The following is a 112,172-nucleotide window of genomic DNA, read 5'->3' on the forward strand; positions in this document are numbered from 1 at the left end:
AGTATGTTTGATAGATTTACAGTTTTACCAATTCAAATTTTTAATTGGATGAGTAGACCGCAAGAAGAATTTCAGTATGTAGCAGCTGCTGGGATGATTGTGTTGTTAGGTTTATTACTCTTTATCAATATATTTGTCTTATGGTTACGAAATCGAAAATAAGTTGGAAATGGATGAAAGGGGAATTCAAATGGTAGCAACAGTAGTAAATGTACAGGTGAAAAACGAGGAGAAAATCGAGACTGCACCAAAGAAAGTAGTATTTGATACGAAAAACTTAAATTTATGGTACGGAGAAGACCATGCTTTAAAAGATATTAACTTAAGCATTCATGAGAATGAAGTTACAGCAATTATCGGGCCAAGTGGTTGTGGTAAATCAACGTACTTAAAAACATTAAATCGTATGGTAGAGTTAGTACCAATCGTGCGAACTACAGGTGTAATTGAATATAGAGAGCGCAATATATTTGAAAAATCTTACCCAGTTGAAGAATTAAGAACTCATGTGGGAATGGTGTTCCAAAAGCCAAACCCATTTCCGAAATCTATTTATGAAAATGTAGCGTATGGCCCGAAAATTCATGGTATTCGTGATAAAAAAACATTGGATGAAATTGTTGAAAAAAGTTTACGTGGAGCAGCGATTTGGGATGAGTTAAAAGATCGTTTGCATGATAATGCATACGGTTTATCTGGTGGACAGCAACAGCGTCTATGTATCGCGCGTTGTTTAGCAATTGAACCAGACGTTATTTTAATGGATGAGCCAACATCGGCACTAGATCCAATTTCAACATTAAAAGTAGAAGAATTAATTCAAGAGTTAAAGAAAGACTTTAGTATTGTGATCGTAACGCATAACATGCAACAAGCGGCACGTATTTCAGATAAAACTGCTTTCTTCTTAAGTGGAGAAGTTGTGGAGTATACAGATACAAATAAATTATTTACGACACCTTCAGATAAGCGTACAGAAGATTATATTACAGGCCGATTCGGTTGATATCGTTGCAAGGCTAAGAGCAAATACCCTCTTAACAGAGGGTATTTCTTATTTTTACCTCATTTAATTAGAGAAGTAATACTTCTCCTATCTTAAGGCTTATTACAAGTAGGCTAGGTAGGAGATCTATATATAATGGCACATAATATTGAGGGGGAAGAAACAATGGTAAGAGAACAGTTTCAATGTGATTTAAAAATGTTACAGCAAAAGGTGATTGAGCTTGGAGAGCTAGCGAGGGAAGCTTTATTGCTTGCTATGGAAGGTCTTCATAAAAGGGATGTAGAGAAAGCGTTAGAGGTAATAGATGGTGATTATCGTATGGATAATTTAGAAGAGGAAATAAATGATCTTGCGCTTATGCTTATTACGAAGCAGCAACCTGTAGCAAGTGATTTAAGAAGGATTTTCATTTCAATTAAAACAGCGACAGATTTAGAGCGTATTGCAGATCATGCTGTTAATATTGCGAAATCAACAATTCGTCTTGGGGAAAAAGAGGTGGTTGTTAGTTTGCACAATCTTGATGAAATGTTTGCAATTGCAAATAAGATGCTACAGTTAGCGCTAGAAGCATATGAGCAAGAAAATTTAACTTTTGCGAAACAAATTGCCGAAATGGATGATTCAGTTGATGAAATATATGGGAAAGCGATTCGTGAATTTATATCTTTAGTTCCAGAACAACCAGAAGCAATTACACAAATTACACAATTATCCTTTGTGGCGAGATATATCGAGCGTGTAGCAGATCATATTACAAATATTGCTGAAAATGTTTTTTATTTAGTAAAAGGAAAGCATTACTTATTAAATGAATAAAGAAAAAAGGCAGGTGAAACATCACCTGCTTTTTTTAGTCAAAACATGACAAAAAAAGCTCGTTGTTTCCTTTAGTTTATGATGATAAGATGTATCATAATATAATGGGAAAATAGGACATATATGTTGTTCACTTATTAAGGGATATTTTACTAAGTTAATGGTAAGCGCTTTCTTTTGTGGTGTTGAAAAGGTACATGTATATAGGGAGTTTTACTGCCTGTAAAAGCCCGAGTCGAGTGGTCAAGGCTAATAATCAGTGGGAGATGCACAAAATCTCTACTAATTAAAGTTTCATTTTATACTGCTAGTTAATGCGAGGGAGATAATATACATATCGTATATGAAGTTACTGATCATTATATAAGTGGAGGCTGAAGTATATGAAGGGGGTTATTTTAGCTGGAGGAAAAGGACGACGCCTTAGACCATTAACATGTAATACTCCAAAGCCGATGTTACCGTTATTAGAAAAGCCAGTTTTGGAATACAATATTGAATTATTACGTAAGCATGGGATTCGTGAAATTGCAATTACTGTTCAGTATATGAGTACGGCCATTAAGCAATATTTTGGAGACGGTAGCAAATGGGGAGTTAACTTGTACTACTTTGAAGATTCTCCCCCGCTTGGAACCGCAGGGAGTATTAAACAAGCGGAAACATTTTTAGATGAAACGTTTGTTGTGATAAGCGGGGATGCGTTAACTGATTTTCAATTATCAGAAGGAATTACGTTTCATGAACAAAAGAAAAGAATGGTAACTATGTTTGTAAAGGAAGTAGAAAACCCACTCTCATTCGGTTTAGTTGTAATGAACAAAGAACAAGAGGTTACACGATATATAGAAAAACCGAGCTGGAATGAAGTAGTCTCTAATATTGTGAATACAGGTATATATATTATGGAGCCAGAAATTTTTTCTTACATACCGCCCCGAGAGTTTTTTGATTTCAGTCAAGATGTGTTTCCCCTCTTGGCAAATAAGAACGCGTTATTTGCATATTTGTCAGAAGGTTATTGGTTAGATATCGGTACATTTGATCAATATCGACAAGCACAATTTGATTTGTTAACGAAAAAATTGCAAGTACCTATTCCTTACACGGAAGTATTGCCGATGGTATGGATGGGGGAAGGTGTGACGATTGGAAAAGGAACGAAAATTCACGGTCCTTCTTTTATTGGAGAAGGAGCAAAGATTGGTGCTGGAGCTGTAATTGAGCCATACTCTATTATCGGGAAAAATAGTGTTGTTTCAAGTTATTCTCATCTTCAAAAAAGTATTGTTTTTGCAAATGCGCACATTGGTCAGTATTGCGAGCTATTAGAAACGATCATAGGAGAGCATACAATGGTGGAAGATGACGTTACACTGTTTCAAAAAAGCATTGTAGCGGATCATTGTCATATAGGGAAAAGTACGGTAATTAAGCAAAAGGGAAAACTATGGCCATATAAGGCAATTGACAGCTATTCAGTAGTAGGATCGGCTGGTGTTCAAGAAAGTGAAAAGAGTGCAGGATGGTTGCAAAAAAGCCGCATTGTAGGAAGAGGTAATGTTGAAATCACTCCTCAATTTATTGTGAAAGTTGCGATGGCGTATGGATCTCTTTTTGCCAAAGGAGAAAGTATATTAATTGGGAGTCAAGAACATATAGAAACGACTTCTTATAAAAATCTCTTTCTTCATGCGATTCATGGTATCGGGGTTCATACGATGGAATGCAAAGAAATGAACGAATCGCTTTTTCAGTATAGCATTCAGGATTTACAATGTGCTGGTGGGGTTTTCATTCAAGTGGAAAATGAAAAAGAGGTTGTTATAAAGTTATATGGTAAGGATGGGGTACAATTAACGTATAAGCAGCAAAAAGCGATAGAACAAGTATATATGTCTGAGTCGTTTTATTACGTATGTGAGAAAGAAATGGGACGGAATAAGCTAGTCCACGTTTCTTTACATGATTATATAGAGGCTGTATTAGAGCGCGTTGATATTGAGAAAATACAAAAACAAAAGTTTCATCTTCTTATTAATAAGAGGAATGATATGTTACAACATTTATTGATGCTCTTTTTACAAAGGCTCGGATGCACAGTTACATGGATTTATGCGGGCGAACAAAAGGATCATGTGAAAGCTTTGATGAAATCAAGTAAAGCAAATATGGCACTTATGTTTTCAGAGCAAGGAAATTATTTTGAGTTATATGATAATCATAGTAATATTTACCAAGGAACAGATTTTGAAGAGGTGGATATTCCAGATTTATTACTTGAATCGGCAGGAAATATTTACCCGATGTCTTTGAAATTAGGAGAATGTTACCTTCTATTTTATACGCAGGATGAAAAAAAGTCGTTTCAAGCGAGATGGAAGCGAGATATTTTATATCGAATTGGAAAATTATTCGAGCTAATAGCATTGCAGGGGAAAACATTTCTCAGCATAGTAGAGCAATCACCGCCGCTCTATCTACTTTGTGATGAAGTTGTATGTTCATGGAATGAAAAAGGAAAAGTAATGAGGAAATTATTGGCTGATATGGAAAGAAAGGAAGAAGGTATATTTGAAGGAGTACAGTTCAAATATACCGAAAAAGAGTGGTCTTATATCGTTTCTGACACAAAACAACCGAAATTTTTAGTGTATTCGCATGCTAGAAACCCAGTAATAGCAAGGGAAAACATGAAAAATCTTATAGAAAAAATTAGACAATATCAAAAGGTGTAGAATTTTTATTTTAAAAGTGGTATTATAGTATAGTCTGATTTAAGTTATTAGTACTGGAGGGAATAAGAATGCGTGTGAATATTACTCTAGCATGTACAGAATGCGGAGATCGTAACTATATCTCAAAGAAAAACAAACGTAACAACGCTGAGCGTATCGAGCTTAAAAAGTATTGCAAGCGTGACAAGAAGTCTACGTTACACCGTGAAACAAAGTAAGCAGTAGGAATATTTTCCTACTGTTTCTTTTTTTGTTCGATTCCTCTGTTAAAAGTGATACACTATCATCGTAGAGCAAAGTATCACTGTGAGGGGGAAAGTGTGTGAGAGAAGAGAAAGTACGTTTACGTAAACAAATAATAGAGCACATGAATTCTTTATCAGAAGAACGGTGTACAACTTTATCAGAGCAAATTGCATTTTCGTTGTATGCGCAAAAAGAGTGGGCTGAAGCCAAAACAATTGGAATCACTCTCTCAATGGAAAATGAAGTGAATACATATGCTATTATCGAAAAAGCTTGGGAAGAAGGAAAGAAAGTTGTTGTTCCAAAGTGTAACAAAGGAACACGAACAATGTCTTTCCGGCAAATTAGTAATTTTGATCAATTAGAAATAGTGTATATGAATTTACGTGAACCAATTCCAGCGCGTACGGAAGAAGTGAATGCAGATGACATTGATCTTCAAATCGTGCCAGGTGTAGCTTATACAGAGCGAGGAGAACGGATTGGATATGGCGGTGGGTATTATGATCGTTATCTCGTGCATTATAAAGGGAAAACGCTATCATTAGCTTATAGTTTTCAAATAGTAGAACATATTCCAGTAGAGCCGTTTGATAAAAACGTAGAAAAAATTATTACAGAAAAAGGAACAATGGTTAAAAATGGGCTTGTATAGACAAATAAAAATTGACGAGACTTTTTCTTCTTGATTATAATAAAATATGTGAACGTTTTCTTATTATAATTTTTTATAGTAAGTGAGCATAGAGGGTGATAAAATGGTATCTATTTATGATATTCAGCAATTGCTAAAGAAATTTGGTACGATTATTTATACGGGTGATCGAATTGCAGATTTACAATTAATGCAAGATGAATTGCGTGAATTAAATCAATCACAGTTAATCGATCCACAAGACTATCAAACAGCTTTATTTTTATTGAAGCAAGAAATTCAAAAAGAGCTAAATAAGAATTAGATAAAGGTAGGTAAGCAACATGGAAGAGAAATGGTTAGTTGGGGTTGACCTTGGTGGTACAACAATTAAATTAGCATTTATTAATGTGTACGGTGAAATTTTACATAAGTGGGAAATCCCTACGAATACAAATGAGCAAGGAAAACATATTACGCTTGATGTAGCGAAAGCTATTGATAAAAAGTTAGAAGAGTTAGGTGAATTGAAAAGCAAGTTAATCGGTATTGGTATGGGAGCTCCTGGTCCTGTACACGTAGCGTCTGGAATGATTTATGAAGCGGTCAATTTAGGATGGAAAAACTATCCGTTAAAAGATTTATTAGAAGTAGAAACAGGATTACCTGTTGTTATTGATAATGATGCAAACTTAGCAGCACTTGGTGAAATGTGGAAAGGTGCTGGTGAAGGAGCAAAAGATTTGATCTGTATGACACTTGGCACTGGTGTTGGTGGTGGTGTAATCGCCAATGGTGAGATTGTACACGGCGTAAGCGGAGCTGCTGGTGAGATTGGACATATTACAGTAGTTACAGAGAATGCTTTCCCATGTAATTGCGGGAAGTCTGGTTGCTTAGAAACTGTAGCATCTGCAACGGGTATTGTGCGTGTTGCTATGCAAAAAATACAAGAGACTAATAAAGAGAGTGTTCTACGTTCTATGTTAGCAGAAGAAGGGCGTATTACATCAAAAGATGTGTTTGAAGCACTTGGACAAGGTGACGAGCTAGCAGGCGAAGTAGTAGAAAAAGTAGCTTCTTATTTAGGGTTAGCTGTAGCGAACCTTGCTAGTACGTTGAACCCAGAGAAAATTGTTATTGGCGGGGGCGTGTCTAAAGCTGGAGATGCACTATTAGAGCCAATTCAACGTTATTTCGAGCAATATGCTTTCTCACGTGCTGTAAAGAGCACAAAGTTAGCGATTGCAATACTTGGTAATGATGCAGGTGTTATCGGAGGAGCTTGGCTTGTAAAAAAGCACAAATACGAAGCGAAGATGGTATAAGTTGTGAAATATGAAAAGAGGAAGGGGAAACCCTTCCTCTTTTTGTGTGAAATCTTGATGAAGAATAACATGTAAATGAATTAAGCTGCTGGTGGGTACCCGTTATATAGAACAGTCATGATCGTAAACCATCCGAAAACGAGTACAGTTGCAATTGCAAAGCCGCCCGCGAATAAGTTTTTTTCGCGAAGAGTTCTAAGCGTAGCGAATACAGCTAACAGAGTGACTAGCGCAAAAATAATAACAAGGCCCATACAATATCCTCCTCTGTCTACCCATTCCTCAATATGAGTTTTTAGAATATTAACTCTTTTATATTGTACATGTTTTAAAAATGATTGTCGAGATAGCATCCTTTCTTTTCCTAAGAGAAAAAAATGTTGTATCATTGAAAGTAAGTTTAATAATTGGAGGAGATTTTCATATGAAATGGATACAAATGCCGTTAGGCCCATTACAAACGAATGCTTATATTTTAACGAATGATCAAAATGAGTGTATTATCTTTGATCCTGGTCACGAAGGAGAGAAGCTCGTTACATATTTACAAGAAGAACAATTAAAGCCACTTGCTGTTTTATTAACACATGCTCACTTTGATCATATTGGTGCTGTTGACGCGGTAAGAGACGCTTTTCATATTCCTGTGTACGTACATAAAGAAGAAGCAGATTGGTTAGGCGATGCAACTGTAAATGGCTCTCAAATTTTTATGATGAATCGCAGTATTACAGCAAAACCAGCAGATCATATTATTGATGCAGAAGGTGCATTAGCAATTGGTTCATTTAATTTTGAGATTTTTGAGACGCCAGGACATTCTCCAGGCAGTATTTCTTATTATTGTAAAGAGGCGAATGCTGTATTTTCTGGTGATGTATTGTTCCAAATGAGCATCGGAAGAACAGATTTACCCGGTGGAAGTTTTGCTGAATTGATTGGAAGTATTGAAGAAAAATTATTTGTATTACCAGATGAAACAGCGGTGCTATGTGGACATGGTCCAGAAACAAGCATTGGTTTTGAAAAAGAAAATAATCCATTTTTACAGTAAGGAGCTAGTATGGAGATGGAGCTCATTTTAAAAGAATGGATGGAGAAAGAGAAGGATTATTCAATTTCATATAGTACGTATATGAACCTCGTATTGTACACAGAGGGACATGGATATTATATGAAGGAACGTGAAAAAATTGGAAGACAAGGGGATTTTTTTACAAGTAGCAACGTATCCTCTGTTTTTGCAAAAACATTTGCTAAATTTTTTATTCGTCTTGTTGAAAATGGTGAAGTTGCTCCGAATATTTGTGAGATTGGTGGGGGAACAGGAAGGTTTGCCTATGATGTTTTACAAGAGTGGAAGCAAGTATCTCCAGAAACCTTTATTGATTTAAACTATTCAATGATTGAAATGAGCCCTTTTCATAGAAACTTACAGCAGAAAAATCTTTGTTCGTTTTCTAATGTGTCGTATTATACGTCGCATAGTGAAATGGGAGAATCGTTCGAAGGGATTCTTTTTTCGAATGAGTTATTTGATGCATTTCCTGTTGAAGTAATTGAGAAGAGAAATGGAATATTGTATGAAGTACGTGTGACGTACACAGAGGAAGGGAAACTCGCAGAAATATGTAGACCGCTACAGAAAAATATTGGTCGATACTTATTGAAATATAATATTCATCTTGCTGAAGGTCAGCGTTTTGAAGTGCCACTTGCGATGGAAGAATATATAGAAGAAATTGCGAAATGGTTTCAACGAGGTGTATGTATTACCGTTGATTATGGATACACAAAAGAAGAATGGATGCATCCTGCACATCAAGAAGGAAGTTTACGAGGATATTACGAGCATAAGTTAATCCGTAATCCTTTAGAGCATCCAGGTGAAATGGATCTTACTACTCATATTCATTGGGACGAACTGAAAGAGATGTTTAGCCTGCAAGGCATGAATATAGTATGGCATAAGAAGCAATCTGAGTTTTTGTTAGCAGCAGGAATATTAGATCAGCTTACGGGTCACCAAGATCGAAATCCTTTTTCTGAAACTCAAAAACAAAATCGTGCAGTTCGTTCTATGATTTTGAGCGGAGGATTAGGGAGCGCATTTGATGTTGTGATACATACGAAACATATGCAACAGTTACACTTGGATCAGCATTTGAAAATATAAAAAAACAAGACACAGCATATTTCTGTGTCTTGTTTTTTAATACGACTTTTTAATTATGTAGCATCATATATTTTCTCTCATGATATATATTTATATTAAAGATATGAGATAAAAAATATAAAATACGCCCTTTTTCTCTGTTTATGAGCTCTTAACCTAATAATACGCGAACGAGTTGAATAATTGTCTCGTTTTCTACTTTGTAATAAATTTCCAATCCTTTTCTTTCACTGGAAACGATTTTAGCACTTTTTAATTTTGCTAAATGCTGTGAAATTGTAGATTGTGGCATGTTTAAGCCAGTGTACATTGTAGAAACGTTGCTTGGACCACGTTCAATTAATCCTTTTACAATACATAAGCGAACAGGATGAGCAAGTACTTTCAATAATTCTGCATTGCTTTCATATAGTTCTATTTCTTTTTGAAAGGTTTCTAACATGTTCTTTTCCACCTCCGTGTGAGCTGTTATACCATACTATACATACCAAAAAATTAAAGAAAAGAAAACAGTTGTTGCAGAAAAAAAGTCCTAAAGTAAAGAAATTGTAAGAAAAGAGACCCTGATGTAAATAAAGTAGATAAATTTGCATGGTTTTGTAAAATGACATTTTTGGGTGAAAATTTCGATGCGTTTTAAAAATTAAAAGATATAGATATATTTGTAACACAATTTTATCATGATTTTCTTATTCTTTCAAATGAATATACAAAATTTTTAAAATAATAAGAAAAAGGAATTATAATGTTATATATAGAATATAAAACAGGTTAAAAGAAAAGAAGATGAATGTAGTCAGCTTCTTTATGGTGATAACAAAATATTTGAGTATAGCTGATAAATTTTAGAATTACCAAGACATTAGTTATATATTCTAGAGTTCATCTTTTATCAGCTTTAAAAATCTGCGGTTCCATATGTTCTCATAAAAATCAATTGTCTCTTTTGCGGACATAAATGGATTATTTAACGTAGAGGTTGCTTTCTGTACCATGAAGTTTTCGTATTCTAGTCCATGGGAAAATTTAATCGTAGCATCCATACAGTACTCTGTTTGGGCACCACAAAATTCAATACGGTGTACAGATAATTGTTCTAAAATCTCTTTCAAGTTTGTTTTATAAAATGAATTGGCATGTGTTTTTCTTACAAAAAAATCTTGTTCCTGAACATCTAGATCAGCATGAATAGCCCAAAGTTCTTTTTCGTGTACTAAATCATCATCACAATGTTGAATAAAAATGATTGGTTTATTTGATTTTCTGTATGAAGAAATTCTTTTATTTACTTTTGTAAGTAAATTTTGTAAATCGAATAAATGCTCTTCGCTATAACATACTCCATTTTGTAAATCGATAACGATTAAAACATCTGCACAAGTATCCATTATTTTTGCCCCTTTTTACTTCTTAATATCTCAATTAATTCATTATTTAGAAATAGATGGTGCTCTTTCGTTTTTTTATGAACTATACGAAAAATAAAAAATATACTTAATGGCATAAAACAGAAGATATGAAAACTTAATTTCATATCTTCTGTTCGTTCTATGCATTTACAGGTTCTTCTACATAAGAAAGGGCATTTTCAAAATCGGATATTAAATCGGCAACATTTTCAAGGCCGACAGATAACCGAAGTAATGAATTAGAAATCCCTCTTTCATCACGAGCTTCTTGCGACAGTGCTGCATGTGACATTTTAGCTGGGTAGGAAAGAATCGATTCGACAGCTCCTAAACTAACTGCAAAGACAGGTAATTTTACTTTTGATAAAAATTGGCGGAGTGCGTCTTCCGATTGTAAGGTGAAAGATAGGACAGCTCCAGCTGATGTAGCTTGAGATTGTTGAATATCAAATCCAAGATGTGTTTGTAAGCCAGGATAATAGACATTTTTAACTTTAGCGTGCTCTTGTAAATAATGTGCAATTTTATTGGCGTTTGCAGCTGAATGCTCAAGACGTACATGCAATGTTTTTAGACCGCGAAGTACGAGAGAACAATCTTGAGGACCTAAAATAGCGCCGAATGCATTTTGTAAAAATCCAAGTTTTTGAGCGAGTTCGGCATCTTTTACAACCGCTAATCCGGCAGTAACATCACTATGACCGGCAATGAATTTTGTGGCACTATGAAGAACGACATCGGCGCCAAGATCAAGTGGTTTCTGGAATAGTGGTGTCAAAAATGTATTATCAACAAAAGTAAGGGCGTCAATAGATTTTGCAAGTTTAGAAACAGCACGAATATCTGTCACTTTTAAAAGTGGATTAGAGGGTGTTTCCACATAAAAGAGTTTTGTGTTTGGCTTAATGTTTTGCTTTATTTCTTCTACATTTGTCATATCAACAAATGTATGTGACACACCGTAACGGGAGAGCACTTCAGTTATAATTCGGTAAGTTCCTCCATATACGTCTTCTGAAATGAGTACGTGATCGCCTTGTGAAAGAAGGAGGAATGCAGTAGAAATCGCTGCAATTCCTGATGCGAAGGCAAATCCCTTTGTTCCGCCTTCTAATAAAGCAATGATATCTTCAAGAGCTTCACGAGTTGGATTACCAGAGCGACTATAGTCATATTTTCCGAACGTATCTACATCAAACTGATGGAATGTTGATGTATTATAGATGGGAACGTTAACAGCTCCTGTTTGTGAGTCATGTTTATATTGGTTGTGCAGTAAGAGTGTATCTATAGAATAACTCATATTCTTACACCTTCTTTTACAAGTTTAATGGCTTGTTTTAAGTCTTGAATTAAATCGTTACTATTTTCAATGCCAACGGAAAATCGCAGAAGACGATTACATACACCGTTTGCTGTTCTGATTTCTTCAGGAATATCAGCGTGTGTTTGCGTTGCTGGATACGTCATTAAACTTTCAACACCACCAAGACTTTCAGCAAATGTAATTAAGGATAAAGATTGTAAGAATGGATTGATCCATGTTTCATCTTTCAGACGAAATGAGATCATGCCGCCTCTTCCAGGATAAAATACATCTGTAACCCCGTCTTCATCATTTAAATAAGCAACAACTGCTTTTGCATTTTCTTCATGTTGTCTCATGCGAAGCGCTAACGTTTTCATACCACGAATTAATAGCCATGAGTCAAATGGACTTAAGACCGCACCAGAGGCATTATGATAATGAGCGATTTCCTCACAAAGTTCCTTTCCTTTTGCAACGACAAGTCCGCTTAGGACATCGTTATGTCCCCCTAAATATTTCGTTGCGCTATGAAGTACAATGTCGGCACCTTCTGTTAATGGCTGCTGTATATAAGGCGTATAGAATGTGTTGTCTACAATAAGAAGTAGTCCGTGTCTTTTCGCTACAGTTGCGACAGCGGCAATATCAGTAACTTGCATTAACGGATTAGTTGGAGTTTCTATGAAAATAGCTTTCGTTTCAGTTGTGATAGCTTGCTCAATTTGTTTAATAGATTGTGTATTTACGTATCTACATCGAACATCCCACTTTTTTTCGTGCTCAGAAAATAATCGATAAGTGCCCCCGTATAAATCTTCGGATACAATAAGTTCGTCTCCAGAACGGAATAGGGAGAGGACGAGGAGAACAGCTGCCATCCCTGAACTACAGGCATAACCTTGTTCACCATATTCTAAGTCTGCGATTGCCTGCTCTAAAAGACCACGAGTTGGATTGCCAGTTCGTGAATAGTCAAAGCCAGTAGAGTTACCAATTCCTTCATGACGATAAGCAGTTGAAAAATAAACAGGTGGGTTAACAGTTCCTGTTGTAGTTTCGCTCCGGTTTCCGATTTGTGCTAGTTTTGTTTCAATAGTTGACATGTGAAAATTCCTCCTTTTTAAATTAACAATTAAGTGAATGTAAAGTGAAACTTTAATCAGTGAGGGGGGCATCCCCCACTGATTATTAGCTCTCACCAATCGGGCTTTTACGGGCAGTCGATTCCCACCTAACTTCTTTGTTCTAGCTGAATTTTGAGTTGGGAATCTTACTGCCCTCAAATAGCGGGGTAAAATAAAAAAAGCCTTCTAAAGAAGAAGGCTTTCGGTTTGAATAGAGTCTTCTTCTCATCTGTCAAATCTTTCACAATTTGCTGGAATTAGCACCTTATTAACAAATGTTAATGGTTGCTGAGGCGTCATAGGGCCAGTCCCTCTACCTCTCTAGATAAGAATGTTCGTATGAAATTTTTATTATGTTTTTAACTTTACAACAAAAGATAATTGAATTGCAACTTTATTTTAAATAATTTTTATTTTTCCGCAAGTGTCATTGACTTTTGCATTTGTGCATGCTAAATTTATTAAAAAATTAACAAACATTGTTAAAAGGGGAACGTATTTCCTTTTAGCTACATAAATAAAATAATAAAGACAAACTCTTATTGAGAGCGGTGGAGGGAAAGGCCCTGTGAAACCCAGCAACCTTCAAACGAAATGTTTGAAACGGTGCTAATACCTGCAAAACGAATGTTTTGCATAATAAGAGGAGGAACAATTATGTCCCCCTCTTCAAAGTGAAGAGGGGGTTTTTATATTGATAGAAATGAGGGAGATTTGTGAAATTACTAGATTTATTATCAAAAGGAATTGTAATAGGTGATGGTGCGGTTGGGACGTTATTACATTCACATGGTTTGCAAAGTAGTTTTGAAGAATTGAATATATCTGATCCAGATTTAATTATATCGATTCATAAGCAATATGTAGCTGCTGGGGCTGATGTGATTCAAACAAATACGTACGGAGCAAATGAAGCGAAATTACGTATGTATGGTTTAGAAAATCAAGTTACTGAAATTAATAGAGCCGCAGTAAAACTGGCGAAAGCATCTGTTACAGACAGAAATGCAATTTTAGGAACAATTGGTGGTATGAAACATATCGGAGCTGTTACGACAACTGATATGGAAAGAGAATTTATGTTACTGGAACAGGCAAGTGCATTACTAGAAGAACAGGTTGATGGACTGCTATTAGAAACTTTCTATGATGAGTTTGAATTACTTCATGCTGTTCAGGTGTTACGAAAACAAACGAATATTCCAATTGTAGCTCAATTAGCATTGCATGAGGCAGGTACAACTCAAAATGGAAATGATGTAAATGAAATATTAAAACAGCTTTTAGATTACGGTGCAAATGTTGTTGGATTGAACTGTCAACTAGGGCCACTTCACATGACGGAAGCTTTTAAAATGATATCGATTCCTCAAAATGGCTACTTGTCAGCATATCCAAATGCAGGTCTCCCGAATTATGTGGAGGGACGCTACGTATATGAGGGAAGTCCGGCTTATTTCGAAGCGATGACACCGAAATTTATTGAGCAAGGTATCCGGTTATTGGGTGGTTGTTGTGGCACGACTCCAGAACATATTGAAAGTATGAAACGTGCAATTGCAAATGTTACACCTGTAATAGAAAAGGATACGATTCAAAGACCGAAAGTAGTTCATACACATGAGAAACGTTCGAAAGCTCATGTCACTTTAGCAGAGAAAGCAAAAAAACAAACGACAGTAGTAGTGGAATTAGATCCACCGAAAACGTTAGATACGCAGCGGTTTTTTGAAGGCGCAAGAGCATTGAAAAGAGCTGGGGCAGATGCTATTACTCTAGCAGATAATTCATTAGCATCGCCTCGCATCTCGAATATGGCAATGGGGGCATTATTAACGAAGCACGATATTCCGGTATTGACGCACTTAACGTGTAGAGACCATAACGTCATCGGACTACAATCTCATTTACTAGGCCTATCAGCGTTAGGTATGGAAGAAGTGTTAGCTTTAACTGGGGATCCAGCACGCGTTGGTGATTTTCCAGGTGCCACTTCTGTATATGATTTGTCCTCTATTGAGCTCATTAAAATGATTAAAGAAATGAACGACGGGCGCTCGATTTTAGGGAAATCAATTGGTCCAGCAACAAGGTTTTCAGTGGGAGGTGCGTTTAATCCGCATGTAAGACATTTAAAAGCAGCGGTTAAGCGGATGGAACGGAAAATAGATGCTGGAGCGGAATATTTCTTAACTCAGCCAATTTATGATATCGCGTTAATTGAAGAAGTGTATGAAGCGACAAAGCATTTGGAACAACCTATTTTTATTGGGATTATGCCATTAATAAGTAAAAGGAATGCAGATTTCCTTCATTTTGAGGTGCCGGGTATTACTCTACCTGAAGAAATAAGGGAGAGAATGGATGGACATGAAACGAAAGAGGCAGCAATTGAAGAAGGGATTCGTATTTCACAAGAATTGATCGATGCGGCGATGAAATATTTTAACGGCATTTATCTTATTACACCATTTCTAAAATATGAAATTACAGAACATCTTGTTAAATATGTGAGAGAAAAGCAAGAAGTGAAAGAAGGTATTAATTGATGAAATGTATAGAAGAAAAATTACAAAATAACATCTTAATATTAGATGGTGCAATGGGAACAATGATCCAGCAAGAGGACTTAACTGCGGAAGATTTCGGAGGAGAAGAGTACGAAGGCTGTAATGAATATTTAGTAGAAACAAGGCCTGATGTCATTTTAAAGATTCATAAAGCTTATATTGAAGCTGGAGCAGATATTATTGAAACAAATACATTTGGGGCGACAAATATTGTATTAAGTGATTATGAGTTGTCTCATTTAGATGAGGAATTAAATGAGAAGGCAGCGCGTTTAGCGAAGCAAGCGGTCAAAGAAAGTGGGAAGGAAGTATATGTTGCGGGAGCAATGGGACCAACAACGAAAGCGATTAGTGTTACAGGTGGTGTGACGTTTGAAGAATTAATTGAAGCCTATACACGGCAGGCTAGAGGCTTATTGAATGGCGACGTAGATGTATTACTCGTTGAGACGAGTCAAGATATGCGTAACGTGAAGGCTGCTTATATTGGAATTCAAGCAGCTTTTGATGAGCTAAATAAAATTGTACCTATTATGATTTCAGGAACGATTGAACCGATGGGAACGACTCTGGCCGGGCAAACAATTGAGGCTTTTTACTTATCAGTAGAACATATGAAGCCATTATCTGTTGGATTAAACTGTGCGACCGGTCCGGAGTTTATGAGAGACCATATTCGTTCACTATCTGATTTGTCGGAGTGTTACATTTCTTGTTATCCAAATGCAGGTCTTCCTGATGAAGATGGACATTATCATGAATCGCCATCTTCTCTCGCTGAAAAAGTGAAGCGATTTGCTGAAGAAGGATGGGTTAATATTATCGGTGGTTGTTGTGGCACAACACCAGAACATATAAAAGCAATAAAATCCGCGTTAGCTTCTCTTAATCCACGTGAACACCACGAAAGAGCTGGACACGGGGTTAGTGGATTAGAGGCACTTCAATATGATGACTCTATGAGACCATTATTTGTTGGTGAAAGAACAAACGTTATTGGGTCACGTAAATTTAAACGATTAGTAGCAGAAGGGAAATTTGAAGAGGCTGCTGAAGTCGCAAGAGCGCAAGTGAAGAAAAATGCTCATATTATTGATATTTGTATGGCAGACCCTGATCGCGATGAAATAGAAGATATGGAAAACTTCTTGGCAGAAGTTACGAAAGTGTTAAAAGTACCAATTATGATCGACTCAACAGATGAAAATGTGATGGAGCGAGCTCTTACTTATATACAAGGAAAAGCTGTTATTAATTCAATTAATTTAGAAGATGGGGAAGAGCGATTTAAAAAAGTGACACCGCTTCTTCGTAAATACGGTGCTGCAATTGTAGTTGGAACAATCGATGAAGACGGAATGGCAGTAAGCGCGGAAAGAAAATTAGAAATTGCAAAAAGAAGTTATGAGTTATTGACGATGAAATATGGTATACGCCCGTCAGATATTATTTTTGATGCACTTGTATTTCCTGTAGGGACAGGTGATGAAGAATATATCGGCTCGGCGGCAGCGACGATAGAAGGAATTCGCCTTATTAAAGAAGCCTTACCAGAGTGTTTAACGATTTTAGGTGTAAGTAACATATCTTTTGGTTTACCACCAGCTGGCCGAGAAGTATTAAATTCCGTCTTTTTATATCATGCAACGAAAGCAGGATTAGATTACGCAATTGTGAATACGGAAAAATTAGAACGGTATGCGTCAATTCCAGAGGAAGAAAAACGTCTTGCTGATGCACTACTTTTTGAAACGACGCAAGAGACGTTAGAAGAATTTACAAATTTTTATCGCGCGGCAAAAAAGAAAGATGTCGTTACCCAAGAAACATTAACTCTTGATGAAAGGCTGGCAAATTACATTGTAGAAGGTACGAAACAAGGACTACAAGAAGATTTAAGCCGTGCACTTACAGAAGGAAGAAAACCTTTGGATATTATTAATGGCCCACTTATGACAGGAATGGATGAGGTGGGACGATTATTTAATAATAATGAGCTTATCGTTGCCGAAGTATTGCAAAGTGCTGAAAGTATGAAAGCTGCCGTAAGCTATTTAGAGCCACATATGGAATCTAGCGAGAGTGCGAAAAAGGGGAAAGTATTATTAGCAACTGTTAAAGGTGACGTACATGATATTGGGAAAAACCTCGTTGAAATTATTTTATCGAATAACGGATATGAGATTATTAATTTAGGAATCAATGTTCGTTCGGATCGAATTGTTCAAGAAGTACAAGAAAAGAAGCCTGACATTATTGGTCTTTCTGGTTTATTAGTAAAATCAGCGCAACAAATGGTAACGACTGCTGAAGATTTAAAAGCTGCAAATATTGATGTTCCAATCGTTGTAGGCGGGGCAGCGTTAACGAGAAAATTTACAGAAAATCGTATTTCACCATCATATAAAGGGCTCGTATGTTATGCGAGTGATGCGATGACTGGTCTTGATATTATTAATAAGCTTCAAAAAGAAGAAGAGCGTGAGAAGATGAAACAAGATAAAAAAGAGCGTCATCTTCATATCGTAAAAAAAGAGGAGAAGAAAGTAGAAATTCCAGCAGTAATTGAGCCATTAGCGAAGGCAGAGGTTATGATACCTGATTCAATAAAACGAATTGTATTACGTGATATTCCAGTTGCACATCTCGCTCCATTTTTAAATAGACAAATGCTACTTGGACATCACCTTGGATTAAAAGGAAATGTGAAGAAGCTTTTGCGAGAGGGAGATAAGAGAGCACACGAATTAAATGATTTAATAGATGAATTATTGCAGGAAGGACAATCTTGGTTAAAACCGAAAGCGGTGTATCAATTTTTCCCAGCGCAAAGTGACGGACAAAACATTGTAATATATGATCCAGAAGATCATACGCGTGTAATAGAGCGTTTCACATTCCCAAGACAAGGAAAAGCACCATATCGTACTTTAGGTGATTATTTACGACCAGTTGGAGATGAGATGGACTATGTTGCTTTCCTATCTGTTACGGTTGGGGAAGGCGTTCGGGACATTGCTGAAGAGTGGAAGGCGAAGGGTGATTATTTACGCAGCCATGCGATCCAATCGTTAGCGCTTGAACTAGCAGAAGGTCTTGCTGAAAAAACACATATGCTCATTCGTGATCGCTGGGGTATTCCAGATTCACCAGAACTGACGATGGAAGAACGTTTCCGTACGAAATATAGAGGGATACGAGTGTCTTTCGGTTATCCAGCATGTCCAGAACTTGCGGATCAAGAAAAGTTATTTCGCCTTATTCATCCAGAAGAAATAGGTATTTCATTAACAGAAGGATTTATGATGGAGCCAGAAGCGTCTGTAACGGCTATGGTATTTTCTCACCCTGAGGCAAGATATTTTAGTGTATTATAGTGTAGAAGGGGGAGACGTATGAAGAAAATAGTCTTTACAGGTGGCGGTTCGGCAGGGCATGTAACACCTAATTTAGCCATCATTCCACATTTACAAGAACAAAATTGGGATATCTCGTATATTGGTTCTCATCAAGGGATTGAGAAAACGATTATAGAAAAGGAAGGCATTCCGTACTATAGTATTTCAAGTGGAAAGCTACGTCGTTATTTTGATTTAAAAAATATAAAAGATCCTTTTCTTGTAATGAAGGGTGTTATGGATGCGTATGTAAGGATTCGAAAACTAAAGCCGGATGTGATTTTTTCAAAAGGTGGTTTCGTATCTGTACCAGTCGTAATTGGAGGCTGGCTAAATAGAGTCCCTGTTTTATTACATGAATCTGATATGACGCCAGGACTAGCAAACAAAATTGCGCTCCGTTTTGCTTCGAAAATATTTGTTACATTTGAAGAAGCTGCGAAACATTTACCGAAAGAAAAAGTAATCTATACAGGATCTCCTGTACGTGAAGAAGTGCTAAAGGGAAATCGTGAAAAAGGTTTAATGTTTTTAGGTTTTTCACGTAAAAAGCCAATTATTACAATTATGGGAGGAAGTTTGGGCGCAAAGAAAATTAATGAAACGGTTCGAGAAGCGTTACCAGAACTTCTGAAAAAATATCAAATTGTTCATCTTTGCGGAAAAGGTAATCTTGATGAAAGCTTACAAAATAAAGAAGGATATAAACAATTTGAATATATACATGGGGAACTGCCAGACATATTGGCGATAACAGATTTTGTTATTTCACGTGCGGGCTCTAATGCCATTTTTGAGTTTTTAACATTGCAAAAGCCGATGGTTTTAATTCCGCTATCGAAATTTGCAAGTCGTGGAGATCAAATACTAAATGCAGAGTCTTTTGAAAGACAAGGATATGCTTCCGTATTGTATGAGGAAGATGTGACTGTGAAATCACTTATAAAGCATGTCGAAGAATTAAATCAAAATAATGAGATGTATAAAACAGCACTAAAAAAATATAATGGAAAAGAAGCAATTCAAACAATCATTCAACATATTTCAGAGGCATGATGAAACAATCATGTCTTTTTTAGTAGGATGAAAGATTCCAAGGATTGATATTTTTATGTTACAATAAAGTGAAACTTTAATCAGTGGGGGAGGGGTTAATCCCCCACTGATTATTAGTTGAACCAATCGGGCTTTTACGGGCAGTTAATCCCACACCTAACTTCTTTATTTTTGCTGAATTTTGAGGTGGGGGTTTTACTGCCCTCGAATAGCGGGGTAACAAATGGATTAGTAGGGAAATTCCAATTAATGAAGCGTGAAAATACGAATGGATTAGGAGTGACTGTGTTGGAGCTAAGTCTCTATGAAAATACTGCACTTATTATATGCTTTGTGTTGTACGTTGGTAGTGTTATTGTTTATATTTCAAGGAAATTTTCGCAAGAAAGAGAGCTTGAAAAATCAGAAATAACAGCTGAACTAGAAATGTTAGCTGATGAAAGTTATAAAAAGAAGAAAATAAAAGAAGAGCATGAAGAATCCCATCATTTAAACGCAAATAAGTTTTAAAGATGGGGATTTTTTTTTGAAGTCGTTCTTTATTATGTTTATAGCAATTAACGCTAAAAGGAGTTTCCCGTACATAATGAAGGAGTGTATATAAATGAATTTTTATGTCGCCTCAGGATTCCAAAATAAACATCTTGTACGTTCTATAGCAAATGAACTGAAACATGCAGGATGGCACCATACATATGATTGGACAAGAAACGAAAGAGCAGTGAATCAAGATCAATTAAGAGAAATTGGGCAGGCAGAAAAGAATGCTATTAAAGAAGCGGATGTCTTTTTACTTATATTAGATGGCGGAAACGGGAGCCATACAGAGTTTGGAATGGCGATTGCGCTAGAGAAAAAGATATATGTATATCATGAAAGAAACCCGCTTCAAACAACGTTCTATCATTTGCCAGAAATAAATATTTTTGAAGGAGATGCAACTGAATTTGCATCTTATGTTATGAATCATGTGAAATAATAATAACGACCTAAAAGGTTATAAAAGTGATCTTTTGGGTACAGTGATGATAAGAAACGTATATAAAGGAGTATATAATATGAAATTAGAAAATGGATGGGAAACGAGCTTTTTAGAAGTCGTACAAAATAGTGAATTTAAGAAAGAGGCCGTTCTTAGTCAATTGCTTTGTGAGGATAGTGAAGAAGTAGAAGAGCTTGTGGATGATTACGGATATGAAGAGATTATTGAACGCGAACATGATGATGAATTAGCAGAAGTTTTAGGTGAAGAACTTTTCGATGAGATGGAACGACACGTATTCTTATCTTCACACCCAGAAGAAAAACTTATTTCATTCGTAAATGGATTAGGTTTTCATGTGTTAGATTGGATCGTTCTTCTTGAAACAGAATTTGGCATTGATAGTGTACACTTTACGTCGGACGCCGTGAAAATATTAGAAAAACGCTTTAGACAATTTCCATACATAGAAGATAAGACAATTTTTGATATGACATTTGGAGAAGCAATGGATGTATTAGAATCCATTACAGGATTACAACTGAAGGAAAAGATGAACGTATAATGTAAAAAAAGAACGTGATATTCTCACGTTCTTTTTTTACATTATAATAATTTTGTCATCTAGTTTTGTTTGTCCGCTAAGAAGTGCGTTTAAATATTCCACTTTTCTTATACAGGCCTGTATATGTCTTTCAACCTCTTGTAACTCTGCTTGGTGATGTGTTTCAATCGGATGAATTTGTACGTTGAATTTTTCAAATTGACTACTATATGTTATTTCTGCATAGCCGCTCATAATATCCATTTCGTTATGAAATAAAAATTGTTTTGTTTTGTCACAGAATGATACATTCTGAAAGCCATATACTTTTAATGCGTCAATTACTTTTTTAATCATTTTTGTATTCATTTTTTTTAACCCTCTTTGCGAAGTTCTACTTATATATTATAACATAAAAAATTACATAGAAAGCGCTTCCAAATGTATTTTATTATAAACTTTACGTTTCAATCACAAAAATGAAACAAAGAAAAAATAATTGTAAAGAAGGGAGGACTCTTTTATTGTTTCGTCATATATATAGAGAAATAGTGCAAGGAAAGGAAAATTTCCGAATTTGAGTTCGTATTTCAAATTTAAGCGCAATAAAAGAGGTGAGAGACTTGAACTTTGATATTGTAGGACAAAAAGCATATATAAAAGATGGACCGCATCGGAACCGAATTGGAATTGTAAAGAACAGCGAGACAAAATTAGAATCGCAGTTTGCTATTGTAATTGGAGAACAAATCATTGATGTAGAGCTAAAGGATATCGTGTTAGTTGGAGTAGACGTAGGACAATTTCATAAATGGTGCGAACAAAATGGTTATTTGTGAAAAGGACGGGCTGTGAGATAATGAAGTATATTTGAGAAAAGAGAATATGTTATTGTATTCTCTTTTTCTATGTGTAAGGAGATAGAAATGAAGTATAAAGAACGAGATTTTACATAGTGTTTGAAACAATATGTTATGCCTTATGTATAAAAGACAAAGAGGAAGATGAAAAGAACTAAAAAAGGACGCTAACAGTTTTTATTAGCGTCCTTTTCATTATGAAGCAATTTCACCAGTTTTTGTATCATCTTGATTGTACGTATCTTGATCTAATTCACCAAGCCATTTACTAGAAATAAGACCTGCTGTCATAGAACCACTTACGTTAAGAGCTGTACGACCCATATCGATTAATGGTTCAACTGAGATAACAAGAGCGACAATACCGATTGGTAAGTTCATTGTAGATAGTACGATTAACGCTGCGAATGTTGCACCACCACCAACACCGGCAACACCGAATGAGCTAATAGCAACGACAGCGATTAAAGTTAAAATAAATTGTGGTTGTAATGGATCGATTCCTACAGTTGGAGCGACCATCATTGCAAGCATTGCTGGATAAATACCTGCGCAACCGTTTTGTCCGATGGATACTCCGAATGATGCTGCAAAGTTTGCAATCCCTTCGGAAATACCAAGCTTTTCTTTTTGCGCTTCAATATTTAATGGCATTGCACCAGCACTAGAGCGAGATGTGAATGCAAATGTTAATACAGGGAACACCTTTTTTAAATATTGAATTGGATTTAAACCAGATAGAGCAATTAATAATAAGTGGATAACGAACATTACGATAAGTGCCACGTAAGACGCTAACACGAAGTTACCAAGTTTTAAAATAGCATTTATATCGCTACCAGCAACTGTTTTTGCCATAAGAGCTAATACGCCGTATGGAGTAAGGCGTAAAATTAATGTTACCATACGCATTACGATTGCATATACAGCATCAAGCATTTTCTTAAATAGTTCTGCTTGTTCTGGATATTTTCGTTTTACCCCTATAAAGGCGATACCGATAAAGGCTGCAAATATTACAACAGAAATTGTTGATGTTGGACGAGCACCTGTTAAATCAAGAAACGGATTTGTAGGCAACAGCTCTAATAATTTATCTGGAATTGTTGTTTTTTCAATAGAAGTAAATCTTTCTTCAACTAGTTTCAGACGAGCAGATTCTGCATCACCTTGTTGCAGGCCTGTTGCAGATACATCAAATCCTGCACTTGCGGCGATACCGACAGCTGCAGCGATTCCTGTAGTAAGAATTAAAATTCCGATAATAAGACCACTAATTTTACCAAGGTTTTTCGTTAACTGTAATTTTGTAAAGGCTGAAATAATAGATACTAAAATAAGTGGCATAACGATCATTTGAAGTAATTTCACATAACCGTTACCGATTAAGCTAAACCAAGTATTTGATTCAATAATTATTTTAGAAGTTGGCTCATAAATAAATTGTAATATAAGACCGAATATAATTCCGACTCCTAAAGCAGTAAATACACGTTTATTAAAAGATACATGCTTACGTTGCATATAATATAATACGCCAACTAAGATGAGCATGACTGCAACGTTAATTCCGACAAGCAGTGTATTCATGTTGATTCCCCCTAATTCCAATCTGTTATATAGAATATAAGGTAATAAAACCTATAAGTCAACTAGGGAATTGCGGAATTAAAAAAAAGATGGCAAAATGCCATCTTTAATGTCCAGCTCCAGGGACAAGTAAAAACGTCGTGTAGTATGTAAATCCTATGAAGAAAACAGTTAAATATGCCCCGAATACGTATATATACATACGCTCTGTTAGATTTAAATAGCTTAAAAGTACGAAGAAACCTGTTTGTCCTAAAAATAGTAGTGCGGCCTGTTGCATATCCCCTACGTAAAACATAACCGAGAAAATTCCAGTCCAAAAGCCGAGAACGCGAAACATGCGCTCCATGCCATCTCCCTCCTTTTCTAAAAAAAGTAAACCTCTCCTCATTATAGTTTATTTTTCTTACTATTGTAAATATTCATTCATATAAAAAGAAGCCAATTATAATTGGCTTCTTTTTATATGAGAAATTAAATTGTTAGTTTATAATTACAAGATTTACATCCATCTAGTAGACTATCATTTCGTGTTAATTCCGTGTTAGGGAATAGGATTTCAAAAATCCCTTTCATCATATCTCCGTGCATATTACAAATTTCAGTTGGGTGATGAACAGCAACTTCTTTAAATGGACAATTGTGTACATCATAGAAAATTTTCGTTCCATCTGCACTTAATTCAAATGCAGGTGATAAACCAGCTGTTGAGAAAGCTTCTTTTGCAATTTGGACTTTTTGCTCTACTGTTAAAGCATCTTCATTCACATGTAAACGCTGCATATGTTGTTGCATTAACTCGGCCCCGAATTGTTTTCCTGTTTCGTATAGCGCTTTTTCACCAGCGGCGCCAAGGCTAAGTAAAGAATTAAATGCTATTCTTGCTAACAATTGATAATCGCGGAATGGAAATTGTAATTGAATCACATCTTCAGATAATACATATAATCTGCTTGGTCGTCCGCCTTTTCCAGTTTTCTTTGTTTCCGATTTCAGCATATGGACATCTTCTAGTTTAGATAAATGTAAACGCGCTACGTTTGGATGAATGTCAAACTCATCTGCAATTTCTTGTACAGTTACGTAACTATGTTTTTGAGAAATATATTTATAAATGTAATAACGAGTTGGGTCAGATAATACGCCTGTAATTTTTAAAGCTTGTTCCATGAGGATCTCCACCTTTATCACTTTATCCAAGATAATAACATTATAATACAGATAAACTTCCATATAGGTAATTTCAGACAATAATTCGGAAATTGTTCATAATTTCACAAACATATTTTTCCTTTTCCCTCTGGTGAAAATACAAAAATGCCGATTTTTCTTATCTGTTTTTTCATGCTATATACATAGTGGGGAGGGAAAAATGATGAATGGAATTGAAAGCTTTGCGAATACGGTTTTGAAAGAGGCGTGCAGGGTACAAGCTTCGGATTTACATATTGTGCCCAGGAAGAAGGATGTAGCGGTTCAACTGCGTATAGGAAAAGATTTAATGACGAAACACTGTATCGAAAAGGAATTTGGAGAAAAACTTGTTTCACACTTTAAATTTTTAGCATCCATGGATATAGGGGAGAGACGGAAGCCACAAAATGGTTCACTGTATTTACAAATGGATGGACAAGAAGTGTATTTACGCCTTTCCACGCTTCCAACCGTATACCAAGAAAGTCTCGTTATTCGTCTTCATTTACAAGCATCTATTCAGCCGTTATCTCATCTTTCGTTATTTCCAAGTACAGCGAAAAAACTACTCTCTTTTTTACACTATTCACATGGGTTACTCGTATTTACTGGACCGACTGGTTCGGGGAAGACAACAACAATGTATGCATTATTAGAGGTAATTAAAAAAAAGAAAACACGTCGCATCGTTACACTTGAAGATCCAGTTGAAAAAAGAAATGACGATGTATTACAAATTCAAATAAATGAAAAAGCAGGTATCACATATGAGGCGGGACTAAAGGCCATTTTACGTCATGATCCAGATATTATTTTAGTCGGTGAAATTCGTGATGAAGAAACAGCGAAAATCGCTATAAGAGCAAGTTTGACTGGACATTTAGTGATGACGACACTGCATACTAGTGATGCGAAAGGGGCGATACTCCGATTTATGGATTTCGGTATAACGAGGCAAGAGATTGAACAATCTTTATTGGCTATAGCTGCACAGCGACTTGTCGAATTGAAGTGTCCGTTTTGCCAAAGAAAGTGCTCAACTTTATGTAAATCAATGAGGCAGGTAAGACAAGCGAGTATTTATGAGTTGTTATATGGATATGAGTTAAAACAAGCAATTAAAGAAGCAAACGGGGAATGTGTCACGTACCAGCACGAAACATTAGAATCTTCGATACGAAAAGGATACGCTTTAGGATTTTTAGAAGAGGATGTGTATGTTTAAGAAAATATGGAGTTTAAGTGATCAAGTAGTATTGCTGAAACGATTAGGAGAACTATTAGAAAAAGGATACTCCCTTTTGCAGGCATTAGAATTTTTACGGTTTCAATTACCTTTAGAAAAGAAAGTACAATTGCAGCGCATGATTGATGGATTAAAAGATGGAAAAAGTCTACACGATTCTTTTCATCAATTAATGTTTCATCAGGAGATGTTAAGTTATTTATTTTATGCTGAGCAACATGGTGATATTTCTTTTGCGTTGCAACAAGGGAGCGCACTTCTTTATAAAAAGGATAAGTATAGGAAAGATATGATGAAAATAATGCAGTATCCTATGTTTTTGGCGTTCTTTTTAATAATCATGATTTTTGTTTTTAACCGCATTTTATTACCGCAGGTTGACATGGTATATAGTTCATTCGGTTCTACAGCACCGTTACTTACAGAACAAATATTAAGTGCAATTAAGCTGCTACCCAGCCTTATTTTTAGCACTATTGTTATCATTATGATTGGATGTAGTGTATATATGTTTTACTTTCGGAAACTCCCGCATATGAAGCAGGTAAAAATTATGCTTCGTATCCCCCTCGTAAAAACATTTCTTATTTTAAAGCATTCACATTATTTCGCCACTCAATTGAGCGGTTTATTACAAGGTGGACTATCAGTACTTGAGGCCCTAACAATAATGATGGAGCAAAATTATCATCCGTTCTTTCAATATGAAGCGGGTCGAATTGAACGCCAATTAATTGCAGGAGAACCGTTGCAATCTATTATTGCTAAAAGCGGATATTATGAGGAAGAACTTTCTTATATTATTACGCATGGACAAGCAAACGGTAATTTGGCGATTGAATTAGGTGACTATAGCGATCTTATTATGGAAAAGATGGAGCAAAAAGTTAAACGTATGTTAGTGATCATTCAACCAATTTTATTTACGTGTATTGGAGGAATAGTCGTTCTTATGTATTTAGCGATGATTATGCCAATGTTTCAAATGATGAATTCTATTTAGGAGGCATTTACATGCAGAATGAAGAAGGGTTTACCCTTTTAGAAATGTTATTAGTTATGGTCGTCATAACTGTATTATTACTATTAATTATTCCGAATGTAGTTACACAGCGTTCATCCGTCGAAGGCAAAGGATGTAAAGCCTATGTGAAATCTATAGAAGCTCAAATACAAGCATACCATTTACAACATAATAAAATTCCCTCGCTAAAAGAGCTAAGGGATGAAAAATATATTACAGCTGATGAGTGTCCGAATGGTGAATCCATTTATATTTCAAATGATGGCACAGTAACAACTGGGAAACTGTGAAACAAAAAGGTTTTACTCTTTTAGAAATGCTACTCGTTCTATTTGCAATTTCTGTACTAAGTATGGTCACGTATTTTAACGTACATTCATTACATGAAAAACAAAAAGTGGAACAATTTTTAAGACAGTTTTCAAACGATATTTTGTATATGCAACAATTAGCGATAAACCGTCAAAAACACTATACATTACGATGGTATAAAGATAGACATACGTATTATATAGGGGAGCTAAGTGAGAATCTTACTATCATTAAAAGAGAATATGATAGCGATATACAAATTGATTTGAATACTTTTCCAAATCCGATGACATATAATCCGAGTGGAAATATTAATAGAGGTGGCACTATTTTACTTTCGTATCGAAGTTATAAATATGAGATTGTATTTCAGCTTGGGAGAGGGAGATTTACGTATCGTGAAATGTCAAAAAGGGTCAGTGATGGCTGAGATGCTTGTAGCATTAATTATAGTAATGATGGCAGTATCTTTACTACTTCCGCAAACAGTATTGGTTATGCAAGAACGAAAAAACATACAAATTCGTTATAAAGCATTTGTATTATTAAAAAGGGAAGCAGCTTTATATATGTATGAGAATGGGGCGAAACGACCGCAAGAAAAAGTCGTAAACGGAAATGTATATTACACATATTGGGGAGGAAATGAAGTTTGTGCTATGTGGAAAGATGTGAAAGGAAGAATGATGGAACAATGCTTTTATGCAGGAGAAAAAATAAATTAGAAGTTGGGTTTACATTAATAGAAATGATCGTATGTTTTTTTCTGTTATCACTGTTCTTTTTACTCTTACCACGTTTGAATTTTATTGGAATAGAAAACAACCAATCAAAAGGATTAAATAATTGGGAATGGGATGTTTTTATAGGACAAGTACAGTTAGAGTTTCGTGAAGTATCTTTTGTAGAAAAAATAGTCCCTGAAAATAAAGATAATCTTTTGCGCTTCCGTCTTCGCACTGGAGATGAAGTGACGTATGAAAAATTGAATAATCATCTTATAAGAAAAGTGAATATGCGCGGAAGAGAAGTTATATTACAAAATGTTGAAATGGTTTCGTATGAAGTAACACCTCATTTGCTCTTTATACATGTGAAAGATATGAGTGGGAAAATATATGAAGGTGTAGCTGTCAGGTATAGCGAAATGGAAATAAATATATGAGAAAACAAGATGGATTTACGATGCCAGGAACAATCATTTTTCTTGTATTATTAACTTCGTTCTTTGTATACGAAACGAATATGTTGCTTATAGATAAAAAATTTTATATTGAAATAGAGCAAAAGTTTGTACTGGAAGAACTACTAAATCGATCAATTACAAATATAAAAAAAGACTTACAGCAAAAAGAAAAGGAAGATACTTTTTTCTTTCAATATGAAAAGGGCGAAGCAAGTGGGAATTACGTCTTTGAAAACGATGTTATACTCGTTTCGTTGCAGTGCAAAATAAAACAAGAAGTTTTCTATAAAGTAAGCTTTCGGTATAGAAAAAAGGATGAGAAAATATTCGATTGGATAGAAGGATAGTCTGTGAAATATACGGATGAAAACCATAATTTCTCATTTTGTAATAGGTTGTTTTTAAAAGGAAATGGATAAATAAAACAATTTAAAGTTTGAATTTTCTCGAAAAAGAGAAAGGTAGAAAGAATATGATATATTCAAGCTATCCAAACATATTTTTTTAGGGAGAATAGGGAAATGACAAATAACAATCAAATAGGTGAAAATAAGGAACAAACTATTTTTGATCATAAAGGAAATGCAATTATGACGGAAGATAGGGAAATACACATTATTTCAAAATTCGAAGAACCTCTTATTGTCGTGTTAGGAAATGTATTAAGTGATGAAGAATGCGACGAATTGATTGAATTGTCTAAAAGTAAAATGAAACGTTCTAAAGTTGGTTCATCACGTGATGTAAATGATATTCGAACGAGTAGCGGTGCATTTTTGGAAGACAATGAGCTTACTGTAAAGATTGAAAAACGAATTTCATCTATCATGAATGTTCCTGTAGCGCATGGAGAAGGATTGCACATTTTAAATTATGAAGTGGATCAACAATATAAAGCGCACTATGATTATTTTGCGGAACATAGTAGATCAGCTGCTAATAATCGTATCAGTACGCTTGTCATGTACTTAAATGATGTAGAAGAAGGCGGAGAAACGTTCTTCCCGAAATTAAATCTTTCTGTGCACCCTAGAAAGGGAATGGCAGTATACTTTGAGTATTTTTATCAAGACCAATCACTAAATGAGCTTACGTTACATGGAGGGGCACCAGTAACGAAAGGTGAGAAATGGATTGCAACTCAGTGGGTGAGAAGAGGCGCTTATAAGTAAAAGCGTGTATATAACGTTTTGTTCTTCATTGTATAAGGAGAACAAAACGTTTTTTTATTAAATAATGAAATCTTTCGTTATAATAAAAAATAATAACGGATGATTGAGAGGAACGAACATGAAATCTATATACATAACCGGTTATATGGGAGCTGGGAAAACAACAATTGGAAAAGCGTTAAGTAAAGAACTTTATATGGATGTTGTCGATACAGACCAAAAAATTGAAGAGAAGCAGGAGAAGGCGATTCGTGATATTTTTGCTGAAGAAGGGGAAATCGCTTTTCGGGAATATGAAAGTGAAATGTTACGTTCACTACCCAGTTGTAATGTAATTATTACAACTGGTGGTGGAATCATCGAGCGAGAGGAAAACCGAAAGTGGATGAAGGAAAATGGAACTGTCGTGTATTTATATTGTGATCCACATGTAATTGCAGAAAGACTCCGTGAAGATACGACGCGTCCACTATTTCAGAAGAAAGATATAGAGGCATTTGTGGCAAAATTTGAATCGCGCCGAGCTCATTATGAAGAGGCTCATATTCATATCGATACGACGAATAAATCGGTAAAACAGATCATGAATGAGTTAAAAGAAAAGATTAATGAATAAAAAAGTGGACATACTAATCAAGTAGAGGTGATGATAATATGTCTACTAATGATTATGTTCGCTTTGTGACACAGCAGTTTGTGTCGTATATGGATGCTCCAAAAGAAGATCGTAAACAAAAGAAAGAACAACGTCGTGCTGAAAAAGAGCCATTTATGAATAAGTGGTTTGGTGTTATGCCGCTTAGTGCTGCTTTGTTTTATCGAAACGTAAAAAATAAAAGAAAAAAATCAAGTTAACGATTTCGTAATATGTGTAGCAAAATGAAAATCCCCTAGTAGTATTATGCTACTAGGGGATTTTCATTTACTGCACGGATTCCTTTTCTTCTGTAACGGCATGTATTTTATTGTTTACCCATACAAATCCAATTCCGATACAAATGGAAATGCCCCACCCAACAGCGGTCATAATCGCTCTCATTTCACCATAGCCATCTACACCGAAAACAGAGATGAAATAAATTTTTAAGAAGCTTTTTAATATGAATTGTAGCCCGAAAAATAGCGTTAAATATTGTAGTGCTGGATAGATCCGACTATCACGATACAGTTCACGACTTTTATCACGGTCATGGCCTTGCAATGCGGCAATATCTGCTGCGAAATATAACATAAGTGGTTTTTTTATAAAAATGGTACATATGACGATAATACCGAGCACGATGTGATAATACGCATCGTTCCATAACATTCGTTCTGCTGATCCAGATAATAGGTCTACCGTTGTATTAGAAATGAGTGTAATTAAAATAAAGAATCCTGTTACGTTAAACTGTTTTTCTTTTTTAAAGGTATACAGTGTATAAATAATCCCCGGAACAGAGGAAAGTAACATCGCGTAATAAGGATCGATATAAGGTTTTGCAAATTTCCAAATGAGGAATGGGATTACGAGATAAAAGACAAGATCTAATATAGCTTTTTTATTTTGATTCATATAAATCCTCCTTAAGTCATACATATATTTTATAATATAATTTCTGAAAATTGTATAATGTTTAATGGGAAAAGAAAAAATATATCACTTTTTGAGGGATTAGTAGATTGAAAAAATTGCCCCTAGCGTAGTAAGTTTTTTTAGTATATAATAAAGGAAACGCTTTCATTTTTGGTTTGTTCACAAAATGGACGGAAAATCACATATTTACTATCGATATGTTGCTTTATAATGAAACTAATTAAATATACATGCATACAATATTGTGAAATAAATAACATAAATAATCTATATAAATGTAAACGTTATCAAAATAGAGAGGTGGAGACAATGAGTAAATTTTTCTTCAATCATAATCCAGCAACAGTAGAGGATGGAAGGCTTGTTAAGTATGCTGAAATTATTTATGGAGAAGGTGGCCGTTCTGTATTAGAAAATTTAATGGTGAAGGCATCTATCAGATTGCGTGATCGTTATCCGAATAAATCTGACGAGCAGATCTCGAACCTCGTAAATAAAGGCATCCATGATATGTTTCAAAAATATGTGAGTGAGTAAGAGTAGCCAATGGCTGCTCTTATTTTTTTGTATAAGGATTGTATCTCTAGCTGAAAATAAGGATGTATTTTGAAAGATATAAAAAGGAGTGATAAAGATGAGCAATGGAATTGGTCGTTCAAAAGAAAATCTTCCAACTGATGCTAATCATGTGAGCGCAAAGGATCGTGCGCATCAAAAACGTATGGCAAAGCAAAAACAACAAGAGCGTAATGGCGATAGAGGATAACTCAAAAAAAGCTCCTTCTAAAACAGAAGGGGCTTTTTAAGATAGAAAATGATTTGCGGTAACATAAAAAAGTCCACCGTTAATAATTTGCAATGTAATACGTGGCTCGTATTGTTCTTGCAGTGCTTGTTTTTCAATTTCATAGCTTTCGGGAAGTTCATCACTTTCTTCATAAAAACGATTTAAAAGGTCTAAATCATGATTCCAGCGCACTCTTGCTTCTTTCGCCCACGTATGGTCATCTTCTGCAATAATATTTTTTAAAGCGTCCTCTATACGTTGTAAACCGCTTTGCGGTTTAATGATAGGTGAGAGCGTAAAACAAAAGTCAGGTATTTTCGGTGTAAGTTTAATTTTCGTTAATGTTTCATGAAAGTTTGCAATCATTGTGCCAGAAATGAGATGAATACCAATCGAGTGAAGGATGTCCTTTTTTCGATCACATTGATAGGAAACTTTAATATTTACACCGAGCCACGGATGGAGCGGTGTATGTGTCGCTCCGCTATGCCGTACTTCCTCATATAAACGTATGTAAGAGCCTAATTCTTTTGTCGTTTGGAAAATTTGATGAAGGCGTGGGGAACCGTAGTGAATCAGTTCACCATCGCTTTCTTCATTTTCTGGATTCGTAACAAGAGTAAGGCGCATCGGATTCGGTACGCCTCCTGTTTTCTCAAGATAGTGCCAATAAAAAGGGCGATTCATTAATAATTTATCCATCTCAATTGTTAACTGCACATCTAATAAATGAGGAGAACGTTCTAAAATTTCACAGTTATTCGCCTCAAAAAAATTGTATAAGTAATTATGAATTTCATGTTGCTGCATAGCCTTGCACCTCAGCTTCATTTCGTTTCGCAAAGTCGATAATAGATGTTAAGTTTTCCATCTTAATTCGGATTTCTCCTTCGCTTTTTGATTGCGCAAATATTTCTTGAATATGTGCGTCGATGTTTTTCATATTAATTCTCGTTAAAATTTCATCAAGTTCACCGATAACACGCTCAAATAAATTGATTTTTTCATATAACAGTTTCAAAATATGTTCTTCAACAGTATGTTTTGTAGCTAAGTTATAAATATGAACATCATTCTTTTGACCAAGACGGTGAATACGTCCGATTCTTTGTTCAAGACGCATTGGATTCCACGGTAAGTCATAATTAATCATATGGCTACAAAACTGTAAGTTAATCCCTTCACCACCAGCTTCGGTTGCAATTAATACTTGTGCGTGGTTTTGGAAAAGCTCCTTCATCCAATCTTTCTTCCCGCGTTTAAACCCGCCGCGGAATGGAACGGAAGAAATACCGTGTTGTTGTAAAAACCATTGTAAATACATTTGTGAAGCTCTATATTCAGTGAAGATAATGACTTTATCGTCAATTTCTTTTATAAGCTCAAGAGCTTTATTCGCTTTTGAGTTGAAAGGAATATGATTAATTTTGTCCATTAGCACATCAATATGTGGGTCCTTTATGTAATGCTCATTTTCTTTCTGCCTTTTCTCCACATGTTTTTTTAATGAATAGTAAACAGCTTCACGACTACTACACGCTTCCCGTTTTAAAGTTAACGATGAGAAAGCAGATGTGAAGGCATCTTGTCCTCGCCAATTTTCAATACCATTATACAAAGCTTGCTCTTCTTCATTAAACTCAACAAAAATTGTACGTACATGTCTCTTTGGCCAATCAATTCCGGTATTATGACGTCGATTTCGGACCATCACTTTGTTAATAAGAGCTTTTAAATCTTCATCAGATTCGGCGGAACGATTTTTTGAAGCGTAATATTCTTCAAAGTTGGATTGATTGCCTAAATGTCCTGGCTTTAATAAAGAAACGAGGTTGAAAATTTCATCAATCTTATTTTGAACAGGCGTAGCGGTTAATAATAAACAAAATTTCTTTTTTAATCGTTGTGCAAATTCATAGTTTTTTGTTTTATTATTTTTAAGTTTATGTGCTTCATCGATAATAATAAGGTCATATTCTAGGTTCAAAACGATATCGCGATGCGGTGAACGTTTTGCAGTATCAATTGATGATACAATCACATCGGCTTGTTCCCACGAGTAGCTTTTCTTTTGGGCTACAGCTGGAATAAAAAACTTTGTATTTAATTCGTATGCCCATTGTGATACGAGAGAGGCAGGGACGAGTATAAGTACTTTTTTCACAAGACCGCGGACCATATATTCTTTTAAAATCAGCCCAGCTTCAATCGTTTTCCCAAGTCCCACTTCATCTGCTAGTATCGCTTTACCATTCATTTGTTCAATGACATTTTGAGCGACTTCTAATTGATGTGGAAGTGGTGTGAAATGAGATAAATGCTTCGGTGCCTGTAAGCCATCGAAAGTAGGAACAAGTAACGATTTTTCTGTTTTATAAGCTAAATGATATAAATCCCAGTTTGTCCAAGGACCATCTTCGTTAATTCTATTTAAAAAATTGTTTTGCCACGTTCGATCTACGGAAATATCGACATTCATTACGACTCTCCCACCTTTTATAAACTAAAGTAATTATTAAAAAAATCTTTATTATATAAGCCTTGTAATAAGGCTCTATTACACTTGCTGAAAGTTAAAGAATAGGAAAAGATAAAGAGCTAAATTTTGAAAATTGTATTTAATAAGATTAAGAATGAAAAATTCTAAATTATTTTTTATGCTAGAATATTGATGAAATATAGCGAATAATGTTAGGATAATGGTGTGAAATGTGTGGAATCTTTCGTATTTTATCCAAGAAAGTGATTTTTTATTTACGCTTTCATAAAAAAATATAATGAGATTCCGTATATCCTATCTTTTCAGAGTGAAAATGTTTAGATATGGCGAGCAACTTTTATTGATTTGTCAAAGCATAAGGGGGAGAGAGCATGATTACATTACAACGTACACCGTTATTTGATGTATACGCGAAGTATGGTGGAAAAACAATCGACTTCGGTGGTTGGGAATTACCAGTTCAATTTTCAAGCATTAAAGAAGAACATGAAGCTGTACGTACGGCTGCAGGTTTGTTCGATGTGTCTCATATGGGAGAAGTTGAGGTAAAAGGTGTAGATAGTTTAGCATTTTTACAACGTGTTGTTACAAATGACGTTTCTACCTTAAAGGTAGGAGGCGCACAATATACAGCTATGTGCTACGAAAATGGTGGTACAGTAGATGATTTATTAATCTACAAACGTGGTGAAGAAGACTATTTATTAGTAATCAATGCATCAAATATCGAGAAAGATTACGAATGGTTAGCTAGCCATGTAATTGGCGATGCAACAGTAGTCAATGTTTCTAGTGAAGTTGCACAGCTTGCAATTCAAGGTCCAAAAGCAGAAGGCATTTTACAAAAAGTTGTGTCAGAAGATTTGAAAGAAATTAAGTTCTTTAAATTTAAAAACGATATTCTTGTAGATGGAATTCCAGCACTTGTATCTCGTACAGGTTACACAGGTGAAGATGGATTTGAAATTTACTGTAAGAGTGAAGATGCTGCAAAACTTTGGGAGAAACTTCTTGAAGTTGGAGCAGAAGAAGGCTTAAAAGCATGTGGTTTAGGTGCTCGCGATACACTTCGCTTCGAAGCAACATTACCACTTTATGGTCAAGAATTATCAAAAGATATTACACCGATTGAAGCTGGCATCGGCTTTGCGGTAAAACCAAATAAAGAAGCAGACTTCTTTGGAAAAGAAACGTTAAAAGAGCAAAAAGAAAACGGTGCGCCTCGTAAATTAGTCGGCATCGAAGTAATCGAACGTGGAATTCCTCGTACACATTACCCTGTATTTATTGGAGAAGAAAAAATCGGGGAAGTAACGAGTGGTACACAATCTCCAACGTTAAAGAAAAGCATTGGTTTAGCACTAATTGATGTAAAATACGCAGCAGTTGATACAGAAGTAGAAATTGAAATTCGTAATAAACGCGTCAAAGCAGTAGTTGTTCCAACACCATTTTATAAACGTTCAAAGTAACGGGGAGAGGGGTAGATTTCATGTTGCATCGTTATCTTCCAATGACAGAAGAAGACAAAAAAGAAATGTTACAAACGATCGGCGTTCAAACGATCGATGAATTATTCTCTGATATTCCAGAGAGTGTTCGTTTTAAAGGGGATTTAAAAATTAAAGAAGCAAAATCAGAGCCAGAGCTTTTAAAAGAGTTAACTCAAATGGCTAGTAAAAATGCTAACTTAAAAGAATACGCTTCTTTCTTAGGAGCAGGTGTATACGATCATTACGCTCCAGTAATTGTAGATCACGTTATCTCTCGCTCAGAATTTTATACAGCTTACACGCCATACCAACCAGAAATTTCACAAGGGGAATTACAAGCGATCTTTGAATTCCAAACAATGATTTGTGAATTAACAGGAATGGATGTAGCAAACTCTTCTATGTACGACGGAGGTACAGCTTTAGCTGAAGCGGCAATGCTAGCAGCTGGCCATACTCGCAAAAAGAAAATTCTTGTATCTAGTGCAGTTCATCCAGAATCAAGAGCAGTACTTGAAACGTATGCAAAAGGTCAACATCTTGAAGTTGTTGAAATTAATCATAAAGATGGTGTAACAGATTTAGACGTATTACAAAGTGAAGTAGATGATACAGTTGCTTGTGTAATCGTTCAATATCCAAACTTCTTCGGACAAGTTGAAAAATTAGCTGATATTGAAAAAATCGTTCATCAACAAAAATCATTATTTATCGTTTCTTCAAATCCATTATCATTAGGCGCATTAACACCACCAGGAAAATTTGGTGCTGATGTTGTAATCGGTGATGCACAACCATTTGGTATTCCAACGCAGTTTGGTGGACCACACTGTGGTTACTTTGCAACAACGAAAGCATTTATGCGTAAAATTCCAGGACGTCTTGTTGGACAAACTGTAGATTCAGATGGTAAACGTGGATTTGTATTAACGTTACAAGCACGTGAACAGCATATTCGCCGTGATAAAGCGACGTCTAACATTTGTTCAAACCAAGCGTTAAATGCATTAGCAGCATCAGTTGCAATGACGGCACTTGGTAAACAAGGTGTGAAAGAAATGGCACGTCAAAACATTTCTAAAGCACAATATGCAAAACGTCAATTTGAAGCGAAAGGCTTCACTGTAACATTTGCTGGACCATTCTTCAATGAGTTTGTTGTAGATTGCAAGCGTCCAGTGAAAGAAGTAAACGATGCATTATTACAAAAGAATATTATCGGCGGTTACGACCTAGGCCGTGATTATAAAGAGCATGAGAACCATATGCTTGTAGCAGTAACTGAGCTTCGTACAAAAGAGGAAATTGACACACTTGTAAACGAAATGGGGGCTATCCAATGAAGAACCAAGACCAAGCACTTATCTTTGAAGTGAGTAAAGAAGGACGCATAGGATATAGCCTACCAAAATTAGATGTAGAAGAAGTGAAACTAGAAGATGTGTTTGAGAGCGATTATATTCGAGTAGAAGATGCAGAGCTACCAGAAGTATCTGAACTTGACATTATGCGCCACTATACAGCACTTTCAAACCGTAACCACGGTGTAGATTCTGGATTCTATCCACTTGGATCGTGTACGATGAAATATAATCCGAAAATTAATGAGAATGTAGCTCGTTTCGCAGGATTTGCAAATATTCATCCATTACAAGATGAAAAGACAGTACAAGGTGCAATGGAATTAATGTACGACTTACAAGAGCACTTAATTGAGATTACAGGTATGGATACTGTTACATTGCAACCAGCAGCGGGTGCACACGGAGAATGGACAGGTTTAATGTTAATTCGTGCATACCATGAAGCAAATGGTGACTTTAACCGTACGAAAGTAATTGTTCCTGACTCTGCTCACGGAACGAATCCAGCATCTGCAACTGTAGCTGGTTTTGAAACAATTACAGTAAAATCAAATGAACATGGTCTTGTTGACTTAGAAGATTTAAAACGTGTTGTAAACGAAGAAACAGCAGCACTTATGTTAACAAATCCTAATACATTAGGTCTATTCGAAGAAAATATTTTAGAAATGGCAGAAATCGTCCATAACGCAGGCGGTAAATTATACTATGATGGTGCAAACTTAAATGCGGTATTAAGCCAAGCGCGCCCAGGAGATATGGGATTTGACGTTGTGCATTTAAATCTTCATAAAACATTTACAGGTCCTCACGGCGGCGGTGGCCCAGGTTCGGGTCCAGTAGGTGTGAAAGCTGATTTAATTCCGTACTTACCAAAACCAATTTTAGAGAAAACGGAAAATGGCTATCACTTTAACTATGATCGTCCAGAAGCAATTGGACGCGTAAAACCATTCTATGGTAACTTCGGAATTAACGTTCGTGCATACACATATATTCGTTCTATGGGTCCAGATGGACTACGTGCAGTAACGGAGTATGCGGTATTAAATGCGAACTATATGATGAGAAGATTAGCACCATTCTATGATCTTCCGTTCGATAGACATTGTAAGCATGAGTTTGTATTATCAGGTCGTCGCCAAAAGAAACTTGGTGTACGTACATTAGATATCGCAAAACGCCTGCTTGATTTCGGTTACCATCCACCGACAATTTACTTCCCATTAAATGTGGAAGAATGTATTATGATTGAGCCGACAGAAACAGAATCAAAAGAAACATTAGATGGTTTCATTGATAAGATGATTCAAATTGCTAAAGAAGTAGAAGAAAATCCAGAAGTTGTACAAGAAGCACCTCATACAACAGTCATTAAACGTTTAGACGAAACGATGGCTGCACGTAAACCAGTTTTACGTTATGAAAAGCCAGCTCCTGTACAAGTTTGATTACAATAATGAAGGAAGAACTCGCTATATGCGGGTTCTTTTTTTGTATGGAGAATCTGTGCAGAATTAGTGAAGAAAATGTTAAAAATTTATATTTTTTGTTTCATAATGGTGTAAAGAAGCAGTTTCATCGGTGATTTTGTTGAAAAAGTCAGTTTGATAAAAGTATTTATTTTTGTTAGAATTTTATTGAAATTAAGAAGATGTAATGAGATAGGAATGACTCATTTTTATGTATATGTGAAAAAACGAGCAAGCTGGGGGTGAAAATGTGGGATATCGGTGTTATAGAATGATATACCATTTAGAAAACGGAAAAACGATTAAAGATGTAAAAGAATTTTGTTATAGAGATCAAGGAAAAGTACTAGAAAGAGTAGCACATCGCATGATGGATAATAGAGAAGTGACGGCAATTGATAAGCAAGGAACGATTATTTCAATAGCATGTGAGGACATTGTAAAGGTGGAACTTGATTACATAACAGAAAGTTAACCTTGAGTCATATCGAATTATTCGATACAATATACTGTTGAATGGTGAAGTGAGAAGAGAGGAGTTTATCATGGGTAGTACAAGACACTTTTATATGTTTATCTTAGCGTTTGTTCTAGTTGTGGCATTAACAATTTATTTAATTGTTGATAGCACTTGGTACAACACAGTTCATCCGGCATTCCTTCTGTTTATGTATGTAGGAATTGCGGTAGTGAGTTTCGGAATGAGAGATGAGATGTTAGATCGCTTTGAAAAGTGATACATATACGAAAGACCAACAGGAAAATGTTGGTCTTTTTTTCTTGCCAAAAATAGGATAGTGTGTATATACTGTATATATAAGGTATATACAGTATATACACACTGGAGGAAAACATGAATATTATTATTTCGAATTCTTCCCAAGACCCTATTTATGTACAAATAAGAAAACAATTAAGCCAGCTTATTTTAAATGGTGGTTTAAAGGGTGGAGACCAATTACCGTCTATTCGTAGCTTAGCGAAAGAATTACAAATTAGTGTAATTACTACGAAGCGTGCGTACGAGGAGCTTGAAAAAGAAGGATATATAGAAACTGTTGCTGGGAAAGGGACTTATGTTTCACGTAAAAATAATGAACTACTAAAAGAACAGCGAATTCGTCTATTGGAAAGTAAAGCGGAAGAGATTGTAAATGAAAGTAAAGCGTTGCAGCTTTCACTTGAAGATTTACAGCAGATGATTGCGTGTTTATATGAGGGGGAATAAGGGATGTTAGAGCTAAAAAATGTTTGTAAAAGTTATCAAGATTTTGCAGTGAAAAATATAAGTTTTACACTACCACGCGGATATATTATGGGATTTGTCGGACCGAATGGAGCCGGAAAAAGTACGACGATCAAAATGATTATGAATTTAATTCGAAAAGATAGCGGCGATATAAAAATTTTTGGCAAGGACAATAAGAAAGCCGAAAAGGAAATAAAACAAAATATCGGTTTTGTATATGATGAAAATCATTATTATGAAGATTTAACGTGTGAACAAATGAAACGTATTATTGCACCGTTATATAAAAAGTGGGACGAAGAGCAGTATCAATCGTATATGCATAGATTACAAGTTCCGAAGTATAAAAAAATTAAAGAGCTATCAAAAGGGATGAAAATGAAATTTGCGATTGCTATCGCACTTTCACATCACGCAGAGTTTATCATTATGGATGAACCGACAGCAGGACTAGATCCAGTTGTTCGAAGTGAATTGCTTGATATGCTGCAAGAAATTGTAATGGAAGATGAAGTATCTGTATTATTCTCAACTCATATTACAACAGACTTAGAGCGTATCGCAGATTATATTACGTTCATTAACGATGGAGAAATTATATTTACTGGTGAGAAAGATGAACTAATGGAGAACTACGTAATTGTAAAGGGAAGTAATGATTTATTAGACCGAGAAGGAAAAGAGCTATTTGTTGGATTAAGAAAAAATAAATTTGGTTTTGAAGGTTTAGCGAAGGATAAACAAGCAATCATAGATTGGTTTGGGAATGAGGTTGTACTAGAAAGGCCTACATTAGATGATATTATCGTTTACACTGCGAAAGGGAGAGGTGCCTATGCGTCAGCTCATTTATAAAGATTTGTTCTTTTTTCGGGGGATGTGGTTAGTGTATTTAATTATGCCGTTTGTATTATTTATGTTAGACCCAAGTGTTGAATTGTTATTTTCGATGAGTTGTCTATTTATAACCCTTTCTTCCGTTATGACGTTAACCTTTATGGATGAAAGGAATAAAAGTGACATTATTATAAATAGTTTGCCGGTAAGTCGAAAGGATATCATAATTGCTAGATATATTTCCTGTGCAATATTTATTGTTGGTGGCATGCTCTCTACGATGTTAGTTGTTTTTCTTATAAGAGGCATTGCGGTTATTGGTGATATCGGTGTATATCATCCTAATTTATACATTGAAATTCCGTGGTATGAAGTAATAAATGGAGCTGTTTACGCCGTATTTTTTGTTGTAACATTCTTTCCTAGTTATTATGGTACAAAATCGAAGGTAGTAAGAAGTATAGTATCAGCAGCCTCAATAGGAGTGGGAGGGATACTTTGGATATTTATTAGTGATGGGCTAAATGAAACAGCGCTTTCATTCATTGAATGGATTATGAATCCTATGCATGTTGCTGTATTTATAGTTGGATTTATTACATTAGTTAGTATTTATATCGTTTCTATTTTCCTTACAATTAAAATTTATGAAACACGTGATTTATAGAGAGGAGAATTCATATGCAACAGTTAATTTTGAAGGAGTTTTTCTTACAGAAGAAGATGTTTCCTTTCTATTTTTTAATACCCATTTTATCTATTTTTAAGAATTCCGTCGACCCGATGGGCATTGCAATAGGATTATTTATAACATGTAGTACAATTATTTATATTTCTTTTTATCATGAGGAGAAAAGTAAAACAGAAAAAGTATTAGTGAGTTTGCCTATAACGAGAAAAGAGATAGTTATAGCTAAATATATTTCAAGCTCATTATTTATTATAGCTGGTTTGAGTATAACTTTTATAGTCATAATATTAGGAAATATTTTATTGGACAAAGATATAGTTATTCCTGGATATGCAGTGTTTTCAGCAATAGTAGCAACTTTAATTTATTGTGTAGTAACGATACCTGCTAATTACATTGGAGGATATAAAGCTATTACTGTCTTGAATGTGATTATGCTTTTTCCTTTAATCGGTATGATTGGTCTTATGTGCAATGTTTTTGGTGATAAAACAATTATGTTAAAAGTACTTCACTCTCAAGTGGCTACACAAGCAATGGGTGTTCTTGGTATCGGAATATTAGTGAGTATATTCGTATCAATGTTCCTCTCAATGAAAATGTTTCAGGAGGCAGAGTTATAGAAGGGACATTTCCATATTAGGAGGTGTAATACATGAGCAAGCAACTCGTCTTAAAAGATATGATGTTGCAAAGAAAATTAGGGTTTGTTTATCTTATATGTTTGGTTTTCCTTGCTATTGTTGATTTTCGTAGTGATAGCTTCCTTATGACGATTAGCGTATCTATACCTTTTCTTGGCACGGTACTGTCAATGAGTTATGAGGGGAAAAATAAAAGTGAAATGATAGTAAATAGTTTACCGTTTGACCGTAAAGATATTGTCATAGGGAAGTACATATTTGTAAGTATTTTAGTTGCTCTAGGTGGATGTTTCTCACTAGTGGTTGGTTTAATACAGTTACAAAATGAACAGATGACTGGATTTATGCTGTGGGGAGAAATGCTCGGGGGTATAACAGGTGGATTTGTTTGTAGCATAATTGTACTCCCAATTGAATTTTCAGTAGGATATAGTAGTGTAAAACAAATCGCTCCCTTCATCGGAATTGCATTTGGGTATTTAAGTGGACTGATTGTAAGTAACGTATGGTTAGATGTAGAGAGTGTTTGGAACACCAGTCTAATCGTAAATATTTGTTTTATAGCAGGGCTGCTTCTTTTATATGCTATGTCCATGCTTTTCTCAATTCATTTGTACAATGAACGTGATCTGTGAGAGGATGAGTAATCGTGAAGCAACTTATAATAAAAGATTTTATCATACAATGGAAGCATCTAATATGGTACTTAATATACCCTCTTTTCTTGTATATGACATTAACAGATATTAAAAGCATTTACGTAATTATGTCTGCTATAATTCCAGTTATGGCAATTTTAAAAACATTTAATGATGATAAAAAATATGATGGTGAAGTAATGTTAAATAGTTTACCGCTAGCAAAAAAAGAAATTGTAGTAGCTAAATACATAATGGCACTTATTATTTTTATTATAAGTATGATAGTGTCTAGCCCTTTAGGGATTATTCGGTTTGCAGGCGGGGTATTTGAATTTATTACGACAACTTTAGTTACGATTACTGCCTTTGTTTTTATATATTTAAGTCTTGTCTTACCGATATCGTTTTGGCTAGGATATAAAAAATCTATTTTTATCACGCTTTTTATACTAATGGCACCGATTGTTATTGTAGAAATGTTCTTCCAAATTAACATAGAACAAATTCATTTACATAATGGAGTATTGTTAATTTGGTCAATTTGTATGTTGCTTTTATCTGTACTTGCTTCGGTAAAGCTATATGAAAAAAGAGAATTTTAAAAGGTGCCTTATATAAGGCACCTTCTTCAATAACGACAATAGGAAAGTAAAAGTTTATAAATAGAGAGATTACTTGGTACAACATCTTTTGGAGTATGTAATATAAAGCTGAAAACGATAACGAGAATGAGAAAGAGGAAAAATAAAAATAGAATTTGCTTATGTACGGAATTTTGCATATTATCCACTCCTTTTTTAGGTAGTATGTCCAAAAGAAAGGAGTGTATGAAAAATGTTAGGGGGAGAATGATGAACAAAAGAAAATGGTTATATAGAATAGGAATATTTCTATTTTCAATTGGTCTCGTATTAGCAAATTTTTACTCAGATATACCATCACCATTTCCTAATTTGCATAAAGGGATTGGTATAAGTGTTGTCATAGTTGGTCTTCTTTGTCTTATCACATCAAACTTCTACAGAAAGTCTGAATGATTATAAAAAAGGACAGTTACTCTTTTTCAGAAGAACTGTCCCTTTTAAATAACTTATTCCATAGCTTGGCGATACCCCATATAATGATGATTGCAATGGAGGCAATGATGGACCAAACGATTGATATAATTTCAAGTGTCATGTTAGGAAGGAATGTGAGAATGGATACTACCCTATGAAATAACCATTCTATTATATGAAAACTGATTTGCAGTAGAATGACGATCCCGAGTGTAATCCATGCTAACAGTTGCTTCCCATTTTCTTTCCACATGACATTCACCTCACGTTAGCTTAATAGTTTTAAGCCAACAGCGCCGCATAGAATGCAGCTTAAGAAGGCAAGACGACGCCAATCCGCTGATTCACGGAAAATAAGAATACCTAGAAGTGCGCTTCCGGCAGTTCCGATTCCAGTCCAAATCGCATAAGCAGTTCCCATCGGTAATGTATTCATCGCAAGTGATAAGAAGAAGAAGCTTACGCCGAAGTTAGCAATTAAAATAACTTTTGGTGCCCAGCCTTTCTTTTCAGTGGCTACTTTCATAAAGAGTACACCAATAATTTCACAAATACCAGCTAGAATTAAAAATACCCAAGCCATTTTATGCGGCCTCCTTCGCTTCTTTTTCTTCTGTTACTCGTTTTAAACCAATTACGCCGAAGAAGATTAAGCCGATTAATAAAACTTTTACAATAGAGAAAGGTTCTCCGAAGATGAAAATCTCTGTCAGAACGATCCCACCAGCTCCAATTCCTGTAAAGACGGCGTATACAGTGCCGACAGGTAAATCTTTATAAGCTCTAAATAATAAAACGAAACTAATTGTAATTAATAATGCAACACCAGCCCACTCAAGTGGTGCCTCCGCGTGTTTTAGTCCAATTACCCAAAAGATTTCAATAATACCAGCTAAGATTACATAAATCCATGCCATATGTCATTTCTCCTTCCTACCAGTCGTTAGGTAAAGGGCTTAAAACTGACGCATTGCAAAGGAGCAATCCGTCAGTTTGAAAGGCCTCGCCAAAATACTTGCCAAGAGGCGTTTAAACGAGTCTCAAAGCGATTTAAACCTGCGAATAGTAGTTCAACCATAAGTCCGTCTAGTAAGCATAGAAAAGCTTCTAGAGCGTCTTCTACTTCAATGTTATGCAGCTCACTTTGCTCGTTTGCCTGTTTAAATATAGGGAATAAAAGTTTTCCGACGTTTTCAATGTGTGCATTCGCTTTTTCGATAATTTGTACGCGGAATGCATCAGGCGGAAAATAAGAAGTTCGTAACCAAAACATTGATTCTTCACTTTCACCAAATCGTTTCGCGTAGCCCTTTAGTAACTGTAAGAGCAATTCTTCAGTAGACGAATTTGAAAATTTTTCGATATCGTCTGTGAAGCTCTGTAAATCTTTTTGAAGAGCAGATTCTAAACATATAAAATATAGCTCTTCTTTTCCTTTAAAGTGTGCGTAAATCGATGGTTTTTTAATCCCAACTTCTTGAGCAATATTTGCCAATGAAGTTCCTTCATAGCCGTAGCGTGCGAAATGAGAAAGTGCTACAGCTTTAATGCGGTTTGCTGTCATTTTCATCCCCTACCTACCGTTCGTTAGGTTCATTATATGAGATGGAAAATATAAAGTCAATAGGTGAAGAGCTGAAAAAGAGCGCTACAGGTAACGCTCTTTTTTTAGACAGTATCTCGCTCAATTAAATGGAATGAAAGCTCTTCTGCCTTCCCGGCAATTTGCTCGCTTTGGATTTGTTTATGGAATAAAGAAAAAGCATGTGAGCCCATTGCGAGACCGGGGTGTTCAATTGTGGAAATTTCTAACGCCTTTGAAATTTCATGATTATCAAATCCAAGGATAGCAAGTTCTTCAGGGACTCGAATGCCATGTTTTCGCGCCTCTGTTAATAAACCAGCTGCAACTTGATCGTTCGCTGTAAAAATAGCGGTTGGGCGATTTTTCATGTTTAAAATGCGATGAAGTATTTTTGCACCATCCTGCATCGTATAGCATTGATGAAAAATCCAATCTGGATGTACCGTTTTACCTTCGTTATGCAGCGTATCAGCAAATGCTTTTTCGCGCTCCATAGAATTTGCACTCGTTTTTCTTGCTAAACAGATTCCGATTTTTTCATGGCCTTTACTGAGTAAATAGGCAGTGCCGAGACGGAAGCCTTCATAGTGATCTACGTAGACGGATGAAATGAGGGGATGCTTTATCTTTTCACATGAAATAATAGGGGCAAATTTTGCGAAAGGTTCAATTTGTTCCCAAGAACTCGTTCGAGAGCAAATAATCATTCCATCGAATTGTTTCATTTTCATCATTTCAAGAACACGAATCTCTTCGAGGCTATCGTAATTTGTTTGACATAAATTAATGTGATATCCAGCTGCTAACGCTTCGTTTCCGATTCCTTCAATAATTGTACTGAAGTATGGAAGATTAATGAAAGGGAGCATAACCCCGATTGTATATGTTTTTCCCTTTATTAAATGAATAGCATTTATATTTTTTGCATAGTTCAATTCTTCAACAGCATCGAGAACACGCTTACGTTTTTCTTCTTTTACGTAAGGGTGATTATTAAGGGCGCGGGAAACAGTTGATATGGATACACCAGCGGTTTTTGCAATTTGTTTTATATTGGCCATATGTATCACCTCTTCCCCTTATTATAAAGGGAAAATAATAAGAATGAAAAAATCTTGACCTGAAAAGCTTTTCACAAACTATGGTATGAATAAGGCTTCTTTTTATTCGCGTAACCTTTTCACTTGGGCGTAAGAATGATAGGAGTCTTTTTGTTTGCAAAATAGTTTTGTCAAAATGTGTGAGAATAACGTGGAAAGTTTTCAAAGGTGGAGTTTGGTAGCGAAGCGAATATGAAGAGCATATAACACTTCGTTCGTTAAGAGAGCGGTATGAAAGGGCGGAAACAAATTGAAAAAAAGGATCATTTGTTTCGTGTTTTCTAGTTTCGTGCTTAGTTCGTGTTCGTTTCAGCAAACGATGCAAGAAGAAAAACAATTTGTAGGAACAACAGGAGGAACTATAGATCGTGTTACGGATCCAATTCCGCTGAAGGAGCTTCCAAAGTATTTTCCAGTGAAATTTAAAGTTCCGGCGTTTTTACCGTATGACATTATGAGTGATGTGAAGGGGGAAGTCAGAACGATTGGAAAAAAGAAGGCTGTTGTTATGATTAAATATAAACAGCAGGAGCCAGGTAGAAATGAATATATTGAGTTAAATGTTGCGAACTTTCCTTATAATTTTCCAGATTTCGTGGAAGAGAAGCGATTTCAAGAACAAATGAAATTGAATAATGGAGCATTCGCTTATTTTAAAAATAAGGATGACTCTGGGCGAGGAGATGAATTCGCTACGCTTATTTGGAAAGAGAAAGGACTTGAATATCAGCTGCTGTATCGCAATGTGCAAGAGAATGATAAAGATGTGACTAAGCAAAATTTATTATACATTGCAAATAATATGGAATGAAAAAACTAGCTGAATGATTCAGCTAGTTTTTGTATGTTATTATTTCTTTTTAATTTTTCCAGTCCACGTTTTAAATCCACCTTGTAATTGGTAGAAATCTTTGTAGCCTTGTTTCTTTAAGTATTGAGCTGCACGACCAGTACGGAATCCGCTTTGGCAGTATAAGTAAACTGGTTGATCTTTGCGAAGTTCTTTATGACGAAGGCGAATTTGTGATAATGGAATGTTACGTGCGCCTAAAATATGTCCTGCAGTATATTCGTCTGCTTCGCGAATATCGATAAGCTGTGCTTTGCGGTAGCCAGCGCGAAACTCTTCTTCTGAAAGTGTTTTAATTAATTTTCTCTGATAGAAATACATCCATACAGTGTAGCCGATGAACGCTACGATTACGGCTAATAAAATAATCCAAGTTGTTGACACGGTTCTATCGCTCCCTTTTTTCTTATCCTACTTTCAATATTATAATGCCCGTATGTATTTATGCAACAGATTCATTTGCATATAAGAAGAAATTTCGTATTCTTTCACAAATTTTGTCGAATTTGGTAGACTAGAGAATGTGAAAAATAATTGGTTATATGAGGTGCAGGATGGGAAAAGAAAAATGGTGTTATATTAACTCTGGTCAATGTTCACCGGCATTTAATATGGCGTTAGATGAATGTTTATTAAATTGGCAAAGTGAAAAGAAAATGCCACCAACCATTCGTTTTTATGAATGGGAAGTACCAACATTAACAGTTGGATATTTCCAGCGTGTTGAAAAAGATATTAATATGGATGTAGTTAACGAAAAGAAATATGGATTCGTTCGTCGTCAAACAGGCGGCAGGGGTGTACTACATGATAAAGAATTAACGTACAGTGTTATTGTGTCTGAAGATCATCCAAATATGCCAAAAACAGTTACAGAAGCGTATCGTATTATTTCGCAAGGTTTATTAGACGGTTTTAAGGCATTAGGATTAGAAGCATATTATGCAGTTCCAAAAACAGAAGCAGACCGTGAAAATTTAAAAAATCCACGTTCAGGAGTATGCTTTGATGCACCGTCTTGGTATGAAATTGTAGTAGAAGGAAGAAAAATCGCAGGTAGTGCTCAAACACGTCAAAAAGGTGTGATTTTACAGCACGGATCGATTCCGTTAGAAATAGATTTAGATGAATTATACGATCTGTTTTTATTCCCGAATGAACGTGTAAAAGAGCGTATGAAGAGTATGTTCTCTTCTAAAGCGGTAGCAATTAATGAATTAACAGACCGTACGTTTACAATCGAACAGTTAATTAAAGCGTTTGAGGTTGGGTTTGAAAAAGGATTAGATGTAGAGCTTGTTCCGTATGAATTAACAGAAGAACAGTTACATGAAGTGCAAACATTAGCAAAAGAGAAGTATGAAAGTAAGGAATGGAATTATAAAAAATAAGAGGTGGCAATTGCCACCTCTTATTTTTTATAGTAAATTAAGTACTTTTTCTACTTTGATTCCTTTATCTTGTAAAGAACGAAGGCGATTTACAACGTCCATAATTTCTTTGTCAAATGTAACGCTAATACCTTGGCTTTGTAGTTCCTTTTTTAAGCTTTCAATAGAATCATCTATGTCGATGCCAAGCTCGTAATCTTGACAAACTTCAATTGTCTTTTTCACAAGTTTAACATAATTTTCTTGTAGTTTTGTATTTGTTTCAGTCAAAGCAGGTTGCTTCGGTTTTGCAGGAGCGACCGGTGCTGTCTCTTGCTTTGTAACTGGAGTTGGTGCTGCTTTTTTCACAGGTGCTGGAGTAGATAGTTCCACAGCTGCTTCTACACTTACTGGCTTCGGTGTCGGTACCGGAGTAGGTTTAGGTGCTACAGGTGTTTCTACTCGCGTAACAGGTTTTGGAGCAGGTGCAATTGCTTTTGGAGCTTCTACAACAGTTTCTTCTTGCTCAGCAGCTTCTTTATTTTCTTTGCTCCACATAACGCGTTCAACTTCTAGAGAAACATTATTTTTGTTCATCGCTGTTAATGTAACTTTACCAACTTCAGCGTTCCCAGTGAAATCAACAATTTTATAAATAACACTCTTGTTCCAATCCACGTTTCCGCTCAAAAATAATTCTTCGTTACATTTCGGCGTTAAGCCCTCGATTTTAATTTCTGCGTTTACACCGTTTTCACTATATACCATAATTAGCGAAGCATTTACATCTTCGTCTGCTAACATTAGTTCACGTACCATTTTGCCGGTGCGTACTTGCGTTTTCTTCTTAACTGACATTTAATTTCTCCTCTCAAAAATTCAGTAATAATAAAAAAATCGTATAACGAAAAATAATTGCTCACGAAGATTTATGATACCGATAATAAAAGCATCACGTCAACAATTAACTTTAATTATTTTGCATTTTTCTTATTTTCTTTATGAAAATTTTCAATTTGTAAAATTAGACAGAAGAAAAACAGCCTTTTGAAAGGCTGTTAAAAATTTGATTTTTTGTATAGTAATTTATATAAAACAAAAAATAAGAGAGCGATTAAGGCGTTTTGCCAAAAAGTTAGATGATAAATGAGATAAGGTTGTTTTCTAAAATAAATATTTACGAATATAGCTGAGCAAAATGGAGTAGCAAAAGCGAGCCCGAATAGAATTCGTCTTTTCCAATTGATTTTTTGATCAAAGGAATAATGCTTTAATAAATATAAAATGAATAGTATACCTAGTATAATTATTGAAACCGACAAAGTAGTTCCAAGGATACTAAAAGGTGGACTTATTATTTCGGTGTTCTTTTCAAAAAAGAAAATGAAAAGAGAAGCAATGGTGTCCATTCCAAACTGTATAGCGAGAAGTAAGCTAATAACAAAGCCGATAAAAGAAGTTTTTTCTAACATTGTTTGAACCGGCAAAGCCGATATGAGTTCATCACAATAAGATTGTAAGTCATCACCAAAAATGTCATAAGCATTTTTATTTTCTGTTTGTGCTTCGATGAGATGGTCTAATATTTCTAGTAATAGTTCTTCTACTTGTTGTTCTGGCACGTTAGATAAACGAAGATAAACTAACATATCGCTATAAACAACTTCATTTTCAGGTGTTAGAAGTTCGCGTTTTTTGTTGTTCAATTTAATCATGTCTTGCGCATTCATCCTCATCACTCTCCCTGTAATAAATTGTTCACCGTAGTTGAAACCATTCCCCAGCTTTGTTTAAATTCTTCAAGTTGTTCTAATCCTTTAGCGGTTACGTGATAATATTTTCGCTTTGGACCGAGTGAGGAGGCTTTTAATGTTCCTTCAATCAATTTTTCTTTTTGCATACGTAACAATAACGGATATATGCTTCCTTCGCTTACGAATGTAAATCCGTGTTTATTTAATTTTGTACTCAGTTCATATCCGTACACTTCTTCTTGTGAAATGATGTATAGGATGCAACCTTCGAGCACACCTTTTAACATTTGGCTGTGCATAATTTCACCACCTTTTACTCAGGTAACTTGCGTTGCAAGATAGATGTTATCCAAATTATAACATTCAGTAACTTGCAACACAAGTTACTGAAGTGGAAAACTTTAATGAGTGTTAATTTTTCATCGTTTCCCATACTAACGAGAGGAGGGAAGTATATGAAACCATTTATGCCAAAACTCGTTTACTTTGAACCGAAGGCACTCGAATATCCGCTTGGAAAAGAGCTGTATGAGAAGTTTACGAAGATGGGATTAGAAATTCGTGAAACGACATCCCATAATCAAATTAGAAATTTGCCAGGTGAAAATGACTTGCAAAAGTATCGTAATGCAAAGGCAACACTTGTCGTTGGGGTGAGGAAAACATTAAAGTTTGATACGTCAAAACCGTCAGCTGAATATGCAATCCCGCTCGCAACGGGGTGTATGGGACATTGTCATTATTGCTATTTGCAAACGACACTTGGGAGTAAGCCTTACGTTCGCGTGTATGTCAATCTTGATGAAATATTTGAGAAGGCAAAGCAGTATATGGATGAAAGAGCACCAGAAATAACAAGGTTTGAAGCGGCTTGTACATCAGATATTGTTGGAATTGATCATTTAACACATGCATTAAAGCGGGCGATTGAATTCATTGGAGAAAGTGAGCATGGGCGTTTACGTTTCGTTACGAAATATTCGCACGTTGATCATTTATTAGATGCAAAACATAATGGGAAAACTCGTTTTCGATTTAGTATTAATTCACGGTATGTAATCAAAAATTTTGAGCCGGGGACATCACCTTTTGAAGAACGAATTGAAGCAGCTCGTAAAGTAGCAGGTGCGGGTTATCCACTTGGGTTTATAGTTGCCCCACTTTATATGCATGAAGGATGGGAAGAAGGATACCGTGAACTATTTGAGCGACTGTACAATGCGCTAAAAGATTTGTCGATACCAAATTTAACATTTGAATTAATACAACATCGCTTTACAAAACCAGCAAAAAAGGTCATTCAAGAGCGTTATCCGAATACGAAGCTTGAAATGGATGAAGAGAAGCGCAAATATAAATGGGGACGATATGGCATCGGGAAATACGTATATAAAAAAGATGATGCAGAAGTATTGGAAGAAACGATTAGAGGATATATTCATCACTTTTTTCCTAACGCAGAAATTCAATATTTTACATGAAAAGAACTTGTATTGGAATGCAAGTTCTTTTTTCTTTTAAATATTTAGGCTTGTTTTCAACTTGTCACGTTATTCTTTCTGGTGTATCATTTTATTGATTGCTTCGTACGGAATGAGCAAAATGAAATTGGATGGAGGAAACCGATGCCTACCCCTAGTATGGAAGATTATATTGAACAAATTTATTTGTTGATTGATGAAAAGGGTTATGCCCGCGTATCTGATATTGCTGAAGCGCTGAGTGTACATCCATCCTCTGTAACAAAAATGGTGCAAAAATTAGACAAAGATGAATATCTAATTTATGAAAAATATAGAGGGCTTGTATTAACATCAAAAGGTAAAAAAATCGGAGAGCGTCTCGTATACCGTCATGACTTGCTAGAGCAATTTATGCGTATTATCGGTTTGGATGAAAGTAAAATTTACAATGATGTAGAAGGAATTGAACATCATTTAAGTTGGGAAGCAATTGACCGCATTGGTGATCTAGTGCAATATTTTGAACAAGATGAGATTCGAGTGGAAACACTTCGTGGCGTTCAAAAAGCAAATGAAGAGAAAAGTAATTAAGGGGGAACGTATGTCGTTTCCTTTTTTATTTCAACCGAAAAGGATGGGGAAATTATGAAAGCAATTATTTTTGATTTTGATGGATTAATTGTGGACACAGAAACAATATGGTTTCACTCTTTCAGAGACGCCGTTCGTGAGTACGGTGGGGAGTTACCTTTAGAGGGATTTGCAAAATGTATTGGAACGACAGATGATGTACTATATGCATATTTAAATGAGCAATTAAAAGAGAAGTTTAACAAGGATGCATTAAAAGAAAAAGTAAAAACTTTACATAAAGAGAAAATGAAAATACCAGAAGCTCGCGACGGGGTAAAAGAATATTTAGAGGAAGCGAAAGAAATGGGATTGAAAATCGCATTAGCTTCCAGTTCATCTAGAGAATGGGTTACTTCTTTTTTGGAAGAGCTACAAATTCGAGATTATTTTGAAGTCATTAAAACAAGGGAAGATGTTGAGAAGGTAAAACCGGATCCAGCACTTTATCGAATTGCGATAGAAGATTTAGGGATTGATCCGTCTGAAGCTGTTGTATTTGAAGACTCGTTAAACGGATTAAAAGCAGCGATTGCAGCAGGATTAAAGTGCGTTGTTGTACCTAATGATGTGACACGGAATTTACCATTTGAAAATCATCATCTTCGAATTGAAAGTATGAAAGATAAAAGTTTGAAAGAAGTACTACAAAATATAAAAAAAGACCGTATTTCCTAAAAGGAAGCACGGTCTTTCTTTTTGTTTTTTTTACCTTCAATGACAGTTAAATGAGATTGTTTTCTTTTTCGCTTCAAAGTGGAAGGAGCGCCTTTCTTACCTTTGTCATTAGAAGCGTTTGATTTCAAGAAAGAATTGCTTAGGGGTGCTACATTTTGTTTCCCATGTTTGCGGTTCGATTGTTTCGCTGCACGCTTATAAGAGCTTTGCGAATTTGCAGAACCACTAGAATTTGTAAACATCTTGTATAGCAAATAAAAGATACCGACAACAAGTAACATGTACCCAATATTTCTTAATACACCCATTGGATTTGTAATGACAGATGAGACAAGGCCGAATATTGCTAATCCGATAATAAGCATAACTATAGCGAATGTAAACGAACGACCGTTCATAAGGGACACCTCCTAAAAACATATATTAAAATTAGTATATTAACGATGAGGAAAGGAGTTGAACACCAATTTTAAATAATTATTGTTTGTTTTCTAAACGTAATAATTCTTCAAACGATGCAATGGCTACTTCCACTTGATCATCTGTTGGTTCTTTCGTTGTTAATAGTTGCAGCCATAATCCGGGATATCCAAGTATGCGTAATACTGGAATATCGCGTAATCGATTTGTAAATTGTAACACTTCAAAAGAAATGCCGAGAACGACTGGAATTAATAAAATTCGGTTTACGACTCTGGCCCAAAGTGGATCTGTAGGGACAAGGAAATAAACAAACATTCCAATAATGACTGTAAATATAATAAAGCTACTGCCACAGCGATAATGAAGGCGAGTTTGTTTTTGAACATTTTCTACAGTCATTGGAAGATTATTCTCATAGGCATTAATTACTTTATGCTCCGCACCATGGTACTGAAATACCCGCTTAATAAGTGGGGTTAAAGAAATAAAGTATATATAGCTCAATAATAGCATGAGCTTAATGACACTTTCGACAATGATTTGCCCTGTATGAGAAGGGAAAATCGGTCTCGTTAATTCAGCTAGTAGTGCAGGAACTGCTGTGAAAATGACTTTACCGAATATGAAAGATAAAACGCCAACTGCTGCAACTCCTAATACCATCGTTAATTTCGATTGTTCTTCTTTGTTATTTGCAATTTGTTCGTCTTCTTCTGGGTGGACATCAAATCGTTCTGAAGCAAAGTTTAAATGTTTTGCTCCATTCGCACTTGCATCCACAATAGCGGCAATCCCTCGTAAAAATGGAATTTTTTTCAGGATAGATAATGCTTTATTACGAACGCGTGGTAATCGATAAAATTCAATCGATTTGTCTTTACGACGAACCGCTGTAACAGTATATTCTCTACCGCCAAACATAACTCCTTCTATGACTGCTTGCCCGCCATATATTTGTTTTGACTCTTCTGCCATGTTAACACCAACCTGTATTTGTTTCTCTCTTATGTAGAAAAAGAGGCAATTGTCATACTGGGTTCTGTCATTTTGAAATAAGACAATCACCGAGTTTCCTTTATTTTATCGACAAATACAAGTATATGACAAGGAAAAATGTTACGAGAGTCGGACATTTCTTATTCTTTTTATAGACAAATTTCGCAGTATTTAAACATGGTTCAAAATAGTTTCGGGCATACTATTGAGCGGAGGTGTCGATGTGAGTCAAGAACAATTAGGAACAAGGAATTTTGTACAAATTGGTTTATTTGGTGGAATCTTTTGGGGGGGGATATGGTATTTCCTTCATATATTTTCATTTACGGAAGCAGGACCGAACTATTTACTTTTACCATTTGCCTTTGGAAGCTGGAAAGAAGGGGTATGGGGCAATGTGTCAGGAATTGTTTGTATGGGACTACTTTCGATTTTAATTGCCTTTTTGTATAAAGCGTTTTTGGCAAAGTTTGAAGGAATTATTCCAGGGATGATTTATGGGCTATTTTGGTGGGCGTTACTATTTTTCGGAATGGGATTAATAGCGCCTGCCATTAAAAGTGCACTCCATTTACCGAAAGAAACAATTGTGACGACGATATGTATTTTTATATTGTATGGTGTGTTTATAGCATACTCTGTTTCCTACGCAGTAAATACCAATAAAGCTGAGCGAGAAGGGGAAGAGAAGACAAACTATTCAAATAAGTGACTCCTATGTTAAAATGTTGTATAGATATTTAATATTAAGGAGTTTTAAACATATGAAAAAGGTACTCCTCGTAAACGGTCCTAACCTAAATCGCCTCGGTGTCAGGGAGGTAAATGTATATGGAAAGGGCACGCTAGCGACACTTGAAGCAGATATGAAGCAAGAAGCAGAAACAATGGGAGTGGAGTTAGAATGTTTCCAATCGAATCATGAAGGTGCGATTATCGATCGTATTCATGAGGCGGAAGATATATATGAAGGGATCATTTTAAATCCTGGAGCATTTACGCATTATAGCTATGCGATTCGAGATGCAATTGCGAGCATTTCGATTCCTGTTATTGAAGTACATATTTCTAACATTCACCAGCGTGAGTCGTTCCGTCACGAATCTGTGACGGCAGCTGTTTGTGCGGGACAAATTGTTGGATTTGGTTTTTATGGCTATAAGTTAGCGTTATTTGCATTAATGGAGAAATTGAGGGAGGCATAAAGTAATGGAGAAAATCGAAAGAGTAAGAAGTGCATTTGATGAGGCTGGTATTGACGGTATTTTGTTAACAAATGAACATAGTCGTAGATATATGGCTAACTTCACAGGAACAGCTGGTGTTGTACTGATTTCGAAAAATCGTGCTCAATTTATTACAGATTTCCGTTATGTAGAGCAGGCTAGTAAACAAGCGGTTGGATACGAGATTGTACAGCATGCAGGATTAATCATTGATGAAGTTGCAAAGCAAGTGAAGGAACTGGGAATTCAAAAGCTTGGCTTTGAGCAAGATACTCTTACATATAGTTCTTATTCAGCGCATAAAGAAGTAATCGATGCTGAATTTATCCCAACTTCTGGGCTTGTAGAAAAGTTACGCTTGATAAAGACTGATTCAGAGATTAAGATATTAAAGGAAGCTGCACAGATTGCAGATGCTGCCTTTGAACATATTCTATCATTCATTCGCCCGGGAGTATCTGAAATTGAAGTGTCAAATGAACTTGAATTTTTCATGAGAAAACAAGGAGCAACATCTTCTTCGTTTGATATTATCGTTGCTTCAGGTCTTCGTTCGGCATTACCGCACGGCGTGGCATCTGAAAAAGTGATAGAAACAGGAGATTTCGTTACATTAGACTTCGGCGCTTATTACAAAGGATATTGTTCTGATATTACTCGTACGATTGCAGTTGGTGAACCATCTGATAAATTGAAAGAAATTTATAATATCGTTTTAGAAGCACAATTACGTGGTGTGAACGGTATTAAAGCTGGTTTAACAGGCCGTGAAGCGGATGCGTTAACACGCGATTACATAACGGAAAAAGGATATGGTGAATACTTTGGACACTCTACTGGTCATGGAATTGGTCTTGAAATCCATGAAGCACCAGGTTTAGCGTTCCGTTCTGATACAGTACTTGAACCAGGAATGGCTGTAACAGTAGAACCAGGCATTTATATTCCAGGTATTGGCGGCGTACGTATTGAAGATGATATCATTGTAACAAGTGAAGGTAATGAAGTAATTACGAAATCACCAAAAGAACTTATTATTTTGTAATATACAGGAGGATTTTTTTACATGATTTCAGTAAACGATTTTCGTACAGGTTTAACAATTTCAGTGGACAATGCCCTTTGGCAAGTAATGGATTTCCAACACGTAAAGCCAGGTAAAGGTGCTGCATTCGTTCGCTCTAAACTACGTAACCTTCGCACAGGATCTGTTCAAGAGAAAACATTCCGTGCAGGTGAAAAAGTAGAAAAAGCACACATCGAAAACCGTCGTATGCAATACTTATACGCGAGCGGTGAGTCTCACGTATTTATGGATAACGGAACTTACGAGCAAATCGAACTTGGTGAAAACCAAATCGAGCGCGAACTTAAATTCCTAAAAGAAAACATGGAAGTATCTATTATGACATACCAAGATGAAGTACTTGGTGTTGAACTTCCGAACACAGTTGAATTAAAAGTGTCAGAAACAGAGCCTGGTATTAAAGGCGATACAGCTTCTAACGTAACAAAACCAGCTACATTAGAAACTGGTCTTGTTGTACAAGTACCAATCTTCATTAACGAAGGCGAAATGCTTATCATCAACACTGGTGAAGGTAAATACGTTTCTCGTGCATAGTAGAAAAGCACTCGTGATCATCACGAGTGCTTTTTTTATAGGAAATAGGGTAGATAGTAAATAGCAGTGATAATAAAACTAACTAAAACAAGTGAAAGAGTACCCGCCATATATGGAGTGAAAACAATTTGAAATGGTTTTATTTCGCCAGTCTCAACGCCAGTCAGTGTTTTACTTATTGCGTGATCCGTAATGTTGTTTCTATGAGTATTCATAATAATTAACCACATAATTGCAAATATCGCTAAACTACCAAGGAAAAAGGTCTCCATAAATGACCAACCGACCAATTTTGAAAAAAGATAAATAAGAGCTAATTCTACTACGACTGTTAAACTAATTTTTACTACCTTCATATTTTTCCTTCTCCTTTTGTAGGTCTAGCCAATTTAGAAATTTTTCACGTGACACGACATGTAGTACACAAGAAGATTTTACTTCATTCTCTAAGGCAGAATGTTCACCAGGGAATCTATCTTCCACATGCAATGAAATATAAGGCAGTTTTTCTTGTGCTTTTAACGAGCGGACATTATTCGTTTTAGCTCCAGCAAATACGTAGGAAAGTTGTAAGTCCAAAAAAGCAATTTTAAAGATTTCTTTTTTAGCAGCCTCATTATATCCTTTTCCCCAGTATGGATAGCCGAGCCAACTACCAATGTGAGATTGTTTCTTCTCATAATTAATATGTTTAAGTGTGGTGAGACCAATTATTTCGTTTTCTTCATTTACAATCATTCTCGATAAAGACCTCTTTTGGCGCTCTTCTTCTATTGCGAAAAGAAGAAATGCTTTCGTGTCTTCGATCTTTTCTACTTTTATTCCTAATGCATTTTTTACGTGTGGATCACTTGATAGCTTGAAAATCACATTTGCATAGCGTAAATCGAGTGGTACTAAAGTAACGTGTTGCATCGTCTATACCCCTTTTAAATTAAATATACCATAAAATAATAGGAATATTCAGATTTAATAAAAGTGTTAGAGAAAAGTTATGTTTTTAATTCTGAAATAGACAACCCCTGCATATGGTTGTACAAATATATTCTTTTTTGGAATGTAGCAATAGTAACCGTTATGGGAGAAGGTGGGAGAATGAAACAGTGGCTAGCGGCAATGGAAACATCCGTGCTTGTAATGGGGTTACTTCGGTTGTTTTCAGGTAGCGCGGAAATATTCGCCGCTTTGCTTATGCTTTATGTGAATGATGCGAAGAAAGCATTGTTTATAAATGGTATGTTGGCGTTTGTTGGACCGACCGTATTAATTTTAACAATGACAATAGGCATAGCGAGTGTGGCAAGTGAGATTTCTTTCTTGAAACTCTTTTTTCTAGCGCTTGGAATTGGCTGCATTTTTATCGCGTTGTTGAAATAGTAAGTCGAGTATAGTGGGGAGAAGCTGATGAAAGAAGTATTAGAAGTTTTACCAAAAACGATGAAGCAGCTAGTGGAAAGTTGTAAGCAATACGATGCTCTAGAGGAAATTCGTGTTCGAATTGGAAGACCGCTAGAGTGTATTGCTCATGGCGAAGTGTTTTTTTATGACTATATCGTTACAGCAGAGGATGCCATTTACTTATTGAATAAGTTAAGTCAATTCTCAATTTATACGATGGAAGAGGAATTAAAACGTGGGTATGTGACACTTCGAGGAGGACATAGAATCGGCTTAGCTGGAAAAGTCATTACAGAAAAAAGCGCAGTGAAAATGATTCGAGATGTCTCTTCCTTTAATATTCGTATCGCTCGTCAAAAAATAGGAATTGCTGAACCACTTTTGCCGTATTTGTATGAATCACGATGGTTAAACACGATGGTAATTGGCCCACCGCAAACGGGGAAAACAACACTTTTAAGAGATGTAGCACGTTGCATGAGTCAAGGTGTAAGTGCTTCGAAAATTCCTTCTTGTAAAGTGGGGATTGTTGATGAGCGGTCAGAAATTGCAGGCTGCGTGAAAGGTATTCCGCAATATGACTTTGGAGCGCGAGTAGATGTGTTAGACGCATGTCCAAAAGCTGAAGGAATGATGATGATGATTCGTTCTATGAGTCCAGATGTTTTGATTGTAGATGAAATTGGACGTAAAGAAGATAGTGAAGCAATTATGGAGGCGGTGCATGCTGGGGTTCAGCTTTTTATAAGCGCACATGGATTTTCTTATGATGATGTTGTGAAACGTCCATCACTAAAAGCGGTGCTGGAGCTCGGTATATTTGATAGGTTTGTGGAGCTATCAAAAGCAAGAGGGCCAGGAACAGTTATGCAAGTAAAAGATAAATATGGAAAATCGGTATTACCTCATAGAAAGGCTGAGGGCGTATGGTAAAAATATTTGGTGCAGTGATAATCGTTGCGGTCAGCACCTTTTTCGGATTTTCATACGCTAAAAGATACAGTGAGAGACCAAGGCAACTTAGATTATTAAAAGCGGCACTTCAATCATTAGAGGCAGAAATTATGTATGGGCACACACCTTTGTCTGAAGCTGCCGAGCGATTAGTGAAACAAATGCCTAAGCCGTTAAATTGGATATTTCAAAGTTTTGCTAGAAGGCTAGAAGGCGGAGAACAAACAGTAAGAGAAGCTTGGATAGATAGTTTGAAAGAAAATTGGAAGCTAACAGCATTTCAACAAACTGAGTATGAAATTTTGCAACAATTTGGTGAAACGCTCGGACAACATGATCGTGAATCACAGCAAAAACATATTCGCTTATGTATTACACATTTAGAGAGAGAAGAAGAAGAAGCGAAAGCTTTACAACTACAATATGAAAAAATGATTAAGAGCTTAGGGGTACTAGCGGGGCTACTTATCGTAATTTTACTGCTATAGGAGGGAGAAAGGCGATGTCCATTGATGTTGGATTAATATTTCAAATCGCCGGAATCGGCATTGTTTTAGCTTTTATTCATACCGTACTAAAAGAATTAAAGCGAGAGGATATTGCAAATTGGGTTATCCTTGTCGGTTTTGTCGTTATTTTATTTCATGTGGCATTTTTAATTAATACGCTATTCGACAAGATTAAGAGTGTCTTTCTCTTCCAGTAAAGGAGGCGGTTCGAATCGAAATTATACAAATTGTCGGATTAGGCCTCGTTGCTACGTTTTTAGCAGCTGTATTGAATCAGCATAAATCTAGCATTACGTCGTTATTTATTGTGTTCGTAGGTAGCGTGATGTTTCTTCTTTTAATTGATCAAATTCACTCTATTTTACAAATGATTGAGAGAGTAGCGAGTGAAGCGAAAGTTAGCAACGTATATGTAGAAACGTTGCTAAAAATTATTGGAATTGCTTATATTGCTGAGTTTGGAGCACAAATTACAAAAGATGCAGGGCAGGGGGCAATCGCTTCGAAAATTGAATTAGCTGGAAAAATCTTAATTTTAGTAATGGCGATTCCTATTTTGACGGTTGTCATTGAAACTATTCTCGGATTTTTACCGACGGGATAAGGGGGAGTGAATGTTGAGGGGGTTTGGAGCTAAGCTGCTATTTGCTTGCTTCCTTTTCTTTTCTTTACCGGTTGTTGTACAAGCTTCTCCTGTAGAAACAAACGTCGTTGATCAACAATTGGATAAGCTCGGAATTGAAGATGTGAAGCAATTTTGGGACGGGCTTGTTACAAAATATGGAGGTTATTTACCAGAGAGTCAAAAAGGTAGTTTTATGGAGTTTGTAAAGGGAGAAAAAGAAATTTCTATAAAAGAGTGGATGCTAGGTTTATTAAAGTATTTATTTCACGAGCTTGTTGCAAATGGGAAGCTGCTGGGAACGCTCATTATGCTTACAATTTTTAGTGCATTGTTGCAATCACTGCAATCTGCATTTTCAAAGAGTAGTGTAAGTAAAATTGCGGATGCAGTTGTATATATGGTACTTATTATTTTCGCTTTAAATAGTTTTTATGTCGTCATGACATATGCAAGAGAAACGATACAAACAATGGTAGATTTCATATTAGCGCTATTGCCAATCTTGCTTGCACTCATAGCAACTGGAGGTGGTGTTGTATCTGTATCGTTTTTTCATCCGATTATCATCTTTTTAATGAACACGAGCGGGCTTTTGATGAATTATATCGTTCTACCACTTTTATTACTTGCAACGATATTAAGTATTGTAAGTACGATGAGTGATCAATATAAAGTTACGAAATTGTCCAAGCTTCTGCAAAACGTTAGCGTTGGGATTATCGGTATTTTTTTAACGATTTTTTTAGGGGTATTATCTGTACAAGGAACAGCGACAGCTGTTGCTGATGGAATAGCTGTGAAAACTGCTAAATTTGTAACAGGGAACTTTATTCCCGTAGTAGGAAGAATGTTTACAGAGGCGGCGGATACTGTTATTAGTGCATCGGGATTATTAAAAAACACAGTCGGAATTATCGGGCTCGTCATTCTATGCTTAATTGTTGCTTTTCCAGCGATTCAAATTTTTTGTATCGCGTTTATTTATAAATTCGCAGCAGCAGTATTACAGCCAGTTGGCAGCGGAGCAATTATTCAATGTTTAGATATTATCGGGCGAAGCATCATTTATGTATTTGCTTGCTTAGCTATCGTATCATTTATGTTCTTTTTAAGTATCACAATTATTATTGCTGCGGGGAACATTACACTTATGATGCGGTAGGAGGTGAAGGGTATGCAATTTGTTACAGAGTGGATTAGAAATATTATCGTTTTTTTACTCTTAGCGACAATGCTTCATCTTATTCTTCCAAATTCAAATTTGCAAAAGTACGTTAAATTCGTTGTAAGTCTATTATTAGTTGTTTTAATCTTAACGCCCCTTTTTAAACTACTGCAAACAGATGTGAATGAAGTAATCGCAAATTTTAATGAAGAGAAGTACGTAGCAGAAGGATCTGTAAAAAATTCAATAGATTCGAAGAAAAAAGAAATACAAGCTCTAACACGTGCATATAGTTTAGAAGAGATGGCTACCAAAATGAAAAAAGAAGTAGGAAAAGAATTCGAGAAAAAGTATGGTATGACAGTCTCTGAAATACAAATAGTCGCAGCGGAAAGTACAGCGGAAGTAAAGTCAGCAAAAGATATTCAAACTGTTGTTGTGACGTTGAAAGAAAAAGAACGTAGTAAAAATGATGCAATCGAAACAATAAAACCAGTTGAAATTAACACGAAGGAACCTCCGAAAAAAGTAGAAGAAACGAATGTGGAAATGAAAGATTTCTTTTCAAGCAGATGGCAACTAGAGAATAAACAAATCCAAGTTCAAATGGAAGGGAGGACAGGTAGAGTAAATGGACAATAAAGATAAAAATTCGAAGTTCTCATTTTTTCGAAACTTATTGAATGGGGATGAAAAAGAAAGCAATGAGAAGGGAAAAAAGATAACACCTAAGTTTTTACTTGTCCTACTCATACTTGGGATTTTGCTTATGTTTTCTAGTAGTCTTTTTTCAAGTAAAAAAGAAGAAGTACCTGTATTTAAAGAACAAAAAACGCAAAACCAAGAAAAAGACGTACCAACTTTTGGGCAAAAAAATAATGATAGTATGTCAAATGTAGAAAAGTATGAAAAAGCGTATGAACAAGAATTAAAAGCAGCTTTAGAAGAAATAGCGGGAGTAAAAAATGTAACGATTAAAGTGAATTTAGATTCATCTGAAGAAAAAATATTAGAAAAAAATACAGTGAAACGTTCACAAACAACAGGTGAAACAGATAAAACAGGCGGTCAGAGGAAAGTAGAAGATGAGTCCCTTGATGAAAAGACCGTCATTATACGTGAAGGGGATAAAGAAACTCCCGTTGTTTTACGAACAGAGAAACCGAAAGTGCGAGGTGTTCTTGTCGTAGCAAAGGGAGTGGATAATATACAAGTTAAAGCGATGGTAAAAGAAGCTGTCATACGGCTGCTAGATGTACCAGCCCATCGCGTTTCAGTTTCACCGAAAAATTGATAGGGAGGAAATAAAGTGTTAAAAAAACAAACGGTTTGGCTATTAACGATGTTAAGTTTAGTTGTTGTACTATCTGTTTATTACGTAACAACTCCTGACAAAATGAATACAGCATCGCCGGCAACAGGTGAAAAGATTGGACAAGAAAAACAAGGTACTGACAAAGCAGTAACAAATGAAGCACCTAAAGAAACGCCAAAAAAAGAAAATACAAGCAAGGAAACATCAAATAAAGAAACAAATAAAGAAACAGACAAAAAAGAGAATGGTAACAAAGAAACAAGTAAAAAAGATGCTAACGTAACAGTTCAATCAAGTGATGAAAATTTCACAGCGTTACGTATGCAAATGGAAGATCAGCTAAGTGAACAAAAATCAAGATTACAAGAAGTCATGAATTCAGCAAAATCTTCAGCAACAGAAAAGAGTAAAGCGAAAGATAATTTTGATGCAATTACTACAATGGAAACGAAGCAAGAATTACTTGAGACAGTGATTAAGTCTCAAGGAGGATATAAAGATGCCCTTGTAAGAGCTGATGGAACTGACATTAAAGTAACTGTGAAAGCAGCAAAGCATTCACAAAAAGAAGCGAATAAAATTATACAGCTTGTAAGAAGTGAAGGCGGATCAAAAGATGTAGGTGTGAAATTTGATCCACCAACAAAATAAAAACTAATAATCCGCGGGGGAATCCCTCACGGATTATTAGTTTTTACGAATCGGATTGTTTGAAAATAGTTATAGAAAAAAGCTATCATTTTCGATAGCTTTTTTCTGTTTCGTCTTTGTAGTTGTTTTTATTATGTTCAACTCGGAACGGAGAAATACGCTGTGAGTAAAAGATTAGCGGTTCATGGTAATGATGATTACTTTTTCCGGATTTGACGTGGATGAAGAGAACGAATGCCCAGACCATTACGGCAGGTAAGAAGAGAATGAGCCATATCATATGTCCACACCTCGATACGATATATTTTCTACACTTTGAACATACTATTCTTATATGAAGGAATGATGAACGGTGTGTAAACAAAAAAATAATATTTGGTAAAAATATGTTGTTGACTATAGATGAGGTGAAGAGTGAAGCGGTAATGATTTGTTTATTGTGTAGCATTGTGAAAAAAGTAAGGAATGTTTTTTTAGAAGTGGTCTTGCCAATTTTGTGTGAAACTTGGTATTATTACTAGGTAATAAATTTTTATTGGAATAATATTTTTACAGGAGTTTCGATTTATTATAAAGAAATATAAATTGGAATGTTTAAAAAATTTATCGTAAGATGGAAATAGCAATTATTTCTATTAGTAAATGAAATGCATTTTCTAATAGAGTACATCGTATTTTTACAGTCAATCTAGTTTTAGTGACGATAATCTGTAAAAACGGGACAAACAAGAGTATGGGAGTGGATTTTACATGTTTAAAATTCAAGAAGTTCGTGAATTAATTAAATTAATTGATAGCTCTAATATTGATGAATTTGAATACAAAAAAGATGGTACGACAATCAAAATGAAAAAGCGTGGTAATGAAGTTGTTGCGGTGCAAGCACCTGTAGCAAAACAAGTCGTGCAACCAGTAGCACCTGTTGAAGTTGAAACAACGGTAGCGGCAGCACAAGTGGAAGTACCAAAACAAGAAGAGCAAAAAGTGGTTCAAAATGAAAACCTACATAAAATTACATCACCGATGGTAGGTACATTCTATTCTTCATCTTCGCCTGATACACCTGCATATGTAAGTGTAGGAGACAGAGTATCAAAAGATTCTATCGTATGCATTGTTGAGGCTATGAAGTTATTTAACGAAATCGATGCAGATGTAGATGGGGAAATTGTTGAGATTCTTGTTAATAATGGACAGCTTGTTGAGTATGGACAACCGCTATTTCTTGTAAAAGCGTAATAAGGGAGTCTTTGTGATGATAAAAAAAGTATTAATAGCCAATCGTGGGGAAATTGCTGTACGAATTATTCGTGCTTGTAAAGAAATGGATATTGAAACAGTCGCAATTTATTCAGAAGCAGATAAAGAGTCACTTCACGTACAAATTGCTGATGAGGCGTATTGTGTAGGACCAACGATTTCGAAAGAAAGCTATTTAAATTTGACGAACATTATTAGTGTTGCGAAGTTAACAGGCTGCGATGCTATTCATCCAGGATACGGATTTTTAGCAGAGAATGCAGATTTTGCAGAGCTATGCCGTGAATGTAACTTGATTTTTATCGGTCCAAGTCCAGAAGCTATTTCAAAGATGGGCACAAAAGACGTTGCTCGTGATACAATGAAAGAAGCAGGGGTTCCGATTGTACCAGGTTCACAAGGGATTATTAAAAATACCGAAGAAGCGATCGAGCTTGCTAATCAAATTGGATATCCAGTTATTATTAAAGCGACTGCAGGTGGCGGCGGAAAAGGTATTCGTGTTGCACGCCATGAAGAAGAGCTTGTAAAAGGAATTCAAATTACACAGCAAGAAGCTAGTACCGCTTTTGGAAACCCTGGTGTATACTTAGAAAAGTACGTTGAAGATTTCCGCCATGTTGAGATTCAAATAATGGCAGATACACATGGAAATGCCATTCATTTAGGAGAGCGTGATTGTACAATTCAGCGCCGCTTGCAAAAACTACTAGAAGAAAGTCCATCACCTGCACTTGATGAAAATGTTCGCAAGCAGATGGGTGATGCGGCAGTTAAAGCGGCGGTAGCGGTTGATTATACAGGTGCTGGTACGGTTGAGTTTATTTATGAATATAGAACGAAAAGCTTTTATTTCATGGAGATGAATACGAGAATTCAAGTTGAGCATCCAGTTACTGAAATGGTAACAGGGATGGATTTAATTAAAGAACAAATTCGTGTTGCTTCTGGAGAAAAGTTATCGTTACAGCAAGAAGAAGTACAATTTAATGGTTGGGCAATTGAATGCCGAATTAATGCGGAAAACCCTGCCAAAAAATTTATGCCATCCCCAGGTAAAGTAGAAATGTACTTGCCACCAGGCGGATTTGGTATTCGCGTCGATTCAGCTGTATATCCGGGATATTCAATCCCACCTTTCTATGATTCGATGGTTGCTAAATTAATTGTTCACGGAAAAACACGTGAAGAGGCAATTGCAAAAATGAAGCGTGCACTCAGTGAGTTTGTCATTGAAGGCGTACATACAACAATCCCGTTCCATTTGCAATTGCTAGATCATCCTGATTTTGTAAAAGGTGAGTTTAATACGAAGTTTTTGGAAGAGCATGAACTTGTGACGCAGTGATACATTAAAGGAGGTTTTTTTTCATGGCTGAACATATGTTAGATATGGGTCAAGATACAACTCTTGGTAAAGTAGAAATTGCACCAGAAGTAATTGAAGTAATCGCAGGTATTGCAGCTGCTGAAGTAGAAGGTGTAGCGGCAATGCGTGGTAATTTTGCTACAGATGTTGTTGAGAAGTTAGGTAAGAAAAATCATGGTAAAGGTGTAAAGGTTGAATTAGCAAACGAAGATATTATCGTTGACCTTTATGTTGTAATGTATTTTGGCGTAGCAATTCCAGTTGTTGCACAAAAGATTCAAGACAACATTCGCCAGGCACTCTTTACAATGACAGGGCTTGAGCCAAAAGAAGTGAATGTTCACATCGTTGGCGTAACATTCGAAACACAAAAAACAGAAATTGAACCAGTGTAAGAATGAAAAAGGTGCCTAGTAACATAGGCATCTTTTTTATCGTTTCATTTCTTCACAAATTAAAACCCTCTAATTATTATACTATTTCAAAAAATAAGAAATCAAAAAGAAGATGTTTCGTTTTTCCAAAAAACGTACATTGTGATAAGATATGGAACTTGAAGTTAATCTTTTTATTATTTTTCAGCCTTGTAACCCGTGTGTGAAACGATAAATTGTGTTATTATCATTGTATTATAAGGTTGGAAAATCAATGAAAACTGTAAGAGTAAGTGAATTGACGGCTTATAAATTATAATAATATAACAAAGCATAAGGAAAGACTTGAAGCATAAAGGAGAGTTACAATGAAACGTAGGACGGCTAGAGAAAGAGCTATGCAAGCATTATACCAAATGGATATTACAGGTGAATTAGAACCGAAAGTAGCGGTGGCAAACACGCTAGATGAAGGTGAAGAAACAAATGATTTTCTAGAATCACTTGTAGTAGGTTTTGTAGAAAATAAAGAAGTAATTGATGAAGCGATTCGTCAAAACTTAAAAAAATGGAAGCTGGAGCGTATTAGTATTGTTGATCGCAGTATTTTACGTGTAGCTGTGTATGAAATGAAATACATGGAAGAAATTCCACACAACGTAACAATTAACGAAGCGATTGAAATTGCTAAAACATTTGGGGATGAGGAATCTCGTCGTTTTATTAACGGCGTTTTATCTAATATAAAAGATACACTGTAATTTCTTTAAGGGGGAATCTTAAAATGGTAGCAGTAATCATCAAAGGAAATGAAGTTGCGGAGAAAAAACGAGCACAATTAACAGAAGAAGTTGTGAAGTTGAAAGAGCAAGGGATTGTACCAGGATTAGCAGTTATTCTAGTTGGAGAAGATCCAGCATCTCGTTCTTATGTAAAAGGAAAAGAAAAGGGCTGTGAACAAGTAGGAATCTATTCAGAGCTAATTGAACTTCCTGAAACAATTACTGAGGAGCGTTTGCTTGCTGAAATCGATCGCTTAAATGGCGATGACCGTATTAATGGCATTTTAGTGCAATTACCTTTACCAAAACATATTGAAGAAAAAGCTATCATTGAAAGAATTTCACCAGAAAAAGATGTAGATGGATTTCACCCAATCAGCGTGGGACGTATGATGACGGGACAAGATACATTCCTTCCATGTACACCGCACGGTATCGTAGAATTAGTAAAAGAAACAAATCTTGATATCTCAGGAAAACATGTTGTAGTAATTGGAAGAAGTAATATTGTCGGCAAGCCAGTGGGGCAATTGTTCTTAAATGAAAATGCAACTGTCACATATTGTCATTCTAAAACGCAAAATATGAAAGAGTTAACGAAGTTAGCTGATATTTTAATCGTAGCTGTTGGACGACCTAAAATGGTAACAACTGATTATATTAAAGAAGGAGCGGTTGTAATCGACGTTGGTGTGAACCGTTTAGAAACAGGTAAACTTTGTGGTGATGTTGATTTTGACAACGTGTTAGATGTTGCAGGTTACATTACACCTGTGCCAAAGGGTGTTGGTCCAATGACGATTACAATGCTTCTTCATAATACTGTTGAATCTGCTAAGCGTGCAGGTGTCGTTTGTAAATAATTTGAGTCGGCTATGAGGAGAGAGAAATGGAAAAACAATATTTAACCGTTACAGCGTTAACACGCTATATAAAAACAAAAATAGAATATGATCCGCATTTGCAGTCTGTTTGGTTAAAAGGTGAAATTTCCAACTTTAAAAATCATAGTCGTGGCCACATGTACTTTACATTGAAAGATGAAAATGCAAGAATCGCAGCGGTTATGTTTGCGGGTCATAATCGTAATATTAAATTCAGACCTGAAAATGGGATGAAGGTACTTGTGAAAGGGAAAATTTCCGTTTACGAGGCGAGTGGTTCTTATCAAATTTATATTCAAGACATGCAGCCTGACGGAGTCGGAAACCTGCATTTAGCTTACGAACAATTAAAGGTTCGTTTAGAGGAAGAAGGTTTGTTTTCTCAAGTTTATAAAAAAACAATTCCTCCTTATGCTAAAACAATAGGTGTGATTACGTCGCCAACAGGGGCAGCGATTCGTGATGTTATAACAACGATTAAACGTCGTTATCCAATTGGAAATGTTATTGTGTTTCCGGTACTTGTACAGGGGGAGTCAGCAGCTCCCTCAATTGTACAAGCGATTCGTACAGCGAATGAAATGGGAGAGATAGATGTCCTAATCGTTGGGCGAGGGGGAGGCTCTATTGAAGAGTTATGGGCTTTCAATGAAGAAATGGTAGCAAGGGCAATCTTTAAGAGTGAGATCCCTATTATTTCGGCAGTAGGCCATGAAACGGACTTTACAATTGCGGATTTTGTTGCCGATTTACGTGCGCCAACACCGACTGCAGCAGCTGAGCTGGCAGCGCCTAACATTATAGAGTTACAAGAAAAGGTATTACAAAGAACTCTAAGATTGCAAAGAGCAATGAGAGAGTTAGTACATAAAAAAGAAGAAAAACTACAAGTATTGCAAAAATCTTATGCGTTCCGTTATCCAAGACAAGTATATGAGCAAAAAGAAGAGCAATTAGATAGAGCGTTAGAACAGCTTGTTTTAGCGAAAGAGCGCTATATTGATAAAAAGGTAAATCAGTTAAAACAGCTTTCATTTTATTTAGAGAAGCACCACCCAGCTCAAAAAATTATGCAAACGAAGGTAGCGGTTGAAACATTGCAAAAGCAATTGCAACGTGAAATGCAAACATTACTTCAAACGAAAGAATTTGCCTTTGTAAGAGCTGCTCAAAAACTTGAAGCGTTAAGTCCGCTTAAAGTAATGATGAGAGGGTACGGGCTTGTATATGATGAAGAGAAGCAAGTGTTAAAAAGTGTGAAAGATGTCAGCCTTGGAGATGCTGTTTCAGTTCAATTACAAGATGGAATACTAGATTGTAGCGTATCAGGCATAGAGGAGCGTGAATTGAATAATGGAAAATAAATTAAGCTTTGAAGAGGCAATTTCGCAACTTGAGCACCTCGTTTCTAAGCTAGAGCAAGGTGACGTACCTTTAGAAGAAGCAATTTCTTATTTTAAAGAGGGTATGGAATTATCTAAGCTTTGTGATGAGAAGTTGAAGAACGTACAAGAACAAATGGCAGTTATTCTTGGGGAAGATGGAGAGCTTGAACCGTTTACTGCTTTAGGAGATGAAGCATAGTGACTATTGCTTTTGATACTTTTTTGAAAGAAAGTAAAACTTTCGTAGAAGAGAAGCTTGTAAGCTATGCAAATGAATTACAATGTCCAAATGTACTTCGTGAAGCGATGGCATATTCTTTGGAAGCGGGTGGAAAGCGTCTCCGCCCGTTACTTTTATTTGCGACATTACAAGCGTTTGGTAAAGAAAGAAATCTTGGAATAGGTGCAGCTTGTGCTCTTGAAATGATACATACATACTCGTTAGTTCATGATGATTTACCTTGTATGGATGATGATGATTTAAGAAGAGGTAAGCCCACAAATCATAAAGTATTTGGTGAAGCGATGGCAGTTTTAGCAGGCGATGGTTTGTTGACGTATGCTTTTCAAGTTATTATGGCATATGAACAAAAGGAAATCTCTGCGGAAAAAAAAGTAAGACTTGTACTTGAGCTTGCAAAAGCGGCAGGACCAGAAGGAATGGTTGGCGGACAAGTGGCAGATATGGGAGCTGAAGGGAAACAGCTTACGATTGATGAGTTGGAGTATATTCATAAGCATAAGACTGGGAAACTACTTGAATTCGCTGTACTTGCAGGATCGATACTTTCTGATGCCACAGAAGAACAAGAAGAAAAGTTACTTGCGTTTGCAAAATATATCGGCCTAGCTTTCCAAATTCGAGATGATATTTTAGATGTGGAAGGAACCGAAGAAGAGATTGGAAAACCGATTGGTAGTGATGTTTCCAACGAAAAGAGCACATATACGACGTTATTTACTGTAGATAGAGCAAAGGATATTTTAGAAGAAACAATTGCAAAAGCAAAAGGTGCTATTGGTTCCTTGCAATTACAAGATGAATATTTACTATCTATTTGCGATTTGATTGCAAAACGTAATAACTAATATAACAGCGTTTCCATTTGTTGAGTCATTCATCATTTTATGATATAAATGTAGGAAAAGGTTTTTCTTTTCTTGTTATTGGCAAAAATATATGTAGATTACATTGCCGTTATCACTTCGTGTTAGCGGCTATTTTTTTCATCGCCTAAAGAAATATGGTTTATAATAGGATTAGGGCGCAATAGACTGGTTAATTGCAGGACAAGGTGAAAAATAAAAAAAGATAATTTCTTGTTTTGTGTAAATGTTTTTTATAATATTTGACATGTTGACAGATTATGAAATGAAAGTGAGTGATCCATGTGGATCTAACGCAAATTCAAAACCCTAGTTTTTTGAAAGATATGTCTATCGGTGAACTAGAGGGATTGAGTGAGGATATTCGTAAGTTTTTAATTGAAGAGCTCTCTCAAACAGGTGGACATATTGCACCTAATTTAGGTGTAGTAGAACTCACAATTGCTCTGCATAAATTATTTGATAGTCCGAAAGATAAATTTTTATGGGACGTAGGACATCAATCCTATGTACATAAAATTTTAACAGGACGTGCAAAGGAATTCGGTACATTAAGGCAATATCAAGGTCTATGTGGTTTCCCAAAACGTTGCGAGAGTGAGCATGATGTATGGGAAACTGGCCATAGCTCAACATCATTATCTGCTGCAATGGGAATGGCTCTAGCACGTGATTTAAAGAAAACGAAGGAATATGTTATACCAATCATTGGAGATGGTGCTCTAACCGGCGGAATGGCTTTAGAGGCATTGAACCATATTGGACATGAAAAAACAGACATGATTGTTATTTTGAATGATAATGAAATGTCAATTGCACCAAACGTTGGTGCGCTTCATAATGTACTTGGACGTCTACGTACCGCAGGGAAATACCATTGGGTAAAAGATGAACTAGAGTATATATTAAAGAAAATCCCAGCAGTCGGTGGGAAAGTTGCTGCGACAGCAGAGAAAATAAAAGATAGTCTTAAATATTTACTAGTATCCGGTGTCTTTTTCGAAGAATTAGGCTTTACATATTTAGGTCCAGTTGATGGGCACGATTATGAAAAGTTATTCGAAACGTTGCAATATGCAAAGAAAACAAAAGGCCCAGTGCTTGTTCATGTTATTACGAAAAAAGGAAAAGGTTATAAACCAGCTGAGAGTGATGTTATTGGAACTTGGCATGGAACAGGACCTTATAAAATTGAATCAGGTGACTTCGTTAAACCGAAAGAAGTTGCACCAGCATGGAGTGCTGTTGTTAGTGATACAGTACTTAAGCTAGCGAGAACGGATGAGCGTATCGTTGCAATTACACCTGCAATGCCTGTTGGATCGAAACTTGAGAAATTCCAAAAAGAATTCCCGGATCGTATGATTGATGTAGGTATTGCAGAACAGCATGCTACAACAATGGCGGCGGGTATGGCAACGCAAGGAATGAAGCCATTCTTAGCGATTTATTCAACATTTTTACAAAGAGCATATGATCAAGTTGTTCATGATATATGTCGCCAAAATTTAAATGTCTTCATCGGAATCGATCGCTCTGGTTTAGTAGGAGCAGATGGTGAAACGCATCAAGGGGTATTTGACATCTCATTCTTACGTCATTTGCCGAATATGGTACTTATGATGCCGAAAGATGAAAATGAAGGGCAACATTTAGTATATACGGCGATGCAATATGAAGATGGACCAATCGCATTACGTTATGCGCGCGGTAATGGACTTGGTGTTCATATGGATGAAGAATTAAAGGCGATTCCAATCGGTACTTGGGAAACGTTAAAAGAAGGTACACAAGCGGCTATTTTAACATTTGGTACGACAATACCAATGGCAATGGAAGCAGCTGAGCGTCTTGAAAAGGCTGGAGTTTCAGTGAAAGTAGTGAACGCTCGCTTTATTAAACCGATGGATGAAGCATATTTACATGACCTCTTAGGGAAAAATATACCGATTTTAACGATTGAAGAAGCTTGCTTAATTGGTGGTTTTGGAACGGGAGTAGTTGAATTTGCATCTGAGAACGGGTACCATAGTGCGTTAATTGAACGAATGGGTATTCCAGACCGTTTCATAGAGCACGGTAGTGTAACAAAATTATTAGAAGAAATTGGTTTAACGACAGATGCTGTTGTAGACCGTATTCATACAATGATTCCATCAAAACAAAAAAGGGCGTAACAAATGAGTGCAAAAAAAGAAAGAGTAGATGTACTATTAGTAGAGCGAGGACTTATAGAAACACGTGAGAAAGCAAAACGCGCCGTTATGGCCGGACTTGTATATGCGAATGAGATGAGACTTGATAAGCCAGGAGAGAAGATCCCACAAGATACAGAGATTACGGTGAAGGGACAAGTTATGCCGTATGTAAGCCGTGGTGGTTATAAACTTGAAAAGGCATTGGAGACATTTCACCTGGATTTACAAGATAAAGTTATGATAGATATTGGTTCATCAACTGGTGGCTTTACAGATTGTGCGCTTCAAAACGGAGCGAAATTATCTTATGCATTAGATGTAGGATACAATCAACTTGCGTGGAAATTGCGTCAAGATGAGCGTGTTGTCGTAATGGAACGGACAAACTTCCGTTACGTGACACCAGCAGACTTAGAACGTGGTTTACCGCAATTTGCTAGTATCGATGTTTCATTTATATCATTAAAGCTTATACTGCCGGTTTTAAAAACAATGCTTATGCCTAATGGGGATGTAGCAGCGTTAATTAAACCACAGTTTGAAGCTGGAAGAGAGCAAGTTGGGAAAAAAGGTATCGTTCGTGATCGAAAAGTACATGAGGCTGTCGTAGAAATGATTGTCGACTTTGCTATAAAAGAAGGATACGACGTAGAAGGTTTAACATTCTCACCAATTACGGGCGGGGATGGTAATATTGAATTTTTAATTCATCTGAAATGGCATGGTGAACGTGAGAATGGCGAAAATCATTCTCCAGTTTCTGTTGAGCAAGTAGTTACAGAGGCGCATGATGTCCTAAAACAAAAAGGAAAAGGGGAATAACATATGTTGTTCCTCTTTTTGTTGTAATTGTATAATGATTGTAAAAACAATTGTGTACAAGCAACGAATTATAAGTTAACATAAATAAGTGAAGTATACCAATGTTTAAACTATGGTAAGAGATAGTGTGAGGTGCAAATGTATGAATAAAGGTCAGCGCCATATTAAAATCAGGGAAATTATTGCGAACAAAGAAATTGAAACACAAGATGAATTAGTTGATATTTTACGTAATGAGGGATTTAATGTAACGCAAGCAACAGTATCGCGCGATATTAAAGAACTGCACTTAGTGAAAGTACCATTACATGATGGGCGCTATAAATATAGCTTGCCAGCAGATCAACGATTTAACCCGTTACAAAAATTAAAACGCAATCTAGTGGATTCATTTGTAAAATTAGACACGGCAGGACATATGCTTGTGCTAAAAACACTGCCTGGTAACGCTCATTCACTTGGAGCACTTATTGATCATTTAGAGTGGGATGAGATCATCGGAACCATCTGTGGTGATGATACTTGCTTAATTATTTGCCGTACACCTGAAGATACAGGTGTTGTCTCTGATCGTTTCTTAAATATGTTGTAAAAAAAAATCTTGTTTGCTTTCCTCTGTAAAGTGGAAAGTAAACAGGATTTTTTTATTGGTTAAAAATGTGAATTCTTAATTGTAATATAATATTTTCTTTGAATAAAATTAGAAAATAGGTGGATTGACCCGTAAAACGAATGTTTGGTACAATGGAGCGGTTAGAAAAGTAATTTATACATACAAACATATAGTTTGACTATTTGAATGAAGAACTGAGAAAAGCCCTTAATAGGGGATTAGTTTATAACGAGGTGAATGGGGCATTGTTATCGGAATTATCGATTAGAAACTTTGCTATTATTGAGGCATTAAATATTTCTTTTCAAAAAGGGTTAACGGTTTTAAGTGGTGAAACAGGGGCCGGAAAATCGATTATTATTGATGCGATTAGTTTACTTGTAGGTGGCCGTGGTTCAGCGGAATTTGTTCGATACGGAACAGAAAAAGCTGAGATAGAAGGGCTATTTTATGTAGAAGATGATAAGCATCCGTGTATTGAAAAGGCAGAAGAGTTGGATATAGAAATAGAAGACGGCATGATTATTTTGAAGCGTGATATCGCTGCAAACGGAAAAAGTGTATGTCGTGTAAATGGGAAACTGGTCACCCTTAGTATATTAAAGGAAATTGGAAAAACACTTGTTGATATTCATGGGCAGCACGAAACACAAGATTTAATGAATGAAGAGCGTCATATGTTTATGCTTGATCATTTTGATGGTGATCGCATTGTTAAACAATTGGGTATATATCAAAATGTATACGCTGACTATGAGAAATTAAAAAAACAGTTAAAATCGTTAAGTGAAAATGAACAACAAATGGCGCATCGCTTAGATTTAATTCAATTCCAGCATGAAGAAATCAGTAAGGCGGATTTAAAGATGGATGAAGAGATTGAATTAACTGAGGAACGATTGCAAATTTCTAATTTCGAAAAAATTTTCAAAGCATTAGGCGATGCATATCGCTCATTAAGCGCTGACGGACAAGGGCTAGATAATGTACGAAGCGCAATGGGACAAATGGAGAGTATTACACATTTAGATGAAGTTTATCAAGAAAATCATGATTCAATTGCAAATAGCTACTACTTATTAGAAGAAGTTGCATATCAACTTAGAGAAAAGCTCGATATGATGGAATATGATCCGAAGCGTTTAGACGAAATTGAAACGCGTTTAAATGAAATTCGTATGCTAAAGAGAAAATATGGAAATACTGTAGAAGAGATTTTAGCGTATGCTGATAAAATTGAACAAGAAATTTTTACGATTGAAAATAAAGACGTTCATATTGAAACGACGAAGAAACAATTAAAGGAATTAGAAAGTGTTATTCTGCAAGAAGCAACGTCGTTAAGTAATATGCGTCATGAGCTTGCAGAGCATCTTACAAATGCCATTCATCAGGAATTAAAAGAATTATATATGGAGAAAACAAAATTTGAAGTGAGAATCATGAAGAGAGAAGGAAATGCTGAAGAGCCTCTTGTTGAGGGTGCCCCGGTAAGACTTACGGCGGATGGCTACGATCATGTGGAATTTTATATTTCAACAAATCCAGGTGAGCCGCTAAAACCACTTTCAAAGGTCGCTTCTGGCGGAGAGTTATCTCGTATTATTTTAGCTTTAAAAAGCATTTTTTCTAAGCATCAAGGTGTTGCATCTGTTATTTTTGATGAAGTGGATACTGGTGTAAGTGGTCGGGTTGCACAGGCTATTGCGGAAAAAATTTATCGAGTATCAGTAAACTCGCAAGTACTTTGTATTACGCACTTACCTCAAGTAGCTTCAATGGCGGATTCACATTTATTTATTCGAAAACAAGTAGCGAATGATCGGACAATTACATCAGTTACCGTTTTAACTATGGAGGATAAAGTAACAGAAATAGCTCGAATGATTTCTGGTGTAGAAATTACAGATTTAACGACAGAACATGCGAAAGAATTACTTACGCAAGCGCATCATTTTAAACAGACAGCAGAGGCTATCCAGTAATGGATAGCTTTTTTTCTCAAATAATGATTTCTTAATTCTTCCGGTTATAAATAAAGCACTGCAAGGAGAGATTAAAAAGTGAAGCCAAGAGGCTGAATGTGGGGTAGGAGCGAGGAGAGTGAACAAATTGAGATTAGAAAGATTTCGCAAAATAATAGGTCTTTGTCTCCTTGTTTCTTTAGTTTTTATTGGGTGTTTTAAACCGCTTCGGACGTTTATTTCATCCCCGAAGCAACTTGTTGTTTTTGAAGGGCAACAATCAGAAATAGCTTCATTACCAGTTTTTCAAGCTTCATCTACAGATCGTCATGTGTTTACAGTAAGTTCCAATGAACAAAAACAAGGACTTATGGTAAATCCTCATCAAAATGGTGAAGCAGATATGGTGTTTCAGCTTGCTGGTTTTCCAGTGAAAAAAGTAAATGTGAAAGTATTGAAAGATTTTAAAGTTATTCCAGGTGGACAATCAATTGGTGTGAAGTTAAATACAAAAGGGGTACTTGTTGTAGGCCATCATTTAATTCAGACTGAAAAAGGGAAAGTATCTCCTGGTGAAACAGCTGGTGTGCAAATTGGAGATATGATTACTGAAATTAATGGTAAAACAATTGAAAGAATGAGTGATGTAGCACCATTTATTCATAATAGTGGTGAGACAGGTGAACCGCTTAATCTTGTTTTGTTAAGAGATGGAAAACATATCCGCACTAAGTTAACACCACAAAAAGACAGTGGAGAATCGTCTTATCGTATTGGTTTATATATTCGTGATTCGGCAGCTGGAATCGGAACAATGACATTTGTTCATCCTGATTCTATGAAATATGGGGCACTTGGTCATGTCATTTCTGATAACGATACGAAAAAGCCGATTCAAGTCGAAGATGGACAAATTATGCGTTCGACAGTTACATCAATTGAAAGAGGTAGTCATGGGAATCCAGGAGAGAAATTAGCGAGGTTCTCACCAGATCGTGAAGTGATTGGTAATATTACAATAAATAGTCCATTTGGTATATTCGGGAAATTGAATACAAATATACCAAATGGCGTTATGGATAAAGCGATGCCTATTGCACTATCTCATCAAGTAAAAGAGGGACCGGCAAAAATATTAACAGTTATTGATAAAGATAAAGTGGAAGCGTTTGATATTGAAGTTGTAAGTACAGTACCGCAAAAGTTTCCAGCTACAAAAGGCATGGTAATAAAAGTAACAGACAAACGTTTATTAGCGAAAACGGGTGGTATCGTACAAGGCATGAGCGGAAGTCCAATTGTACAAAACGGGAAAGTAATTGGTGCTGTTACACATGTATTTGTAAATGATCCAACGTCAGGATATGGTGTTCATATTGAATGGATGTTACATGAGGCTGGAATTAACATTTATGAACAAGAAAGAAAAGCGAGCTAATTATTAATTAGCTCGCTTTTCTTTTGAAAAATTCGTTGAAATTTTGTAAAAGCTCCGCAAGAGGTGTTTTTTGTTGTAAAATAAAAGAAAAGGGTTGAACGTTTCGTTGTATTTCTATGATGGAATGTGTTGCGAAAGGGAATAAATGAACGATAAACATATTTTTTTGTGATTTTATCGGAAAGTAACAAACTTTAAAAGGGAATTTTCACACAATTGTCGAACAATTCATGTAGCCTAGAAGGATACACATGTCGGAGAATCGATTCGGTAAGGGAGGAAAAGCTGTGGAGAAAATTAAAGTCTGTCTTGTGGATGATAATAAAGAATTAGTATCAATGCTAGAGAGTTACGTAGCTGCTCAAGATGATATGGAAGTAATTGGTACTGCTTATAATGGTCAAGAGTGTTTAAATTTATTAAATGATAAGCAGCCGGATGTACTTGTTTTAGACATTATTATGCCACATTTAGATGGTTTAGCTGTACTAGAGAAAATGCGAAATATTGAAAGGCTAAGACAGCCTAGCGTAATTATGTTGACAGCATTTGGACAAGAAGATGTGACGACAAAAGCTGTTGACTTAGGTGCTTCATATTTCATATTAAAACCATTTGATATGGAGAATTTAACGAGTCATATTCGTCAAGTGAGCGGTAAGGCGAACGCTACCATTAAACGTCCACTTCCATCTTTCCGTTCAGCAACTACAATAGATGGAAAACCGAAAAACTTAGACGCGAGCATTACGAGTATCATTCATGAAATCGGTGTGCCTGCTCATATTAAAGGGTATATGTACTTAAGGGAAGCAATCTCTATGGTGTACAATGATATCGAATTACTTGGTTCTATTACGAAAGTATTGTATCCAGATATCGCGAAGAAATATAATACAACAGCAAGCCGCGTCGAGCGTGCAATCCGTCACGCAATTGAAGTGGCATGGAGTCGTGGGAATATTGATTCTATCTCGTCCTTATTCGGTTATACAGTATCCATGTCAAAAGCAAAACCTACGAATTCCGAGTTCATCGCAATGGTTGCGGATAAGCTGAGACTTGAACATAAGGCTAGCTGAGAGTAAAGATAGTAAGGGATTTAAGTTTTAGTAAAGCTTAATCATTCTTTAAATTTATACTCGATATTAAATGTAAAACCAATGAACTTTTTATTTAATGACCAATGAATTTTAGAATTCGTTGGTCTTTTTATTTTATTGAGAACAAGAGATCATTTGATATCATGGAAGATAAATCCTGTTTTTAGTAATATTACATATAAGTGAGTTTTTTATAAGATAATTAAATAGGTATAGATAGGGAGAAGGGGAATGAAAAATAAAATATTAACTTGGCTAGGAATAGTAGCAGCTATGGGAGTTCTTGCTGTTGCAGTTACATTTGGAATGTTAGAACTTGCCGATAATCCAGTAGATAAAGAAGTGAATGCTCAAATAGATAAAAAAGAAGATCCAACGATAGTAGGTAGAGAGGTAGATGGAGTCTTTGTTGATGTGTATGTTACTGAAAATTCTATTGAAAGCGAAGTCATTACAGTGATGCATCACATGACTCATCAAAAAGTAGTGGCAGAACGAAAATCAGAATCCATTCCAATGATTCAAAATAATGCTGAAAAATTAAAAAATATCATAAATAAGAGTGGCTTTGCGAAAAAAAATGAGCTTTTAGAGATTGCTGATAGATGGGCGAAAAAAGATTTTAGTCAAATTGTAGAAGATCACAATTATTTCTCGGATGCCCAAGAAGGTAGCACTTGTAAAGCCACTAGAGCGATGGATGCGGTAGAAGAGCAACATTATATATTAACTACATTCGGGGAGGAAAAAGCGAAAGAACTATACGATTCAGGAGATGCGCCACATGTGCAATAAAATGAACCTTTAATTAGTAGGGGCTCCCATCCCGCACCTAACGCCATCGTCAAATTGTGTGCCGGGATTCTTACTGCCTGTAAATAGTGAGATAAACTATAGATTACGAAGAAGCTTCCTTTAAGGGAGTTTTTTTATTTCCTTCGATTTAAGGGTTTTGAGGGAATATATAAATTTATGTGAAAAAATGTAGTGAAAAGAAGGATATGTACAGGAAATACGTGGGTTTGACATCATAATTTCCATAACGTATCATTGATTTGGAAAGTTAGAGATATAGGAGAATAGATGAATGACTTTTAAAAAAATAGTGAATCGAGCTTACCCAATCATTGTTATGACGGTGTTTTTATCTATATTTTCAATGATAGTAAGTAAATTTTTTATCCCCAAAACAATTTTGATGAGTGGTGAATTTCCTTATCCGACTGAGGAGTACACTCCCCAAAAAGTCGGTGCTGTTCTAGCGGCGACGTTGCTTTTATTTGCGCTCTTCTTTATGTATTATAAATGGGTTATTAATAAAATGAAAAGAACGTACACAAATATTATGATTGCTTTAGGTATCGTAATCATTTTGACGACGGAAATAATGATTACTTCTATCGCATTTAACCCTGTTGTAGGAGATTATGCCATCCTTAAACAAGGAATTGTCTCTGTGTTTAATGGAGATAATCAATTTTTAGAAATGGGACAGCTTCTATTTTATCCATATAATACACATATTGTATTATTAGGAGGATATTTTGCTAAATTGGTAGGAAACGTAGATGTGGCGATAAAAATATTACCAATAGTATGTATAACAGGTAGTATTATTTTAAATGTATTGATTGTAAGGAAAATTACAAACTTTAAAGTTGCTCACATATCGATCGTGTTATCTGTGCTAAACATTTATATATATTGGCAGGCGCCAGTTTTCTATACGCATACATTAGTAATATTTTTTATTTCAGCAACGATGTATACATATTTATGTTTGAAAACAGCGGAAACAAAAAGGTTGAAGATTATTTTATGGATTTTATTAGGAGTTTTTGCGGCTTGTACTTATATTATAAGACCGACAGCATTGGCGGTAGCGTTAGCGATTTTAATTGAGAATATTTTTAAATTTCGTAAGGAGTATTCTGTAAAAGTGTTAAGTAGTGTTTTATTTTGTTTAATCCTTATTGTAAGTTTTAAAAGTATAACGACAAAGCTAAATCTCAGTACCGATAATGAAATTGAAAAAATTCCATTCACTCATTGGGTGAAAATGGGGTTGAACAAAGATACGTACGGTGTGTGGAATCAGGCAGATGCAGATTATATTGATGATGAAAACATAAAGAATACGAAGGATTTAAATGAACACAATAAAGAAGTTATAGTGCAGCGTTTCAGTGAATTTGGTGTAACGGGTTATGTACACCATTTAAATGAAAAAATAACTAGAGAATGGGTATCAAGTCAGTTCTCCATGTACCGTATTGGACAATGGTTTGAGCAGAAGAACGACACGATAACTAATTACGTATCGAACTATAGTACAACGAAGTATAAAATCGTTACTGTATATTCGTATGTTATCAAATTATTTGTTTATGTAGCTGTTCTGGCGGCTGTTATACTTTATAAAAAGAAAGATGAAAATGAATCGGAAGTTATACGAATTGCGATGATTAGTACGTTAGGGGTGTTTACTTTCTTATTACTATGGGAAACAGCTCCTCATTATACTTATGAAGCATTTGCATTTATGAATATTCCAGCTTCTTTAGGGTTGTATAAATTGTTTATGATTTTTAATAAAGAAAAGAAACATGCATAATTTGAGTAACTGAAATGAGTAGTAAGAAACCCCTCTTTTATTAAAAGAGGGGTTTTAATTTATTGATTATAAATGTTTGAAAAAAAGATTAAATGGAATCATAGTATATCTGTTAAAGGATTTTAGTAGGGAAGTCATCCGTGATATAATAGAAAATAATAAAAAGCCCTGCAAAACAGGACTGTATTATTCTTCGTCTTTATTTTGTTTTTCTAATTCAACTAACTTTTGAATTAGAATGTGCTGCGGCATATGCATAAGTTGTTCAAGTGGAACACCTAATGCTTTTGATAGGCGGACTGCAGTGTCTGGAGAAATTTGTAATGGTCTCATAGAAGTACCTCCTTTTTCGTATAGTATAGCATAAGATTGGGGGAGTGAGGATGACTCTTATATTTGCACATCGTGGTGCAGCGGGAACGTACCCAGAAAATACAATGATTTCATTTGAAGCAGCTGAATCTTTTAGAGCAGATGGAATTGAGCTTGATGTTCAATTAACGAAAGATGGAAAAGTTGTCGTCATTCATGATGAAACAGTGGACCGGACAACAAATGGAAAAGGTGCGGTTCGTAATTATTTATATGAGGATTTATGTAAATTAGATGCGAGCTATAAATTCGGTGATAAAGTAGGCTTTTGTAAAATACCTCTTTTAGAAGAGGTGTTAGAATGGATTGATAAAACAGAGTTGCTACTTAATATTGAACTGAAAAATAATAAAATTCCATACAGAGGTTTAGAGGAAGAAGTTATAACGCTTGTACGGAAATGTAATCTAGAAGATCGTGTTATATTTTCTTCATTTAATCACTACAGTATGAAAAGGTGTCATATGATGGCTCCTGATATTCAAACAGCGATTTTATATCGTGAAGGTTTGCATAGTCCGTGGGCGTATGCGAAAAAAATGGGCGCTACAGCAGTGCACCCTAATTATCGTTATCTTCAAGATGCTGTTGCTGAATTAACGATGGAAAGTGGTGTAGAGGTTCGGCCCTATACAATAAATGAAGAAACGCTTATGCGTAAATATTTTGATATGAATATTTCGGCGATTATTACTGATTACCCCGAAACAGCAAGAATGTTATTGCCAATAAAAAAATGAGACCGCGTGTAACGGTCTCATTTTTTATTTATAAATAGTGGGGCCTTCCTACCTTCTAAAGCGAGCTTGTACTTTATTTCGTTTACGGTCTCGGTGTAAGACGAAGCCTCCGAAGATATAAAACCCGAGCCCGAAGCAGAGAGCGCCGATTAAAAATTGTAACCATAGTATAGAGAGTGGAGGAAATAGAATCCCGAATACAGTATCTCTCATTAACTTAATGCCAAACACAGCTAATGAAATAGGGATGAGTGCTAATGATAGAGCAAGGTAACGCTGCATATAAACGCTCCTTTTCAGATTATTTTGTTTATTTCAATGATGTTATATGAAAAGGGGGTTTGTCAAGAGGGGGGCTGAACGAGTAAGATAAGGGTGTGAAAAATTTTGCAGAGATACTTCGAGAGGAAGTGTAATATATGAAACAAAAAGTTTTAATTGTTGGTGCAGGTGAAGGTGGTAGTACACTGCTGAATCTGTTACAAAGTTCAAATATATTTCAAATTATAGGGATTATTGATATAAATCCGATAGCAAAGGGATTACAAATGGCTAAGGAGTATGGGGTTACAATTGGAGAGAGTGTAACGCCGTTTCTTTCTATGCATATTGATGTAATGTTTGATATGACGGGTGACGATGATTTACATAAAGATTTAATAAAGAAAAAGCATAAAGATACTCTTCTTATACCAGGTGATATTGCGAAAATTGTTACGAGATTAGCACATGAGAAGGAAGGTTTAATTGGAAAGTTAGAAGAACAGACGCAGCAAGGGGATTTAATTTTAAATTCTACGCATGACGGTATGATTGTAATTGATCGAGAGGGACAAGTACGCCTATTTAATAAAAGTGCAGAGCGTATTATCGGATATAAAAAAGAAGATGCGGTAGGGAAATATATTTTAGAAGTTATTCCGACTAGTAAGTTGCTTCGTATTATACGTACGAAACAAATAGAAGTAAATTATGAACTGACATTAGAAAATGAAAAGAAAATTATTACAACCCGTATTCCAATATTAAAAGAGGGAGGAGAGGTACAAGGGGCATTTGCGATTTTTAAAGATATAACAGAGGTTGTAGATCTTGCGGAAGAAGTTACAGATTTAAAGGAGATTCAAACGTTACTTGAGGCGATTATCAACTCGTCTGAGGAAGCAATTTCGGTCGTGGATGAAAAGGGAAGAGGATTAGTAATTAACCCTGCGTATACGAAATTAACAGGTTTAACAGAAGAGGACATTATTGGGAAACCGGCTACAACTGATATTGTAGAAGGTGAAAGTATGCATATGAAAGTACTTCGAACGCGTAGGGCGGTACGCGGAATACATATGAAGATTGGACAAAAGAAGCGTGATGTAATTGTAAACGTAGCGCCAGTTATAGTGGATGGGATATTGAAAGGAAGCGTTGGTGTAATTCGTGACGTATCAGAAATTCAAAAGTTAACAAATGAATTGAATAGAGCAAGGCAAATTATTCGAACGTTAGAAGCGAAATATTCATTTGATGACATTGTCGGAAATTCAGATGAAACAACGGCCGCTATTGAACAGGCGAAACTTGGAGCGAATACACCGGCAACAGTATTACTACGCGGAGAATCTGGAACGGGTAAAGAATTATTTGCACATGCAATTCATAATGGAAGTAATCGAAAATATAATAAATTCGTCCGGGTAAACTGTGCTGCTATTTCCGAGACTTTATTAGAAAGTGAATTATTCGGTTATGAGGAAGGTGCATTTTCAGGAGCAAAAAGAGGCGGAAAACGAGGTTTTTTTGAGGAAGCGAATAACGGTAGTATCTTTTTAGATGAAATAGGAGAATTGTCTGCAAATACGCAAGCGAAACTCCTTCGCGTGTTGCAAGAAAAAGAAATTGTAAAAGTTGGTGGAACGAAAGCGATACCTATAAATGTCCGGGTAATTGCAGCGACACATGTGAATTTAGAAAAGGGCATTCTAGAAGGAGAGTTTAGAGAGGATTTATATTATCGATTAAATAAAATTCCAATTCAAATTCCGTCTCTTCGTCAGCGAAAAGGAGATATACCGGCAATTGCAGACAGATTGATTCAAAAAATTAACCAAGATTATGGTCGGAATGTAGAGGGGCTCACTGATTCGGCTATTTCATATTTACAATCATATGAATGGCCAGGAAATGTGAGGGAGCTTGAAAACATTTTAGGACGAGCTATTATCTTTATGAATTATAACGAAATATATATTGATGTCCATCATTTACCACCTTTACATACAGAGGAGCAGACTGAGGTAAAACAAAATAACTTATTACCTGAATTAGAAGAAAAGCCACTTGAACAATTAGTGACAGAGTTTGAAGGGCATATCATTCATGAATGTTTAGAGAGGTTTGATGGAAATAAAACAAAAACTGCAAGAGCATTAGGAATTTCGGTTCGAAATTTATATTACAAGCTAGAAAAGTATGAGTGTGCAAAAAATAGCATGCAATAAATTGCGTACCGTGCAATTTATTGCATGGTATACAAAAAGTGACAAAACAAGACAGAATGTTTTGTTATTTTCCAAAGTATTGATTTTGCTGCATTTTGAATGCGTTTTCATTATTGGTAAGACCACTTTTGAAAGTTGGCACGGTATTTGCTTTATAAATAGACGAGGGACGACGGAAAGGGTTGATTACAAAATATGAAGTTAGAACACTTAATTGATCAAGCAGCAGGACAGCCTAAAAAAACTGTGGCTGTAGCAGTAGCTGAAGATCATGAAGTAATTGAAGCTGTAGCGAAAGCTATTAAATTACAGCTAGCTCAATTTCGTCTATATGGAAATCAAGAAAAAATAATGGGGATGCTACAAGAACATGGTTTACAAACTTCAGAACACATTGAAGTGATTGCAGCAGCGTCAAGTGCTGAGGCTGCAGAACTTTCTGTTAAAGCTGTAAGAAATGGCGAAGCAGATGTGCTTATGAAGGGAAACATCCCAACAGCAAATATTTTGAAAGCTGTATTAAATAAAGAGTGGGGACTTCGTAAAGGTAGCGCACTTTCACACGTTGCAGCATTTGAAGTTCCAAATTACGATCGTCTTATCTTTGTTACAGATGCAGCGATGAACATTGCACCTGATGTAACACAAAAAGCTGCTATTATACAGAATACTGTAGAAGTTGCCCAGGCAATAGGAATAGATTTGCCAAAGGTAGCACCAATTGCAGCAGTAGAGGTTGTGAATCCTGCGATGCAAGCGACAATTGATGCCGCGATGTTAACTCAAATGAATCGCCGCGGACAAATTAAAAATTGTGTCGTTGATGGACCACTTGCTTTAGATAATGCAGTATCACAAATTGCAGCAGAACATAAAGGCATAGTAAGTGATGTAACAGGTAAAGCAGACATTTTACTCGTCCCAACGATTGAAGCTGGAAATGTGCTATACAAATCACTCGTATACTTTGCGGATGCAAAAGTAGGAGCTATGATTGCTGGCGCAAAAGCACCGATTGTTTTAACATCTCGTGCTGATTCAGCAGAAACAAAAGTATATTCATTAGCATTGGCAGTTACGACTGCTTCAAAATAAACCAAACAGGGTAAAACACTAGGGGGAAACGACAATGACATTAGAAATCTTCGAATACTTAGAAAAATATGATTATGAGCAAGTAGTATTTTGTCAAGATAAAGAATCTGGTTTAAAAGCAATCATCGCAATTCATGATACAACACTTGGACCAGCTCTTGGTGGAACAAGAATGTGGACATATGATTCTGAAGAAGCGGCGATTGAAGATGCATTGCGTCTTGCAAAAGGGATGACATACAAAAACGCAGCAGCTGGCTTAAACTTAGGTGGTGCGAAAACAGTAATTATCGGTGATCCACGTAAAGATAAGAGCGAAGCGATGTTCCGTGCATTAGGACGATACATTCAAGGACTAAACGGACGTTACATTACAGCTGAAGATGTTGGTACAACAGTAGATGATATGGATATTATTCACGAAGAAACTGATTTTGTAACAGGTATTTCACCATCATTCGGTTCTTCTGGTAACCCATCTCCAGTAACCGCATACGGTGTTTATCGTGGTATGAAAGCAGCTGCGAAAGAGGCTTTCGGTACTGATAATTTAGAAGGAAAAGTAATTGCTGTTCAAGGTGTTGGTAACGTAGCGTATCACCTATGCAAACATTTACATGCTGAAGGAGCAAAATTAATCGTTACAGATATTAATAAAGAAGCTGTACAACGCGCGGTAGAAGAATTCGGTGCATCAGCAGTTGAGCCAAATGAAATTTACGGTGTCGAATGTGATATTTACGCACCATGTGCATTAGGCGCAACAGTTAATGACGAAACTATTCCACAACTTAAAGCAAAAGTAATCGCAGGTTCTGCAAATAACCAATTAAAAGAAAATCGTCACGGCGACATGATTCATGAAATGGGTATTGTATACGCACCAGACTATGTTATTAATGCTGGTGGTGTAATTAACGTAGCAGACGAATTATATGGATACAATAGAGAACGTGCACTAAAACGTGTTGAGTCTATTTATGACACAATTGCAAAAGTAATCGAAATTTCAAAACGCGATGGCATTGCAACTTATGTAGCAGCAGATCGTTTAGCTGAAGAGCGCATTGCAAGCTTGAAAAACTCTCGTAGCACATACTTACGCAACGGTCACGACATTATTAGCCGTCGCTAATCATTCATATATTACTTTTACAAAAGGTGTGGTTACCTCTTATGAGGTTTCCACCTCCTTTTGAATTTATTAGTGGAGGTAGCAACAGTGTCTTTAAATCGAATTCTTGTTATTAATCCGGGTAGTACATCCACAAAAATTGGTGTTTTTGATAATGAAAGGCCCGTTTTAGAAGAAACTATTCGTCATGACGAAGAACAAATTGGAAAATATAAGAGAATTATCGATCAATATGAGTTTCGCAAAGAAACGATTTTAGAAGTTCTACATTCTCACGGTATTAACATTTCAAAGTTAAACGCAGTTTGTGGGCGTGGGGGATTACTTCGTCCAATCGAAGGCGGAACATACACAGTAAACGATTCGATGTTAGAAGATTTGAAAAATGGGTTTAGCGGTCATCATGCTTCAAACCTTGGAGGCATTTTAGCATATGAAATCGCTTCTGGATTAAATATTCCGGCATTCATAGTAGATCCTGTCGTTGTAGATGAAATGGAGCCGGTTGCTCGTATAAGTGGTATTGCTGGTATGGAACGTAAAAGTATTTTCCATGCATTAAACCAAAAAGCAGTTGCTCGTAAAGTGGCTGAAGAATTAAATCATAAATACGAGGATTTAAATTTATTAGTTACACATATGGGTGGCGGTATTACAGTTGGTGCTCATAAAAAAGGAAAAGTTATTGATGTGAATAACGGCTTAAACGGAGAAGGCCCATTTAGTCCAGAGCGTGCGGGTACAGTACCGGTAGGGCAATTAGTGGAGATGTGTTTCTCTGGTGAGTATTACCGTGACGAAATGGTTAAAAAACTTGTTGGACAAGGTGGACTTGTAAGCCTAATCGGTACAAATGATGCGATCAAAGTAGAACAAATGGTTGAAAAAGGTGATCCGGAAGCAACTCTTATTTATAAAGCAATGGCATATCAAGTTGCAAAAGAGATTGGCGGAGCTAGCGCTGTACTTCACGGGAAAATTGATGCAATCGTTTTAACTGGTGGACTTGCGTACAGTAAAATTCTTGTTGATGAAATAAAAGAACGTGTTGACTGGATTGCAGATGTTATCGTACATCCAGGGGAAGATGAATTACAAGCATTAGCAGAAGGAGCACTTCGTGTATTACGTGAAGAAGAAGCGCCGAAAGAGTATGTTGTACGAGAAAAACAAACAGTAGCTAGGGGTTGAGATAATGGCAAGAGAATATGATTTAGTCATCGTTGGCGGCGGTACTGGTGGATATGTTGCTGCTATTCGAGCATCACAACTAGGTTTAAAAACTGCACTTGTTGAAAAAGAAAATCTTGGTGGTACTTGTTTGCACAAAGGATGTATTCCTAGTAAAGCTCTTTTACGTAGTGCGGAAGTATACGCAACTGCTAAAAAAAGCGAAGAGTTCGGAGTTATTGCAAGTAATGTAGAACTAAACTTTGCGAAAGTGCAAGAGCGTAAAGAGAAGATTGTAACGCAACTTCATAAAGGTGTTCAACACTTAATGAAACAAGGTAAAATTGATGTGTTTGAAGGTATCGGCCGTATTCTTGGCCCATCTATTTTCTCTCCAATGCCAGGGACAATTTCAGTTGAACTTGCAAGTGGAGAAGAGAATGAAATGTTAATTCCAAAAAATGTACTTGTTGCAACAGGTTCTCGTCCGAATTCATTACCAGGTTTAGAATTAGACGGAGAGTATGTAATGTCTTCCGATCATGCCCTAAAAATGGAAACGCTTCCTAGCTCAATTATTATCGTTGGTGGCGGTGTAATCGGTATTGAGTGGGCATCTATGCTTGCTGACTTCGGTGTAGAAGTTACAGTATTAGAGTATGCGAAAACGATATTACCACTAGAAGATCAGGACGTTTCAAAAGAAATGCAACGTCTATTCAAGAAAAAAGGTATTAAAGTGGTAACTGGTGCAAAAGTATTACCAGAAACATTGGTAAAAGATAACGGAGTAACAATTCAAGCTGAACATAACGGTGAGAATAAAGAATTTAAAGCAGAAAAAATGCTTGTATCTGTAGGAAGACAAGCCAATACGCAAAATATTGGTTTAGAGAATACGGATATCGTTGTGGAAAAAGGATACATTCAAACAAATGAGTTTTATCAAACGAAAGAATCTCATATTTACGCAATCGGAGATGTAATCGGCGGCTTACAACTTGCTCACGTTGCTTCTCATGAAGGAATTGTTGCAGTAGAACATATTGCTGGTAAAGAAGTTACACCAATTGATTACTCTATGGTATCAAAATGCGTATATAGCAGTCCAGAAGTTGCTTCTGTCGGTTTAACAGAACAAGAAGCGAAAGAAAAAGGCTATAAGTTAAAAGTAGGTAAGTTCTCATTCCGTGCAATCGGAAAAGCACTTGTATACGGCGAATCAGATGGTTTCGTAAAACTTGTAGTTGATGAAGAAACAAATGACATTCTTGGTGTTCATATGATTGGACCACATGTAACAGATATGATTTCTGAAGCTGGTCTTGCAAGAGTACTTGATGCAACACCGTGGGAAGTAGCACATACAATTCATCCGCATCCATCATTATCTGAGGCGATTGGTGAAGCAGCATTAGCTGTAGATGGAAAAGCGTTACACGCATAAAAATGTGGATTTAGGAGGTTATGAAAAATGGCAGAAGTAAAAGAAAAGCGCCATGAAGAGCTTGGCTTAAGTGATGAGCAAGTATTAGAAATGTTCCGTACGATGTTACTTGCACGTAAAATCGACGAACGTATGTGGTTATTAAACCGTGCGGGTAAAATTCCATTCGTAATTTCTTGTCAAGGACAAGAGGCTGCACAAGTTGGAGCAGCATTCGCTCTTGATAGAGAGAAAGATTATGCATTACCATACTACCGTGATATGGGTGTTGTACTAGCGTTCGGTATGACAGCTAAAGAGCTTATGTTGTCTGCTTTCGCGAAAGCTGGAGATCCAAACTCTGGTGGTCGTCAAATGCCTGGTCACTTCGGTCAAAAGAAAAATCGTATTGTGACAGGATCATCTCCAGTAACAACGCAAGTACCACATGCAGTTGGTATTGCATTGGCTGGAAAAATGGAAAAGAAAGATTTAGTAACGTTTGTTACATTTGGAGAAGGTTCTTCAAACCAAGGTGACTTCCATGAAGGGGCAAACTTTGCTGGTGTACACAAACTACCTGTTATTTTCATGTGTGAAAATAATAAATACGCAATCTCTATTCCAGTTGAAAAACAATTAGCATGTAAAAACGTATCAGACCGTGCAATTGGTTACGGTATGCCTGGATATACAATAGACGGAAACGATCCACTTGCAGTATATAAAGCTGTAAAAGAGGCAGCAGACCGCGGCCGTCGTGGTGAAGGCCCAACTTTAATTGAAACAGTATCATATCGTTTAACAGCACATTCTAGTGACGACGATGATCGTGTTTATCGTGATAAAGAAGAAGTAGAAGAAGCAAAGAAAAAAGATTCAATCATAACATTTGCAGCTTATTTAAAAGAAGCTGGCGTGTTAACTGAGGAATTTGAAAAACAAATGTTAGATGAAATTATGCATATCGTAAATGAAGCAACAGAATATGCAGAAAATGCTCCGTATGCAGCACCTGAAGATGCATTGAAGCACGTATACGCAGAATAGGGGGGAACGTTTCATGGCTGTAATGTCTTATATTGATGCTATTACATTAGCAATGCGCGAAGAAATGGAACGCGATGAGAAAGTATTTGTTTTAGGTGAAGATGTTGGTAAAAAAGGTGGCGTATTTAAAGCGACACACGGATTATATGATCAATTTGGTGAAGATCGTGCGCTTGATGCACCGCTTGCAGAATCTGCAATTGCTGGGGTAGCAATTGGTGCGGCAATGTATGGTATGCGTCCAATCGCTGAAATGCAGTTTGCTGATTTCATCATGCCAGCAGTAAACCAAATTGTTTCTGAGGCAGCAAAAATTCGTTATCGTTCTAATAACGATTGGACTTGTCCAGTTACAATTCGTGCGCCATTTGGCGGCGGTGTTCACGGTGCATTGTATCATTCACAATCTGTGGAAGCGATGTTTGCGAACCAACCAGGTTTAAAAATTGTCATTCCTTCTACACCGTATGATGCAAAAGGTTTATTAAAAGCAGCAATTCGTGATGAAGATCCAGTATTATTCTTTGAGCATAAGCGTGCATATCGCTTAATTAAAGGTGAAGTGCCAGAGGATGATTACGTATTACCAATCGGAAAAGCAGATGTAAAACGCGAAGGTGATGATATTACTGTTATCACGTACGGATTATGTGTTCACTTTGCTCTTCAAGCAGCTGAAAAGTTAGCGCAAGATGGCATCTCTGCACATGTTCTTGATTTACGTACTGTATATCCATTAGATAAAGAAGCAATCATTGAAGCAGCTTCTAAAACAGGTAAAGTTCTTCTTGTAACAGAGGACAATAAAGAAGGAAGTATTATAAGTGAAGTGGCAGCAATTATTGCTGAAAACTGTCTGTTTGATTTAGATGCGCCAATCGCACGTCTTGCAGGTCCAGACGTTCCAGCAATGCCATATGCACCAACAATGGAAAAATTCTTTATGGTAAATCCAGATAAAGTTGAAAAAGCAATGCGTGAACTTGCGGAATTTTAATCGGGGGGACTATACATGGCTGTAGAAAATATCACAATGCCTCAGCTCGGGGAGAGCGTTACAGAGGGTACAATTAGTAAATGGCTCGTTAATGTTGGCGATCATGTAAACAAGTATGATCCACTTGCAGAAGTAATGACTGATAAAGTAAATGCTGAAGTACCATCTTCTTTCACTGGTATTGTGAAAGAATTAATTGCTGGTGAAGGTGAGACGTTAGCTGTAGGTGAAGTAGTTTGTGTTATTCAAGTAGAAGGCGCAGATGAAGTAGCAGCGACAGCTGTTGAGGAAAAAACAAAAGAAGAACCAAAGTCAGAAGTAGCTACGTCTGAAAAAGCACCGAAAGCAAAACAACCAACTGATGGAAAACCACGTTTTTCACCAGCTGTTTTAAAACTTGCAGGTGAGCATAATGTTGATTTAGATTTAGTAGAAGGTACGGGAGCAAATGGCCGTATCACTCGTAAAGATATTTTAAAGCTAGTGGAATCTGGAAATATTCCGCAAGCAGGTGCGAAGAAAGAGGAAGCGGTAGCAGCAGTAGTAGAAGTGCGTCCAGAAGCACCAAAAGCAGCGCCAGTAGCACAAAAAGTAGAAGCTGCAAAACCAGTTTCTGTACCAACAATGCCTGGCGATATCGAAATTCCAGTAACAGGTGTGCGTAAAGCAATTGCAGCGAACATGTTACGTAGTAAACACGAAGCGCCACATGCTTGGATGATGATTGAAGTAGATGTGACAAACCTTGTGTCATACCGTAATTCAATTAAAGGTGATTTCAAAAAGCGCGAAGGCTTTAATTTAACGTTCTTTGCTTTCTTCGTAAAAGCAGTAGCGCAAGCGTTAAAAGAGTATCCTCAAATCAATTCAATGTGGGCTGGCGATAAGATCGTTCAGAAGAAAGATATTAACCTTTCTATCGCTGTTGCAACAGAGGACGAACTATTTGTACCAGTAATTAAACACGCGGATGAGAAGACGATTAAAGGTATCGCTCGTGAAATTACAGAGCTTGCAGGAAAAGTACGTACGAAATCGTTAAAAGCGGACGAAATGCAAGGTGGAACATTTACAATTAATAACACAGGATCATTTGGTTCTGTTCAATCTATGGGTATTATTAATTATCCACAAGCGGCTATTTTACAAGTTGAATCAATTGTAAAACGCCCAGTAATTATGGATAATGGTATGTTCGGTGCTCGCGACATGGTTAACTTATGTTTATCACTTGATCACCGTGTACTAGATGGCTTAATTTGTGGTAAGTTCTTAGGACGTGTAAAAGAAATTTTAGAGAATACGTCAGAAAATAATACATCTGTATATTAATAAAAAGCTCGCTTATGCGAGCTTTTTATCATCTTATTTCTTCATCTACATTCTACTATATGTATAATATCTTCCCCAGTAATCTTACAATGAACGATTATGTATTAGGAATTTATGAAAATACATTGCTGATATATGGTATATGGATATAAAATAAGAAAAGAATAATTTTTTTGGCAAATCTTACTGACGAAACTGTAGTATAATATATTGTATTGTATGAAAAAGAGAGTTATTCTATATAAGTGTTTTATAGATAATGTGTAATCAGTCGTCAAAACATGAAGAATGTTGACTCCTGGTTTTTTATTTTGCTGTAACAATGTTTCAGGAGGATGTCATGAAAAGAAGTACCGAGTTTCTAAAAAGTTTAGATGTAAAATTAATATTAATTTTGTTAGCATTATGTGTTACGAGTATAGCCGCTATATATAGCAGTCAGCAAACTGGCCAATATGGAGAGGCAAACTTTGCGATGAAACAGGGTTTGAACTACATAATTGGAGTTGTATTGTTATTGCTTGTTGCAAGCATTGACTTAGATCAATTACAAAAATTGTCTTGGCCACTTTATATCGTTGGATTTGGTTCACTTATTCTTTTGAAAATACTACCGGTTTCCACTTTCACACCTGAAAAATTAGGTGCAAAAAGATGGTTTGTATTTCCGTTAGTTGGACAAATTCAACCATCTGAGTTTTTCAAAATTTCATTGCTTCTCGTAGTAGCAAGTATAGCAGTGAAACATAATGCACAGTATATGGCAAGGACATTCCAAACGGATTTACAATTAGTAGGTAAAATTGTGTTAGTATCCCTTCCGCCTATGGCTGTTGTATATAGCCAACCGGATACAGGGATGGTGTTCTTATATGCTGCTGCTATTGCATGTATTTTATTTATGTCAGGTATTCAGAAGAAATTGATAGCGTTATGTACAGTTATTCCGGTGACCGTATTATCTACGTTAATATTTATTTACGTAAGGTATGAGGATTTCTTCTTTAATAAGTTAGTTACGTTACTAAAACCTCACCAACAATCACGTATTGTAGGTTGGTTAAATCCATTTGAAAATGCAGATCAAGGTTATCAAACACAGCAATCGATTTTAGCTGTAGGTAGTGGCGGTATGGAAGGGAAAGGATTTGGCGAAGGGAACGTCTATATCCCTGAGAAGCATACTGACTTTATTTTTGCTACAATTGCCGAAGAAGGTGGATTTATCGTAGCCGCGTTAGTTGTATTTTTGTTCCTATTACTACTATATCGAACAATTATTATCGGTTATTCTGCTGATAATTTATTCGGTACATTATTATGTGCTGGATCCATCGGAATATTAACGGTTCAAATATTCCAAAACATCGGTATGATCGTTGGATTAATGCCTGTAAAAGGGATTGCATTACCGTTCTTATCGTATGGGGGAAGTTCCTTGTTCTCGAATATGATTATGATGGGTCTCATATTATCGGTACGGAAAACGTATAAAAAGTATATGTTTTCTGTTAAGTAAAAAAGCTGGTTCGTTTAAATACGAACCAGCTTTTTTACATATATGCTCTTAAACGTTGCAAACTAAAACAAAGTAGCAGTTTGAGACGGGTAAGGAGTGCAAAGTGATGCATATGCATATTTTTGAAGGGGCACGGCATCTTTCCAATAGTGAATGGGTTATTCGGGCCTATTATAGCATACATATTTTTAATATTAGTTGCGAAAGCGATGGGGCAAAGATCCATCGCGCAACTTCGTTTTTTAGATGTCGTATTAGTATTATTGCTTGTTGGAAATATTTCTAACGCATTATCTGATGAAAAAGTAGGATTACTCGGATCAATGAGTACAACGTTCATACTCGTTGTACTTCACATTATAAGCTCAGTCTTAATGTTGAAATGGGATAGATGGAGACGCTTTTTAGAACCAGCACCTATTATTCTTATACATAATGGTTCCATTGATTTTAGCAATTTGAAAAAAGCGAGAATTACGGTGGAATATTTATTTTCGGAACTTCGTATGCGAAATGTGAGTAATATTCAAAAGATTAAATTAGCATTATGGGAAGCGAACGGTGTCGTTTCTATATTTCAGTATCCAGAATATGAAGCAGTTTCGCGGCTTGATCTGAAAGTGGCGGGAAAAAAATCTCCAGTTTCATTTGTATTAGTAAAGGATGGGAGCATTCAGAAAGATGTTCTTGCTTTAGTAGGGAAAACAGAAGAATGGGCGAGAGAATTTCTAGAGAAAAACGCAGAAGTTGAATCCATTATGTTAGCTACAGTAGATGAAGCACATAAAATAAATATTTTGTTAAAAAAATGAAAAATATACGCATTTTGTCGTTTCATACATATGATACAATAGTGTGGACAACGAAAAAGGAGGCGATACGATGGGATATGTAGAAGAATTACGAAAAATAGTTGGTCATCGCCCTTTAATTTTAGTTGGTGCTGTTGTACTCGTTATAAATGAAAATGGGGATGTTTTATTACAGCAAAGAACAGAGCCTTACGGAAAATGGGGATTGCCTGGCGGATTAATGGAGCTTGGCGAATCACCAGAAGAAACAGCTTGCCGTGAAGTATATGAAGAGACAGGAATAGAAGTGAAGAACTTGCGATTAATTAATGTATTTTCTGGAGCGAATTATTTTACAAAATTAGCAAACGGTGATGAATTTCAATCTGTAACGACCGCTTATTATACGGATGAATACGATGGAGATTTTGTTATGAATAAAGAAGAAGCGGTTCAGCTTACATTCTTCCCACTAACAGAACTACCTGACTATATTGTAGGATCGCATAAAAAAATGATTACTGAATATATGAAAATTATGGAAAAAATATAATATAATGAAAGAGATACAAAAACACAGTTCTGGTCGGTAGTCCAGACACATGATTTCATGTCAGTAACCTTCCCCTCCGGGATGTCCAGTATTTCTAATTTTTTAAAGGAGGGGCTGTCAATGGATTTGACAGTATATCACGATGGTCAATTTTTCGTAGGAATTATTACGCATAAAGAAAAAGGAAAATTGTATGGAGCAAGGTATATTTTTGGAATGGAACCTTCAGATGAAGAAGTACTTATATTTGTGAATGGTCCAATGTTAGCATATTTCCAGCATGTTGCAAAATGCGGTGTGGAAGTGGAAGAAAAACAGCGTCCAAAAAATATAAAACGTATCATACGACAAGCGGCAAAAGAAGTAAATGTAAAGCGTTTTACTAAGGCACAAGAAGCGATTAGTTTATCTTATGAATTGTATAAACAAGAAAAGAAAGTGCAGTCTAAAGAGAAGCGAGAAGCTGAAGAACAAAGAAGACGTTTAATTAAAGTACAAAAAGCAAAGCAAAAGCATCGTGGCCATTAAAAAAAAGGTGTTAGAGCAAGGGCTCTAACACCTTTTCTATGCCTAAATACAAGTAAACTTACTTGTATTTCATAAACATTAACTGGTAAGATACAAATAGATAGTTTTAGAGGAGGGAAAAGATTGATTAATTTTAACTTTTTTATGAATGATGTTGTCCGCCAAGCGCGTGAAGAGATTGTCTCTGCTGGATATACAGAATTGACGACGCCGGAAGCAGTAGAAGAAGCGTTTAAAAGAAATGGAACAACACTTGTAATGATAAACTCTGTATGTGGTTGTGCAGGTGGTATTGCTCGTCCTGCTGCTGCGCATTCCGTACATTATGATAAACGTCCTAACCATCTTGTAACGGTGTTTGCAGGTCAAGATAAAGAAGCGACAGCAACAGCTCGTGAATATTTCGAAGGATATCCACCTTCTTCTCCATCATTCGCTTTATTAAAAGATGGAAAAATTGTAACGATGGTAGAACGTCATGAAATTGAAGGTCATGAACCAATGCAAGTTATTGCAAAACTACAATCTTATTTCGAAGAGAATTGTGAAGAACTATAAATATAAGCGAAAAGGCGGTACGTCCACAATGAAGTGGATGTACCGCCTTTTTTTATTTAGTATTAAAATTTATGGGACATGCATAGTTTTGTTTTTTTATGCAATGTTTTATACATACATAACGGTGTTTTTATTGATATTATATTTATTTTTATTTTATATATTGCATAAAAATTAAAGTGCTGATACAATACAAACATCGAATAAATATTCTATTAAACTTTTAAATATACATTATTAGGGGGAAGAAAGATGAAGAAGTTATTATCAATATCGTTTGCACTTATTTTAATTGTAAGTATGTTCAGTGCTTGTAGTAATGGGGAAGAAAAGGCTACTGGAAAAAATAAGAAAGTACTGGTTATGGGGACTTCAGCAGATTATAAACCATATGAATACGTAGAAGCTTCAAAAAGTGATGAAATTATCGGTTTTGATGTTGATGTTGCTAAATATATCGGAAAAGAACTTGGTTATGAAGTGAAAGTGAAAGATATGGATTTTGGTGGTTTATTAGCATCCCTTAGCTCAGGAAAAGTTGATTTCGTAATGGCAGGTATGACGCCAACGGCAGAGCGTAAAAATAATGTTGACTTCACAGATATATATTTTGTTGCGAAAAACATGGTCGTTTCTAAAAAGGATTCTAATATTCAATCTGTAGAGGATTTAAAAGGGAAAAAAGTAGGGGTACAAACAGGATCTATCCAAGAAGAGAAAGCAGCAGAATTTAAAAAACAAGTAGATTTCAAAGTTGAGGGACGTGACCGTATACCAGAAATCGTACAAGAAATTAAAGCTGGTCGTTTTGACGCTGCAATTATAGAAGACACAGTTGCTAAAAATTATTTAGAAAAAATGAAAGAATTACAAGGAATTGAAATTAAAGAAGCACCAGAAGAAGTAGGAGCAGCAATTGCCCTTCCGAAAAACAGTGATAAAACAGCAGAATTTAATAAAGTAATTAAAAAAATGCAAGAAAATGGAGAAATGGATAAATTAGTGAAGAAATGGTTTGGCAGCGAAAAATAAGCTGCCTTTCACTTTTCTGTGAGGGGAATGAAAAGAATGAACTTAGATTTTTCGGCGATTACGCCTTCGATACCATATATACTAAAAGGCCTAGAAGTTACTTTAAAAATTGTAGCAGTATCAGCGTTAGTTGGGTTTATTTTAGGAACGTTATTAGCGCTTTGCAAAATTGCTAGAATACGAGCATTAAATATAGCGGCAGATTTTTATACATCAATTTTCCGTGGTACACCACTTGTATTGCAATTAATGATTATTTATTTCGGTGTCCCGCAAATAATTGGTTATGAAATACCAGCATTCGTAGCAGCTGTATTAGCATTTAGCTTAAATTCAGGTGCATATATGTCAGAGGTAATTCGTGCCGGCATTCAAGCGGTTGATAAAGGACAAACAGAAGCAGCGATGGCTTTAGGAATTCCTTACGGGAAAATGATGCGAAATATCATTTTCCCTCAAGCATTAAAAAATATATTACCAGCGCTTGTGAACGAGTTTGCGACACTTACGAAAGAATCGGCTGTAGTAACAGTAATAGGAGCGACCGATTTAATGCGCCGTGCTTACATTGTAGGCGGTGAGACGTTTAAATATCTTGAACCATTACTTTTTGTTGGACTCATTTATTATATGCTAGTCATTATTCTTACATTAGTCGGGAAGGCAATTGAAGGGAGAATGAAGAAAAGTGATTAAAATTGAAAACCTTCATAAATCATTTGGAAAAAACGAAGTATTAAAAGGGATTACAACAACGATTGAAAAAGGGGAAGTAGTAGCAATTATTGGACCGTCTGGATCAGGGAAATCAACATTTTTACGTTGTATGAATGTGCTAGAAGCACCGACAAATGGTCACATTTGGATTGGAACGGAAGAAGTAACGAATCCGAAAACGAATATTATGCACGTTCGTGAAAATGTCGGAATGGTATTTCAGCATTTTCACCTATTTCCTCATATGACTGTATTAGAAAATATTACGTATGCTCCTATCAATGTAAAAGGAGTAACGAAACAAGAAGCTGACAAGAAAGCCGAGAAACTTTTAGAAAAGGTCGGTTTATTAGATAAAAAAGATACGTATCCCAATCGTCTTTCGGGAGGACAAAAGCAACGTGTAGCAATTGCGAGAGCGTTAGCGATGGAACCAGAAGTGATGTTATTTGATGAACCAACATCAGCACTAGATCCAGAGATGGTAAAAGAAGTGTTAGAAGTTATGAAATCATTAGTTACGACAGGAATGACAATGGTGATTGTTACACATGAAATGGGATTTGCAAAAGAAGTAGCAGATCGTGTTCTCTTTTTAGATGGTGGAAAGCTTGTAGAAGATAGCGCGCCAACAGAATTTTTTGTAGCACCGAAAAGTGAACGTGCGCAACAATTTTTACAAAAAATATTGTAATATGTAAAGGTTGCGTGAATAATAAGTAGAAAAGGATGACATTGTGTCATCCTTTTTTTATACTAACTGTAAATACGTTTATACATATAGGAGCAGTGCTATGTTCAAAATTGGATACCGTACAGTAAAAACAGCAATAGGGACAGGCGCAGCCGTTTTTATTGCGCAGTTATTAGGATTAGAATTTTATAGTTCAGCGGGCATTTTAGTTATATTATGTGTACAAAATACGAAACGTAAATCACTTCAAGTATCGCTACATCGTTTTTTTGCTTGTGTATTATCAATGGTATTCGCGTTTTGTATTTTTGAAACAATTGGATATACACCACTTGCAATTAGTATATTATTACTTACATTTATTCCGACTGCAGTTATGCTCAAAATTCAAGAAGGTATTGTCACGAGTTCAGTTATTGTGATGCATCTATATTCATTGAAACAAATTACATGGCTTATTATTGGGAATGAAATTGCGATATTAACGATAGGAATTAGCGTGGCTTTATTAGTGAATATGTATATGCCAAGTAGTGAAAATAAGCTAAAAGAGTATCAGGATACAATAGAAAGTAACTTTAAAACAATTTTGTTTGAAATGGTCGTGTATTTACGAAACAGAGAAAGTAGCTGGAGCGGGGCAGAACTTATTGAAACTGAAAATATGCTAAATGAAGCAAGGGATTTATCGTTTAAGAAACTTGAGAATGCATTTATGCGAGAAGATGGCTATTACTATCGTTATTTTAATATGCGCATGCAACAATTCGAAATTTTAGAACGGATGATACCATTAGCAGCTTCTTTATCATGGACATATGAACAAGCTGATATGATTGCGGATGTGGTTGAAAACATTGGAAATGCTATTAGCCCTGAGAGTACTGGGGTTATTTCCTTAAGACAGCTTCAAGAAATGAGAGAATTATTTAGAGACATGCCCTTGCCCGTTACACGTGAAGAATTTGAGATACGTGCGAAGCTTGTTCAACTTGTGTATGAAATGGAACAATATTTACTCATTAAAAGCCGTTTTAAGGGAAAGGATAATATAAAAGAACTTATATAGAAGGTAGGAATTATTATGCCGTATCTTCTCTCTTTCATATTATGTCTTTCTTTATCGCCTATTTGGCCTCTTGGTGATAATCCACGTGCCGGAGATCCTTTTATTATTGTAAATAAAGCGACGAATAAACTAGCTTATATTGACGATGGAAAGATCCAAAAGGTTTTTCCAGTAGCGACAGGGAAAACAAATGAATTAACTCCAGAGGGAACTTTTGATGTTGTAATGAAAGCGAAGGATCCGTATTATATTGCGAAGGATATTCCAGGTGGGTCACCGAAAAATCCACTTGGGTCAAGGTGGATTGGATTTAATGCAAGAGGAACTGATGGAAGTAAATATGGAATACATGGAACAAACCAACCTAGTTCAATTGGAAAGTATATTTCACAAGGATGTATAAGAATGAAGAAAAACGATGTGGAGTATTTATTTGATCGCATTCCAATTGGAACGAAAGTATGGATTGTGAAGTCGAAAAAATCATTTCAGCAATTGGCAAAACAAAAAGGGGCCATTGCATATGAAAAAGCCAACAAAGTGAACTGCACCCCAATTGTTAGACACAGTCTAACAATTGGAGGTGCAGTTTTTCTATTGTAATAAGTTGTCTTGACATGTGTACATAACCATGAGTTAATGAGAGTATAGAAAGATAAAGTGAAACTTTAATCAGTGGGATGTTTTTTACCCGCGGATTATCAGCCCTCACCGATCAGGATAAAAAATTAGATAAAGGGGTTGCTCATATGTACTTGAATCCAAAAATTTCGTATATGCAATTTTTTATGGGATTTCTATTTGTTATTACATTCATATTGGCAACTTTTAATATATGTTCTTATCTTGTAGCAATTGTATGTATGGCATTACTCAATCTTACTTTTGTTATTGGAGCATTTCAGCAGAAACAATATACAAGTTTTATAACAGCACTTGTAATGTCATTCTCCTTTAGTATTGTAGCGATTGTGCTTTATATAAAATAAACCATCTCGATATCGAGATGGTTTATTTTATTATGTTATGTGTAAAAAGTAAAAAAAGGACGAACACATCGTCCTTTTTACCAAAACATACTTGCGCCAGCAAGTAATGTTGTTACAAGCATAGAAATTAGCATTACATAAATCATAACTTTTTGAGCTTTTTTATGCATCGTTAAGCCTCCTTGCAAATCAGTACAATATTATTGTAACGAGAAATGATATTGTGGACAAGGGGAGAGAAGTGACAAAATTCGAGAAGTGCATGTAAAGTATAACAGGAAATTTGTATGTATGTAGAGAATATATAATTAATGATAGAGTATAAGTTTTTTGTTATGCAAGCTGAAGAATGGAGATACGATGATGAAAATATATGAAACAAATCGTTTACATTTAAGGGAAATTGATGAGTCGTATGCTGAAAAAGTTCTTCAATATTACGACAGAAATCGTGAATTTTTAAAAGCTTGGGAAGAGTATAGACCGGATGATTTTTTTACGTTAGATTATCAGAAGAAAAAGTTACAAAAGGATAGAAAAGAGTTTGCAGAAGGTAAAATCATCAGGCTTTGGATTTTTAAAAAGGGTGATGATACGAAAATAATTGGATGTATATCATTTAATTTAATTGTTCGCGGAATTTATCAATCTTGTGTACTCGGCTATAAATTAGATAAGGCAGAGTTAAACAAAGGTTATACGACAGAAGCGCTTAGAAAAGCGATTCAAGTTGCTTTTGAGGAATTTCAGTTACATCGTATAGAAGCACCGATTATGCCACGAAATTTAGCATCTATACAAGTAGTGACGAAGATAGGCTTTCAATATGAGGGCGTGTCTAGGAAAATGTTAATGGTTAATGGAGTATGGGAAGATCATATGCGCTGGGTATTGTTAAATGAGTAATAGAAAGCAGATGGTTATCTAGACATATAAACCGTCTGTTTTTTGTCTTGTATTTCGAAACTTTTGCGAAATTCTGTTATAATTAATAGTGTTACATACATAATGGTAGTGCAGGAGGCGCAGTCTTATGATTAATCAAGAACGTTTAGTAAATGAATTTATGGAATTAGTACAAGTAGATTCTGAAACGAAATTTGAAGCAGAAATTTGTAAAGTATTAACAAAGAAGTTTACAGATTTAGGTGTAGAAGTATTTGAAGATGACACAATGGCTGTTACTGGGCATGGTGCAGGTAATTTAATTTGTACTTTACCAGCAACAAAAGATGGTGTTGATACAATTTACTTTACTTCTCATATGGATACAGTAGTTCCTGGTAATGGAATTAAGCCTTCTATTAAAGATGGATATATCGTATCAGATGGTACTACGATTTTAGGTGCGGATGATAAAGCTGGATTAGCATCAATGTTCGAAGCAATTCGTGTTTTAAAAGAGAAAAACATCCCTCATGGTAAAATTGAATTTATTATTACAGTTGGAGAAGAATCTGGTCTTGTTGGTGCAAAAGCATTAGATCGTGAGCGCATTACAGCGAAATACGGTTACGCATTAGATAGCGATGGAAAAGTTGGTGAAATCGTTGTTGCAGCTCCAACACAAGCGAAAGTGAATGCAATTATTCGTGGGAAAACAGCTCATGCTGGTGTAGCACCAGAAAAAGGTGTATCTGCAATTACTATCGCAGCGAAAGCAATTGCGAAGATGCCACTTGGTCGTATTGATTCTGAAACAACTGCAAATATTGGACGTTTTGAAGGTGGTACACAAACAAATATCGTTTGCGATCATGTACAAATCTTTGCAGAAGCGCGTTCTTTAATCAATGAAAAAATGGAAGCACAAGTTGCGAAAATGAAAGAAGCATTTGAAACAACTGCAAAAGAAATGGGTGGTCATGCAGACGTTGAAGTAAACGTTATGTACCCAGGATTTAAATTTGCTGAGGGCGATCACGTTGTAGAAGTTGCAAAACGTGCAGCTGAAAACATTGGTCGTACACCTTCTCTTCACCAAAGTGGTGGCGGAAGTGATGCAAACGTAATTGCAGGACACGGTATTCCAACAGTTAACTTAGCGGTTGGTTATGAAGAAATTCATACAACAAACGAAAAGATTCCTGTTGAAGAATTAGCGAAAACAGCAGAATTAGTTATAGCAATTATTGAAGAAGTAGCGAAGTAATGTAATAGAAAAAGCGTGTAAATCACAATTGATTTACACGCTTTTTATTTTGATTCGATTGCTTTTACAAGGCGGATCAGCCAATACAAGAAAATCCATGGCAATATATAAGTTGTTGCTATATGTACTAGACGAGGGAAGAATCCAAATGTATTAAAGTTGAAAATAGGAAGCAGTAAATAATTAATAGCTATGATTAATATAATCACAAGGAACGTATAGTTGAGTTTATTAGTTGATTTCATCATCATCACCCCTTTTTGTAATTTGATACATTTTATGTAAATTGTATCAAATGTATGAAAGGAAAAGAACAAGTAATTATTATAACTATTATGCAAAATTTGATATAATGAAAGAACGAACGTTCTGATTAGGGAGTGAGTACTATGCGAGAAATGTATCCGAAAAATGGTCGTGTTATTTTGCATGTAGATATGAATTGTTTTTTCGCATCTGTTGAAATTGCTCATGACCCATCATTACAAGGGAAGCCGTTAGCAGTTGCTGGAAATGAAAAAGAAAGAAAAGGAATTATTATAACATGTAGTTATGAGGCAAGAGACTATGGAATACGTACAACGATGCCTCTTTGGGAAGCAAAAAGGTTATGCCCGCAATTAGTTGTAATGCGTCCTAATTTTACATTATATCGTGAAGCTTCATTTCAAATGTTTCAAATTCTTTCACGTTTTACGGAAAAAATACAACCAGTCTCTATAGATGAGGGGTATTTAGATATTACAGATTGCTACGCACTCGGTTCACCTCTTGAAATAGCAAAGATGATTCAGCAGGCGTTATTAACAGAGTTACAGCTTCCGTGTAGCATCGGAATTGCTCCTAACCTTTTCTTAGCAAAAACAGCTTCTGATATGAAAAAGCCTCTCGGTATTACCGTGCTTCGAAAACGAGATATTCCAGAAATGATTTGGCCACTTCCAGTTGAAGCAATGCATGGAATTGGAGAAAAAACAGCTGAAAAATTAAATGATATTCATATACAAACAATTGAGCAGTTAGCAAAAGGAAACGAACATATCATTCGCGCTAAAATTGGAAAGCATGGCGTTGATTTGCAAAGGCGGGCAAAAGGTATGGATGATAGGGAAGTTGACCCGAGTCAAATGGGACAACATAAAAGTGTCGGTAATTCGATGACTTTTTCAAAGGATATGGATGAAGAGAAAGAATTACTTGATATGTTAGAACGGCTATCAAAATCAGTGAGTAAAAGATTACAAAAGCGAACTCTTGTCAGCTATAATATTCAAATTATGATTAAATATCATGATAGGCGGACAGTAACACGGAGTAAGCAATTGAAAAATGCGATTTGGAAAGAACGAGATATTTTTCAGGCAGCATCTCGTTTATGGAAGCAACATTGGGACGGTGATTCCGTTCGTTTACTAGGTGTTACAGCCACTGAAATAGAGTGGAAGACAGAATCGGTGAAACAATTAGATTTGTTTTCATTTGAAGAAGATGTGAAAGAAGAGCCGCTACTTGCTGTCATCGATCAAATTAATGATAAGTATGGAATGCCGATTTTACAACGAGGTAGTCAATTATTACGTAAGCAAGAAAAGTCTTTTCAACAAAAATTAGAAAATAAGTTTATGTAGAAGGTGTCATGAAGCTGTAAATATCATGACACCTTTTATTTTTACAATTAACTATGAAATTTTTTACTATAAAGTTTTTATAGAAAATAAATTGTTTCTTTTGCACTACAAGCAAAAGAATTATTTAATAAATCAAGTGAAAGGATAAATTTAGATGAGTTTGATCAAAGTATGTATACAAATTTTTTGACGGAATATGATGATTTGCTAAATAAGTATAAATAAAAAAGCACTGTAACCAGTGCTTTTTTATTTATAGATTATGAGATTGTAGCATTTTCAAAAATAACAATTTCTGAACTGTTTGTTGTTGAAACGCGTTGTGCGTAATATGTTAAAGCTGAAGAAATATATGTTGGTAATGAATCATTTGTATGTGTTGTTGTATATTCATGGATTAATTCTTTCAAAGTCGTCCATTCTAATTGTGCTGGGTGATCAGAAACGAAAGAACTTACCCAGCGATCAAATGAAGATGAAAAATCAGTTTGTAAACGAAATGCTTCTTTCATAATAAAACGCTCCCTTAAAATGTAGTATAATCATTTTAACATAAAACACGAACGATTACTAAGTTTTTTGAGTATAACGTTCGTGATATATAGTTGTCTAGATGATCGGTTATGTAAATTCGATTTGCCATTTGAAATAACATTCCGTAAGATGAAAGGTAGATTATATAAAGAGCTGGAGGAAAGAAAGTGGAATTTGTATTTTTAGGAACTGGTGCAGGTGTTCCTTCGAAAGGAAGGAACGTTTCGGCAATTGCTTTGCAATTGTTAGAAGAACGAGGACAGACTTGGTTATTTGATTGTGGCGAGGCGACGCAACATCAAATATTACATACATCAGTACGCCCACGCCGCATTGAAAAAATATTTATTACGCATTTACATGGTGATCATATTTTTGGCTTGCCTGGTTTATTAGGAAGCCGTTCATTTCAAGGAGGGACTACACCTTTAACAGTGTATGGACCAAAAGGAATTAAACAATTTATTGAAGTGGCATTATCAGTAAGTACGACACATGTAAAATACCCACTTGAAATTGTGGAGATAATAGAAGAAGGTACTGTATTTGAAGATAATGAATTTCACGTGGAAACGAAAAGATTGTCACATGGTATTGAATGTTTTGGGTATCGTATTGTAGAGAAAGATATACAAGGTGCTCTTTTAGTCGATAAATTACTGGAGATGGGTGTGAAACCTGGCCCGCTCTTTAAACGCTTAAAAGATGGAGAAGTAGTTGAATTAGAAAATGGTACGATACTAAATGGAAAAGACTTTATTGGTCCACCTCAAAAGGGAAGAATTATTACCATTTTAGGTGATACAAGATATTGTGAAGCGAGTAGAGAGCTGGCACAAGACGCTGACGTACTTGTTCATGAAGCCACTTTTGCAGCAGAGGATGAACAACAAGCATATGATTATTTTCATTCTACATCTAAGCAAGCTGCGAGTATTGCACTTCAGGCAAATGCAAAACGATTAATATTGACTCATATTAGTTCTCGTTATCAAGGAGATACATATAAGGAATTATGGAAAGAGGCAAGAGAGCTATTTTCTAATACAGAAATAGCTACGGATTTGAAATTATTTCCAGTAGATAGATAATAATGGTGTGAAAAAATGGTGACGAAAGGTTGCCATTTTTTTATTTCTAAAAAAAATTTAAAATAAAACTGTTATCATTTTATGTTTATATTGGATGAAACAGAAAGTTTTAATGATGTGAAGAAATAGGATAAAAATACATAGTACCGATTGTTTAGAGAAACTGTTATATAAGTCAGACGACATACGAGTGGTACAAATAGCAAAAACGGATCTTTATTCAGAACTTTTAAAATTTATTAAAAGTAAGCGTTTTATTAAAAACAAGCTATAATGAGGGCAGATTATAATTTATTGTAGGCTACATGCGTTTTAGCCATTTGTCGTAACAAGTGGAGTTGACTAAATCGTGAGAGGGAAACATGAGAATTATAAATAAGAAGGATATTACTATTATTTGTACTAAGTCTTTTTTCATTTTTTAGCTTTAAAGCACTAAAAGGTATGAAAGTAATGGGAGTTTCACTTGTTTATCCGACATTAACGGGCAGTAAAACTCCCACCTCAAAATTCGGCTGGGGCAAAGAAGTTAGGTGGGAGATCAACTGCCCGTAAACGTCCGATTGGTTCAACTAATAATCAGTGGGGGATGAACAAAACCCCCACTGATTATAGGTTCACTTTATGCTATGCTTGTAAGGGGTTCTGTGTTAAACTTTGGATTGCTACAAGACTTTATTGTGGATTAGCTTATATGATTAGTAAATGAAGGTAATGCTAAGTTTCTTATTTATTATGATAATTGGTATTATTTCAGGATATATTGTTTCACTGTTATTCAAAAACTATCCAATTCGTATAGCGGAACAAATTCGTCGTACAACTGGAAAAGCAACCGATTCGGTAGCTTAATAGAATAGTAAAAAATTTTTGCACAGAGGTTTAGGGGGAGTTATGATGAAGTATCGCTCAGTATTTGATATTATTGGTCCAGTTATGATTGGTCCATCAAGTTCACATACAGCAGGCGCAGCAAGAATGGGGCAAGTTGCTCGCCAGCTGTTTCGTCATGAACCAGAAAGAGTAAGCATTTCATTATATGGATCATTTGCAAAGACGTATCGTGGGCATGGTACAGATGTAGCGTTAATAGGTGGGATATTAGGGTTTGAAACAGATGACTTACGTATTCCAGAAGCGCTAGACATAGCAAAAGAGCGCAAAATCGAAGTAGAATTTATTGAAGAAGATGCAAATGCACCTCACCCAAATACAGCGAGAATTCGTTTGTATAAAGGTGAAGAAGAAATTGAAGTTGTTGCTTGCTCAATTGGTGGCGGTAAAATTGAAGTTGTAGAATTAAATGGATTCGATCTTCAATTAACAGGCACGAGTCCAGCACTACTTATTGTAAATAACGATCGCTTCGGTGCTATTGCAGCAGTAGCTTCAATCCTTGCGAAACATGAAATTAACATTAGTACAATGAGTGTTTCTCGTAAAGAAAAAGGAAGAAGAGCGCTTATGGTTATCGAAACAGATGAAATATTAGCAGATGAAGTGATTGAAGAAATAAACGCGCAACAAAATATTTGTCAAGTAACTATTATGGAATAATTGCAGGGGGGACACACCATGTTTCGGAACGCAGCGGAACTAGTGGCGCAAGCTAAAGAACAAAATGTAAAAATCGCAGAAATTATGATTCAATGTGAAATGAAAACAAGAAGTATTTCACGTGAAGAAGTAATTGCTGGTATGGAAAAGAACTTAGTCGTGATGGAGCAAGCAGTAGAACGTGGTATTCGCGGAGTGAAATCACCAACTGGTTTAACTGGCGGAGATGCTGTAAAAGTTCAGGCGTATATGAATAGCGGAAAAGGCTTATCTGGAGATACGATTTTGGACGCGGTGAGTAAAGCTGTTGCAACAAATGAAGTAAACGCAGCGATGGGAATTATTTGTGCAACACCAACAGCAGGGTCTGCTGGAACAGTGCCAGGTGTACTGTTTGCACTGCAAGAAAAATTACAGCCGACACGCGAAGAGATGATCGAATTTTTATTTACAGCAGGAGCTTTCGGTATGGTTGTTGCGAATAATGCTTGTATTTCCGGCGCGGCAGGAGGTTGCCAAGCTGAAGTAGGTTCAGCAAGTGGAATGGCAGCAGCAGCAGCAGTTGAGATGGCTGGTGGAACACAAGATCAAGCAGCTACAGCGATGGCGATTTCATTAAAGAATATGCTTGGTTTAGTATGTGATCCTGTTGCAGGGCTTGTAGAAGTACCTTGTGTAAAACGTAATGCAGCAGGAGCTGCGAATGCGATGATTTCAGCTGATTTAGCATTAGCTGGCGTAACGAGTACAATTCCATGTGATGAAGTGATTGAGGCGATGTTTAGAATCGGACAAACGATGCCAGTAGCACTTCGTGAAACAGCAGAAGGTGGACTTGCAGCAACACCAACTGGTCGCCGTCTGCAAGAAGAGATTTTTGGGAAGACTAATAACTAAACAATATATATTAATATAAAAATGGAGCTCAAGTAAGATTGAGCTCCATTTTTATTTTTCTTTTGTTAGTTGTTCTAATGTTTTCCCAAGATTATGTGATCGTTGTGTAGCCTGTGTAATACAAGAAATAAGTGCTTGTTGAAATTTATGTTCTTGTAATACTTCAATGCCTGCTTCGGTCGTTCCGCCAGGAGAAGTAATTTCCTTTCGCAAAACAGAAGGGTGTTTTTCACTTGCTTTTAGCATTTCAGCAGCACCAATCATCGTCTGAAGAATAAGTGACTTTGCAACATCTTCTTTTAAACCAATTGTTTTTGCGGCTTCTTCCATCGCTTCCACTACGTAATAAATATAAGCAGGCCCACTTCCAGATAATGCAGTGACAGCATGCATATCTTCTTCCTCTACAACAGAGACGAGACCGATCGTTTCAAATAAAGCTATGGCAGTCTGAATATGTTCCGCTGTTGCATGTTTTGAAGGCGAGATAGCAGTAGCTGATTTTAAAATAGCTGCAGATGTATTTGGCATCGCACGAATAATCGGAACATCTTTTTGAAGTAAGTTTCTAATCGAGTGAGTAGAAACACCTGCTAATAAGGAAATAATAAGCAGGTTATTATGTATATCTTCTTTAAAAGGAGTAAGCGCTTCTGCAACATCCTTTGGTTTCATTGCTAGAAAAAGAATAGTTGTATCAGTAAGTAGCTCTTTTTTATTATGCGTACCTTTTACGCCATATTTTTTATGTAGCTCCTGCAATCTTGTCTCGTTAGAACGATTACTTACGGTAATTTGTTCGCCTTTCACAACATTTGCATGTAACAAGCCACCAATAATAGCTTCAGCAATAGAGCCTGCACCGAGAAAGGAAATGTTTTGAATAGACATGATGTTCCTCCTTTAAATTTGGTTAGAAATTCTTATAAATGTACATACATTCGTTTTTTTACAGGAAACACCTCTTTTTATCTGAAAATAATGACAAATATATATAGAAGTTGTAAACTGAAGAAGTATTCATTTTTGAACCGGAAAGAGACAGGGGGGCTAAGCATGACGGCGATTCACCGAATGGAGATTCCTGTGCCATTTGCAGTTGAAACTGTGAATGTGTTTTTAGTTGAGGGGGAGACATTAACATTAATTGATACAGGGACGAATACAGAAGAGGCAAGAAGTGCTTTAGAAAGGCAATTAGGTACATTAGGATATGCGATAGAAGATATTAAAACAGTAGTCATTACGCATCATCATGCGGATCATTGTGGGCTTTTAAATATATTTTCTGAGAAAACGAACATTATTGGACATCCTTGGAATGAGCCTTGGATCACGCAAAATCCAGAATTTTTAAAGTGGTATCATGAGTTTTTTAGAGAGACAGCTTTGCAATTTGGTGTTCCAGCGGCATTTTTGAAAGACGAGGCGTTATTGACGACGAAGACACTTAAATATTCTTGTAATAGATCGTTAACGCATACTGTGAGAGAGGGAGATCGTATTGATTCTTTACCTGGATTTACAGTAATCGAAACACCAGGTCATGCTTCCACTCATATTTCATTATATAGAGAATCTGATGGA

The 112,172-nt window shown here is 35.9% G+C and carries 135 protein-coding genes, 2 pseudogenes and 2 riboswitches (2 of these 139 cut by a window edge); of the genes and pseudogenes, 104 read left to right on the forward strand and 33 right to left on the reverse strand.

Annotation, left to right across the window (positions count from 1 at the left end; all coding sequences use genetic code 11):
- From pstA to glcK, 8 genes are all read left to right on the forward strand, one after another.
- Positions 1 to 162: the 3' end of a phosphate ABC transporter permease PstA gene (gene pstA / locus QCI46_RS05965; RefSeq protein WP_001242549.1), read on the forward strand. Its footprint begins 705 nt before the window's first position; 162 of the gene's 867 nt are visible here — the last part of the coding sequence; its start codon lies beyond the left edge, outside the window; the stop codon is at positions 160 to 162.
- Between the two features lie 28 nt (positions 163 to 190).
- The gene (pstB, locus tag QCI46_RS05970) at positions 191 to 1,006 is read left to right on the forward strand and encodes a phosphate ABC transporter ATP-binding protein (RefSeq protein ID WP_000226689.1); all 816 of its coding nucleotides are present in this window, start codon (positions 191 to 193) and stop codon (positions 1,004 to 1,006) included.
- A 165-nt stretch (positions 1,007 to 1,171) separates the two neighbouring features.
- Positions 1,172 to 1,828, forward strand: a complete 657-nt coding sequence (phoU, locus tag QCI46_RS05975; RefSeq protein WP_353841838.1) for a phosphate signaling complex protein PhoU — start codon at positions 1,172 to 1,174, stop codon at positions 1,826 to 1,828.
- A gap of 383 nt (positions 1,829 to 2,211) precedes the next feature.
- A complete protein-coding gene (locus tag QCI46_RS05980) occupies positions 2,212 to 4,566 on the forward strand; it encodes a sugar phosphate nucleotidyltransferase (protein WP_353839790.1) in 2,355 nt (784 codons plus the stop codon).
- A gap of 68 nt (positions 4,567 to 4,634) precedes the next feature.
- On the forward strand, positions 4,635 to 4,784 hold the full coding sequence (gene rpmG / locus QCI46_RS05985; protein WP_001265616.1) for a 50S ribosomal protein L33: 150 nt from the start codon (positions 4,635 to 4,637) through the stop codon (positions 4,782 to 4,784).
- A 104-nt stretch (positions 4,785 to 4,888) separates the two neighbouring features.
- Complete coding sequence (locus QCI46_RS05990) at positions 4,889 to 5,467, forward strand: 5-formyltetrahydrofolate cyclo-ligase (protein ID WP_098088685.1); 579 nt, start codon at positions 4,889 to 4,891, stop codon at positions 5,465 to 5,467.
- A gap of 103 nt (positions 5,468 to 5,570) precedes the next feature.
- Positions 5,571 to 5,771 (forward strand): YqgQ family protein, encoded by a 201-nt coding sequence (locus tag QCI46_RS05995; RefSeq protein WP_000253699.1) that lies wholly within the window; start codon positions 5,571 to 5,573, stop codon positions 5,769 to 5,771.
- 19 nt (positions 5,772 to 5,790) lie between these two features.
- A complete protein-coding gene (glcK, locus tag QCI46_RS06000; RefSeq protein ID WP_000391711.1) occupies positions 5,791 to 6,774 on the forward strand; it encodes a glucokinase in 984 nt (327 codons plus the stop codon).
- 80 nt (positions 6,775 to 6,854) lie between these two features.
- On the opposite strand, the gene QCI46_RS06005 is transcribed toward glcK, so the two are convergent.
- A complete protein-coding gene (locus QCI46_RS06005; RefSeq protein WP_000524847.1) occupies positions 6,855 to 7,028 on the reverse strand; it encodes a DUF2759 domain-containing protein in 174 nt (57 codons plus the stop codon).
- A gap of 170 nt (positions 7,029 to 7,198) precedes the next feature.
- Between QCI46_RS06005 and QCI46_RS06010 the strand changes: the two genes are divergently transcribed.
- Together QCI46_RS06010 and QCI46_RS06015 are read left to right on the forward strand one after the other, a co-directional pair.
- Positions 7,199 to 7,828, forward strand: a complete 630-nt coding sequence (locus QCI46_RS06010) for an MBL fold metallo-hydrolase (RefSeq protein ID WP_000871244.1) — start codon at positions 7,199 to 7,201, stop codon at positions 7,826 to 7,828.
- 9 nt (positions 7,829 to 7,837) lie between these two features.
- On the forward strand, positions 7,838 to 8,950 hold the full coding sequence (locus QCI46_RS06015) for a class I SAM-dependent methyltransferase (protein ID WP_353839791.1): 1,113 nt from the start codon (positions 7,838 to 7,840) through the stop codon (positions 8,948 to 8,950).
- Between the two features lie 151 nt (positions 8,951 to 9,101).
- Here QCI46_RS06015 and QCI46_RS06020 read toward each other — a convergent pair whose 3' ends face one another.
- The 4 genes from QCI46_RS06020 to metI form a co-directional block, all read right to left on the reverse strand.
- Complete coding sequence (locus QCI46_RS06020) at positions 9,102 to 9,392, reverse strand: ArsR/SmtB family transcription factor (RefSeq protein ID WP_000894375.1); 291 nt, start codon at positions 9,390 to 9,392, stop codon at positions 9,102 to 9,104.
- 433 nt (positions 9,393 to 9,825) lie between these two features.
- Positions 9,826 to 10,338, reverse strand: coding sequence for a cysteine hydrolase family protein (locus QCI46_RS06025; RefSeq protein ID WP_353839792.1), 513 nt, complete (start codon positions 10,336 to 10,338; stop codon positions 9,826 to 9,828).
- Positions 10,339 to 10,498: 160 nt separating this feature from the next.
- Positions 10,499 to 11,662: a cystathionine beta-lyase gene (metC, locus tag QCI46_RS06030; RefSeq protein ID WP_098088688.1), complete on the reverse strand. Its 1,164-nt coding sequence runs from the start codon at positions 11,660 to 11,662 to the stop codon at positions 10,499 to 10,501.
- On the reverse strand, positions 11,659 to 12,771 hold the full coding sequence (metI, locus tag QCI46_RS06035; RefSeq protein ID WP_353839793.1) for a cystathionine gamma-synthase/O-acetylhomoserine thiolyase: 1,113 nt from the start codon (positions 12,769 to 12,771) through the stop codon (positions 11,659 to 11,661). Before metI ends, metC begins: the two co-directional genes overlap by 4 nt.
- A gap of 243 nt (positions 12,772 to 13,014) precedes the next feature.
- Positions 13,015 to 13,124: riboswitch (SAM riboswitch) on the reverse strand.
- A 204-nt stretch (positions 13,125 to 13,328) separates the two neighbouring features.
- Positions 13,329 to 13,438: riboswitch (SAM riboswitch) on the forward strand.
- A gap of 70 nt (positions 13,439 to 13,508) precedes the next feature.
- On the opposite strand from metI, the gene QCI46_RS06040 reads away from it, so the two are divergent.
- The 6 genes from QCI46_RS06040 (at position 13,509) to QCI46_RS06065 (ending at position 21,363) form a co-directional block, all read left to right on the forward strand.
- Entirely contained in the window at positions 13,509 to 15,341 is a 1,833-nt protein-coding gene (locus tag QCI46_RS06040) for a bifunctional homocysteine S-methyltransferase/methylenetetrahydrofolate reductase (protein ID WP_097907753.1), read from the forward strand.
- Positions 15,341 to 18,739 carry a methionine synthase gene (gene metH, locus QCI46_RS06045; RefSeq protein WP_353839794.1) on the forward strand — a complete coding sequence of 1,133 codons (3,399 nt, stop codon included), beginning with the start codon at positions 15,341 to 15,343 and terminating at the stop codon, positions 18,737 to 18,739. The genes QCI46_RS06040 and metH overlap by 1 nt, the downstream gene beginning before the upstream one ends.
- A gap of 18 nt (positions 18,740 to 18,757) precedes the next feature.
- A complete protein-coding gene (gene murG / locus QCI46_RS06050) occupies positions 18,758 to 19,816 on the forward strand; it encodes an undecaprenyldiphospho-muramoylpentapeptide beta-N-acetylglucosaminyltransferase (RefSeq protein ID WP_353839795.1) in 1,059 nt (352 codons plus the stop codon).
- 249 nt (positions 19,817 to 20,065) lie between these two features.
- On the forward strand, positions 20,066 to 20,326 hold the full coding sequence (locus QCI46_RS06055) for a DUF3966 domain-containing protein (protein WP_000817963.1): 261 nt from the start codon (positions 20,066 to 20,068) through the stop codon (positions 20,324 to 20,326).
- A 94-nt stretch (positions 20,327 to 20,420) separates the two neighbouring features.
- Positions 20,421 to 20,795, forward strand: coding sequence for a nucleoside 2-deoxyribosyltransferase (locus tag QCI46_RS06060; RefSeq protein ID WP_001012499.1), 375 nt, complete (start codon positions 20,421 to 20,423; stop codon positions 20,793 to 20,795).
- 79 nt (positions 20,796 to 20,874) lie between these two features.
- The gene (locus QCI46_RS06065; RefSeq protein WP_353839797.1) at positions 20,875 to 21,363 is read left to right on the forward strand and encodes a hypothetical protein; all 489 of its coding nucleotides are present in this window, start codon (positions 20,875 to 20,877) and stop codon (positions 21,361 to 21,363) included.
- A 36-nt stretch (positions 21,364 to 21,399) separates the two neighbouring features.
- Here the strand turns inward: QCI46_RS06065 and QCI46_RS06070 are convergent, their stop codons facing one another.
- Positions 21,400 to 21,711: a hypothetical protein gene (locus QCI46_RS06070; RefSeq protein ID WP_001093232.1), complete on the reverse strand. Its 312-nt coding sequence runs from the start codon at positions 21,709 to 21,711 to the stop codon at positions 21,400 to 21,402.
- Between the two features lie 254 nt (positions 21,712 to 21,965).
- Between QCI46_RS06070 and QCI46_RS06075 the strand changes: the two genes are divergently transcribed.
- Positions 21,966 to 22,181: a DUF3912 family protein gene (locus tag QCI46_RS06075; protein WP_001008334.1), complete on the forward strand. Its 216-nt coding sequence runs from the start codon at positions 21,966 to 21,968 to the stop codon at positions 22,179 to 22,181.
- A gap of 216 nt (positions 22,182 to 22,397) precedes the next feature.
- Here the strand turns inward: QCI46_RS06075 and QCI46_RS06080 are convergent, their stop codons facing one another.
- The 3 genes from QCI46_RS06080 to QCI46_RS06090 all read right to left on the reverse strand — a co-directional run bounded on the left by QCI46_RS06080 (position 22,398) and on the right by QCI46_RS06090 (position 24,962).
- Complete coding sequence (locus QCI46_RS06080) at positions 22,398 to 23,792, reverse strand: L-cystine transporter (protein WP_353839798.1); 1,395 nt, start codon at positions 23,790 to 23,792, stop codon at positions 22,398 to 22,400.
- A gap of 106 nt (positions 23,793 to 23,898) precedes the next feature.
- On the reverse strand, positions 23,899 to 24,141 hold the full coding sequence (locus QCI46_RS06085) for a DUF2626 domain-containing protein (protein ID WP_000440719.1): 243 nt from the start codon (positions 24,139 to 24,141) through the stop codon (positions 23,899 to 23,901).
- 125 nt (positions 24,142 to 24,266) lie between these two features.
- The gene (locus QCI46_RS06090; RefSeq protein ID WP_000434122.1) at positions 24,267 to 24,962 is read right to left on the reverse strand and encodes a helix-turn-helix transcriptional regulator; all 696 of its coding nucleotides are present in this window, start codon (positions 24,960 to 24,962) and stop codon (positions 24,267 to 24,269) included.
- Positions 24,963 to 25,167: 205 nt separating this feature from the next.
- Here QCI46_RS06090 and comGA point away from each other — a divergent pair, with 205 nt between their 5' ends.
- The 10 genes from comGA (at position 25,168) to QCI46_RS06140 (ending at position 30,781) form a co-directional block, all read left to right on the forward strand.
- The gene (gene comGA, locus QCI46_RS06095) at positions 25,168 to 26,211 is read left to right on the forward strand and encodes a competence protein ComGA (RefSeq protein WP_353841839.1); all 1,044 of its coding nucleotides are present in this window, start codon (positions 25,168 to 25,170) and stop codon (positions 26,209 to 26,211) included.
- The gene (gene comGB, locus QCI46_RS06100; RefSeq protein WP_353839799.1) at positions 26,204 to 27,235 is read left to right on the forward strand and encodes a competence type IV pilus assembly protein ComGB; all 1,032 of its coding nucleotides are present in this window, start codon (positions 26,204 to 26,206) and stop codon (positions 27,233 to 27,235) included. The genes comGA and comGB overlap by 8 nt, the downstream gene beginning before the upstream one ends.
- Positions 27,236 to 27,246: 11 nt before the next feature.
- Positions 27,247 to 27,546 (forward strand): competence type IV pilus major pilin ComGC, encoded by a 300-nt coding sequence (gene comGC / locus QCI46_RS06105; RefSeq protein WP_353839800.1) that lies wholly within the window; start codon positions 27,247 to 27,249, stop codon positions 27,544 to 27,546.
- A complete protein-coding gene (gene comGD / locus QCI46_RS06110; RefSeq protein ID WP_000810391.1) occupies positions 27,543 to 27,998 on the forward strand; it encodes a comG operon protein ComGD in 456 nt (151 codons plus the stop codon). Before comGC ends, comGD begins: the two co-directional genes overlap by 4 nt.
- Entirely contained in the window at positions 27,991 to 28,293 is a 303-nt protein-coding gene (locus tag QCI46_RS06115) for a competence protein ComG (protein ID WP_353839801.1), read from the forward strand. Before comGD ends, QCI46_RS06115 begins: the two co-directional genes overlap by 8 nt.
- Positions 28,263 to 28,733, forward strand: a complete 471-nt coding sequence (gene comGF / locus QCI46_RS06120) for a competence type IV pilus minor pilin ComGF (protein ID WP_353839803.1) — start codon at positions 28,263 to 28,265, stop codon at positions 28,731 to 28,733. The genes QCI46_RS06115 and comGF overlap by 31 nt, the downstream gene beginning before the upstream one ends.
- Positions 28,730 to 29,101 (forward strand): competence type IV pilus minor pilin ComGG, encoded by a 372-nt coding sequence (gene comGG, locus QCI46_RS06125; RefSeq protein ID WP_046956345.1) that lies wholly within the window; start codon positions 28,730 to 28,732, stop codon positions 29,099 to 29,101. Before comGF ends, comGG begins: the two co-directional genes overlap by 4 nt.
- A 174-nt stretch (positions 29,102 to 29,275) precedes the next feature.
- Positions 29,276 to 29,926 (forward strand): 2OG-Fe(II) oxygenase, encoded by a 651-nt coding sequence (locus tag QCI46_RS06130; RefSeq protein WP_098088698.1) that lies wholly within the window; start codon positions 29,276 to 29,278, stop codon positions 29,924 to 29,926.
- Between the two features lie 118 nt (positions 29,927 to 30,044).
- On the forward strand, positions 30,045 to 30,542 hold the full coding sequence (locus QCI46_RS06135) for a shikimate kinase (protein WP_353839804.1): 498 nt from the start codon (positions 30,045 to 30,047) through the stop codon (positions 30,540 to 30,542).
- Positions 30,543 to 30,580: 38 nt separating this feature from the next.
- Complete coding sequence (locus tag QCI46_RS06140) at positions 30,581 to 30,781, forward strand: YqzE family protein (protein WP_000106081.1); 201 nt, start codon at positions 30,581 to 30,583, stop codon at positions 30,779 to 30,781.
- A 67-nt stretch (positions 30,782 to 30,848) separates the two neighbouring features.
- Here the strand turns inward: QCI46_RS06140 and QCI46_RS06145 are convergent, their stop codons facing one another.
- On the reverse strand, positions 30,849 to 31,481 hold the full coding sequence (locus tag QCI46_RS06145) for a VC0807 family protein (protein ID WP_001073110.1): 633 nt from the start codon (positions 31,479 to 31,481) through the stop codon (positions 30,849 to 30,851).
- 140 nt (positions 31,482 to 31,621) lie between these two features.
- The gene (locus QCI46_RS06150; RefSeq protein ID WP_003279814.1) at positions 31,622 to 31,738 is read right to left on the reverse strand and encodes a hypothetical protein; all 117 of its coding nucleotides are present in this window, start codon (positions 31,736 to 31,738) and stop codon (positions 31,622 to 31,624) included.
- A 73-nt stretch (positions 31,739 to 31,811) separates the two neighbouring features.
- On the opposite strand from QCI46_RS06150, the gene QCI46_RS06155 reads away from it, so the two are divergent.
- Entirely contained in the window at positions 31,812 to 32,039 is a 228-nt protein-coding gene (locus QCI46_RS06155) for a hypothetical protein (protein ID WP_000032702.1), read from the forward strand.
- A 97-nt stretch (positions 32,040 to 32,136) separates the two neighbouring features.
- Positions 32,137 to 32,268: a hypothetical protein gene (locus QCI46_RS06160; protein WP_000064661.1), complete on the forward strand. Its 132-nt coding sequence runs from the start codon at positions 32,137 to 32,139 to the stop codon at positions 32,266 to 32,268.
- A gap of 36 nt (positions 32,269 to 32,304) precedes the next feature.
- On the opposite strand, the gene QCI46_RS06165 is transcribed toward QCI46_RS06160, so the two are convergent.
- Together QCI46_RS06165 and QCI46_RS06170 are read right to left on the reverse strand one after the other, a co-directional pair.
- Entirely contained in the window at positions 32,305 to 33,099 is a 795-nt protein-coding gene (locus QCI46_RS06165) for a YqhG family protein (RefSeq protein ID WP_353839805.1), read from the reverse strand.
- Positions 33,086 to 34,768, reverse strand: coding sequence for a DEAD/DEAH box helicase (locus tag QCI46_RS06170; protein WP_001100048.1), 1,683 nt, complete (start codon positions 34,766 to 34,768; stop codon positions 33,086 to 33,088). Before QCI46_RS06170 ends, QCI46_RS06165 begins: the two co-directional genes overlap by 14 nt.
- 392 nt (positions 34,769 to 35,160) lie before the next feature.
- Here QCI46_RS06170 and gcvT point away from each other — a divergent pair, with 392 nt between their 5' ends.
- The 12 genes from gcvT (at position 35,161) to QCI46_RS06230 (ending at position 44,217) form a co-directional block, all read left to right on the forward strand.
- A complete protein-coding gene (gene gcvT / locus QCI46_RS06175) occupies positions 35,161 to 36,261 on the forward strand; it encodes a glycine cleavage system aminomethyltransferase GcvT (protein WP_000631766.1) in 1,101 nt (366 codons plus the stop codon).
- Between the two features lie 20 nt (positions 36,262 to 36,281).
- On the forward strand, positions 36,282 to 37,625 hold the full coding sequence (gcvPA, locus tag QCI46_RS06180) for an aminomethyl-transferring glycine dehydrogenase subunit 1 (RefSeq protein ID WP_000903246.1): 1,344 nt from the start codon (positions 36,282 to 36,284) through the stop codon (positions 37,623 to 37,625).
- Positions 37,622 to 39,097, forward strand: coding sequence for an aminomethyl-transferring glycine dehydrogenase subunit 2 (gcvPB, locus tag QCI46_RS06185; RefSeq protein WP_000795690.1), 1,476 nt, complete (start codon positions 37,622 to 37,624; stop codon positions 39,095 to 39,097). Before gcvPA ends, gcvPB begins: the two co-directional genes overlap by 4 nt.
- 292 nt (positions 39,098 to 39,389) lie before the next feature.
- Positions 39,390 to 39,593, forward strand: a complete 204-nt coding sequence (locus tag QCI46_RS06190) for a DUF3929 family protein (RefSeq protein WP_353841840.1) — start codon at positions 39,390 to 39,392, stop codon at positions 39,591 to 39,593.
- Between the two features lie 70 nt (positions 39,594 to 39,663).
- Positions 39,664 to 39,855 carry a hypothetical protein gene (locus QCI46_RS06195; protein WP_000535935.1) on the forward strand — a complete coding sequence of 64 codons (192 nt, stop codon included), beginning with the start codon at positions 39,664 to 39,666 and terminating at the stop codon, positions 39,853 to 39,855.
- 116 nt (positions 39,856 to 39,971) lie between these two features.
- Positions 39,972 to 40,346, forward strand: coding sequence for a GntR family transcriptional regulator (locus QCI46_RS06200; RefSeq protein WP_048531120.1), 375 nt, complete (start codon positions 39,972 to 39,974; stop codon positions 40,344 to 40,346).
- Positions 40,347 to 40,349: 3 nt separating this feature from the next.
- Positions 40,350 to 41,222 (forward strand): ABC transporter ATP-binding protein, encoded by an 873-nt coding sequence (locus QCI46_RS06205; protein ID WP_353839806.1) that lies wholly within the window; start codon positions 40,350 to 40,352, stop codon positions 41,220 to 41,222.
- The gene (locus QCI46_RS06210; RefSeq protein ID WP_353839807.1) at positions 41,203 to 41,871 is read left to right on the forward strand and encodes an ABC-2 transporter permease; all 669 of its coding nucleotides are present in this window, start codon (positions 41,203 to 41,205) and stop codon (positions 41,869 to 41,871) included. Before QCI46_RS06205 ends, QCI46_RS06210 begins: the two co-directional genes overlap by 20 nt.
- Before the next feature lie 14 nt (positions 41,872 to 41,885).
- On the forward strand, positions 41,886 to 42,518 hold the full coding sequence (locus tag QCI46_RS06215) for an ABC-2 transporter permease (protein WP_353839808.1): 633 nt from the start codon (positions 41,886 to 41,888) through the stop codon (positions 42,516 to 42,518).
- Between the two features lie 32 nt (positions 42,519 to 42,550).
- A complete protein-coding gene (locus QCI46_RS06220) occupies positions 42,551 to 43,174 on the forward strand; it encodes an ABC-2 transporter permease (RefSeq protein WP_353839809.1) in 624 nt (207 codons plus the stop codon).
- A 14-nt stretch (positions 43,175 to 43,188) separates the two neighbouring features.
- On the forward strand, positions 43,189 to 43,782 hold the full coding sequence (locus tag QCI46_RS06225; protein WP_353839810.1) for an ABC-2 transporter permease: 594 nt from the start codon (positions 43,189 to 43,191) through the stop codon (positions 43,780 to 43,782).
- A 249-nt stretch (positions 43,783 to 44,031) separates the two neighbouring features.
- A complete protein-coding gene (locus QCI46_RS06230) occupies positions 44,032 to 44,217 on the forward strand; it encodes a hypothetical protein (protein ID WP_353841841.1) in 186 nt (61 codons plus the stop codon).
- A 16-nt stretch (positions 44,218 to 44,233) separates the two neighbouring features.
- On the opposite strand, the gene QCI46_RS06235 is transcribed toward QCI46_RS06230, so the two are convergent.
- The 5 genes from QCI46_RS06235 to QCI46_RS06255 all read right to left on the reverse strand — a co-directional run bounded on the left by QCI46_RS06235 (position 44,234) and on the right by QCI46_RS06255 (position 46,884).
- Positions 44,234 to 44,491: a DUF3975 family protein gene (locus QCI46_RS06235; RefSeq protein ID WP_353839811.1), complete on the reverse strand. Its 258-nt coding sequence runs from the start codon at positions 44,489 to 44,491 to the stop codon at positions 44,234 to 44,236.
- Positions 44,492 to 44,506: 15 nt separating this feature from the next.
- On the reverse strand, positions 44,507 to 44,821 hold the full coding sequence (locus tag QCI46_RS06240) for a DMT family transporter (RefSeq protein WP_000312623.1): 315 nt from the start codon (positions 44,819 to 44,821) through the stop codon (positions 44,507 to 44,509).
- A gap of 1 nt (position 44,822) precedes the next feature.
- Positions 44,823 to 45,155, reverse strand: coding sequence for a DMT family transporter (locus QCI46_RS06245; RefSeq protein WP_000312348.1), 333 nt, complete (start codon positions 45,153 to 45,155; stop codon positions 44,823 to 44,825).
- Positions 45,156 to 45,226: 71 nt separating this feature from the next.
- Positions 45,227 to 45,808 carry a TetR/AcrR family transcriptional regulator gene (locus tag QCI46_RS06250; RefSeq protein WP_048546415.1) on the reverse strand — a complete coding sequence of 194 codons (582 nt, stop codon included), beginning with the start codon at positions 45,806 to 45,808 and terminating at the stop codon, positions 45,227 to 45,229.
- A 98-nt stretch (positions 45,809 to 45,906) separates the two neighbouring features.
- Positions 45,907 to 46,884 carry a LacI family DNA-binding transcriptional regulator gene (locus QCI46_RS06255; RefSeq protein WP_353839812.1) on the reverse strand — a complete coding sequence of 326 codons (978 nt, stop codon included), beginning with the start codon at positions 46,882 to 46,884 and terminating at the stop codon, positions 45,907 to 45,909.
- Between the two features lie 313 nt (positions 46,885 to 47,197).
- On the opposite strand from QCI46_RS06255, the gene QCI46_RS06260 reads away from it, so the two are divergent.
- On the forward strand, positions 47,198 to 47,734 hold the full coding sequence (locus QCI46_RS06260; RefSeq protein ID WP_353841842.1) for a DNA polymerase III subunit delta: 537 nt from the start codon (positions 47,198 to 47,200) through the stop codon (positions 47,732 to 47,734).
- 39 nt (positions 47,735 to 47,773) lie between these two features.
- Here QCI46_RS06260 and QCI46_RS06265 read toward each other — a convergent pair whose 3' ends face one another.
- Positions 47,774 to 48,157, reverse strand: a complete 384-nt coding sequence (locus QCI46_RS06265; RefSeq protein ID WP_000108656.1) for a rhodanese-like domain-containing protein — start codon at positions 48,155 to 48,157, stop codon at positions 47,774 to 47,776.
- 170 nt (positions 48,158 to 48,327) lie between these two features.
- On the opposite strand from QCI46_RS06265, the gene QCI46_RS06270 reads away from it, so the two are divergent.
- The gene (locus QCI46_RS06270) at positions 48,328 to 49,164 is read left to right on the forward strand and encodes a lipoate--protein ligase family protein (RefSeq protein ID WP_000514071.1); all 837 of its coding nucleotides are present in this window, start codon (positions 48,328 to 48,330) and stop codon (positions 49,162 to 49,164) included.
- Between the two features lie 27 nt (positions 49,165 to 49,191).
- On the opposite strand, the gene QCI46_RS06275 is transcribed toward QCI46_RS06270, so the two are convergent.
- From QCI46_RS06275 to QCI46_RS06285, 3 genes are all read right to left on the reverse strand, one after another.
- Positions 49,192 to 50,001 carry a hypothetical protein gene (locus tag QCI46_RS06275; RefSeq protein ID WP_353839813.1) on the reverse strand — a complete coding sequence of 270 codons (810 nt, stop codon included), beginning with the start codon at positions 49,999 to 50,001 and terminating at the stop codon, positions 49,192 to 49,194.
- Between the two features lie 200 nt (positions 50,002 to 50,201).
- Entirely contained in the window at positions 50,202 to 50,873 is a 672-nt protein-coding gene (locus tag QCI46_RS06280) for a DUF1129 domain-containing protein (RefSeq protein ID WP_353839814.1), read from the reverse strand.
- Positions 50,874 to 50,878: 5 nt separating this feature from the next.
- Complete coding sequence (locus tag QCI46_RS06285) at positions 50,879 to 51,196, reverse strand: PadR family transcriptional regulator (protein ID WP_076540145.1); 318 nt, start codon at positions 51,194 to 51,196, stop codon at positions 50,879 to 50,881.
- A 156-nt stretch (positions 51,197 to 51,352) separates the two neighbouring features.
- Between QCI46_RS06285 and splB the strand changes: the two genes are divergently transcribed.
- The 3 genes from splB to QCI46_RS06300 all read left to right on the forward strand — a co-directional run bounded on the left by splB (position 51,353) and on the right by QCI46_RS06300 (position 53,668).
- On the forward strand, positions 51,353 to 52,378 hold the full coding sequence (gene splB / locus QCI46_RS06290) for a spore photoproduct lyase (protein WP_000802100.1): 1,026 nt from the start codon (positions 51,353 to 51,355) through the stop codon (positions 52,376 to 52,378).
- A 144-nt stretch (positions 52,379 to 52,522) separates the two neighbouring features.
- Entirely contained in the window at positions 52,523 to 52,951 is a 429-nt protein-coding gene (gene mntR, locus QCI46_RS06295; RefSeq protein WP_001143070.1) for a transcriptional regulator MntR, read from the forward strand.
- Positions 52,952 to 53,005: 54 nt separating this feature from the next.
- Positions 53,006 to 53,668, forward strand: a complete 663-nt coding sequence (locus QCI46_RS06300; protein WP_137010963.1) for an HAD family hydrolase — start codon at positions 53,006 to 53,008, stop codon at positions 53,666 to 53,668.
- Here the strand turns inward: QCI46_RS06300 and QCI46_RS06305 are convergent.
- Together QCI46_RS06305 and QCI46_RS06310 are read right to left on the reverse strand one after the other, a co-directional pair.
- On the reverse strand, positions 53,665 to 54,066 hold the full coding sequence (locus QCI46_RS06305; protein ID WP_001014467.1) for an SA1362 family protein: 402 nt from the start codon (positions 54,064 to 54,066) through the stop codon (positions 53,665 to 53,667). The two genes, QCI46_RS06300 and QCI46_RS06305, sit on opposite strands and share 4 nt — an antisense overlap.
- Before the next feature lie 79 nt (positions 54,067 to 54,145).
- Entirely contained in the window at positions 54,146 to 55,066 is a 921-nt protein-coding gene (locus QCI46_RS06310; protein ID WP_000807116.1) for a DUF1385 domain-containing protein, read from the reverse strand.
- Between the two features lie 244 nt (positions 55,067 to 55,310).
- Between QCI46_RS06310 and QCI46_RS06315 the strand changes: the two genes are divergently transcribed.
- The 4 genes from QCI46_RS06315 to efp are packed head-to-tail and all read left to right on the forward strand — an operon-like array spanning position 55,311 to position 57,937.
- On the forward strand, positions 55,311 to 55,799 hold the full coding sequence (locus QCI46_RS06315) for a YqhR family membrane protein (RefSeq protein ID WP_000076890.1): 489 nt from the start codon (positions 55,311 to 55,313) through the stop codon (positions 55,797 to 55,799).
- Positions 55,800 to 55,851: 52 nt separating this feature from the next.
- The gene (gene aroQ, locus QCI46_RS06320) at positions 55,852 to 56,292 is read left to right on the forward strand and encodes a type II 3-dehydroquinate dehydratase (protein ID WP_000757087.1); all 441 of its coding nucleotides are present in this window, start codon (positions 55,852 to 55,854) and stop codon (positions 56,290 to 56,292) included.
- A gap of 4 nt (positions 56,293 to 56,296) precedes the next feature.
- A complete protein-coding gene (pepQ, locus tag QCI46_RS06325) occupies positions 56,297 to 57,358 on the forward strand; it encodes a Xaa-Pro dipeptidase (protein WP_048562330.1) in 1,062 nt (353 codons plus the stop codon).
- Positions 57,359 to 57,379: 21 nt separating this feature from the next.
- The gene (gene efp / locus QCI46_RS06330; RefSeq protein WP_000626521.1) at positions 57,380 to 57,937 is read left to right on the forward strand and encodes an elongation factor P; all 558 of its coding nucleotides are present in this window, start codon (positions 57,380 to 57,382) and stop codon (positions 57,935 to 57,937) included.
- A 35-nt stretch (positions 57,938 to 57,972) separates the two neighbouring features.
- Here efp and QCI46_RS06335 read toward each other — a convergent pair whose 3' ends face one another.
- Together QCI46_RS06335 and QCI46_RS06340 are read right to left on the reverse strand one after the other, a co-directional pair.
- Positions 57,973 to 58,293: a hypothetical protein gene (locus QCI46_RS06335; protein ID WP_088064392.1), complete on the reverse strand. Its 321-nt coding sequence runs from the start codon at positions 58,291 to 58,293 to the stop codon at positions 57,973 to 57,975.
- Positions 58,274 to 58,852, reverse strand: a complete 579-nt coding sequence (locus QCI46_RS06340; protein WP_001165002.1) for a GNAT family N-acetyltransferase — start codon at positions 58,850 to 58,852, stop codon at positions 58,274 to 58,276. Before QCI46_RS06340 ends, QCI46_RS06335 begins: the two co-directional genes overlap by 20 nt.
- 180 nt (positions 58,853 to 59,032) lie before the next feature.
- Here QCI46_RS06340 and QCI46_RS06345 point away from each other — a divergent pair, with 180 nt between their 5' ends.
- The 9 genes from QCI46_RS06345 to QCI46_RS06385 are packed head-to-tail and all read left to right on the forward strand — an operon-like array spanning position 59,033 to position 64,554.
- A complete protein-coding gene (locus QCI46_RS06345) occupies positions 59,033 to 59,314 on the forward strand; it encodes a YqhV family protein (protein ID WP_000816054.1) in 282 nt (93 codons plus the stop codon).
- Positions 59,315 to 59,341: 27 nt separating this feature from the next.
- Positions 59,342 to 60,268, forward strand: a complete 927-nt coding sequence (spoIIIAA, locus tag QCI46_RS06350; protein ID WP_048562333.1) for a stage III sporulation protein AA — start codon at positions 59,342 to 59,344, stop codon at positions 60,266 to 60,268.
- Complete coding sequence (gene spoIIIAB / locus QCI46_RS06355; RefSeq protein ID WP_353839815.1) at positions 60,262 to 60,777, forward strand: stage III sporulation protein SpoIIIAB; 516 nt, start codon at positions 60,262 to 60,264, stop codon at positions 60,775 to 60,777. The genes spoIIIAA and spoIIIAB overlap by 7 nt, the downstream gene beginning before the upstream one ends.
- Positions 60,778 to 60,791: 14 nt before the next feature.
- Positions 60,792 to 60,995: a stage III sporulation protein AC gene (spoIIIAC, locus tag QCI46_RS06360; protein WP_000020914.1), complete on the forward strand. Its 204-nt coding sequence runs from the start codon at positions 60,792 to 60,794 to the stop codon at positions 60,993 to 60,995.
- Positions 60,996 to 61,018: 23 nt separating this feature from the next.
- The gene (spoIIIAD, locus tag QCI46_RS06365) at positions 61,019 to 61,402 is read left to right on the forward strand and encodes a stage III sporulation protein AD (protein WP_079998460.1); all 384 of its coding nucleotides are present in this window, start codon (positions 61,019 to 61,021) and stop codon (positions 61,400 to 61,402) included.
- Between the two features lie 10 nt (positions 61,403 to 61,412).
- Positions 61,413 to 62,585 carry a stage III sporulation protein AE gene (gene spoIIIAE, locus QCI46_RS06370; protein ID WP_000943696.1) on the forward strand — a complete coding sequence of 391 codons (1,173 nt, stop codon included), beginning with the start codon at positions 61,413 to 61,415 and terminating at the stop codon, positions 62,583 to 62,585.
- Between the two features lie 12 nt (positions 62,586 to 62,597).
- A complete protein-coding gene (gene spoIIIAF / locus QCI46_RS06375; protein ID WP_353839816.1) occupies positions 62,598 to 63,230 on the forward strand; it encodes a stage III sporulation protein AF in 633 nt (210 codons plus the stop codon).
- Complete coding sequence (gene spoIIIAG / locus QCI46_RS06380) at positions 63,220 to 63,882, forward strand: stage III sporulation protein AG (RefSeq protein ID WP_087985167.1); 663 nt, start codon at positions 63,220 to 63,222, stop codon at positions 63,880 to 63,882. Before spoIIIAF ends, spoIIIAG begins: the two co-directional genes overlap by 11 nt.
- Before the next feature lie 15 nt (positions 63,883 to 63,897).
- The gene (locus QCI46_RS06385) at positions 63,898 to 64,554 is read left to right on the forward strand and encodes a SpoIIIAH-like family protein (protein WP_353839817.1); all 657 of its coding nucleotides are present in this window, start codon (positions 63,898 to 63,900) and stop codon (positions 64,552 to 64,554) included.
- A gap of 85 nt (positions 64,555 to 64,639) precedes the next feature.
- Here the strand turns inward: QCI46_RS06385 and QCI46_RS06390 are convergent, their stop codons facing one another.
- Positions 64,640 to 64,834: a hypothetical protein gene (locus QCI46_RS06390; protein WP_002107729.1), complete on the reverse strand. Its 195-nt coding sequence runs from the start codon at positions 64,832 to 64,834 to the stop codon at positions 64,640 to 64,642.
- Between the two features lie 470 nt (positions 64,835 to 65,304).
- Here QCI46_RS06390 and accB point away from each other — a divergent pair, with 470 nt between their 5' ends.
- From accB to QCI46_RS06470, 16 genes are all read left to right on the forward strand, one after another.
- Positions 65,305 to 65,793: an acetyl-CoA carboxylase biotin carboxyl carrier protein gene (gene accB, locus QCI46_RS06395; protein WP_000472875.1), complete on the forward strand. Its 489-nt coding sequence runs from the start codon at positions 65,305 to 65,307 to the stop codon at positions 65,791 to 65,793.
- A 16-nt stretch (positions 65,794 to 65,809) separates the two neighbouring features.
- The gene (gene accC / locus QCI46_RS06400) at positions 65,810 to 67,162 is read left to right on the forward strand and encodes an acetyl-CoA carboxylase biotin carboxylase subunit (RefSeq protein ID WP_000592872.1); all 1,353 of its coding nucleotides are present in this window, start codon (positions 65,810 to 65,812) and stop codon (positions 67,160 to 67,162) included.
- 23 nt (positions 67,163 to 67,185) lie between these two features.
- Positions 67,186 to 67,578, forward strand: a complete 393-nt coding sequence (locus QCI46_RS06405) for an Asp23/Gls24 family envelope stress response protein (RefSeq protein WP_000807630.1) — start codon at positions 67,186 to 67,188, stop codon at positions 67,576 to 67,578.
- Between the two features lie 347 nt (positions 67,579 to 67,925).
- Positions 67,926 to 68,318, forward strand: a complete 393-nt coding sequence (nusB, locus tag QCI46_RS06410) for a N utilization substance protein NusB (protein WP_353839818.1) — start codon at positions 67,926 to 67,928, stop codon at positions 68,316 to 68,318.
- A 23-nt stretch (positions 68,319 to 68,341) separates the two neighbouring features.
- Positions 68,342 to 69,202: a bifunctional methylenetetrahydrofolate dehydrogenase/methenyltetrahydrofolate cyclohydrolase FolD gene (gene folD / locus QCI46_RS06415; RefSeq protein WP_353839819.1), complete on the forward strand. Its 861-nt coding sequence runs from the start codon at positions 68,342 to 68,344 to the stop codon at positions 69,200 to 69,202.
- Between the two features lie 26 nt (positions 69,203 to 69,228).
- Entirely contained in the window at positions 69,229 to 70,587 is a 1,359-nt protein-coding gene (gene xseA, locus QCI46_RS06420) for an exodeoxyribonuclease VII large subunit (RefSeq protein ID WP_000415269.1), read from the forward strand.
- Complete coding sequence (gene xseB / locus QCI46_RS06425) at positions 70,577 to 70,807, forward strand: exodeoxyribonuclease VII small subunit (protein WP_000428423.1); 231 nt, start codon at positions 70,577 to 70,579, stop codon at positions 70,805 to 70,807. Before xseA ends, xseB begins: the two co-directional genes overlap by 11 nt.
- Positions 70,807 to 71,697, forward strand: coding sequence for a (2E,6E)-farnesyl diphosphate synthase (gene ispA, locus QCI46_RS06430; protein ID WP_353839820.1), 891 nt, complete (start codon positions 70,807 to 70,809; stop codon positions 71,695 to 71,697). Before xseB ends, ispA begins: the two co-directional genes overlap by 1 nt.
- Positions 71,698 to 71,999: 302 nt before the next feature.
- Positions 72,000 to 73,892, forward strand: coding sequence for a 1-deoxy-D-xylulose-5-phosphate synthase (gene dxs / locus QCI46_RS06435; protein WP_046956368.1), 1,893 nt, complete (start codon positions 72,000 to 72,002; stop codon positions 73,890 to 73,892).
- Positions 73,893 to 73,895: 3 nt separating this feature from the next.
- Positions 73,896 to 74,735: a TlyA family RNA methyltransferase gene (locus QCI46_RS06440; RefSeq protein WP_001274751.1), complete on the forward strand. Its 840-nt coding sequence runs from the start codon at positions 73,896 to 73,898 to the stop codon at positions 74,733 to 74,735.
- A gap of 142 nt (positions 74,736 to 74,877) precedes the next feature.
- The gene (gene argR, locus QCI46_RS06445; protein ID WP_001032581.1) at positions 74,878 to 75,327 is read left to right on the forward strand and encodes an arginine repressor ArgR; all 450 of its coding nucleotides are present in this window, start codon (positions 74,878 to 74,880) and stop codon (positions 75,325 to 75,327) included.
- Between the two features lie 266 nt (positions 75,328 to 75,593).
- Complete coding sequence (gene recN, locus QCI46_RS06450; protein ID WP_353839821.1) at positions 75,594 to 77,333, forward strand: DNA repair protein RecN; 1,740 nt, start codon at positions 75,594 to 75,596, stop codon at positions 77,331 to 77,333.
- Between the two features lie 118 nt (positions 77,334 to 77,451).
- Positions 77,452 to 78,750, forward strand: coding sequence for a SpoIVB peptidase (gene spoIVB, locus QCI46_RS06455; RefSeq protein WP_002096319.1), 1,299 nt, complete (start codon positions 77,452 to 77,454; stop codon positions 78,748 to 78,750).
- A gap of 287 nt (positions 78,751 to 79,037) precedes the next feature.
- Complete coding sequence (spo0A, locus tag QCI46_RS06460) at positions 79,038 to 79,832, forward strand: sporulation transcription factor Spo0A (protein WP_033658812.1); 795 nt, start codon at positions 79,038 to 79,040, stop codon at positions 79,830 to 79,832.
- Between the two features lie 252 nt (positions 79,833 to 80,084).
- Entirely contained in the window at positions 80,085 to 80,648 is a 564-nt protein-coding gene (locus QCI46_RS06465; RefSeq protein WP_353839822.1) for a PRK06770 family protein, read from the forward strand.
- A 292-nt stretch (positions 80,649 to 80,940) separates the two neighbouring features.
- Positions 80,941 to 82,467: a glycosyltransferase family protein gene (locus tag QCI46_RS06470; protein ID WP_353839823.1), complete on the forward strand. Its 1,527-nt coding sequence runs from the start codon at positions 80,941 to 80,943 to the stop codon at positions 82,465 to 82,467.
- Positions 82,468 to 82,653: 186 nt separating this feature from the next.
- Here QCI46_RS06470 and QCI46_RS06475 read toward each other — a convergent pair whose 3' ends face one another.
- Positions 82,654 to 82,800: a YycC family protein gene (locus tag QCI46_RS06475; RefSeq protein ID WP_001247671.1), complete on the reverse strand. Its 147-nt coding sequence runs from the start codon at positions 82,798 to 82,800 to the stop codon at positions 82,654 to 82,656.
- A gap of 50 nt (positions 82,801 to 82,850) precedes the next feature.
- On the opposite strand from QCI46_RS06475, the gene QCI46_RS06480 reads away from it, so the two are divergent.
- Complete coding sequence (locus tag QCI46_RS06480) at positions 82,851 to 83,579, forward strand: glycerophosphodiester phosphodiesterase (RefSeq protein ID WP_048546379.1); 729 nt, start codon at positions 82,851 to 82,853, stop codon at positions 83,577 to 83,579.
- Positions 83,580 to 83,627: 48 nt separating this feature from the next.
- On the opposite strand, the gene QCI46_RS06485 is transcribed toward QCI46_RS06480, so the two are convergent.
- Entirely contained in the window at positions 83,628 to 83,861 is a 234-nt protein-coding gene (locus QCI46_RS06485) for a DUF2627 domain-containing protein (RefSeq protein WP_001190198.1), read from the reverse strand.
- Positions 83,862 to 83,998: 137 nt separating this feature from the next.
- On the opposite strand from QCI46_RS06485, the gene QCI46_RS06490 reads away from it, so the two are divergent.
- From QCI46_RS06490 to QCI46_RS06580, 19 genes and pseudogenes are all read left to right on the forward strand, one after another.
- Positions 83,999 to 86,071: a sigma-54 interaction domain-containing protein gene (locus QCI46_RS06490; RefSeq protein WP_097907884.1), complete on the forward strand. Its 2,073-nt coding sequence runs from the start codon at positions 83,999 to 84,001 to the stop codon at positions 86,069 to 86,071.
- 195 nt (positions 86,072 to 86,266) lie between these two features.
- Complete coding sequence (yqiS, locus tag QCI46_RS06495) at positions 86,267 to 87,166, forward strand: phosphate butyryltransferase (protein WP_353839824.1); 900 nt, start codon at positions 86,267 to 86,269, stop codon at positions 87,164 to 87,166.
- 34 nt (positions 87,167 to 87,200) lie between these two features.
- Positions 87,201 to 88,301, forward strand: coding sequence for a leucine dehydrogenase (locus QCI46_RS06500; RefSeq protein WP_000171359.1), 1,101 nt, complete (start codon positions 87,201 to 87,203; stop codon positions 88,299 to 88,301).
- Between the two features lie 87 nt (positions 88,302 to 88,388).
- Positions 88,389 to 89,492: a butyrate kinase gene (gene buk / locus QCI46_RS06505; RefSeq protein ID WP_000056197.1), complete on the forward strand. Its 1,104-nt coding sequence runs from the start codon at positions 88,389 to 88,391 to the stop codon at positions 89,490 to 89,492.
- 4 nt (positions 89,493 to 89,496) lie between these two features.
- Positions 89,497 to 90,918 carry a dihydrolipoyl dehydrogenase gene (lpdA, locus tag QCI46_RS06510; RefSeq protein ID WP_000090438.1) on the forward strand — a complete coding sequence of 474 codons (1,422 nt, stop codon included), beginning with the start codon at positions 89,497 to 89,499 and terminating at the stop codon, positions 90,916 to 90,918.
- Positions 90,919 to 90,945: 27 nt separating this feature from the next.
- Complete coding sequence (gene bfmBAA, locus QCI46_RS06515) at positions 90,946 to 91,947, forward strand: 3-methyl-2-oxobutanoate dehydrogenase subunit alpha (RefSeq protein WP_000852549.1); 1,002 nt, start codon at positions 90,946 to 90,948, stop codon at positions 91,945 to 91,947.
- Between the two features lie 13 nt (positions 91,948 to 91,960).
- The gene (gene bfmBAB, locus QCI46_RS06520) at positions 91,961 to 92,944 is read left to right on the forward strand and encodes a 3-methyl-2-oxobutanoate dehydrogenase subunit beta (RefSeq protein ID WP_000290073.1); all 984 of its coding nucleotides are present in this window, start codon (positions 91,961 to 91,963) and stop codon (positions 92,942 to 92,944) included.
- A 15-nt stretch (positions 92,945 to 92,959) separates the two neighbouring features.
- Positions 92,960 to 94,276, forward strand: coding sequence for a dihydrolipoamide acetyltransferase family protein (locus QCI46_RS06525; RefSeq protein ID WP_075308081.1), 1,317 nt, complete (start codon positions 92,960 to 92,962; stop codon positions 94,274 to 94,276).
- A gap of 340 nt (positions 94,277 to 94,616) precedes the next feature.
- The gene (locus tag QCI46_RS06530) at positions 94,617 to 95,795 is read left to right on the forward strand and encodes an FtsW/RodA/SpoVE family cell cycle protein (protein ID WP_087981842.1); all 1,179 of its coding nucleotides are present in this window, start codon (positions 94,617 to 94,619) and stop codon (positions 95,793 to 95,795) included.
- A 106-nt stretch (positions 95,796 to 95,901) separates the two neighbouring features.
- Positions 95,902 to 96,607 (forward strand): annotated as a pseudogene (locus tag QCI46_RS06535) (DUF421 domain-containing protein).
- Positions 96,608 to 96,677: 70 nt separating this feature from the next.
- A complete protein-coding gene (locus QCI46_RS06540; RefSeq protein ID WP_353839825.1) occupies positions 96,678 to 97,139 on the forward strand; it encodes an NUDIX hydrolase in 462 nt (153 codons plus the stop codon).
- A gap of 120 nt (positions 97,140 to 97,259) precedes the next feature.
- Positions 97,260 to 97,667, forward strand: a complete 408-nt coding sequence (locus QCI46_RS06545) for a YjdF family protein (RefSeq protein WP_353839826.1) — start codon at positions 97,260 to 97,262, stop codon at positions 97,665 to 97,667.
- Between the two features lie 144 nt (positions 97,668 to 97,811).
- The gene (locus tag QCI46_RS06550; RefSeq protein WP_162862814.1) at positions 97,812 to 98,225 is read left to right on the forward strand and encodes a BrxA/BrxB family bacilliredoxin; all 414 of its coding nucleotides are present in this window, start codon (positions 97,812 to 97,814) and stop codon (positions 98,223 to 98,225) included.
- Between the two features lie 252 nt (positions 98,226 to 98,477).
- Positions 98,478 to 99,257, forward strand: a complete 780-nt coding sequence (locus tag QCI46_RS06555) for a transporter substrate-binding domain-containing protein (RefSeq protein WP_000735475.1) — start codon at positions 98,478 to 98,480, stop codon at positions 99,255 to 99,257.
- Between the two features lie 36 nt (positions 99,258 to 99,293).
- On the forward strand, positions 99,294 to 99,953 hold the full coding sequence (locus QCI46_RS06560) for an amino acid ABC transporter permease (protein ID WP_001046922.1): 660 nt from the start codon (positions 99,294 to 99,296) through the stop codon (positions 99,951 to 99,953).
- Entirely contained in the window at positions 99,946 to 100,668 is a 723-nt protein-coding gene (locus tag QCI46_RS06565) for an amino acid ABC transporter ATP-binding protein (protein ID WP_087985156.1), read from the forward strand. The genes QCI46_RS06560 and QCI46_RS06565 overlap by 8 nt, the downstream gene beginning before the upstream one ends.
- 100 nt (positions 100,669 to 100,768) lie before the next feature.
- The gene (locus QCI46_RS06570) at positions 100,769 to 101,737 is read left to right on the forward strand and encodes an aromatic acid exporter family protein (protein ID WP_353839827.1); all 969 of its coding nucleotides are present in this window, start codon (positions 100,769 to 100,771) and stop codon (positions 101,735 to 101,737) included.
- Positions 101,738 to 101,752: 15 nt separating this feature from the next.
- A complete protein-coding gene (locus tag QCI46_RS06575) occupies positions 101,753 to 102,340 on the forward strand; it encodes a L,D-transpeptidase (protein ID WP_353839828.1) in 588 nt (195 codons plus the stop codon).
- Positions 102,341 to 102,486: 146 nt separating this feature from the next.
- The gene (locus QCI46_RS06580; protein WP_000281162.1) at positions 102,487 to 102,726 is read left to right on the forward strand and encodes a DUF3894 domain-containing protein; all 240 of its coding nucleotides are present in this window, start codon (positions 102,487 to 102,489) and stop codon (positions 102,724 to 102,726) included.
- Positions 102,727 to 102,803: 77 nt separating this feature from the next.
- Here QCI46_RS06580 and prli42 read toward each other — a convergent pair whose 3' ends face one another.
- Positions 102,804 to 102,896 carry a stressosome-associated protein Prli42 gene (gene prli42 / locus QCI46_RS06585; RefSeq protein ID WP_000549038.1) on the reverse strand — a complete coding sequence of 31 codons (93 nt, stop codon included), beginning with the start codon at positions 102,894 to 102,896 and terminating at the stop codon, positions 102,804 to 102,806.
- A 190-nt stretch (positions 102,897 to 103,086) separates the two neighbouring features.
- On the opposite strand from prli42, the gene QCI46_RS06590 reads away from it, so the two are divergent.
- Together QCI46_RS06590 and QCI46_RS06595 are read left to right on the forward strand one after the other, a co-directional pair.
- Positions 103,087 to 103,632, forward strand: a complete 546-nt coding sequence (locus QCI46_RS06590) for a GNAT family N-acetyltransferase (RefSeq protein WP_002008488.1) — start codon at positions 103,087 to 103,089, stop codon at positions 103,630 to 103,632.
- Positions 103,633 to 103,759: 127 nt separating this feature from the next.
- Entirely contained in the window at positions 103,760 to 104,878 is a 1,119-nt protein-coding gene (locus QCI46_RS06595) for a tripeptidase T (protein ID WP_048546358.1), read from the forward strand.
- Between the two features lie 44 nt (positions 104,879 to 104,922).
- Here QCI46_RS06595 and QCI46_RS06600 read toward each other — a convergent pair whose 3' ends face one another.
- Complete coding sequence (locus QCI46_RS06600) at positions 104,923 to 105,123, reverse strand: hypothetical protein (RefSeq protein ID WP_046956380.1); 201 nt, start codon at positions 105,121 to 105,123, stop codon at positions 104,923 to 104,925.
- Between the two features lie 144 nt (positions 105,124 to 105,267).
- Here QCI46_RS06600 and QCI46_RS06605 point away from each other — a divergent pair, with 144 nt between their 5' ends.
- A complete protein-coding gene (locus QCI46_RS06605) occupies positions 105,268 to 106,506 on the forward strand; it encodes a DNA polymerase IV (protein ID WP_353839829.1) in 1,239 nt (412 codons plus the stop codon).
- 90 nt (positions 106,507 to 106,596) lie between these two features.
- Positions 106,597 to 106,731: pseudogene (locus QCI46_RS06610) on the forward strand (DNA polymerase IV); the annotation flags it as partial.
- Between the two features lie 35 nt (positions 106,732 to 106,766).
- Here the strand turns inward: QCI46_RS06610 and QCI46_RS06615 are convergent.
- Positions 106,767 to 107,018: a DUF3932 family protein gene (locus tag QCI46_RS06615; protein ID WP_000656495.1), complete on the reverse strand. Its 252-nt coding sequence runs from the start codon at positions 107,016 to 107,018 to the stop codon at positions 106,767 to 106,769.
- A gap of 189 nt (positions 107,019 to 107,207) precedes the next feature.
- Here QCI46_RS06615 and rnz point away from each other — a divergent pair, with 189 nt between their 5' ends.
- The 4 genes from rnz to sdaAA all read left to right on the forward strand — a co-directional run bounded on the left by rnz (position 107,208) and on the right by sdaAA (position 110,585).
- Positions 107,208 to 108,131 carry a ribonuclease Z gene (gene rnz, locus QCI46_RS06620; RefSeq protein ID WP_353839830.1) on the forward strand — a complete coding sequence of 308 codons (924 nt, stop codon included), beginning with the start codon at positions 107,208 to 107,210 and terminating at the stop codon, positions 108,129 to 108,131.
- 705 nt (positions 108,132 to 108,836) lie between these two features.
- Positions 108,837 to 108,983, forward strand: coding sequence for a hypothetical protein (locus QCI46_RS06625; RefSeq protein WP_179194447.1), 147 nt, complete (start codon positions 108,837 to 108,839; stop codon positions 108,981 to 108,983).
- 45 nt (positions 108,984 to 109,028) lie between these two features.
- Positions 109,029 to 109,688, forward strand: a complete 660-nt coding sequence (sdaAB, locus tag QCI46_RS06630; protein WP_353841843.1) for an L-serine ammonia-lyase, iron-sulfur-dependent subunit beta — start codon at positions 109,029 to 109,031, stop codon at positions 109,686 to 109,688.
- Positions 109,689 to 109,706: 18 nt separating this feature from the next.
- On the forward strand, positions 109,707 to 110,585 hold the full coding sequence (sdaAA, locus tag QCI46_RS06635) for an L-serine ammonia-lyase, iron-sulfur-dependent, subunit alpha (protein ID WP_000489470.1): 879 nt from the start codon (positions 109,707 to 109,709) through the stop codon (positions 110,583 to 110,585).
- A 51-nt stretch (positions 110,586 to 110,636) separates the two neighbouring features.
- Here the strand turns inward: sdaAA and proI are convergent, their stop codons facing one another.
- A complete protein-coding gene (proI, locus tag QCI46_RS06640) occupies positions 110,637 to 111,476 on the reverse strand; it encodes a pyrroline-5-carboxylate reductase ProI (RefSeq protein WP_000027261.1) in 840 nt (279 codons plus the stop codon).
- A gap of 165 nt (positions 111,477 to 111,641) precedes the next feature.
- Between proI and QCI46_RS06645 the strand changes: the two genes are divergently transcribed.
- Positions 111,642 to 112,172, forward strand: the 5' portion of a protein-coding gene (locus QCI46_RS06645) for an MBL fold metallo-hydrolase (RefSeq protein WP_064474854.1). The gene runs 423 nt beyond the window's last position; the window shows 531 of its 954 coding nt (coding positions 1-531); the start codon lies at positions 111,642 to 111,644; its stop codon lies off the right edge, out of view.

Origin of the sequence: Bacillus cereus group sp. RP32, assembly GCF_040459735.1 — a bacterium.
GTDB classification, from domain to species: Bacteria; Bacillota; Bacilli; order Bacillales; family Bacillaceae_G; genus Bacillus_A; species Bacillus_A wiedmannii.

Bases quoted from the DNA above. Each gene is read 5' to 3' on its own strand.
- pstB (WP_000226689.1), top strand. From the start codon at position 191: ATGGTAGCAACAGTAGTAAATGTACAGGTGAAAAACGAGGAGAAAATC.
- phoU (WP_353841838.1), top strand. From the start codon at position 1,172: ATGGTAAGAGAACAGTTTCAATGTGATTTAAAAATGTTACAGCAAAAG.
- QCI46_RS05980 (WP_353839790.1), top strand. From the start codon at position 2,212: ATGAAGGGGGTTATTTTAGCTGGAGGAAAAGGACGACGCCTTAGACCA.
- rpmG (WP_001265616.1), top strand. From the start codon at position 4,635: ATGCGTGTGAATATTACTCTAGCATGTACAGAATGCGGAGATCGTAAC.
- QCI46_RS05995 (WP_000253699.1), top strand. From the start codon at position 5,571: ATGGTATCTATTTATGATATTCAGCAATTGCTAAAGAAATTTGGTACG.
- glcK (WP_000391711.1), top strand. From the start codon at position 5,791: ATGGAAGAGAAATGGTTAGTTGGGGTTGACCTTGGTGGTACAACAATT.
- QCI46_RS06005 (WP_000524847.1), bottom strand. From the start codon at position 7,028: ATGGGCCTTGTTATTATTTTTGCGCTAGTCACTCTGTTAGCTGTATTC.
- QCI46_RS06010 (WP_000871244.1), top strand. From the start codon at position 7,199: ATGAAATGGATACAAATGCCGTTAGGCCCATTACAAACGAATGCTTAT.
- QCI46_RS06015 (WP_353839791.1), top strand. From the start codon at position 7,838: ATGGAGATGGAGCTCATTTTAAAAGAATGGATGGAGAAAGAGAAGGAT.
- QCI46_RS06020 (WP_000894375.1), bottom strand. From the start codon at position 9,392: ATGTTAGAAACCTTTCAAAAAGAAATAGAACTATATGAAAGCAATGCA.
- QCI46_RS06025 (WP_353839792.1), bottom strand. From the start codon at position 10,338: ATGGATACTTGTGCAGATGTTTTAATCGTTATCGATTTACAAAATGGA.
- metC (WP_098088688.1), bottom strand. From the start codon at position 11,662: ATGAGTTATTCTATAGATACACTCTTACTGCACAACCAATATAAACAT.
- metI (WP_353839793.1), bottom strand. From the start codon at position 12,771: ATGTCAACTATTGAAACAAAACTAGCACAAATCGGAAACCGGAGCGAA.
- metH (WP_353839794.1), top strand. From the start codon at position 15,341: ATGAAATGTATAGAAGAAAAATTACAAAATAACATCTTAATATTAGAT.
- murG (WP_353839795.1), top strand. From the start codon at position 18,758: ATGAAGAAAATAGTCTTTACAGGTGGCGGTTCGGCAGGGCATGTAACA.
- QCI46_RS06055 (WP_000817963.1), top strand. From the start codon at position 20,066: ATGAAGCGTGAAAATACGAATGGATTAGGAGTGACTGTGTTGGAGCTA.
- QCI46_RS06060 (WP_001012499.1), top strand. From the start codon at position 20,421: ATGAATTTTTATGTCGCCTCAGGATTCCAAAATAAACATCTTGTACGT.
- QCI46_RS06065 (WP_353839797.1), top strand. From the start codon at position 20,875: ATGAAATTAGAAAATGGATGGGAAACGAGCTTTTTAGAAGTCGTACAA.
- QCI46_RS06070 (WP_001093232.1), bottom strand. From the start codon at position 21,711: ATGAATACAAAAATGATTAAAAAAGTAATTGACGCATTAAAAGTATAT.
- QCI46_RS06080 (WP_353839798.1), bottom strand. From the start codon at position 23,792: ATGAATACACTGCTTGTCGGAATTAACGTTGCAGTCATGCTCATCTTA.
- QCI46_RS06085 (WP_000440719.1), bottom strand. From the start codon at position 24,141: ATGGAGCGCATGTTTCGCGTTCTCGGCTTTTGGACTGGAATTTTCTCG.
- QCI46_RS06090 (WP_000434122.1), bottom strand. From the start codon at position 24,962: ATGGAACAAGCTTTAAAAATTACAGGCGTATTATCTGACCCAACTCGT.
- comGA (WP_353841839.1), top strand. From the start codon at position 25,168: ATGAATGGAATTGAAAGCTTTGCGAATACGGTTTTGAAAGAGGCGTGC.
- comGB (WP_353839799.1), top strand. From the start codon at position 26,204: ATGTTTAAGAAAATATGGAGTTTAAGTGATCAAGTAGTATTGCTGAAA.
- comGC (WP_353839800.1), top strand. From the start codon at position 27,247: ATGCAGAATGAAGAAGGGTTTACCCTTTTAGAAATGTTATTAGTTATG.
- QCI46_RS06115 (WP_353839801.1), top strand. From the start codon at position 27,991: ATGGCTGAGATGCTTGTAGCATTAATTATAGTAATGATGGCAGTATCT.
- comGF (WP_353839803.1), top strand. From the start codon at position 28,263: ATGCTTTTATGCAGGAGAAAAAATAAATTAGAAGTTGGGTTTACATTA.
- comGG (WP_046956345.1), top strand. From the start codon at position 28,730: ATGAGAAAACAAGATGGATTTACGATGCCAGGAACAATCATTTTTCTT.
- QCI46_RS06130 (WP_098088698.1), top strand. From the start codon at position 29,276: ATGACAAATAACAATCAAATAGGTGAAAATAAGGAACAAACTATTTTT.
- QCI46_RS06135 (WP_353839804.1), top strand. From the start codon at position 30,045: ATGAAATCTATATACATAACCGGTTATATGGGAGCTGGGAAAACAACA.
- QCI46_RS06140 (WP_000106081.1), top strand. From the start codon at position 30,581: ATGTCTACTAATGATTATGTTCGCTTTGTGACACAGCAGTTTGTGTCG.
- QCI46_RS06145 (WP_001073110.1), bottom strand. From the start codon at position 31,481: ATGAATCAAAATAAAAAAGCTATATTAGATCTTGTCTTTTATCTCGTA.
- QCI46_RS06150 (WP_003279814.1), bottom strand. From the start codon at position 31,738: ATGCATGTATATTTAATTAGTTTCATTATAAAGCAACATATCGATAGT.
- QCI46_RS06155 (WP_000032702.1), top strand. From the start codon at position 31,812: ATGAGTAAATTTTTCTTCAATCATAATCCAGCAACAGTAGAGGATGGA.
- QCI46_RS06160 (WP_000064661.1), top strand. From the start codon at position 32,137: ATGAGCAATGGAATTGGTCGTTCAAAAGAAAATCTTCCAACTGATGCT.
- QCI46_RS06165 (WP_353839805.1), bottom strand. From the start codon at position 33,099: ATGCAGCAACATGAAATTCATAATTACTTATACAATTTTTTTGAGGCG.
- QCI46_RS06170 (WP_001100048.1), bottom strand. From the start codon at position 34,768: ATGAATGTCGATATTTCCGTAGATCGAACGTGGCAAAACAATTTTTTA.
- gcvT (WP_000631766.1), top strand. From the start codon at position 35,161: ATGATTACATTACAACGTACACCGTTATTTGATGTATACGCGAAGTAT.
- gcvPA (WP_000903246.1), top strand. From the start codon at position 36,282: ATGTTGCATCGTTATCTTCCAATGACAGAAGAAGACAAAAAAGAAATG.
- gcvPB (WP_000795690.1), top strand. From the start codon at position 37,622: ATGAAGAACCAAGACCAAGCACTTATCTTTGAAGTGAGTAAAGAAGGA.
- QCI46_RS06190 (WP_353841840.1), top strand. From the start codon at position 39,390: ATGATATACCATTTAGAAAACGGAAAAACGATTAAAGATGTAAAAGAA.
- QCI46_RS06195 (WP_000535935.1), top strand. From the start codon at position 39,664: ATGGGTAGTACAAGACACTTTTATATGTTTATCTTAGCGTTTGTTCTA.
- QCI46_RS06200 (WP_048531120.1), top strand. From the start codon at position 39,972: ATGAATATTATTATTTCGAATTCTTCCCAAGACCCTATTTATGTACAA.
- QCI46_RS06205 (WP_353839806.1), top strand. From the start codon at position 40,350: ATGTTAGAGCTAAAAAATGTTTGTAAAAGTTATCAAGATTTTGCAGTG.
- QCI46_RS06210 (WP_353839807.1), top strand. From the start codon at position 41,203: ATGCGTCAGCTCATTTATAAAGATTTGTTCTTTTTTCGGGGGATGTGG.
- QCI46_RS06215 (WP_353839808.1), top strand. From the start codon at position 41,886: ATGCAACAGTTAATTTTGAAGGAGTTTTTCTTACAGAAGAAGATGTTT.
- QCI46_RS06220 (WP_353839809.1), top strand. From the start codon at position 42,551: ATGAGCAAGCAACTCGTCTTAAAAGATATGATGTTGCAAAGAAAATTA.
- QCI46_RS06230 (WP_353841841.1), top strand. From the start codon at position 44,032: ATGAACAAAAGAAAATGGTTATATAGAATAGGAATATTTCTATTTTCA.
- QCI46_RS06235 (WP_353839811.1), bottom strand. From the start codon at position 44,491: ATGTGGAAAGAAAATGGGAAGCAACTGTTAGCATGGATTACACTCGGG.
- QCI46_RS06240 (WP_000312623.1), bottom strand. From the start codon at position 44,821: ATGGCTTGGGTATTTTTAATTCTAGCTGGTATTTGTGAAATTATTGGT.
- QCI46_RS06245 (WP_000312348.1), bottom strand. From the start codon at position 45,155: ATGGCATGGATTTATGTAATCTTAGCTGGTATTATTGAAATCTTTTGG.
- QCI46_RS06250 (WP_048546415.1), bottom strand. From the start codon at position 45,808: ATGAAAATGACAGCAAACCGCATTAAAGCTGTAGCACTTTCTCATTTC.
- QCI46_RS06255 (WP_353839812.1), bottom strand. From the start codon at position 46,884: ATGGCCAATATAAAACAAATTGCAAAAACCGCTGGTGTATCCATATCA.
- QCI46_RS06270 (WP_000514071.1), top strand. From the start codon at position 48,328: ATGGGAAAAGAAAAATGGTGTTATATTAACTCTGGTCAATGTTCACCG.
- QCI46_RS06275 (WP_353839813.1), bottom strand. From the start codon at position 50,001: ATGTCAGTTAAGAAGAAAACGCAAGTACGCACCGGCAAAATGGTACGT.
- QCI46_RS06280 (WP_353839814.1), bottom strand. From the start codon at position 50,873: ATGAATGCGCAAGACATGATTAAATTGAACAACAAAAAACGCGAACTT.
- QCI46_RS06285 (WP_076540145.1), bottom strand. From the start codon at position 51,196: ATGCACAGCCAAATGTTAAAAGGTGTGCTCGAAGGTTGCATCCTATAC.
- splB (WP_000802100.1), top strand. From the start codon at position 51,353: ATGAAACCATTTATGCCAAAACTCGTTTACTTTGAACCGAAGGCACTC.
- mntR (WP_001143070.1), top strand. From the start codon at position 52,523: ATGCCTACCCCTAGTATGGAAGATTATATTGAACAAATTTATTTGTTG.
- QCI46_RS06300 (WP_137010963.1), top strand. From the start codon at position 53,006: ATGAAAGCAATTATTTTTGATTTTGATGGATTAATTGTGGACACAGAA.
- QCI46_RS06305 (WP_001014467.1), bottom strand. From the start codon at position 54,066: ATGAACGGTCGTTCGTTTACATTCGCTATAGTTATGCTTATTATCGGA.
- QCI46_RS06310 (WP_000807116.1), bottom strand. From the start codon at position 55,066: ATGGCAGAAGAGTCAAAACAAATATATGGCGGGCAAGCAGTCATAGAA.
- aroQ (WP_000757087.1), top strand. From the start codon at position 55,852: ATGAAAAAGGTACTCCTCGTAAACGGTCCTAACCTAAATCGCCTCGGT.
- pepQ (WP_048562330.1), top strand. From the start codon at position 56,297: ATGGAGAAAATCGAAAGAGTAAGAAGTGCATTTGATGAGGCTGGTATT.
- efp (WP_000626521.1), top strand. From the start codon at position 57,380: ATGATTTCAGTAAACGATTTTCGTACAGGTTTAACAATTTCAGTGGAC.
- QCI46_RS06335 (WP_088064392.1), bottom strand. From the start codon at position 58,293: ATGAAGGTAGTAAAAATTAGTTTAACAGTCGTAGTAGAATTAGCTCTT.
- QCI46_RS06340 (WP_001165002.1), bottom strand. From the start codon at position 58,852: ATGCAACACGTTACTTTAGTACCACTCGATTTACGCTATGCAAATGTG.
- QCI46_RS06345 (WP_000816054.1), top strand. From the start codon at position 59,033: ATGAAACAGTGGCTAGCGGCAATGGAAACATCCGTGCTTGTAATGGGG.
- spoIIIAA (WP_048562333.1), top strand. From the start codon at position 59,342: ATGAAAGAAGTATTAGAAGTTTTACCAAAAACGATGAAGCAGCTAGTG.
- spoIIIAB (WP_353839815.1), top strand. From the start codon at position 60,262: ATGGTAAAAATATTTGGTGCAGTGATAATCGTTGCGGTCAGCACCTTT.
- spoIIIAC (WP_000020914.1), top strand. From the start codon at position 60,792: ATGTCCATTGATGTTGGATTAATATTTCAAATCGCCGGAATCGGCATT.
- spoIIIAE (WP_000943696.1), top strand. From the start codon at position 61,413: ATGTTGAGGGGGTTTGGAGCTAAGCTGCTATTTGCTTGCTTCCTTTTC.
- spoIIIAF (WP_353839816.1), top strand. From the start codon at position 62,598: ATGCAATTTGTTACAGAGTGGATTAGAAATATTATCGTTTTTTTACTC.
- spoIIIAG (WP_087985167.1), top strand. From the start codon at position 63,220: ATGGACAATAAAGATAAAAATTCGAAGTTCTCATTTTTTCGAAACTTA.
- QCI46_RS06390 (WP_002107729.1), bottom strand. From the start codon at position 64,834: ATGATATGGCTCATTCTCTTCTTACCTGCCGTAATGGTCTGGGCATTC.
- accB (WP_000472875.1), top strand. From the start codon at position 65,305: ATGTTTAAAATTCAAGAAGTTCGTGAATTAATTAAATTAATTGATAGC.
- accC (WP_000592872.1), top strand. From the start codon at position 65,810: ATGATAAAAAAAGTATTAATAGCCAATCGTGGGGAAATTGCTGTACGA.
- QCI46_RS06405 (WP_000807630.1), top strand. From the start codon at position 67,186: ATGGCTGAACATATGTTAGATATGGGTCAAGATACAACTCTTGGTAAA.
- nusB (WP_353839818.1), top strand. From the start codon at position 67,926: ATGAAACGTAGGACGGCTAGAGAAAGAGCTATGCAAGCATTATACCAA.
- folD (WP_353839819.1), top strand. From the start codon at position 68,342: ATGGTAGCAGTAATCATCAAAGGAAATGAAGTTGCGGAGAAAAAACGA.
- xseA (WP_000415269.1), top strand. From the start codon at position 69,229: ATGGAAAAACAATATTTAACCGTTACAGCGTTAACACGCTATATAAAA.
- xseB (WP_000428423.1), top strand. From the start codon at position 70,577: ATGGAAAATAAATTAAGCTTTGAAGAGGCAATTTCGCAACTTGAGCAC.
- QCI46_RS06440 (WP_001274751.1), top strand. From the start codon at position 73,896: ATGAGTGCAAAAAAAGAAAGAGTAGATGTACTATTAGTAGAGCGAGGA.
- argR (WP_001032581.1), top strand. From the start codon at position 74,878: ATGAATAAAGGTCAGCGCCATATTAAAATCAGGGAAATTATTGCGAAC.
- QCI46_RS06465 (WP_353839822.1), top strand. From the start codon at position 80,085: ATGAAAAATAAAATATTAACTTGGCTAGGAATAGTAGCAGCTATGGGA.
- QCI46_RS06470 (WP_353839823.1), top strand. From the start codon at position 80,941: ATGACTTTTAAAAAAATAGTGAATCGAGCTTACCCAATCATTGTTATG.
- QCI46_RS06475 (WP_001247671.1), bottom strand. From the start codon at position 82,800: ATGAGACCATTACAAATTTCTCCAGACACTGCAGTCCGCCTATCAAAA.
- QCI46_RS06480 (WP_048546379.1), top strand. From the start codon at position 82,851: ATGACTCTTATATTTGCACATCGTGGTGCAGCGGGAACGTACCCAGAA.
- QCI46_RS06485 (WP_001190198.1), bottom strand. From the start codon at position 83,861: ATGCAGCGTTACCTTGCTCTATCATTAGCACTCATCCCTATTTCATTA.
- QCI46_RS06490 (WP_097907884.1), top strand. From the start codon at position 83,999: ATGAAACAAAAAGTTTTAATTGTTGGTGCAGGTGAAGGTGGTAGTACA.
- yqiS (WP_353839824.1), top strand. From the start codon at position 86,267: ATGAAGTTAGAACACTTAATTGATCAAGCAGCAGGACAGCCTAAAAAA.
- QCI46_RS06500 (WP_000171359.1), top strand. From the start codon at position 87,201: ATGACATTAGAAATCTTCGAATACTTAGAAAAATATGATTATGAGCAA.
- lpdA (WP_000090438.1), top strand. From the start codon at position 89,497: ATGGCAAGAGAATATGATTTAGTCATCGTTGGCGGCGGTACTGGTGGA.
- bfmBAA (WP_000852549.1), top strand. From the start codon at position 90,946: ATGGCAGAAGTAAAAGAAAAGCGCCATGAAGAGCTTGGCTTAAGTGAT.
- bfmBAB (WP_000290073.1), top strand. From the start codon at position 91,961: ATGGCTGTAATGTCTTATATTGATGCTATTACATTAGCAATGCGCGAA.
- QCI46_RS06525 (WP_075308081.1), top strand. From the start codon at position 92,960: ATGGCTGTAGAAAATATCACAATGCCTCAGCTCGGGGAGAGCGTTACA.
- QCI46_RS06530 (WP_087981842.1), top strand. From the start codon at position 94,617: ATGAAAAGAAGTACCGAGTTTCTAAAAAGTTTAGATGTAAAATTAATA.
- QCI46_RS06540 (WP_353839825.1), top strand. From the start codon at position 96,678: ATGGGATATGTAGAAGAATTACGAAAAATAGTTGGTCATCGCCCTTTA.
- QCI46_RS06545 (WP_353839826.1), top strand. From the start codon at position 97,260: ATGGATTTGACAGTATATCACGATGGTCAATTTTTCGTAGGAATTATT.
- QCI46_RS06550 (WP_162862814.1), top strand. From the start codon at position 97,812: ATGAATGATGTTGTCCGCCAAGCGCGTGAAGAGATTGTCTCTGCTGGA.
- QCI46_RS06555 (WP_000735475.1), top strand. From the start codon at position 98,478: ATGAAGAAGTTATTATCAATATCGTTTGCACTTATTTTAATTGTAAGT.
- QCI46_RS06560 (WP_001046922.1), top strand. From the start codon at position 99,294: ATGAACTTAGATTTTTCGGCGATTACGCCTTCGATACCATATATACTA.
- QCI46_RS06570 (WP_353839827.1), top strand. From the start codon at position 100,769: ATGTTCAAAATTGGATACCGTACAGTAAAAACAGCAATAGGGACAGGC.
- QCI46_RS06575 (WP_353839828.1), top strand. From the start codon at position 101,753: ATGCCGTATCTTCTCTCTTTCATATTATGTCTTTCTTTATCGCCTATT.
- QCI46_RS06580 (WP_000281162.1), top strand. From the start codon at position 102,487: ATGTACTTGAATCCAAAAATTTCGTATATGCAATTTTTTATGGGATTT.
- prli42 (WP_000549038.1), bottom strand. From the start codon at position 102,896: ATGCATAAAAAAGCTCAAAAAGTTATGATTTATGTAATGCTAATTTCT.
- QCI46_RS06590 (WP_002008488.1), top strand. From the start codon at position 103,087: ATGATGAAAATATATGAAACAAATCGTTTACATTTAAGGGAAATTGAT.
- QCI46_RS06595 (WP_048546358.1), top strand. From the start codon at position 103,760: ATGATTAATCAAGAACGTTTAGTAAATGAATTTATGGAATTAGTACAA.
- QCI46_RS06600 (WP_046956380.1), bottom strand. From the start codon at position 105,123: ATGAAATCAACTAATAAACTCAACTATACGTTCCTTGTGATTATATTA.
- QCI46_RS06605 (WP_353839829.1), top strand. From the start codon at position 105,268: ATGCGAGAAATGTATCCGAAAAATGGTCGTGTTATTTTGCATGTAGAT.
- QCI46_RS06615 (WP_000656495.1), bottom strand. From the start codon at position 107,018: ATGAAAGAAGCATTTCGTTTACAAACTGATTTTTCATCTTCATTTGAT.
- QCI46_RS06625 (WP_179194447.1), top strand. From the start codon at position 108,837: ATGAAGGTAATGCTAAGTTTCTTATTTATTATGATAATTGGTATTATT.
- sdaAB (WP_353841843.1), top strand. From the start codon at position 109,029: ATGAAGTATCGCTCAGTATTTGATATTATTGGTCCAGTTATGATTGGT.
- sdaAA (WP_000489470.1), top strand. From the start codon at position 109,707: ATGTTTCGGAACGCAGCGGAACTAGTGGCGCAAGCTAAAGAACAAAAT.
- proI (WP_000027261.1), bottom strand. From the start codon at position 111,476: ATGTCTATTCAAAACATTTCCTTTCTCGGTGCAGGCTCTATTGCTGAA.